This window comes from Pseudomonas sp. 32_A (genome assembly GCF_017490905.1).
Lineage (GTDB): Bacteria > Pseudomonadota > Gammaproteobacteria > Pseudomonadales > Pseudomonadaceae > Aquipseudomonas > Aquipseudomonas inefficax.
Map to the genome: position 1 here is coordinate 1 of NZ_JAFGYI010000026.1, position 84,530 is coordinate 84,530.

Sequence of the window (84,530 nt, forward strand, 5' to 3'; positions counted from 1 at the left end):
TTCCGCCCTTACGGCGGGTCCCTTTTTGTCGTGGCAAAAAGGAACCAAAAACCGTCGGCTCCCATCATCCGGCCCCTTCGCTTCGCTACGGGGTCCCCTCACTACGGACTTGCTCCCGGGAGTACGCGCTGCAGGCCCCATCCATGGGGCCTCAGCGCTTGACGGGCATCCATGCCCGTCACCTCCCTCCGCAAGCCCTTCGCTCGGCCTCCTGAAGTCGCAATCTGCGTCGGCTGGACTACCGCGCGCTTAGAAGCAAAATCAAGAGCGAGAGCGAGAGCAAGAGCAAGAGCGGCTGCCACGCTTGGCATCACTTGCTCAGCGGGTCATCCCAGAAATGCCGCTCGGCCTCTTGCTGGATATCCGCCCGACTCAACCCCAGGTCGTGCAAGGTTGCGTCACTGAGGCTGGCCAGTTCCTGACGTTGGCGGTACAGCTGCAGCCAGCGCGCCGGGCGCTGCAGGGCGGCATGCCACAGGTGGTTCAGGGAAAAGGCAGGTTGCTGGATGCTGCTGACATGACCTTTCATCGTGAAGCCCTCCGTGTTGATGGCTCCAGTCTCGCGCCAGGCATAAGATCAATCCAACGAATGTTTCTGATGCCATGCATCTCGGAGATTGATGCAATGTCCCAGTACCAGAGCCTCGATGCGGACGTACTGCGCACCTTCGTGGCCATCGCCGAGCAGGGTGGCTTCACCCGCGCCGGCGAGGTGGTCAACCGCACCCAGTCGGCGGTGAGCATGCAGATGAAACGCCTGGAGGAGGACATCCTGCAGCGCCAGCTGTTCGAGCGCGACGGCCGCCAGGTGCGCCTGACCGCCGAGGGCCAGGTGTTGCTGGGCTATGCCCGGCGCATCCTCAAGTTGCATGGCGAAGTGTTCAACACCCTGCGCATGCCGCACATGGTCGGGGTAGTACGCATCGGTACGCCGGATGACTATGCCATGCGCTTCCTGCCGACCATTCTGTCGAGCTTTGCCCAGGCTTACCCGCTGGTGCAGGTGGAGGTGCATTGCGACTCCTCCAAACAGCTGATGCTGCGCCAGGACCTGGACCTGACCATCGTCACCCGTGAGCCGGGCAACGAGATTGGCCAGCTGCTGCGCCAGGAACGCCTGGTCTGGGCCGCCGCGGAAGGCTTCTGTCCGCAGGAGCAACGCCCCATGCCGGTAGCCTTGTTCAATACCGACTGCTTCTGCCGGGCCTGGACCTGCAATGCCCTCGAGGCCCAGGGCATCGACTACCGCATCGCCTATACCAGCCCGAGCCTGGCCGCGATCTTTGCCATTGTCACCGCAGGGTTGGCGGTGACCGCACAGTTGCAGAGCCTGATTGGCGGGAATATCCGCATTCTGGGGGAGAGCGAAGGGTTGCCGCAGTTGCCCGTGGCCAATGTGATGCTTGTGCGCAGTACCCAGAACCCTTCGCCGATCACCGATTGCATGGCCGATTACATCGTCGAAGGGTTCAAGTGATTTGGGGCTGCTGCGCAGCCCATCGCGACACAAGGCCGCTCCTACAAGGGTACGCGATCCCCTGTAGGAGCGGCCTTGTGTCGCGATGGGCCGCAAAGCGGCCCCAAAATCTCAAAGCTCAAACCCGAGCATCACCGCACACACCACCAAAAACACGCAGAACATTGTCCGCAACACTTTCTCCGGCAACGCATGGGCCAACTTCACCCCCCAGCTGATACTCAGCAAGCCGCCCACCGCCAATGGCACCCCCACACCCCAGTCGACACTGTGGTGCACCCCGTAGGTCATCAGGGTTACCAAGGTACTCGGCGCCGCCAGCGCCAGTGACAGCCCCTGCGCCACCACCTGGGTGGTACCGAACACACTGGTCAGGATCGGCGTGGCCACCACGGCCCCACCCACCCCGAACAAGCCACCCATGGTCCCGGCAAAACTGCCCAGCACACCCAGCCACGGCCAGGCATAGCGCAACTCGGCGCTGGGCGGTGTCACCTTCATGAACATCCGCGCCACGTTCCACACTGCCAAGGCCACCAGAAAGCCGACAAAGCCCAGACGCATGGAATGCGCATCCAGCCCCACCGCCCAGATCGACCCCAGCCAGGCGAACACGAAGCTGCACAGCGACAACGGCAGCGCATGGCGCAACTCGATGCGGTTACGCTGGTGATAACGCCACAGCGCCAGCAGCACATTGGGAACCACCATCACCAACGCCGTGCCCTGCGCCAGTTGCTGGTCCAGGCCGAACAGAACGCCCAGGGCGGGAATCGCGATCAGCCCACCGCCAATGCCGAACAGGCCGCCCATGCTTCCCAGGGCCGCACCCAGCACGATATACAACAACCACTCGATCATCACGGCCTCACCCGCCTATGCATACAATGCGAGCATGCTAACGATTGCGGGCTGGCGGGGAAACGCACAGCAGCGCACAATGGCTATGCGTTTTTCGCAAAAGCAAGGCAGCCATGAGCCCCGATACCCTGACCGACCAGCTAAGCCTGTTCCTCGATGTGCTGGAAACCGGCAGCTTTTCTGCCGCCGCCCGCCGCCACCCGCTGACGCCGTCCGCCGTGGCCCGGCGCATCGACAACCTGGAAAGCGCCGTGGGCAGCCGCCTGTTCACCCGCAGCACCCACGCCGTGCGCGCCACACCTGCAGGCAATGCCTTTGCCGAACGGGCCAGGCGCATCATCGAGGAACTGCGCCTGGCTCGCGCCGAAGCGGTGTCGCTGAGCAATGCCCCCGAAGGCCTGATCCGTATCGACGCCCCCGCCGCATTCGGCCGCCGCCACCTGGCCCCGGCCATCGCTGATTTCCTGGTCGCCTACCCGGGCCTGGATGTGCAACTGCGCCTGATTGACAGCTTTGTCGACCTGCATGGCAGCCACCTGGGCGAGGTCGACCTGGTGCTGCGCGCCGGCCCCCTGGCCGATACCCGGCTGGTCGCCACGCCATTGGCCTACATGGTGCGCATCGCCTGTGCCAGCCCTGCCTACCTGGCCAGCCGCGGCATGCCCACCTGCCCCAGCGAGCTGCCCGGGCACGACGGCCTGGACTGGGACGGCCTGGCGCCGCCATTCGCCTGGCGTTTCAACGTGGCCGGGCAAACCCGCCTGTACCGCCCCTCGCGCATGCGCATGGCCGCCAACAATGCCGAAACCCTACTGTTCGGCGCCCTCGCCGGCTTGGGCATCGCCCACCTGCCCACTTGGCTGATCAGCGAATACTTGCTGCGCGGCGAGCTGATGCCGTTGTTTTGCGACGGTGGCTTGCCCAAAGCGGAAAGCAGCGGTATCTACGCGCTTCGCCTGGAACATGAAACGAACTCTCGCAGCCGTTTGCTGCTCGAATTTCTCAAGAGCCGCTTCAGCCCGATTCCACCCTGGGACCTGGCCTTGCGCAGTGAACTGCGCGAATAAAGCGCGCACTAACGATCAGCGTGCCAGACTTTCCCATTGATTACTTTCAAGGACCTGCATGAACGCCAACACCCAAGCCTCTTGTGACGAGCTGCTGCTGGACAACCAGGTCTGTTTCGCCCTGCACTCCACCTCGTTGCTGATGACCAAGGTCTACAAACCGCTGCTGCAGGCCCTGGGCCTGACCTACCCGCAGTATCTGGCCATGCTCGTGCTGTGGGAGCATGACGGCCTGACCGTCGGCGAGATAAGCCAGCACCTGCTCACCGACCCTGGCTCGCTGACGCCGCTGCTGAAGCGCCTGGAAAGCGAAGGCCTGCTGCAGCGCAACCGCAGCCGCGAGGACGAGCGAGTGGTACTGGTGCAGTTGACCGACAAGGGCCGCGCCTTGCAGCAGCAGGCCAAAGAAGTGCCGCAGTGCATTCTCAAGGCCAGCGGCCACAGCCTGGAACAGCTGCAGCAACTGCAGGCCGACCTGCTGGCGCTACGCGAGAACCTGCAGAAAAACCTCTGACAGCTATGCTGTGCAATGGCCGTTCGGATGAGCGGCGAAGATTTATCTTGCGCACAAACTAATTGCGCGCTAATTTAAATCCCACACCAACCCGCGCCCTCCTCCAGACGGGGAGCGCACAGCACATTAGCGAGGCTCAAGATGCAAAAGGTCACTCCGCTGTACATCGCAGAAGCTACCTCCACCGGTGGGCGCGACGGCAAATCCCGTTCCAGTGACGGCAAGCTGGTGGTCAGCCTGAGCACCCCCAAGGAACTGGGCGGCGCAGGCGGTGACGGCACCAACCCCGAGCAGATGTTCGCCGCCGGTTACTCGGCTTGCTTCATCGGTGCCCTGAAGTTCGTGGCCGGGCAGGAGAAAAAGGCCCTGCCGGCGGACGCCTCGATCACCGCGAAGGTGGGCATCGGCCAGATTCCGGGGGGGTTCGGCCTGGACATCGACTTGCACATCAACCTGCCGGGCCTGGCCCAGGCGGATGCAGAAGGGCTGGTGGAAAAGGCGCACAAGGTGTGCCCGTACTCCAACGCCACCCGCGGCAATGTGGATGTGCGCCTGCACGTGACCGTGTAAGGCTGTGGGAGCGGCCTTGCGTCGCGATGGGGCGCGAAGCGGCCCCAGAATCTCGGGTACCCTTGATATCGCCGGGGCCGCTTTGCGGCCCTTTCGCGACACAAGGCCGCTCCCACAAAAGCAAGAGCCAGCATCGAGAACCGCAAAAACGCAGGCATGAAAAAACCCGGCCAAGGCCGGGTTTTTGCGTTTCACAAGAAGGATTACTTCTTGGAACGGCCTTTGAAGCTGTTGTCGCGAGTGTCGATATCGATCCACTCGTCGATCTGGATGAAGTCGGCAACCGAGATCTCGGTACCGTTCTTCAGCTTGGCAGGCTTCATGACCTTGCCCGAGGTGTCGCCGCGTGCGGCGTTCTCGGTATAGACAACCTGACGGCTGATGGTGGTCGGCAGTTCAACCGATACCAGGCGGCCTTCAAAGAACACGGCTTCGCAGACGTCTTCCATGCCTTCTTCGATGTACGGCAGAACGGCTTCGATGTCCTCGGCGTTCAGTTCGTACATGGTGTAGTCGGTGGTGTCCATGAAGGTGTATTCGTCACCGTTGATGAACGACAGGGTCGCTTCTTTGCGATCCAGGATCACGTCGTCCAGCTTGTCGTCTGCACCGTAGACGGTTTCGGTCTTGTAGCCGGTCAGCAGGTTCTTCAGCTTGGTCTTCATGATCGCGCTGTTACGGCCCGACTTGGTGAACTCAGCTTTTTGAACCAGCCACGGGTCGTTGTCGATCCGCAGGACGGTACCGGGTTTCAGTTCTTTACCAGTTTTCATTACGAAGTATCCGAATCTGGATGGATTTATAAAAATCGAGGCCGCGTATCATAGCGAATTTCGGTAAAAGTGTACTAGCGCTGTGGCAAGGTCCGGCTGAGTGGCCTGTCGCGCCGCCCAACGCCTGGCATGCTGCTGCAGCTCCGGCCAGTGCTGGCGGGCCGCTTGCCACGCCTGGCGCATGTCGCGATCCATGTTCCAGGCTCGCCACAAGCCAAGCAGGGCGGCATCGGCATCGCCTGACAACCCGTGTCGATAATGCGCGAGAAACGCTTCGAGCTTTTCCCAATGGGCATTCTCGTCCTGCACGTAAATGTGCCACAGCATCGGCTGCCCGGCCCACTGTGCACGCACGAACGAGTCTTCGCCGCGCACGGCATTGAAATCACAGCTCCACAGCAACCGGTCGTAGTCATCCTGGCTGACAAAAGGTAGCACCTGCACGGTCAGCGCCCCTCGCTTGCACAGGCTGCCCACTTGCAGCTCCGTCTCGCCAAGCCACTGGCTGAGCCCCGCGACAACGCGCCCTTGCGGTACCAGCAGGTGACAAGGTTGCTCGCCTGAGGCCAGGGCATCAAGCCAGTTGCCCAGTTGCGGGTTTTCATAGGCGAACAGGGAAATCAGCAACGTCCCCGCTCCAGGGTTAACACCAAGCCCCTGCAAGAAGGCCTGCCGTGCGCCTTGCTGGAACGCATCACGCCGCGCCAGCAGCGAGCCCTCGCGCAGCAGGCCACCGGTTTTTTCGGTAAAGCCGGGAAAGAAGAATACCTTGCGCAAGCCATTGGGCTGCGGCGAAGGCAAGCCATGGCAACCCTCCACCCAGTCCTCGGCACTGAGGTATTCGAGGTTCAGCCACAGCGGCGGCGTGGCGCGAGCACGCATTGCCTCTACATAAGCTGCTGGCAACTGGCAGGCGAAGGCACCGATTACCACATCAGCCGGCGCCACCGGCAGCCAGGCCACCGGCCACTGGCGCACATCCACACCGTGCTGCCACTGCTGCGGGGCGTTGGCATCGGCCCCGGGGCACATGGGCGTGAACGCATTGAGGTCATCCACCCACAGCCGCACTGCCAGGCCGTGCTCGGCCACCAGCTGCCGGGCCAGGCGCCAGGTCACGCCTATATCGCCGTAGTTGTCGACGACGCTGCAGAAGATGTCCCAGGTGGCTTTCATGTGCCCTGCCCTCGCCCAGCGGAAAAACCGCGCATTCTGCGCATAAATTGTCGCTGACAAAAGCACCTGCGCGGAAAAATGCCCAGGCGCATGCGACAATGCACCCCGAACACCCTGCCAGGAGGCTGCCATGCCGCGCCACCGTGAACTGAAGATCACCCTCAAGCCGTTGCCGTTGATCGTGTGCGTTGCCTTTGGCCTGTGGCTGGGCGCCGTGGCGATCGCCGCCAGCCTGTGGCTGGCCCTGCAACTGTGGCCACAGCAGGTACAGCCGCTGGCCCAGGCGATGGCCCCCGCCGCATACCGGCCTGCCACGCCGCCAGCGCCAGCCCCTGCGGCGGATGCCCAGGCGCAAATGTTCGAACGCTACAAGGACATCCTGCACAAGCAGGAGCTGCAACAGGCCGCCGAGGCCGCCCAGGGCAACCCGCGCAACCTCAACAGCCCCAAGTGCCAGTTCTGGCTGCAGCAGAACCGCACCGCGCCCACCGACAAAAGCCAGGCCAACGTGCTGGAGTTCTGTTACTGACCATGGACAAGCCCAGCCTGCTGGCGCAGATCGTCGCCGCCCTCGAACATGACCTGAATGTGCTGACCCGCGCGGCGCAAACCGCGTACGAAGCCGCCACTGCCGAGGAGAACATCGCCGAGAACAAGTACGACACCCTGGGCCTGGAAGCCTCGTACCTGGCCACCGGCCAGGCCCGCCGCAGCGCCGAGATCCGCAAGGCGCTGGTGACCTACCAGCAACTGCTACTGCGCGATCATGACCCGGCACGCGGGGTGCAGGTGAGCAACCTGGTGACGCTGGAGGATGAACATGGCGGGCAGCGCCGACTGTTCCTCGGGCCCGAGGCGGCGGGGTTGAAGATTGGCGTGGGGGATGGGCTGGTGACGGTGATTACCCCGCGTTCGCCGCTGGGGCAGCAGTTGCTGGGCAAGAAAGTTGATGATGAGGTGAGCCTGGGGGCGCAGACTTTGATCATTGTCGATGTTGTCTGAGCAGGCCTCTTCGCTCCTGAAGCCGGTGTTGCCCCTGTAGGAGCAGCCTTGTGCTGCGAAGGTCCCTGAGCAACACAGAAAATCTCTTGCCTTACCGGCCCCTTCGCAGCACAAGGCTGCTCCTACACCGTTTGCAAGGCATCGAACCGCCGCGCCAACCCCTGCTGTTCAAACTGCTCCACGACAAAATCGATAAATGCCCGGGTCTTGCCCGGCAGCAGCTTGTGCTCGGCGAAATACAGGCTGATATGCCCATCATCCACGTACCAGTCCGGCAGCACCCGCCGCAGCCGCCCGCCGTCCAGGTACGGCACGGCAAACGGCAGGCTCACCAGGGCAATCCCCAGGCCCTGCTCGGCCACCGCGCAAGCCGCATCCGAATCGCTCATGGTCATCGCCTGGCGCAACTGCAACGGCTGCTGCACCTGCCAACGACTGGTCAGCGGCCATGAACGCACCCGCCCGGTCTGCGGCGAGCGGATCAGGATACCGTCATGCCGTTGCAATACCTGCGGGTCGTCAATCGGTGCGTGCCGGCCCAGGTACGCCGGCGCTGCCACCAGCACCCGGTGCGCCGGGGTCAGCTTGCGTGCCACCACCCCCGGAGGCAGATCGAAGCCTCCGCCAATCGCCGCATCGAAGCCCTGGCCGATCAGGTCGACCTGGCGGTTGTCGAAATGCCAGTCCGGGGTAATGGCCGGGTAGCGACGCAGAAACTCAGACAGCAACGGCAACACATACAAGCGCCCGAAGACCGTGCCCATGCTCACCCGCAACAACCCGGCCGGCTGGCCTTCGCTGCTGGCCAGGTTGGCCACGGCGTACTGGATGGTGCGGAAGCTGTCACTGACCTCGCCCAGAAACCGCTGCCCGGCCTCCGTCAAGGTCAGCTTGCGGGTACTACGCTGGAACAACCGCACCCCCAGGCGCGCTTCCAGTTGAGCAACATGCTTGCCCACGGCAGCCGGGGTAATGCTGAGGCGCCTGGCGGCCTCGGCAAAGCTGCCGACTTCGGCACTGCGAATGAAGCATTCCAACGCGTTGAACGATTCCACGGCCATCATTGGCAACCAAAGGTTCACTCTGCTGATAGTGATTGCCATCTTATCAGCAGGTAATCAAGCGCCGATACTGCGTCCATCCAAGGCATTCCAGCCTGGCTACAGCAGGAGATCAACATGTCCAAGCAACACACACTCGAAGGCAAGGTGGCCCTGGTACAAGGCGGTTCCCGCGGCATCGGCGCAGCCATCGTGCGACGCCTGGCCCGCGAAGGCGCGCAGGTGGCTTTCACCTATGTCAGTTCCGCCGGCCCGGCGCAGGCACTGGCGCAGGAAATTACCGAAAACGGCGGCAAAGCCCTGGCCCTGCGGGCCGACAGTGCCGACGCGGCGGCCGTGCAACTGGCCGTGGATGACACCGTGAAGGCCTTCGGCCGGCTGGATATCCTGGTCAACAACGCCGGCGTGCTGGCGGTAGCGCCGCTGACCGAGTTCGACCTGGCCGACTTCGACCACATGCTGGCGGTGAACGTGCGCAGCGTATTCGTCGCCAGCCAGGCCGCGGCACGCTACATGGGCCAAGGCGGGCGCATCATCAACATTGGCAGCACCAATGCCGAGCGCATGCCGTTTGCCGGTGGCGCCCCCTATGCCATGAGCAAATCGGCGCTGGTCGGCCTGACCCGCGGCATGGCCCGTGACCTTGGGCCGAACGGCATTACCGTGAACAACGTGCAGCCAGGGCCGGTGGACACCGACATGAACCCGGCCAGCGGCGAATTCGCGGACAGCCTGATCCCGCTGATGGCGATCGGGCGGTATGGCGAGGCGGATGAAATTGCCAGCTTCGTGGCTTACCTGGCGGGGCCTGAGGCGGGGTACATTACCGGGGCCAGCCTGACGGTCGATGGCGGGTTTGCCGCCTGATTGACGGGTTGCCCGTTCCGCCCTCTTCGCGGGTAAACCCGCTCCCACAGGAATACCACGGCTTTCGAGTACTGTGGTGACCCTGTGAGAGCGGGTTTACCCGCGAAGAGGCCGGCACAGGCTATCCACTTATCCACCTGCCACGAGAAGCACATGCACACCCCCACACTCAGCCGCGCCCTGATCCTGCTGATGGCCACTGCCACCGGCCTGGCCGTCGCCAGCAACTACTATGCGCAACCGCTGCTGCACAGCATCGCCCAGCAGTTCGGCCTGAGCACTGCCAGTGCCGGCAGCATCGTCATTGCCGCACAACTGAGCTACGGCGCCGGCCTGTTGCTGCTGGCGCCGCTGGGCGATCTGTTCGAGCAGCGCCGGCTGATCACCGTGATGACCGCCATTTCCACCCTGGGCCTGATCATCAGCGCCTGCGCACCGAGCCTGCCGTGGCTGATCCTTGGCACTGCGCTGACCGGGCTGTTCTCGGTGGTGGCGCAGATCCTCGTGCCCATGGCCGCGACCCTCAGCGAGCCACACCAGCGCGGGCGCGCGGTCGGCACGTTGATGAGCGGTTTGCTGCTGGGCATCCTGCTGGCACGCACCGCCGCCGGGTTCATGGCCGAACTCGGTGGCTGGCGCAGCATCTACGTACTGGCCGCAGTGCTGATGGCCATCACCGCCGTGGCGCTGTACCGCAGCCTGCCGCAACACCACAGCCATGCCGGGCTGAAATACCCGGCGCTGATCGGCTCGGTGTTCCGCCTGTTCCTCGAAGAACCGGTGCTGCGCCTGCGCTCGCTGCTCGGCCTGCTGGCATTCAGCCTGTTCGCCCTGTTCTGGACGCCACTGGCGTTCCTGCTGGCGAAAGGCCCGTACCACTATTCGGATGCAGTGATAGGCCTGTTCGGCCTGGCCGGTGCAGCGGGTGCGCTGTCGGCCAACTGGGCCGGGCGCCTGGCCGACCGTGGCAAGGGCTCGCTGGGCACCACCGTGGGGCTGGTGGTATTGCTGCTGTCGTGGGTGCCGCTGGGCTTTGCCGAGCAGTCGTTGCCGGCCTTGCTGCTGGGCGTGCTGATGCTCGACCTGGCAGTGCAACTGGTGCATGTGAGCAACCAGAATGCAGTGATTGCCCTGCGGCCCGAGGCGCGCACGCGGCTGAATGCCGGGTATATCACCTGCTACTTCATTGGCGGGGCCTTGGGGTCGCTGCTGGGCACGCAATTGTTCCAGCGCCAGGGCTGGATAGGGATCGTGGTGGCCGGGTTGGTGATTGGCGGGCTGGCGTTGCTGGCGTGGCTTGCTTCCGCCCGCAAAGCTGACGCATAACCCCTGTAGGAGCGCCAGCCTGAGAGTGACAATGCACCGCACGACCCTCTGTCGCATGGCCGTTGACTTGCCTGCCTCGGCAGCGCTCAGTAGTCGCTGGCCAATGCCCTTTCCCTGACAGGACGACGTTATGACAAGACTCACGGTGCAATCCGGCGATTTCTTGCAAGGTGAAGGCGAATATCGCAACGGATCGCTCACACTCAAGACCCCGCGCAGCCCCTCCCCCGGCGAGCGGATTTCCCTGGCGCGCATCAGCGACCTGCGGCTGGCCAGCCTGGAATCCAACCGCAGCCTGGGCAGTGCCCTGGGCTGGGGCGTGGCCGGTGCACTGGTGGCCGGGCCGGTGGGGTTGCTGGCCGGGTTGTGGCTGGGTGGCAAGGAAGAAGAAGCTACCTTCCTGGCTACTTTCAAGGACGGGCGCAAGCTCATGGCCATTACCGATGGCAAGACCTGGTCGAAGATCGATGACAACTGGCGGCAGCACAGGCGGCCGGCCAGTAAAGGCTGACTGGATATCGGACGGTCCGGATCGTTTTATGTTGAAGGCGGCTGTAAGATGCCGCCTTTTTCATGGCCTGTGCCGGCCTCTTCGCGGGTAAACCCGCTCCCACAGGAAAATCACTGCACCTGAGGATAGTGATTTTCCTGTGGGAGCGGGTTTACCCGCGAAGAGGCCGGCACAGGAGTGCGCATCCAGGAGCCCCACCGCATGCCCCCGCGTCACCCCCGCCTGCCCCTGAGCCTGCTCAGCCTGGGCCTGGCCCTGCATTGCCCCCATGTGCTTGCCGAAGACAGCGTGCTATTGGCCCCGCTGCAGGTGTCCGACACCTACGCCAACGACGGTTACCAGGCACGCCAGGCAGCCGTGGGCGGCTTCCAGCCCGCGCCCTTGCTCGACACCCCGGCCTCGATCAGCGTGTTCAGCCAGCAACTGCTGGAAGACCGCCAGGTGCGCCAGCTCAGCGAAGTGCTGCAAAGCGATGCCTCGGTGGGCGAAAGCTACGCCCCCATCGGCTACTACGAAAACTTCAATGTGCGCGGCTTCGAGCTGAATGCCGCCAGCAGCTACCGCATCAATGGCCAGACCATCGCCGGCGAGCAGAACGTGGCCCTGGAGAACAAGCAGCAGGTAGAGCTGCTCAAGGGCCTGTCCGGGCTGCAGAGCGGTGTGTCGGAGCCGGGCGGCCTGGTCAACTACGTGACCAAGCGCGCCGAAGACGTGCGCAGCGTCACGGTGTCGGCCAACGAACAAGGCGAACGCTACCTGGCCACCGACCTGGGCGGCTGGTTCGGCAGCGAGCGGCAGTTCGGCCTGCGGGCCAACCTGGCCCACGAAGACATCCGCTCCTACGTCGACCACGCCGACGGCAAGCGCGACTTCGCCTCGCTGGCCTTCGACTGGCAGATCAACCCGGATGCCACCTTGCAGCTGGATGCCGAATACCAGCACCGCGAACAGCGCTCGGTGCCGGGTTACCAGCTGCTCGGTGGCAGCGAAGTACCCCATGGCATCGACCCGGACGACCGCCTGGCCTACCAGCACTGGGCCAAGCCGGTGCAGAACGATTCGCTGAACCTGGGCGGGCGCTTCGAGTATCGTTTCAACGAAGCCTGGACAGGGGCCTTGAGTGCCTCGCGCAGCAAGGTGGTGATCGATGACTACAGCTCGTTTGCCTGGGGCTCGAGCGAAGGCGCGTTCTTCGCCAGCAACGGCGACTACGACATCTACGACTTCCGCAGCCCCGACGACACCCGCCGTACCGACGAGGCGCAGGCCATGCTCAACGGGCATTTCGATGCGCTGGGCGTGGGGCATGAGCTGACCGTGGGCACCAGTGCGCAGCGGCGCACGCTGGATCAGCGCCCCAGCTATATGGAATGGGTAGGTACAGGCAACATCTACACTGGTGCACCGGCCTTTGACTCATCCGACAAGCCCATCAGGTCTAGCGAACGTCGCCTGGACAGCCGCCAATACGGGTTGTTCGTGAGCGACCGCATCAGCTTCAACGACCAGTGGCAGACCGTAGTGGGTGCCCGTGAAGTACGCCTGGACGAGAAAACCTGGAATGAGGACGGCGTTGCCGGTCGCCATACCCGGCAGTACGAGTTGCTGCCCAACGCCGCGCTCATCTACAAGCCACAGCCGGATACCACGGTATATGCCAGTTATTCCAAAGGCCTGTCGGCCGGCGGTACCGCACCCTGGTTCGCCGAGAACAAATTCGAAATACTCGCACCGACTACCTCGCACCAGCTGGAACTGGGCCTCAAACACGACTGGCAAGGCCTGAGCTTCAGCGCCGCACTGTTCCAGATCCGCCAGGCATACCAGTACGCGCGCCCGGACGGCGCCGGCCACTTCACCTACGTGCAGCAAGGCCAGCAGAAGAACACTGGTCTGGAGCTGGGCGCGAGTGGCTGGGTGACCTCGAACCTGCAGCTGCAAGCCAGCGCCGCGGCCATTCGGGCGCGGGTGCAGAACAGCGGGACTGATGCCTATGAAGGCCACCAGGCGATCAACGTGCCCAGGTTCCGGGCAGCGCTGCAGGCGGAATACACCCTGCCGGTACCGGGGTTGGCACTGCTGGGCGGGGCGCGCTACAGCGCCAGCAAATATGCGAGCCAGGCAGGGAATGTGGAAGTTGGTGGGTACACGGTATTCGATGTGGGTAGCCGCTACCGCACGCGCATTGGGGGATATGACACGGTGCTGCGGCTGACTGTGGATAACGTGTTCGACAAGCGCTATTGGCGCGATGTGGGGGATTACCTGGGGGATAACTACCTGTTCCAGGGGGCGCCGCGAACGGCTCGGCTTTCGGCTTCGGTCAGCTTCTAGATTTTTTGGGGCTGCTTTGCAGCCCTTTCGCGACACAAGGCCGCTCCTACAGGGGACCGCGCACGCTTGTAGGAGCGGCCTTGTGTCGCGAAAGGGCCGCAAAGCGGCCCCAAAGGCCCCAAAAACAAAAAGCCCCCGGCTTCTCAGCTCGGGGGCTCTTCGTAGAATGTGGCGGTGAAGAAGGGATTTGAACCCTTGATACGATTTCTCGTATACACACTTTCCAGGCGTGCTCCTTCGACCACTCGGACACTTCACCGTTTCTCTTCAAGCCTTGCAGCCTGTCGAGGTGCGCTAATTTAGTGAAAGACCTTCCCTTTGGCAAGCATTTTTTTCAATTTTTTCATGCATTTGCATTTAGGGCCCGGCGAACGCTGACCGACCAGTCAGCCTTACTGCTTTACCTCGCCCCTGGCGCTGGGTAACGTCGTCGCCACGCCAACAAAAGGACTCTGCCATGAGCGAGCTGATTACCTACCACGCCGAAGACGGCATCGTCACCCTGACCCTGAACAACGGCAAGGTCAACGCCATCTCGCCAGACGTCATCGCCGCCTTCAACACCGCGCTCGACCGCGCCACCGAAGAACGCGCGGTGGTGATCATCACCGGGCAGCCCGGCATTCTGTCTGGCGGCTACGACCTCAAGGTGATGACCAGCGGCCCCAAAGAGGCGATCAGCCTGGTCACCGCCGGCTCCACCCTCGCCCGCCGCCTGCTGTCGCACCCGTTCCCGGTGGTGGTCGCCTGCCCAGGCAACGCCGTGGCCAAGGGCGCCTTCCTGCTGCTGTCGGGCGACTATCGCATTGGCGTCGAAGGGCCGTACAAGGTATGCCTGAACGAAGTGCAGATCGGCATGACCATGCACCATGCCGGCATCGAACTGGCCCGCGACCGCCTGCGCCGCTCGGCCTTCCACCGCTCGGTGATCAATGCCGAGGTGTTTGACCCGCAGGGCGCGGTAGACGCCGGCTTCCTCGACAAGGTGGTGGCGGCCGAGCAGTTGCAGGATGCGGCACTGGCAGCGGCGCGGGAGCTGAAGAAGCTGAACATGCTGGCGCACAAGAACACCAAGCTGAAAGTGCGCAAAGGGCTGCTGGAGGCACTGGACAAGGCGATCGAGCTGGATCAGCAGCATATGGGCTAGCCGGGCCGGCCTCTTCGCGGGTGAACCCGCTCCCACAGGGAACTCCCAACCTTGAAGGTGTGGCGATCCTGTGGGAGCGGGTTCACCCGCGAAAGGGCCATCACAGGTTCGCACCTCAGGGTTTGCCCCGACCAGTGCACATCCGTACACTCCCCGGCGACTGTCTGGTGTGAGTCGTACCATGCTTTATTCATTGCGCATGTTCCTGCTGGCGCTGCATTTCCTTGTGGTTGGCGCCCTGGGCCTGGTCATTGGCCTGTGCCGCCCCTTCAACCCCGACAACAGCCGCGTGTTCGCCCGCCTCTACAGCCTGCCGGCCACCTGGCTGATGCGAATCAGGGTCAAGGCGGAAGTCGGCCCGCTATGGGATCACCCGCCAGGCTGCGTGATCGTCGCCAACCACCAGTCCAACTACGATCTGTTCGTGTTGGGCCAGGTGGTGCCCCAGCGCACTGTCGCCATCGGCAAGAAAAGCCTGGGCTGGATCCCGCTGTTCGGCCAGCTGTTCTGGCTGGGTGGCAACGTGCTGGTCGACCGCAAGAACGCCTACCAGGCGCGCAAGGCCATGCAGAAGACCACCCGGGTACTGCAGGACGACACCTCGATCTGGATTTTCCCCGAAGGCACGCGCAATCCCGGCGAGCACCTGCTGGCCTTCAAGAAAGGTGCATTTCACATGGCCATCGAGGCCGGCGTGCCGATCGTGCCGGTATGCGTCAGCCGCTATGCCGGGCGCCTGAACCTGAACAGCTGGCGCCAGCGCACGGTGATTGTGCGCTCGCTGCCACCGATCGCAACGACGGGCATGACCCTGCAGGACCTGCCGGCGCTGATCGAACAGTGCCGGGGGCAGATGCAGCAATGCATCGACCGCATGGAAGGGGAACTGGCCAAGCGCTAGGTTGCTCTTGAGCCCACTACAGCCCAAGCTGTAACCCGTGTCCAACCGGAATAAGCGAACAACCATGGGTCGAGTCGTGGCATCGGCGGTGTACAGCGCCGGCAGAAAGGTCACCAACATCAGCATCGATGAAGGCAGCGAGTGGGCCCGCAAGCCGGGGCACTTTGTGTGGATCGGCCTGGAAGAGCCCAACGCAGAGGAACTGGCCAACCTGCAGTGCCAGTTCAACCTCCACGAACTGGCCATCGAAGACGCCCTGGAAAAACACAGCCGCCCCAAGCTGGAAACCTTCGGTGACGCCCTGTTCATCGTCACCTACTCGCCGGTGCGCCACGAAGGCAAACTGGAGTTCATCGAAACCCACATCTTCGCCGGCAACGGCTACATCATCACCTGCCGCAACGGCCACTCCAAATCCTATGCCCTGGTGCGCCAACGCTGCGAGGCGCGGCCGTTGCTGCTGGAGCATGGCGAAGATTTCGTGCTGTATGCCTTGCTCGACTTCGTCACCGAGAACTACCAGCCGGTCAGCGAGGCCATTCATGGCGAGATCGAAGAGCTCGAGCAGAGCGTGCTTGGCGGTTCGCTGCAAGAGGACGATATCCGCCGCTTGCACAGCTTGCGCCGCGATATCCTGCGCCTGCGCCGCTACGTGGCACCGATGGTGGAAGTGAGCGAGGAGCTGCAGCGCCTGAGCTTCCCGTTCATCGACAAGAACATGCGCCCGTACTTCCGTGATGTGCAGATCCACGTGACGCGGCAAATGGAAGACCTTGCCGGCATCCGCGACATCGCCAGCCAGACCATCGAGATCGGCATGCTGCTGGAGTCGTCACGGCAGAGTATCGTGCAGCGCAAGTTCGCGGCCTGGGCGGCGATCCTGGCATTCCCCACGGCAATTGCCGGGGTGTACGGGATGAACTTCCAGAACATGCCGGAGCTGGGGTGGCACTACGGGTATTTCGGGGTGCTGGGGGTGATCGGGCTGGGCTGTACCGCTTTGTATGCCAGCTTCAAGAAATCGGGCTGGCTTTGAGATTGTCGGGGCCGCTTTGCGGCCCATCGCGACACAAGGCCGCTCCTACAGGGGACCGCCTCAGTCAGGTTATTCGCGATCCCTGTAGGAGCGGCCTTGTGTCGCGATGGGCTGCAAAGCAGCCCCCAGCCATCACGCTGCAGAATCTTTGCGCACCGGCTGCTGGATAAACCGCAACATCCACTCCCCCACCAGGTCGCCCTGGTGCTCGGTGGCCAGGCTGGCCACGGCTTTGTGGTACACCTCATCACCCAGATACTCCTGGCGCGCATCGAGCAGCGCACGGGAGTAGTCGTGCACGAACTCGGGGTGCCCCTGGAAGCACAGCACCTGGTCACGAATGTGGTACGCAGCGTTCGGGCAGAAGTCGCTGGAGGCGATCACCGTGGCGCCTTCAGGCAACTCGGTCACCTGGTCCTGATGGCTGATCAGCAAGGTCAGCTCCGACACCTCCGGGTCCATCCACGGCGCATGGGCCGCCAGTGAATAGCGATGGATACCCACGCCCCAGCCCTGTTCGGCACGCTCGGCCTTGCCACCCAGAGTCAACGCCAGCAACTGGTGGCCGAAACACACACCCAGCAGCTTCTCGCCACGCTCGTACAGTTTCAGCAGGTAGGCCTTCAGGGTCTGGATCCACGGGTCGGTACCAAACGAGTCGGCTTTGCTGCCCGTCACCAGATAGGCATCGAACACTTCGCTGTCGGCGGGGTAATCGCCGTTCATCACGTTGTACACACGAAATTCAGCGGCGATCGGCTGACGCGAGAAGAGCTGCTCGAACATCCTGCCGTAGCCCTGGTACTGCGCGGTCAACTCCGGTCGCAGGACATCGGTTTCAAGGATGCAGATGCGTAACGACATAGGGATAGTCCTGAACGACATAGGTGGGAATCTGCTGTAGAGACTGACGCGAAAGGCACGTACAAGCAAGTAGGCCGCACTGACGAACGGTCACATTTCGTCGGTGACTTGCTGGCACTTGCGCCACCGTCTAGCGAGAGCATGCCAGCCGAATGGCAATTGGCCTCATAGCCAGAAGAAATCAATTATCAGCAGGGTTAGAACAAAGGGTTCTCAAACATGGATGACGTACACCCTACTGTTGGTTGTATATCCACTTTCAAGAGGCAGCAGTCAAGGCGTCACCAACGCTACTGCGATCGACCCGAAGCGCGACAGGGAAGCCAACGGGTATTCAGGAATAACAACAAGAAGGCGGTCCGCCATGTTCAGACAATCGAAAATTCGCCAAGCTGGGCTGATTCTCTTCGCCACGACTTTGCTGCTGATCCTGCCGAACCTCACACGTTTGTTCGGCTGACTGCCGCTGTGGCGTCAACAGGCAACGCACAGGTAACCTGCTGGCCTTGATGGTCGGAGATTACCCATGCGCCATTGCCTTGCACTGTTAGTGTTGCTCCTGAGCCTGCCGCTGTCGGCGGCGCAACTGCACCTTGAACTGGGTGCCACGACGCGCCAGTGGAGCAGTGCCGAACTGCTCGACCACCCGCAAGCCCGGGACATCAGCATCGACCAAGACGTTTCCTACAAGCAGCCCATGCGTTACCGGGCGGTGCCGCTGGCCGTGCTGCTGGACGGTGTGAGCGCCAACGACCACCTGCAGGCGGTGGCGCTGGACGGTTTTGCCGCCGAAATGCCAGCGGCGCCACTATTGCAGCACGGGCCGGCACAGGCCTGGCTGGCGGTGGAGGAGCCGGGCCGGCCATGGCCACCGCTGGGCCAGGGCAAGCCGAGTGCGGGGCCGTTCTACCTGGTGTGGACTGCACCGCAGGCCAGCGGCATCCGCCCGGAGCAGTGGCCGTTCCAGATTTCCACCATTCGCAAGCTGGCCTCTGTCGACGCGCGTTTCCCGGCATTGCTGCCCGACCCGAAGCTGCCGGCTGACAGCCCGGTGCGCCGGGGCTTTGCCTTGTTCCAGCAGAACTGCCTGGCGTGTCACCGGCTGAACGGCGCGGGGGATGCGCAGGTGGGGCCGGACCTGAACGTGCCGCATAACCCGACCGAGTATTTTCGGCCTGAATATCTACGCCAGCTGATTCGTGACCCGCAGAGCCTGCGGCAGTGGCCGCAGGCGAAGATGCCGGGGTTTGCGGAAAGTGTCTTGAGTGAGCCGGAGCTGGATGAGTTGCTGGCCTATTTGAGGCATATGGCTGGGCGCAGGCCTTGAGAAACTGGGGCGCTTTGCGCCCCTTTCGCGACACTAGGCCGCTCCTACAAGGGTACGCGCACGCCTGTAGGAGGGGCCTTGTGTCGCGATGGGCCGCAAAGCGGCCCCAAATTCCCAAAATCTCAGGCTATGGGCCGCTCCTGCTTGACCCCCCACCCTTCCACCTCACCGCCATAAGGTGTCACCAGCTGCTCGAAGGCCTCTTCGAAGTCGCCAATCCCGCCATGGGTGGCATACATGACCTTGCTCAGTTCCAGATGCCAGGCACCGTCGCCCAACTCCTTAACCTGGGCATTCAGCGATTCACCGCGAAACTGCCCGGCCGCGCGGCGGGCCCCTGCTTCGTCGGGGAATATGGCGTAGAACTCGATGGGGTGGATCTGGGTGAAGTCGAAACCGCCTGCCTTCATCTGGCGCAGGACGTTGCTGCTGATATCGTCGTTCTGGCTGCTCATGAAACGTCCTCCTGAATAATGCGATGGATAGACTTTCCGTGCACTACGCACCTGCCGGCAGCGGCCGGGCAGTTCGAGCTGATGCAAGACGCGAAGGGATGCGGTGCCAGCCCGCAGAAAAGGCCGGCACCTTCATGCAGCGTAGTGCCTGCCAGGGCACCACGCAAACGTGTGGTTCAGGGCGTTTCCTGGATGCTGGTGATGGTCACGCCACTCTGTTCCTTGAGCCAGCGTGCGGTGGGTGAAACAGTGCGGTCCTGGAAGTCGTTGAGGTCCAGCTCGTCCATCACCGGGAACAGGTGCGAACGGATGGCCCGCGCAGCATCCTCCTCGCTGGGGCACTGGTCGCCGCGCAGCGTCAGGGTGGTGAGCACGCCTTTCTGATCGGCAAAGATGACTTCCCACTCTTTCATCGAACGACCCCTCTCAGTCAACGAACATCGGGTGTGTGATGCCTGAATAAATGACCTTGGGGCGGTGAGAATGTTCAGTCTGTGCCGGCCTCTTCGCGGGTAAACCCGCTCCCACAGGGATATCACTGCCCTCGGACCCTGTGATATCCCTGTGGGAGCGGGCATGCCCGCGAATGGGCCGCAAAGCGGCCTCTGTTGCAGCCTTACTTCGGTGTGCCGTGCACCACACCGGCGGTGTTATCCAGCAGGCTCTTGGTCGCGGTCTGGATATACGCTTCCAGCTTCTTCAGCATTTCCGGCTGGTCCGGGCTTTCGATCAGCTCGGCCTTGAACTCGCTGCCCAGCTGGTAGCGGTACATGCGCGGGGTCATGTCCTTGGACTCGATCAGAATGCGGTCGCCCTGCACCAGGCCGACGATCTGCTCGCTGCCCGATGGCTTGATCATGCCCACGCCCTGGTCGCCCTCAGGCAGGTTGAGCAGGTCGCGGCCCCAGCACTGGTGACGAGCCTGGCCACCCAGGCGGCCCATGATGGTCGGCACGATGTCGACCTGGGTGCCCACGGTGTGGTTGACCGCACCGAACTTCTCCTGGATGCCCGGGGCAATCAGCAGCAGCGGCACGTTGAAGCGGCCCAGGTCCAGCTCGGTGACCTGCTGGTGGTTGCCAAAGCCATGGTCGCCAACGATGACGAACAGGGTCTCCTTGAAGTACGGCTCCTTGCGCGCCTTCTCGAAGAACTGCCCCAGCGCCCAGTCCGAATAGCGCATGGCGGTCAGGTGCTCGTCCAGGCGGCCCTGGCCGGTTACCGGCTCTACCGGCAGGTCCTTGGGTAGCGCGTACGGGGTATGGTTGGACAACGTCTGCAGCAGCGCGTAGATCGGCTTCTTGCCATCGTGCTTTGCCAGCTCTTCGTTGCCGCGGTCGAACATGTCCTGGTCGGAAACGCCCCAGGTCGGGTCGGAGAACACCGGGTTGACGAAGTCGTTACGGCCAATGAAGGTGGTCATGCCCTGGTTGCCGAAGAAACCGGACTGGTTGTCCCAGGCGAAGTCGCCGTTGTAGACGTACACATCGTCGTAATCGCGGGCGCTGAGCAGGGCTGGCAGCCCGGACAGCTTGTGGCCGCCTTCCGGGGTCTGCATCAGGTATTCGAAGCCTGGCAGGTTGGGGAAGCAGGCCATGGTGGCGAACATGCCCTGGTGGGTATGGGTGCCGTTGGAGAAGAAGCGGTCGAACAGCAGGCCCTCTTTGGCCAGCTTGTCGAAGTACGGGGTGATGTTGTTGGGGCTGCCCAGCGCGCCCACCGAGTGGCCGGCGAAGCTTTCCATCAGGATCACCACCACGTTCTTGATCGGCAGGGTGCGCTCGGCCGGCGGCACGAAGTCGCGGCGGATGGCAGCCTCGTCGGCATCGACCAGGGTGTCGTTGGCAGTCAGCAGCTGCTCGCGCACGCTCTGCGTGGCCACGTCCTGCTCCAGCACCGGCTTCCAGATATTGGCGCGGTCTTCGCCGAAGCGGCTCTTGGCAGCATCGATCAGGGTCAGCGTGCCGTTCAGGCCCAGCTGGTTGACGAAGTTGGAATCGGTGGTGAAGGCATCACCCCAGCGCATTGGCGGGCCCTGGCGCAGGGTGCCACGGGCGGCGACCACGGCCACCAGCAGGATCACCATGAACACTGCCAGGCGGTTGTACCACGGCGCCGCGCGGCGCTGCAGGGTGACCTCGCCGGCGCCGTTGCCCCGGGTGATGCGGTCGATGCCCTTGAACAGCAAGCTCAGCAGCCAGGTGCCGAACAGCCAGGCCAGCAGGTAGCGCACCACCGGGAAGCCGTACCAGAGCATGCTCAGCACGGTCTTCGGGTCTTCCTTGATGTACTGGAACACCAGACCGTTGAGGCGCTGGTGGAACTCGCGATAGAAGTCCAACTCCATCAGGCCGAGGAACATCACCACGCTCGAGGTGATGGTCAGCCAGAAACGGAACAGGCCACGGCGGGCCATGGCCCAGGGGCTGAGGATGGCCAGCAGCAGCGGAATGCTGATGTACACCACCACGCGCAGGTCGAAGCGCAAGCCGTTGAGGAAGCCTTCGGCGACGGTCGCGCTGGGGGTATCGCCGATCATGTCGCTGTTGTAGACCAGCAGCGCCAGGCGCACGAGGCTGAGCATCAGCATGATCACCAGGCCGCTGAGCAGGGTGTAGGCCAGGTGGGATTTCAGGGTGGGCGAGAACGACGCTCGCGCGCCCCGTTGCTTCAAGGCGTCCGGGTTAGCCATGAATGGGAAGGTCCTAGGATTGCGGGTTTGCGGAGATGGCGCAGGTGTATACCAACGCAGCATTGTGCGGGTGCGGATTCTGTTTAAACCAATGTGAAAATTTTGTCACGGGGGTGTTGCCGTTTTTGTCCCTGATGGCCTCTTCGCGGGTGAACCCGCTCCCACAAGTACTCCACTCCCCTCAGGCCCAGTGATATCCCTGTGGGAGCGGGTTTACCCGCGAAGAGGCCAGCACAGGCATTCAGATCCGCACATTCCCCCGCGGCCCGGCGATCGCCCAGATAACCAGGCCCACCACCGGCAGCAAGGCGATCAGCAGGATCCACAACACCTTGATGCCCACTTCACTGCCACTCTTGATCACATTGAGGATGGCCCAGATATCCAGCGCCAGAATGATCAGCCCGACCAGGCTGTTGAACGTCGACCCCATGCCAAAACTCCTGTCAAAGGCTGTTGCTGCACAGCATAGTCAGCTATCACGTCAATAGAAGGGAATCCTTGGCCGTTTGCGTGGGTCACTGCTTAAACTGCTGTATCCATCGATTTCGAGGTTGCCATGCCCCCCGCCCATACCCACAGCGTCGCCCTGCCCTCGCCCGTCAGCGCCTGGCGCCAACAGATGCACGAAAACCCCTGGATTGGTGCAGGCCTGGCCCTGAGCATGCTGGTGGTACTGGTACTGCTGGGGGCGAGCCTGTGGAACGCGGTGAACGGCGACCACGCCGATAATCTTCACCTGGCCGCACTGGGCGGGCTGTCCGGCTTTGGCGCCACGGCGCTGGGCGCGGTGCTGGCGGTGGTGCTGCGCGATGTCAGGGCACGCACCCAGGATGTGATGCTGGGTTTTGCCGCCGGCATGATGCTGGCGGCCAGTTCGTTTTCGCTGATTCTGCCAGGCCTGGACGCCGCCCGCGAGATCACCGGCAACGGCCCGGCTGCGGCCTTTACCGTGGTGCTGGGCATGGGCCTGGGCGTGCTGCTGATGCTGGGCCTGGATCGCTTCACCCCGCATGAACACGAGAGCACCGGCCCTTGTGGCCCAGAAGCCGAGCGCATCAGCCGGGTGTGGTTGTTCGTGCTGGCGATTACCCTGCACAACCTGCCTGAGGGCATGGCCATTGGCGTGAGCTTTGCCAATGGCGACATGAACATCGGCCTGCCGCTGACCAGCGCCATCGCCATCCAGGACATCCCCGAGGGGCTGGCCGTGGCGCTGGCCTTGCGCGCTACCGGGCTGTCGAACCTGAAGGCCGCGCTGGTGGCGATCGGGTCGGGGCTGATGGAGCCGCTGGGTGCGGTGATCGGCCTGGGGATTTCGACCGGCTTTGCCCTGGCCTACCCGGTGAGCATGGGGCTGGCGGCGGGGGCGATGATCTTTGTGGTGAGCCACGAGGTGATTCCCGAAACCCACCGCAATGGGCATCAGACAGCCGCGACCCTCGGGTTGATGGGTGGGTTTGCGGTGATGATGTTCCTGGATACTGCGCTGGGCTGAAGATTCAGATTGCCTGAGCCGGCCTCTTCGCGGGTAAACCCGCTCCCACAGGGATATCACTCCCCTCAGGCCCAGTGATATCCCTGTGGGAGCGGGTTTACCCGCGAAGAAGCAGAAGATGAAATCAGATGTACACGGCGACCTTCAGGGCCTCCAGGGCCGGCTCGACCTTGATCCCCACCTCTGCCCCCAGCTCCAGCACCCGCGCCAGGTCGTTCTGCCCCACCATCACCATCTGCAGCTCGTCATCCAGCAACTGGCTGAAGTTGAGCAGCACGTAACCACCCGCCTCTTTGTTCAGCGCCCCCATCTGCACCTGGATGCGGTTGAGTGCGGTCAGCGGCTCGGTGCGGGCCAGTTGCTTGGGCTTGAGGGTGAACGGCACGCTCTGGTCGAACGAATCGCTGATCTGCTGAAACAGCTCCTGGTAGCTGTCGGCCTGGAACACCACGGTGTCCGGCAGGCTGCCCAGCACCACCCATTCGCCCAGGGGGATGGGGAAGCTGTCGTCGTAGTTGATGTCGGGGTTGGCGGACAGGAACGCGGCGGGGTCGGCGTAGGCCTGGGCGGCCTCGTCGGCGATGCGCTCGATGTCTTCCTCACGCATGCAGCCAGCGGCAATGAGGCGGATGAATTCGAGCAACTGAGTTTTCATGAAAGGGGGCCTGCGACGGGTGAAAAGTCGCCAAGGATAGCCGCAAATGCCCCCTTGCGGTTAGCCGGCCAGCACTTGCAGGCGCGCTGCAGCGTCCACGGCGCCCATGGTTTGCGCTGCCATCAGCGCGGTGGAACCACGGGCATCCTGACGGGCCGGGTCGGCACCCTGGGCCAGCAGGTAGTCGAGGATTTCGCTGCGGTTGAACATGGCGGCCAGCATCAGCGCGGTGCGGCCATCCTGCGCGGTAGCGTCCACCGGTACGCCGTGCTCCAGCAACAGGCGGATCATGGCCAGGTCGCCCTTGAACGCAGCGCCGGCGATGGGCAGCTGGCCGTTATCGTTGGCAATCAGCGGGTCGGCGCCATGCGCCAGCAGCACCCGCACTGCATCGTGGTGGCCGTGGTAGCTGGCCAGCATCAGCAGGGTGTCCCCCTTGTGATTGCGCAAGTTGGGCGGCAGGCCGCTGGCCAGCAGGCGCCCGAGCATCTCGGCATCGCCCTGGCGGGCACGCTCGAACACCTGCTCGGCAAAGGCGGCTGTTTCGTCGTCGGTCATGGTGGCGGGCGTGGGTTGGCTGGACATTTGGAACCTCCTGGCAGAAATCGTTGCCCAAGTTTTTGTCAGGCAAGGCTGCCGGGTCAAAGGTTCAGATTCTATCGGGCCGATAGCTGGCGGCGAGTCGTGCAATATGCACTGTGCAAAATGCACGACCGTGCAGGTTGCACGACAACGCTTTCAGCAGATAAACGCAACCTACTGAATTCAAAGAGATTTTTCAGAAAAAACATCCTGGCACGGTCACTGCAAACATCAACTCATGTCTGCCACGCAACAGCCAGGAGTTGATATGGACCTCATCCAGGAAAAGTTCGTTTCGGTATTTTCGGCCTATCAGGTGGATACCCAGGCCCGCCCCGACGGCGGGGTGATGCTGACCCTGCGCGCTGCTGACGGCAAGGTCACCCGCCGGGTGTTGACCTATGCGCAACTGCACAGCGCCGAGCAGCTTTCGTGGGCGATCAGTGCGATTCGCCGGGATCTGGCCGAGCAGGCCAGCGAGTTGCCGGTGATTTCGATGCTGCAGAGCCAGCAGCGGTTTGCCTTGCCGACTTATCGCTAAGTTTTGAGTTGGTTGATCTGGCCTCTTCGCAGCGCAAGGCTGCTCCTACAGGTACCGGTAACACTGGCCCTGTAGGAGCAGCCTTGTGCTGCGAAGAGGCCGGCAAAGCCATCACAATTCATCAATGCCCAGGAACGCCCGCGCAGTCACATCGCCGGTAAACCTCGGCTGCATACCCTGCTCACTGCCATACAACCGTAACGCCAGGCAAAACGGTGTATCGCCCAGCTCGACCCAGCGCCGGGTCCCCGCCGGCATCACCAGCTGGTCACCCTTCTCGCACAGCACCGAATACACCCAATCCCCCAAACGCAGGCCAACCTGTGCCCGCCCGCTGACCACGGCAAACACCTCGTCGGCGTCATGCACATGCTCATCGCGCACATCCACCTGCGCCGGGGCCTCACCATCACGGTTGAGCACCACGAAGGCCTTGCTGCCATGCGCGGTCATCAACTGGTCCAGGTGCTCGCGACAAGCCTCCAGCACCTCATCCTGAGCCGTGCCCGGGCGCACCCGCAGGCCATGCTCGGCATGGGCGAAGCGCACGCCCTGCTCGGCCAGGGTGACGACGATATCGTCGTGGTGGGTCAGCACCTTGTTCGGCAGGTCCGGGCTGGAGGGGTGGAAAACGCAGAGAATGCTCATCAGGGACGGGTCCTGGTCGGTTGCGAACAAAGGGCAATGATAACGGCTGCAGCCAAGGCTGCGGCACTGGCCATACCAAAGGTGAAGGTGGGGCCCAGCAGGTTCCAGCTGTAGCCCGAATACAACGCCCCCAGCGCACCACCGGTGCCCGACAGCGCCGCATAAAGCGCCTGGCCCTGGCCCTGCTGACGGGCGCCGAAGCTGGCCTGGACGAAAGCGATGCTGGCGGCATGGAAGCAGCCGAAGGTGGCCGCGTGCAGCACCTGGGCGAAAACCAGCACCGCCGGCTCATCGGCCAGGTTGCCCAGCAACAGCCAGCGCAGCGCCGCCAGCACGAAGCTGGCCAGCAGCACCCGCTGTACCGAAAAACGCGCGAAGATGCGGCTCATGGCCATGAACACCAGTACTTCGGCCACCACCCCCAGTGCCCACAGCAAACCGATGGCACCCCGGGCATAGCCCAAGTGTTCCAGGTGCAAGGTGAGGAAGGTGTAGTACGGCCCGTGACTGAGCTGCATAAGGGCCACGCAGGCGTAGAACGCGACCACCCCGGGCGCCCGAAGCTGCTGCAGGAAACCACCCGCGCCGCTGCGCTCGCCCTGCTCCGCTGGCTGGGCATTGGGCACCCACAGGCTGGCGGCGACGATGCCGGCCATGATCGTGACCAGCGCCACCGGGTAGATATCCAGGCTCAGCCACTCGAACAGCCGGCCCAGGCCGACCACGGTGAGGATGAAGCCGATCGAGCCCCACAGGCGCACCTGGCTGTAGCGCGCGGTCTGCCCGTGCAGGTGGGCCAGGGTGATGACCTCGAACTGCGGCAGCACCGCATGCCAGAAGAATGCGTGCAGGGCCATGACCAGCGCCAGCCAGGCGTAGCTTTTGCCAAGGAAGATCAGGGCGAAGGTGGCCAGGGTAGATAGCGCGCCCAGGCGCACGATCAGCAGGCGCTGGCCGGTGCGGTCGCCCAGCCAGCCCCACAGGTTGGGGGCGATGCAGCGCATCAACATCGGAATGGCCACCAGCTCGCCGATGCGTGCCGCAGAGAAGCCCAGGTGGTCGAAGTACAGCGCCAGGAACGGGGCGGTGGAGCCGAGCAGGGCGAAGTAGAACAGGTAGAAGCTGGACAGGCGCCAGTACGGGATTGGTTGCATGGGGGTGGCCTTGTGGGGACCTGTGCCGGCCTCTTCGCGGGTGAACCCGCTCCCACAGGTACCTCACTGCCCTCAGGCCCAGTGATATTCCTGTGGGAGCGGGTTTACCCGCGAAGAGGCCGGTACTGGCGAATCAGAGCTGGCCCAGCACCGGGGTATTCACCTTCACATCGGCATTTTGCGCGCGGTGGCGCAGCAGATGGTCCATCAGCACGATGGCCATCATCGCCTCGGCGATCGGCGTGGCGCGGATGCCCACGCACGGGTCGTGGCGGCCTTTGGTGATGACGTCCACCGGGTTGCCGTCGACATCGATGGAGCGGCCCGGGGTGGTGATGCTGGAGGTCGGCTTCAGCGCCAGGTGGGCAACGATCGGCTGGCCCGAGGAAATACCGCCGAGGATGCCGCCGGCATTGTTGCTGAGGAAGCCTTCCGGCGTCATTTCGTCACGGTGCTCGGTGCCGCGCTGGGCCACGCTGGCGAAGCCGGCGCCGATTTCCACGCCCTTGACCGCGTTGATGCTCATCAGCGCGTGGGCCAGTTCCGCGTCCAGGCGGTCGAAGATAGGCTCGCCCAGGCCCGGCATGACGCCTTCGGCGACCACGGTGATCTTGGCACCCACCGAGTCCTGGTCACGACGCAGCTGGTCCATGTAGGCCTCCAGCTCGGGCACTTTGCTGGGGTCAGGGCTGAAGAAAGCGTTCTGCTCCACCGCCTCCCAGGCCTTGAACGGGATTTCGATCGGGCCCAGCTGGCTCATGTAGCCGCGCACGGTGATGCCCTGGGTGGCCAGGTACTTCTTGGCGATGGCACCGGCGGCCACGCGCATGGCGGTTTCACGGGCCGAGCTACGGCCACCGCCGCGGTAGTCGCGGATGCCGTACTTGTGGTGGTAGGTGTAGTCGGCGTGGGCCGGGCGGAACAGGTCCTTGATCGCCGAGTAGTCCTTGGATTTCTGGTCGGTGTTGCGAATCAGCAGGCCGATCGAGCAGCCAGTGGTGCGGCCTTCGAACACGCCGGAGAGGATTTCCACCTCGTCGGCTTCCTGGCGCTGGGTGGTGTGCCGGCTGGTGCCGGGCTTGCGCCGGTCGAGGTCGTGCTGCAGGTCGGCGAGGGAAATTTCCAGGCCCGGTGGGCATCCATCGACAATGGCGACCAACGCCGGGCCATGGCTCTCGCCAGCGGTGGTGACAGTGAACAGCTTGCCGTAGGTATTGCCGGACATGGACGCTCCGCGAGATCTGCCTGAAGTGAACGAAAGCGGCAGTATACAGATGGATTGATCGACTGTGCTGGCCTCTTCGCGGGTAAACCCGCTCCCACAGAGTCATCACAAGATGCGAAAATTGTGCTGTACCTGTGGGAGCGGGTTTACCCGCGAAGAGGCCGAACCTGCATGCACGGTCCGAGAACCTTCCCACCCACACTGGGTCAAACCTTCATCTCCCCAAGTAGTACCGCATGATGTCGCGCCTCGTCGCCCTCTTCTTCCTCCTGTGTACCAGCCTGGCCCAGGCCGCCGCCCCCACTGTGCTGCAGCGCCCGATCGACCTCGACACCGGCCAGGGCGTGCTGCACGGCAGCCTGCTGCTGCCGCAACAGGCCACCCCGCCGCCGGTGGTGCTGATCATCGCCGGCTCCGGCCCCACCGACCGTGACGGCAACAACCCGGCGTCAGGCCGGGTCGACAACCTCAAGCGCCTGGCCCTGCTGCTGGCCAGCGAGCACATCGCCAGCGTGCGTTACGACAAGCGCGGGGTGGCCGCCAGCCAGCCGGCCACGCCCGACGAGCGTGACCTCAGCGTGGATCGCTACGTGGCCGACGTGGTCGCCTGGAGCCACAAGCTCAAGGCCGACCCACGCTTCGGCCCGTTGATCCTGATCGGCCACAGCGAAGGCGCGCTGATCGCCAGCCTGGCCGCCGAGCAGGCCGGCGCCAGCGCGGTGATTACCCTGGCCGGCAGCGGTCGGCCGCTGGCCGAGGTGCTGCGCGAGCAACTGGCCCAGCGCCTGCCGCCGGCGCAACTGGCCGGCGGCAGTGCCCTGCTCGACCGCCTGCAGGCCGGACAGACCAGCCTGGAGGTACCGGCGCCGCTGCGCCAGGTGTTCCGCCCCAGCGTGCAGCCCTACCTGATTTCGCTGTTCCAGCAGAACCCGGCGGCGGCCTTTGCCCGGCTGCCCATGCCCGCGTTGATCGTGCAGGGGCGCAACGATGTGCAAGTGAGCGTGGTCGACGCCGAACGGCTGAAGGCGGCCAAGCCGGACGCCCAACTGGTGCTGATCGATGGCATGAACCACATGCTGCGCATCAGCCCCAAGGCGATGAGCCAGCAGCGCGAAAGCTACCTCAACCCTGAACTGCCGCTGGCCAGGGAGCTTGGCGAGCAGATTGTGACGTTTATTCAGCATTTGCCTTCTGCCTGAGCCTCAGGTCTTGGCCGGTACGGCCGATAATTTCGGTATCAGCGGAACATTGGGGCCGCTGGCGCGCCCCATCGCCGGCAAGCCAGCTCCCACAGGAATACCACAGGCCTGAATGCCATGCGGTCCCTGTAGGAGCTGGCTTGCCGGCGATGGGCTGCACAGCAGCCCCTGCCGCATGCTCGTATCCAAGGACAAGCCCTGATGACAACCGCCCCCGCCGCCGTAGAGCCGGCCGAAGAGCCCGAGGAAACCGCCGCCCTGCCCTGGGCCGAGCTGGCCGTCGAACATTTCCAGCTGTTGCGCCTGGCCGCCCTGCCCACCGACCGCAACACCGGCGCGCGGCCGCTGCGCTTTGTGCAGTTCGGCTATGCCGAGCGCCATGACCAGGCCCACAGCCTGTTGCGCATGGAAGTCCAGCTGCCCGGGCAGAAGGTACACAAGGAAAAGAACCGCCTGGACATACGCGTCGACCACGCCACGCGCCTGGTGCGCATTGGCGATGAACATGGCCTGCAACTGGAACCTTTGAACCGTGGCCTGGGCCGTTTCCTGCTGGCCCAGGCCGCGCAGTGGCTGCAGCGCAAGTGGTCGCACTACCGGATCGAGGGCATGGCGCTGCCGAGCAAGGATGCGCTGAACGAAGACTCACGCCTGCGTCGTGACCACTGCCTGCGCGGGGTGGGGATCGAGGTGGAATACGAGGACAGCCAGCACCTCAAGGGCCGTACCGTGGAAATGACGGTGGGCCAGCTCAAGGGCGCGTGGAACAGCGAGCGCTTGCAGCGAGTGGAGATACTGGATGCTGCCGGCCTGCTGCAGCAGGCTGACCAGCAATTGCAAGAGAAGGAAGGGCAACTGCGTGAGCGGGATGAGCGGGTAGCCAAGTACCAGCGTGAAGACAGTGGGCTGCGCTTTACCATTACCTGCCTGGTGGCGTTTGCGGTGTTCCAGGCGGGGTTGCTGATCTGGATTGCCACGCGCTGACGCCGCGTCGCCTGCTTCGCGGGCTTGCCCGCTCCCACAGGAACTGCGTCGCACCTAAGGGCAACGCCATACCTGTGGGAGCGGGTTTACCCGCGAAGAGGCCATGAAATCAGACCCGGGCCTTGAACAGTTCCTGATGCTGGCGGCACTGCTCGGCAGTCAGCATGAACACCCCGTGCCCGCCGCGCTCGAATTCCAGCCAGGCAAAGTCCACCTCAGGGTACAGCGCCTCGACATGCACCTGGCTGTTGCCCACCTCGACAACCAGCAAGCCCTTGTCGGTCAGGTGGTCCGCCGCTTCGGCCAGCATGCGCCGCACCAGGTCCAGGCCATCGTTGCCGCAGGCCAGGCCCAACTCCGGCTCGTGGTGGTACTCGGCCGGCATGTCGTCGAAGTCCTCGGCATCGACATACGGCGGGTTGGACAGGATCAGATCGAAACGCTGCCCCGGCAAACCGCCAAAACCGTCGCCTTGCACGGTATACACGCGCCCGTCCAGGCCGTGACGTTCGATGTTCTGGTTGGCCACTTCAAGCGCTTCGAACGACAGGTCGGCCAGCACTACCTCGGCCTCGGGGAAGACGTCGGCGGCAACGATGCCGATGCAGCCAGAACCGGTGCACAGGTCGAGAATGCGCGCCGGCTCGCTCGCCAGCCACGGCTCGAAGCGTTTCTCGATCAGCTCGCCAATCGGCGAACGCGGCACCAGCACGCGCTCGTCGACGATGAACGACATGCCGCAGAACCAGGCTTCGCCCAACAGGTAGGCGGCCGGCACGCGCTCTTCGATACGGCGCTTGAGCAGGTGCTGCAGGCGTACCCGCTCGTCGTCCTCGAGCATGCAGTCCAGGTAGCTGTCGGCCACCTCCCACGGCAGGTGCACCGCCCCCAGAACCAGCAGGCGGGCCTCGTCCCAGGCGTTGTCGGCACCATGGCCGAAGAACAGGTCGTGCTCGTGGAAGCGGCTGACCGCCCAGCGGATGTAGTCGCGCAGCGTGCGCAGGCGGGATGTGATCACGGGGTACTCCTAATTCAGACCGGACAAAAGTCTAACAGCCCCACCCGCACATTTGTTCCTTTGCCTTGCCCAATGGCTAGCCACAAGCCAGTAACCATGCCGCTTGCGTTGTCAACCATTCCCATTGGCGCCAAGGCAGGGGAGAATAGGTATACAAAAGCCCTATCCAAGGAGCCCTTGATGTCCGTTCCAACCACGATGTTTCGCCTCACTGGCCGCGATTACCCGCCGGCCAAGCTGAGCCACGCCAGCCTGATCATCATCGATGCGCAAAAGGAGTACCTCAGCGGGCCCCTGGCGCTGTCGGGCATGGACGAGGCCGTGGCCAACATCGCCAGGTTGCTCGACGCCGCGCGCAAGAGCGGCCGTCCGATCATCCACGTCCGCCACCTGGGCACTGTCGGTGGCCGCTTCGACCCACAAGGGCCGGCCGGCCAGTTCATTCCGGGGCTGGAGCCGCTGGAAGGCGAAATCGTCATCGAAAAGCGCATGCCCAACGCATTCAAGAACACCCAGCTGCATGAAACCCTGCAGGCGCTGGGCCACCTGGACCTGATCGTCTGCGGCTTCATGAGCCACTCCAGCGTCAGCACCACGGTACGCCGCGCCAAGGACTATGGTTACCGCTGCACCCTGGTGGAAGACGCTTCGGCTACCCGCGACCTGGCATTCAAGGATGGGGTGATCCCGGCCGCGCAGATCCACCAGTGCGAAATGGCCGTGATGGCCGACAACTTCGCTTGCGTGGCCCCCACCGCCAGCCTGATCTGATCAGCCAGGCAACCGCCCGGCAGCCGGGCGGAACCCGATGGGTGACCCCAGGTCCAATTCCGGATATCCACAGAGGAGAGCGGAATGAAGCTCAAAGGCAGTTTCGACGCCAAGCGCCTGCGCCCGCGCGAACCGCGTAACTGGGGCGCCCGCCTGGCGGCCGGCCTGTCGGCCATGCTGGCGACCCTGGGCGTGCTGCTGGCGATGGCCGGCGTCGCCGGCCTGCTGGGCAACTACCCTGCCCTGGCGGAGCTCAATGCCAACAAACCGCTGGCCGGCATCCTCACCGTGGCCGGCTTGCTGCTGCTGTGGCTGGGCGTGCGCTTCTGGCGGCGCAGCCGCATTCGCCTGCGCCGCGGGCGGGAACTGAACCTGTCGCCGCACCTGATGAAAAAACACGACTGATAATTTTTTGTCGCCTGTGCGGGCCTCTTCGCGGGTAAACCCGCTCCCACAGGGCCCCCACTGCCCTCCGGTCCGGTGATATCCCTGTGGGAGCGGGTTCACCCGCGAAAGGGCCGGCACAGGCTGCACAAGGCCCCACAGTCGCGTAAACTACGCCGCCCACGTGGAGGCATCATGCAAGACGACGATTTTTCCCTGTTCAAGGCCGAAGTGCGCGGTGTCAAACCGATCCGCCACGACCGCGCCGAAGTCGGCAAGCCCAAGGCCGACCGCCAGAAGCTGGCCGGCCTGCGCCAGGCGGCGACGGTGCGCAGTGACAAGGCGCTGGTGATCGACGGCATGTCCGACCAGTTCGTCATCGACGTTGGTGCCGAAGACGAGCTGATGTGGCGCCGCGATGGCGTGCAGGAAGGCCAGCTGCGCAAGCTGAAGCTGGGGCAGATCCCGTTCGAGGGCAGCCTCGACCTGCACGGCATGACCGTGGAAAAGGCCCGCGAAACCCTGTGGGACTTCATCGCCGAAGCCACCAAACTGGAAGTGCGCTGCGTGCGGGTGACCCACGGCAAGGCCGCGCGCCTGGACGGCAAGCGCCCGATGATCAAGAGCCACGTCAACACCTGGCTGCGCCAGCACCCGCAGGTGCTCGGTTTTGCCTCGTGCAACGCCCGCCACGGCGGCACCGGCGCGGTGTATGTGATGCTCAAGCGAACCATGCTCGAAGGCCGCGACGAGTAACGCCGCGCTTGCAGCGCCGCCCTCACCGCCGTACCCTTCGTTTTTGCGATTTTTTCCCACAGGTAGATCCATGTCCCTGGAACAGAACTACACCGAGATCCTCAGCCAGATTGGCGAGGACGTCTCCCGTGAGGGCCTGCTCGACACGCCCAAGCGGGCTGCAAAGGCGATGAAGTACCTTTGCCGCGGTTATGAGCAAACACTGGAAGAAGTCACCAACAACGCGCTGTTCAGCTCTGACAACAGCGAAATGGTGCTGGTCCGGGACATCGAGCTGTATTCGATGTGCGAACATCACATGCTGCCGTTCATCGGCAAGGCGCACGTGGCCTACCTGCCCAAGGGCAAGGTACTGGGCCTGTCGAAGGTGGCGCGCATCGTCGACATGTACGCCCGCCGCCTGCAGATCCAGGAAAACCTCAGCCGCCAGGTTGCCGAGGCCGTGCAGCAGGTAACCGGTGCCGCCGGCGTTGCCGTGGTCATCGAAGCCAAGCACATGTGCATGATGATGCGCGGTGTCGAGAAGCAGAACTCGACCATGATCACCTCGGTGATGCTGGGTGAGTTCCGCGAAAACGCCGCCACCCGCAGCGAGTTCCTCAGCCTGATCAAGTGATTGGCTGCTGACCCCGAGCCGACCCTGCCGGGTCGGCTTTTTCATTTCAGGAGTTGCCCATGATCGTCAAAGCCCTGCGGGTTGGCCTCGGCCAGCTCATCGTGTTCGGCGACTGGATCAGCCGCCCGGCCAAGCGCAAGCGCGACGCCGCCGCCCAGGCCCGCGTCGAGCAAGCGGCCCAGGGCCTGGCGCTGTACCAGTTCCACGCCTGCCCGTTCTGCGTCAAGACACGCCGCACCCTGCACCGTTTGAACGTGCCGGTGGCGCTGCGCGATGCCAAGAACAACCCGGTGCACCGCCAGGCCCTGCAGGAAGGTGGCGGCCGGGTGAAAGTGCCGTGCCTGCGCATCGAAGAAGCGGGCAAGGTGACCTGGATGTATGAGTCCAAGGCGATCATTGCCTATCTGGATGAGCGGTTCGCTTCGGCCTGACAGTTTGTAGATTTCCTGTACTGGCCCTATCGCCGGCAAGCCAGCTCCCACAGGTACCCCGCTGACCTCAGGTCCAGTGATATCCCTGTGGGAGCGGGTTCACCCGCGAAGAGGCCGGCACAGGCTAGAAACTAGCCCACCATCGGCACATGCCGTGGGTGGCTGCTGACCCGCTCCAGCCACGCCCGCACCGCCGGGTAGTCGGCAAGGTCGAACCCGCCCTGCTGCGCCACATGGGTGTAGGCGTACAACGCCACATCGGCAATCGAATACTGCTCGCCGACCAGGTACGGCGTCATCTGCAGCTGCCGCTCCATCACCCTCAACGCCTTGTAACCGCCCTTGTGCAGCTTGCGGTACTCCTCCAGGCGCTCATCCGGCAACCCCAGGTAGAACTGGATGAAACGCGCCACGGCAATGTACGGCTCATGGCTGTACTGCTCGAAGAACTGCCACTGCAACACCTGGGTGCGCAGGCGCGGCTCGGTGGGCAGGAACTCACTGCCATCGGCCAGGAAGTTGAGAATGGCATTGGACTCCCACAGGTAGCTGCCGTCTTCCAGCTCCAGCACTGGCACCTTGCCGTTGGGGTTCATCGCCAGGAACTCGGGCGTTTCGGTCTCGCCCTTGAGGATGTCCACCGGGTGCCATTCGTACGGCCGGCCCAGCAGGCTCAACATCAGCTTGATCTTGTAACAGTTGCCCGACTGGTAGTCGCCATAGACCTTGTACATCGCCCTTCCACTCCCAAGCAGTTCTGCATTTGCGCCCAATAGTTGGCGACTGTACGGCTAAAAGCAATGGCCGCTGTATGGCAAGGATCAACCTTGCTCGCTGTAGTCTGAAAAAACTGCTTACACCTTTACAAGGATTTTGTTCATGACCGATGCCACTTCCGCACGCCTGCGGCCCCTGGCAGACAGCTCCCCATCGGCGGTGGTCGCCGGCTTCATCGCCATGCTCACCGGCTATACCAGCTCGCTGGTGCTGATGTTTCAGGCCGGCCAGGCAGCCGGGCTGACCAGCGCGCAGATTTCCTCATGGATCTGGGCGTTGTCGATTGGCATGGCGGTGTGCAGCATCGGCCTGTCGCTGCGTTACCGCACACCGATCACCGTGGCCTGGTCCACCCCCGGTGCCGCCTTGCTGATCACCAGCCTGGGCGGGGTCAGCTATGGCGAGGCGATCGGCGCCTACATCACCTGTGCCGTGCTGGTGCTGATCTGTGGCCTGACCGGCAGCTTCGAGCGCCTGGTCAAACGCATCCCGGCCTCGCTGGCCTCGGCGCTGCTGGCGGGCATCCTGTTCAAGATCGGCAGCGAAATATTCGTTGCCGCCCAGCACCGCACCTTGCTGGTACTGGGCATGTTCTTCAGCTACCTGCTGGTCAAGCGCCTGTCGCCGCGTTACTGCGTACTGGCCGCGCTGCTGGTGGGCACGGCGCTGTCCGGCGCCCTGGGGCTGCTGGACTTCAGCGGCTTCCACCTGGAAGCGGCCACACCGGTGTGGACCACGCCAAGCTTCTCGTTGGCGGCGACCATCAGCATTGGCATTCCGCTGTTCGTGGTGGCGATGACCTCGCAGAACATGCCGGGTGTGGCCGTGCTGCGCGCAGACGGCTACCAGGTGCCGGCCTCGCCGCTGATTTCGGCTACCGGTTTTGCCTCGCTGCTGCTGGCGCCGTTTGGCTCGCACGGGGTCAACCTGGCAGCGATCAGCGCGGCGATCTGCACCGGGCCGCATGCCCATGAAGACCCGGCCAAGCGTTACACCGCGGCGGTGTGGTGCGGGATTTTCTATGGCATTGCCGGGGTGTTCGGCGCGACCCTGGCGGCGCTGTTCGCGGCGCTGCCGAAAGAGCTGGTGCTGTCGATTGCGGCGCTGGCGCTGTTCGGCTCGATCATGAACGGGCTGACCGTGGCCATGAGCGAAGCGCGTGAGCGAGAGGCGGCGGTGATTACCTTCATGGTTACCGCTTCGGGGCTGACCTTGTTCTCGATCGGCTCGGCGTTCTGGGGGATTGTCGCGGGGGTGCTGGCCTTGATGATCCTCAACCCGCGCAGGGCCTGAAGATATTTGTTGCCTGTGCCGGCCTCTTCGCGGGTAAACCCGCTCCCACAGGAATACCACAGGGCTGAAGGCTGTGTGTTCCCTGTGGGAGCGGGCGTGCCCGCGAAGAGGCCGGTATGACAGAAGGTGTTCTGTAGCATTGCTGGCCCCTTCGCAGTACAAGGCTGCTTCACTGGACCTGAAGGCAGTGGGGTACCTGTGGGAGCGGGTTCACCCGCGAAGAGGCCGGTACAGGCAACACAAAGCCCAGGCCCGGATCACAACCTGAAATGCCCCACCATCCCCTTCAGGTCGGTGCCCAACTGCGCCAGCTCGATACTCGACCGGGCATTGTCCTGCATCGCCAACGCCGCCTGATCGGCACTGCCACGAATCTGCGTGACGCTGCGGCTGATCTCTTCCGCCACCGAGCTCTGCTGCTCGGCCGCCGCGGCAATCTGCTGGTTCATCTGCTGGATCAATGACACCGCCGCGGCAATGCTGCCCAGCGCGCTTTCGGTCTGCAGCGCATCAGCCACCGCCAACCGCACCAGCTCGGTACTGCCGCGAATCTGGGCCACCGACTGCTGGGCATTGCCGCGCAGGCTGGCGACCAAGGTCTCGATCTGCTCGGTAGACTGCCGGGTACGCCGCGCCAGCGCACGCACCTCATCAGCGACCACGGCAAAGCCACGCCCCTGCTCACCCGCCCTGGCGGCTTCGATAGCCGCATTCAGCGCCAGCAGGTTGGTCTGCTCGGCCACGCTCTTGATCACTTCCAGCACATCGCCAATGGTGTGGATCTCGGCACTGAGGCTGTCGATACCGGCGCTGGCCGTCTCCGCCGCCGCCGCCAGCTGCTCGATGCGCTGCATGCTCTGGCGCACCACCTGCTGGCCGGAATCAACCTTCTCGTCCGCCGCCTGGGCCGCCTGCGCCGCCTCTTCGGCATTACGCGCCACATCGTGCACAGTGGCGGTCATCTGCTGCATGGCGGTGGCCACCTGCTCGGTCTCTTCCTTCTGGCTGCCTACCTCGCGGTTGGTCTGCTCGGTCACCGCCGACAGCGCCTGCGCATTGCCAGCCAGTTGCTCGATGCCTTGCTGCAAGCCGCTGACAATGCCCGACAGGCCCGCCGCCATCTGCTGCATGGCCTGCATCAACTGCCCTACTTCGTCACGGCGTGGCGCCTGGGCGTCAAAGCTCAGCTCGCCGGCAGCAATGCGCTGGGCGCGGGCAATCACATGCTTGAGCGGCCCGACCACAGCGCGGGTGATCAGCCAGGCGGCCAGCACTCCCACCAGCAGCGCCAATGCCGTGGCCAGGCCGATGGCCACGGCATTGCGTTGCAGTTCGCTCTGCAGGGCCTGTTCCTGCCCCAGGTAGGCCTGGTCGACCCGACTGGTGGCTTGCTCGGCACTGGCCTGCAACTGCGCCTTCAAGCCCTGCTCGCGGGCCAGCTGGTCAGTGTATTCGTTGAGTTTTTCCGAGAAGCTGCCAATGTGCCCCGCCACTTCGCCCAGCACGCTCTGGTAGCCGGCATCGCTGACCGCCCCCTGTAACTGGCTGACCAGGCTGGCGGCCTCGACAGTCTGGGCGATGCGCTCCTGGCTGACGCCCTCTTCGCCCTTGCGGCTTTTTTCCAGGCGTACCCGCGCTTCGTCCATGGCCTGCAGCATCAGCCGCGACACCTGCGCCACCTGCGCGGCCTGCTCGAGGAATGCACCGCCTTGCTGGCCCTGGGACTGTTTGAGGGTGTACACGCCATCATCGGCCAGGCCGGCCTGCAGTACGTCGAGGTTGTTGGCCACGCTGGACACCGACCAGCTGGCCATGTCCAGCGCCAGCTCCTTGGCCTGCACCGCCTCGACAAAGGCTTCGAACGCCTGGCCATAAGCCGCCAGGTCGGTTTCTGCCGCCGCCAGCGCCGGCAGGCCACGGGCGCGCTCGGCCAGGCCCTGCAGGCCACTGCGCAAGGCCTCGGCTTGCTGCAGGTCGGAGCGCAGGGCAAAGGCCTGCTCGTGCTGGCGCAAGCGCAGCAGGTCGGTATTGAACTGGGCCAACTGGCGCAAACTGTCGAAGCGCTGGCCAACGCTGTGTAGCGCGGCAATGCCAATGGCCGCCACCGCCAGGGTCAGCACCAGCACCAGGGCAAAGCCCAGGCCAAGTTTGCGGGCCATGCCCAGGTTGGCCAGCACACCGTGCTTGCTCGCGCCCATGCCGATTCCCCTTCTGCGTGCGAGGTTATCCCGAAGGCCAAGGGTGGCAACGTTGCCAGCCGATGAACAAGGGCCTGGCGTCAGAATGGTGTCAAATAGCTATGAGCGTGTCGCTATCAGCTTGGCAGAGGTCGCCCTGCGTGCTGAAGGAAGGCCTGGGCGCGGGAGTCCTGCCCGTAGGCGACATTGATGCGCAGCCAGGCGCTGGCAGCGCCCTGGTAATCGAAGGCGCTGCCGGGGGTGAGCAGCACATCGTGTTCCAGGGCCAGGCGCTCCAGGCTGGCGAAATCCCGGCCTGGCACGCAGGCCCAGACGAACATGCCGCCGTAGGGCTCGCAGAACACCTGCCAGCCCGCCTGTTCCAGCTGGCCGAGCAGCCTGGCCATGTGCTGCCCCAGGCGCACACGCAGGCGCTGCACGCTCTTGCGGTAGCTGCCGTTGGCCAGCATCTGCCCCACCACCTGCTCGGCAAAGCGCGAGGTGCCGATGCCGCTGACCATCTTCAACTCGGCCAGGCGCGCCAGCAATGCCGGGTCGGCGACCAGGTAGCCGACCCGCAGCGAGCTGCTGAGGGTTTTGGAGAAACTGGCCATGTAGATTACCCGCTGTTCACTGTCGAGGGTGGCCAGGCGGGTGGCCGGGCCTTCCTGGAAGTCGGCGTAGATATCGTCCTCGATGATGCGCAGATCGTGCTCGCGGGCCAACTCCAGCAGGCGGTAGGCCACCTTGGGCGTCAAGCTGGTCCCGGTGGGGTTGTGGTAGAGGCTGTTGATGAACAGGCAGCGCGGCTTGTGCGCCGCCAGCAGGGCTTCGAGGGTGGCCAGGTCGGGGCCTTCGGCGGTGCGCGGCACCGGCAGCATGTGCACCTGGTGCTGGCGAAGCAGGTTGTACAGATTGTAGTAGCCGGGGTGTTCCACCAGCACCGTGTCGCCTGGGCGCAACAGGGTGCGCACCAGCAGGTCAAGGCCGTGGCTGGCGCCGTGGGTGGTGAGGATACGTTCGGGCCCGGCGGCGATGCCCAGCTGCGCCAGGCGCTTGTGCAGCTGCTGGCGCAGGCTGGCCAGGCCCAGGGGTGGGCAGTAGTCGAACAGGTCCTGTGGGTTGCCGCGGCTGACCTGGCGCACTGCCTGGGCCAGTTCGGTGGCGGCGCGCCAGCTGCTGGGCAACCAGCCGCAGCCCAGCTTGAGCAATTCGTCATGGCCCTCGCAGAACTGCCGCCAGCTGCCGTCCCCGGCCTCGCCCCAGGGTTGGGCGTCTTCCACGGCCAGGCCGGGTTTGCGCTCGGCGACGAAAAAGCCGGTGCCGTGGCGGGCCTCCAGCCAGCCGCTGGCGACCAGGCGGTCGTAGGCTTCGATCACACACGACGCACTTACGCCCTGGCTGCGTGCCAAGGCCCGGATCGACGGCAGGCGTGCGCCGGGGCGCAGGCGTTGCTGGTCGATCCAGGTTTGCAGGTGGTCGGTGAGTTGCTGTACCAGCGGGGTGGTGCTGGTGCGGTCGAGTGGGAAGTGCATGAGGCAAGTGTTCGCTGGTTTTGAGCGAACAGTTAAGCATAAAAGGGTTGGCGGTGTGTCTGGTGAGGGGAATGGGCAGGCATCAGAGTTGGCAGGCCCGGCCCTTTCGCGGGTGAACCCGCTCCCACAGGGATCGCACCCAACCCGAGAGCGGTGTCGTACCTGTGGGAGCGGGTTCACCCGCGAAAGGGCCAGTACAGACACTACAGAACCAGGACCCCTACCATGCCCACCGCCCCGGCCCGCCTGGCCTTCGCCCTCTGCCTGATCACCCTGGCCGTCAACCTGCAGGCCCCGCTGTACATCACCTACGCCGACCTCTCCGGCCAAGGCGCTGCCGCCACCGCAGTGGCCTTCTCCGGCTATGTGCTCGGCGTGCTACCCGTGCTGCTGGCCCTGGGCGGGCTGGCCGACAGGGTCGGGCGCAGGCCATTGGTGCTTGCCGCACTGGCCCTGTCGATGGTCGCCACCGTACTGATGCTGCTGGCCCCCAGCCTGCAAACCCTGGGCCTGGCGCGGCTGTTCCTTGGGTTGGGTACCGGCCTGGCTTCGGCCACGGCCACCGCCTACATGGGAGAACTGATGGGCGGCTTGGACAACACCCGCGCCGCCAACTGGGTCACCGCCAGCACCTCGCTGGGCTTTGGCCTGGGCGCGGCGCTGACCAGCCTGTTCCTGTTGCGCGGCCCCAGCCTGACCCCGGGCAGCTTCCACCTGCAACTGCTGCTGGCGGCGCTGGCCATGTTGCTGGCATGGCGCCTGCCCGACCCACGCCCGGCACAACGCAACCCCATGCTGCGCCTGCCCTGCTACCCGCGTGGCAGCGTGGCCTATGGCCTGGCCATTCTGCTGGCGTGGGCCTGCGTGGGGCTGGTGATTGCCCTGCTGCCGGGCATCCTGCGCCAGCATGGGCTTAGCGCCTGGTCGGGGTTTTCGACCTTTTGCGTGATCAGCTGCGGGTTGTTGTTCCAGCCCATGGCACGACGCCTCAGCAGCCGTACGGCCACCTTGCTGGGGCTGGTGATATTGCCCTGCAGCTATGCCGTGCTGGCCTGGGGCGCGGACAGCGGCCAGCTGGGCGCGGTATTGCTGGGTGCGGTGGCGGCCAGTAGTGCGTGCTACGGGTTTATCTACCTGGGCGGGCTGGCAGCGGTGAACCAGTTGGCCGGCAGCGAGAAGACACGGGCCAGTGCCGGGTTCTTTCTACTGGCGTACCTGGGGTTCAGCCTGCCGGTGATCTTTACCGGCTTGCTGAGTGACCGGCTGGGGTCGCGGTTGGCGTTGCTGGTGTTTGGTGGGGTGCTGGTGGTGGGGTGTTTGCTGGTTGGGCTGGCATTGTGGTGGTCTGCCAGGGCCTCTTCGCGGGCCTGCCCGCTCCCACAGGGTTCGCGCTAGCCTTTGTGGTGGCCTGCAAGGGCCTCTTCGCGGGTAAACCCGCTCCCACAGAGATATCACCGGCCCCGAGAGCAGTGGGGTACCTGTGGGAGCGGGTTTACCCGCGAAGAAGGCCACACCGATATCAGATCAGATCGCCGTAGCCCCACCATCCACTGTCAGGCAATGCCCTGTGGTAAACGCCGCGCCGTCGCTGCACAAGTACAGCACGGCGCTGGCAATTTCCTCGACCTTGCCAATACGCCCCACCGGATGCATGGCAGCGGCAAACTCGGCCTTGCGTGGGTCGGCCTCATAGGCGCGGCGGAACATGTCGGTGTCGATCACCGCCGGGCACACCGCATTCACCCGGATGCCCTTCTTGGCGTACTCGATGGCCGCCGACTTGGTCAGGCCGATCACCGCGTGCTTGGAGGCGCTGTAGATGCTCATCTTCGGCGCCGCACCCAAGCCCGCCACCGAGGCGGTATTGACGATGGCCCCACCGCCCTGGGCCAACAGCAACGGCAGCTGGTACTTCATGCACAGCCATACACCCTTCACGTTGACGCCCATGATGGCATCGAACTCCGCCTCGCTGCCTTCGGCCAGGCGGCCCTGCTCGATCTCGATACCTGCGTTGTTGTAGGCATAGTCCAGCCGGCCATAGGCGGCGATCAGGCGCTCGTGCAGTTGGCGCACTTCGGCATCACGGGTAACGTCGCAGGCAATGAACAGCGCCTCCCCGCCCGCCGCGTGGATCAGTGCCACAGTGGCCTCGCCACCGGCCGGGTCGAGGTCGGCCACCACCACCTTCAAGCCCTCCCGGGCGAAAGCCAGGGCGGTCGCCCGGCCGATGCCGGCAGCGCCGCCGGTGACCAGGGCTACCTGGCCGGAAAAGGTCATGCTCATCGCGTGCTCCAAAGGGTGCTTGGTGGGGTTCAGAGCATAGTCAGCCACCACCCGGCCGGGCAGCATCATAACCCCACCGGTTGGGCTACCATGCTTGTCAGTGATGTTAAGGACCTGCCTACATCAACAGGGTAGATTTGACGTCTCCCCCTTCCACTGCCCACAAGGACCCGCCATGACCAACACCAACCGCCGCTTCCTGCTCGCCAAACGCCCGGTCGGCGCCGTGCGCCGTGACGACTTCAGCTTCGAGACCGTGCCCGCCGAACAACCCGGCGAAGGCCAGGTGCTGGTGCGCAACCTGTACCTGTCGCTGGACCCGGCCATGCGCGGCTGGATGAACGAAGGCAAGTCCTACATTCCGCCCGTGGCCTTGGGCCAGGTGATGCGCGCGCTGGGTGTTGGCGAGGTTGTCGCCTCCAACCACCCCGCCTACAAGCCGGGCGACCATGTAAGCGGTGCACTTGGCGTGCAGGACTATTTCACTGGCGAACCCCAGGGCCTGCACAAGATCGACCCCAACCTGGCGCCCCTGCCCCGCTACCTGTCGGCGCTGGGCATGACTGGCATGACCGCCTATTTCGCCCTGCTGGACGTCGGCCAGCCCAAGGCCGGTGACACCGTGGTCATTTCTGGCGCAGCCGGCGCGGTGGGCAGCATTGTCGGGCAGATTGCCAAGATCAAAGGCTGCCGCGTGGTCGGCATTGCCGGCGGCGCCGAGAAGTGCCAGTACCTGAAGGACGAACTGGGCTTTGACGGGGTGATCGACTACAAGGCCGAAGACGTGCTGGCCGGCCTGAAGCGCGAATGCCCCAAAGGCGTGGATGTGTACTTCGACAACGTCGGCGGCGACATCCTCGATGCCGTGCTGACCCGCATCAACTTCAAGGCACGCATCGTGATTTGCGGCGCGATCAGCCAGTACAACAACAAGGAAGCAGTGAAAGGCCCGGCCAACTACCTGTCGCTGCTGGTGAACCGCGCGCGCATGGAAGGCTTTGTGGTGATGGATTACACCAAGGACTACGGCAAGGCCGCACTGGAGATTGCCGGGTGGCTGGCCAGCGGGCAGGTGAAGAGCAAGGAAGATGTGGTGGAAGGGCTGGAGACCTTCCCCGAGACACTGCTGAAGCTGTTCAGCGGGGAGAACTTTGGCAAGTTGGTGCTGAAGGTTTGAGATTGAGGTAGCCAATACTGGCCTCATCGCCGGCAAGCCAGCTCCCACAGGTACAGCGCCACCCTTGAGCCCGACGCTATACCTGTGGGAGCTGGCTTGCCGGCGATTGGGCCGCACAGCGGCCCCGGCGATAACTGCAGCACCGCGTTCGCAGCGCGTCAGACTTTCCTGAACCTTGCCCCCACCGCTTCAGCTTGAAGCAGCAAGCGAACTATCCTACGCAGCGGTCGGAAGCAGCTGAATTGTCGGGGAAATCCCTCAGGGATAACTTCACCGGGTCGCCATGTTGGTGACCGGGTGTGAGAACCTGTTATGCACTGCTGCTCCACTGTTCAATGGCAGCCATTCGCGGGCAGGCTTCGGCTTGGCCGGCGTCAGTGCACCGGTTTCTCACCCCGCGCAATGGCTGCCACCCTTGTCCGTGAGAAAGATCCGGGTGGTTTCTCCTCGTCACGCACTGGATTTTCACTATGAAAAAGTACACCCCCTCCCCAATCCTAACCGCAGGCCTGGAAACCTTCCTCGAAGCCGGCAACCCCACACAAGTCTTCGCAACGTCGCTCTGGTAGCATCCGCCCCCGCACCAACATCTTCGCTGCCTCAATCGGCAATCACAGCTAAATCAAGAGCATGGGCCTGGCAAGCAGCACGGCTCTAACGGGGGATCAATGGATTTATGGACTGCCTTCCAGGCACTCATCCTGGGAGTGGTTGAAGGGCTCACGGAGTTTCTACCAATCTCCAGTACCGGGCACCAGATCATCGTTGCCGATTTGATCGATTTCGGCGGTGAACGCGCGATTGCATTCAACATCATCATCCAACTGGCAGCGATCCTGGCAGTAGTGTGGGAGTTTCGCGGCAAGATCCTGGAAGTGGTGTTCGGCCTGAGCAGCCAGCCTACGGCACGGCGCTTCACTGGCAACCTGCTGTTGGCATTCATGCCGGCGGTGGTGCTGGGCGTGCTGTTCGCCGACCTGATTCACCACTACCTGTTCAACCCGATCACCGTGGCAACGGCCCTGGTGGTTGGCGGGGTGATCATGCTCTGGGCCGAACGCCGTACCCACCGTGTGGCGGTCGACCATGTCGATGACATGCGCTGGACCCATGCCTTGAAGATCGGCTTCGTCCAGTGCCTGGCGATGATCCCGGGCACTTCGCGCTCCGGCTCGACCATTATCGGCGGCCTGCTGTTCGGCCTGTCGCGCAAGGCGGCGACCGAATTCTCGTTCTTTCTGGCGATGCCGACGATGGTCGGTGCGGCGGTGTATTCGGGCTACAAGTACCGCGACCTGTTCCAGCCCGGCGACCTGCCGGTGTTTGCCATCGGCTTCGTGACCTCGTTCATCTTCGCCATGATCGCCGTGCGTGCGCTGCTCAAGTTCATCGCCAACCACAGCTACGCGACGTTCGCCTGGTATCGCATCGTCTTCGGTTTATTGATTCTGGCTACCTGGCAGTTCGGCTGGATCGACTGGTCGACAGCTCAAGGCTGATATCACGCCACAAAAATGAAAAAGGGCTGCATTCGCAGCCCTTTTTCATTGGTCAGGTTCAGCCGCGTATTTCAGCGACTACCGCAGCCAGCGCTTGCGCCGGGTTGGCGGCCTGGCTGATCGGGCGGCCGATCACCAGGTAGTCCGAACCGGCATCCAGTGCCTGGCGCGGGGTGAGGATACGGCGCTGGTCATCCTGCGCACTGCCCGCCGGGCGAATGCCCGGGGTCACCAGTTGCAGCGAAGGGTGCGCAGCCTTCAGCGCCGGGGCCTCCAGCGCCGAGCACACCAAACCGTCCATGCCAGCCTTCTCGGCCAGCGCGGCCAGGCGCAGCACCTGCTCTTGCGGGTCGACATCCAGACCGATGCCGGCCAGGTCTTCACGCTCCATGCTGGTCAGCACGGTCACGCCAATCAGCAACGGCTGTGGGCCGCTACGCTTGGCCAGCTCTTCGCGGCAGGCCGCCATCATGCGCAGGCCACCGGAGCAATGCACGTTCACCATCCACACACCCATCTCGGCCGCAGCCTTCACCGCCATGGCGGTGGTGTTGGGGATGTCGTGGAACTTGAGGTCCAGGAACACTTCGAAGCCCTTGTCGCACAGGGTTTCGACAATGCCCGAAGCGCTGCTGGTGAACAGCTCCTTGCCAACCTTCACCCGGCACAGCGCAGGGTCAAGCTGGTCAGCCAGCTTCAGGGCGGCCTCACGGGTAGGGAAATCCAGGGCGACGATCAGGGGCGTCTGGCAGGCGGACATGGGCAGGGTCTCTTGGCAAGTCGAAAACGGCGCGCATTGTAAACGAAGTGACGCAGGCTTTGGGGCCCGCGGGTCACGGAATTGGCCCGGCAGCGGCTGGCTCCTATAATTGAACCAACGGAACGGGCAATTGCTCAACATTTGTACAAGCGCTGCCCATCACCAGCAAAGGAGAACGACAATGCCCTGGTATGCCTGGCTGATACTCATCATAGCCCTCGGCTCGATCGTCGGCGGGCTGATGCTGCTGCGCGATACGGCAAAAAAACTGCCACTGACCGAAGAACAGCTGCGCAAGGTGCATGAGCGCAATGCCGAAGCGGATGCCAAGGATGCGCAGGACCGCTAGCGCGCCAGCGTCGCAAAGCCGCGTTCATAGAGTTGCACATAACTCATTGACTCAGCGGGGCCCCTGTGGGAGCGGCTTTAGCCGCGAATACCGGCGCAGCCGGTGCCATGCACCGCGTTGGGTTCTTCGCGGCTAAAGCCGCTCCCACATTGTCAGCACCAACTTCCAGACATGCTCCTACAGGCTATGAGGCAACCTGATGGGGCAAGACAGTTGCTCCCGCAGGGTACGCGGACCGCTTTCGAATTCAGTTTTCTCAATTGAATCTTGATAAAAGTCAGGGCCAGGACACAAACCCCAGCCCTTCCCCCCTTACTCCACCATCACCTTGTCCCGGTTACGCTCCAGCAACGCATTACCAATCCCCTTGATCTCCAGCAGCTCATCCACCGAAGCAAATGGCCCATTGGCCTCCCGGTAGGCCACTATCGCCTCGGCCTTGGCCTTGCCTATTCCGTTCAGCTCCTTCTGCAAGGTAAGCGCATCAGCCGTGTTCAAATCCAGCCGCTGCGGCTGCTGGCCCTGCTGCTGGCTTACCACCGGCACCGGCTCGGCCACCGCCGTGGTGCTGGCCGGGGCAGCGCTAAGGGAAAAGGACAGGCTGGCGAACAGCGGCAACAGCAAGTACGACAGAACGTTGTTACGCATGGTGAACACTCCTGGGTTGGTCATTTTCCAGCAGCCGTTTTCCTTCGGCCGCGCAATCAACCCTAGCGGCAAACCCCACACCGAAACAGCCACCATCATCGGCGAATGGTAACCAAATCGATCAATCACCCAGCCAACTTCGCCAACCCAAAAAACAACGGCCTTCCCCCGCCGCCACCCAGGCCCGCGAACATTTGCGCCATGCACCATGGCCTGTAGCCGAATACCCGTTGGTCCGATGCCGCATTCACAGCCAAACCCGCCCACATTCCTACAACCCCCGGTGAACAAGGCCTGAGCACGAACTACCGCACTCTCCAACCAGGCAAACACCTATCCAACTGGCATCACAGGAAGCAACTGCTAGATTTTGAGCAATGGACTGCCGTTTGCTTGAAGGACCCAAGCCGCATGCCTCCACCCTCCCGCCGCTTGCCCTCGCATCCAGCCCGTCCACCAGGCCAGCCTTTCGCGCGTCTACCAGCCCCTTCGGCCCACCCGTACTGCCTCGTCCAGCAAGAGGATCACCGCCGTGCCCCTCAAGACCCTCACCGTATTCGGCACCCGTCCCGAAGCCATCAAGATGGCCCCCCTTGCCCTGCACCTAGCCCAGGACGCCCGCTTCGAGTCCCGCGTGTGCGTCACCGGCCAGCACCGGCAAATGCTCGACCAGGTGCTGGAACTGTTCGGCATCACCCCCGATTACGACTTGGACATCATGAAACCCGGCCAGGACCTGACCGGCGTGACCACGGGCATCTTGCAGGGTATCCAGCCGGTACTGGCCGAATTCAAGCCCGATGTGGTGCTGGTGCATGGCGACACCGCGACCACGTTTGCCACCAGCCTGGCAGCCTATTACCAGCAAATCCCCATCGCCCACGTAGAAGCCGGCCTGCGCACCAACAACCTGTATTCACCCTGGCCAGAGGAAGGCAACCGGCGCCTGACCGGCACCCTGGCCGCCCTGCACTTCGCCCCCACCGCCACCTCGCGTGACAACCTGCTAAGGGAAGGCACCGACCCGGCGAGCATTTTCACCACAGGCAATACCGTGATCGACGCCCTGCTGGAAGTGGTGCACAAACTGCAGAGCCCGGCGTTGAGGGCGCAGTTCGAGCGCCAGTTCGATTACCTGGCTGCCAACCGCCGCATGGTGCTGGTAACAGGCCACCGCCGCGAGAACTTTGGCGGTGGCTTCGAACGCATCTGCCAGGCGCTGGTACAGACGGCGCGCCAGTTCCCCGATGTGGATGTGCTGTACCCCGTGCACCTCAACCCCAACGTGCGCGAGCCGGTCAACCGGCTGCTGGCGGATGTGGGGAATATCCACCTGATCGAACCGCTGGATTACCTGCCGTTCGTGTACCTGATGAGCCGTGCGTACGTAATTTTGACCGACTCGGGGGGCATTCAGGAGGAAGCGCCGGCACTGGGCAAACCGGTGCTGGTGATGCGCGATACCACGGAGCGGCCAGAGGCGGTGGCAGCGGGGACGGTGAAACTGGTGGGTACGGAGGTTGGTTCCATTACGGGGGAACTGGCCAGGTTGCTGACGGATGAGGGGGCTTATCGGGAGATGAGTGTGGCGCATAACCCGTATGGCGATGGGAAGGCGTGTGGGCGGATCGTGCAGGCGCTTGCAGATTTTGCCGTTGCACAGAGTGCGCAAAAGGCGCCCAGGGCTTGAGCCAGAGGGGCCGCCGATGCGGCCCCATACCATACGATTAAGTTAGCGACCGTCAATAAATTGTAGGAAAAATGTGAAAAATCTGTAAGATTGGATCCATTGAGATGTGGCTTTTTGATATTACAAGGACGAAGCGTGGTCGGCGACACCCAGATCTGGCAAGACGAATATCCTCATACCCTGCGGTATCGCGACACCACCCTGCACCTTCAGGGCCCCATTGCCCCTCACACCCGACAAGCCCTGGAACAGTTGATCGAGCAAAGCGCCAGCGCCAAGCGGGTCAGCGCCCCGCTCGCTTGCGTGCAGAGCCAGTTGTTCACCAAGCGCGAAAAACTCGACTCGCTGAAAAAGAAACTGCGCATGCAACGCGGAAGGCCCAAGCGCAACGGCTTGTACGACTGGTCTCTCGAGGAACTGATCAATACGCGCGAAGCAGGCCGCCGCGGTGCACGGGTGCCAAGGCTGGTTGGCTACGGTTACAGCCGCTCCAGGTTCGGCCTGATGCAGGACTTCATTCTTATCACCGAATTGCTCAGTGGCCACGAGGACGGGTTGGCAAGAGTCCGCAGGGCGCCCGAAGCGGTGCACCAGGTAATCGAGGCCGCCTTCGAACTGTTGCATGCCCTGCACTGCCGAGGGGTCACCCACATGGACCTGTGGGCCGCCAACGTGATGCTCCCGCAACAAGGCAAAGCACAGGCCATCGACCTGGAGAACAGCTTCTCCGAGCCGAGCAATTTCTTCAGCGAAACCCTGGGCTTTCAGTTCGGCTTTTTCTACTACCGGGAAATTTACCGCTACATAACCGAAGCGGCCTACGATGCTGTGGTTGAATGCGCACTGGCCGAGTACTTCCCTGATGTGCAACGTGCTGCCTTCAACCGGGTGTACGCGCTTGCCAAGCATGAGGAAATCGGGCGCCTGAAGCGCCGCGAGATCTTCACCCGTGGCGTACTCGAAAGTTGTTGGTAGAGCGCCATCGCTACCCAGTTCGCCTGAGTCGGTCTGGCCGGATGCAGAAGACTGGGTGACCTGCGCCGTGCGTACCGTATCCCTGCGATGCCCCTTCCTTTAGAATGGGAAATACCTGCCAGAGCCACTGAATTGCCATCAATTCAGACAAGAGCAAGCAGGTAGCCTGCACAAAAGCTTCATACAAACGGATCAAAGCTAGGGATTTCACATGAGTTCTGAGAGTCACGAGGTTACTGACACTCCGTTGGTGACAGTGATAATCGCGTCGTACAACCACGCGCGTTACATCGAAGCAAGCATCACCAGCGTCATCAACCAGACCTACAAGAACATCGAGCTTCTGGTGATCGATGACGGCTCCAAGGACGACAGCCCTGCAGTGCTCAAGCGCCTTCAGGAGCAGTACGGCTTCGACCTGCGCTTCCAGGCCAACCAAGGCCTGGCACGCACCCTCAACGACGCGATCGCTCGCGCCAAGGGCGACCTGATCGTGCCTTTCGGCTCCGACGACATCATGCTGCCGCACCGTATCGCCACCCAGGTGGAGTACATGAACGGCAAACCTGAAGTGGGCATCTGCTCGGCCAACATCGAAACCATCGACCAGGATGGCAAGGTGATGGGCGCCCGCGAGCAGCGCAACCGTAACCTGCCCTTCCGCCGCCTGGACTTCGACGACCTGTTCCTCGACCGCAAGCCTGGCCCCATGGCAGCCACATTGATGCTGCGCCGCGAGGCGCTGGAAAAAGTGGGCGGCTTCAATGCCGATATCCGCCTGGAAGACGTGTATATCGAGCTGTCGATCGCACGTGCCGGTTACTTCATCGACGTGCTGGGCGAGGTGCTGGCGCAGTACCGTGACCACCCGACCAACACCTTCAAGAACGGCCGCTTCATGGTGGATAACGTGTTGCGTACCTTTGCCGTGTTCAGCGACCACCCGCAGTACGAGCAGGTGTGCATGAAGTTCCGTAACTCCATGGTGCTGAAGTACGCCAACCGCGACAAGGCACTGAGCCGGGAAATCCTTTCGGAAATCCCGCTCAGGTACTGGAACAAGAAGACCCTGCGCGGTATGTGGCGGATGGCCTGGGCTTAAGCCGCGCGGCTACGCTTCCAGTGGACCAGTGACTGCCCATAGACCAGGGCCATCGGGATCCAGATCAGGAACCAATGCTCCTTCGGGCGTGACATGAAGGCACTGCCTTCAGTCAAGCCCGAGGCGAAGCCGAAGATCAGCCAGGTTGCCGCAAGGGTAACACCGGGGTGTTTACGGTAAGCCCAGCAGAAGTACATGGCCACGCCGTAAATCGCCATCCACAAGGCCAAGCCTACGATCCCTCCGGCGTATAGCACGCCTAACTCTATGTTATGCGGATCGGCAAGTGTTCTTCCAAGCCCCGGGATAATCACCGTCATGGGTGAGTCGAAACCATGCCCTAACCATGGATGCTCACTGATCTGGCGCAGTGATTCCAACCAGATAGCCGGACGGAAAGATACACCACGCTGAGTGACGGCTTCGGGATACGCCAGTGCAACGCCAATCAACGCAAGCACAATCATCCCAACGGCCATGAGCCCACGCCTGCGGTCGCCAACGACCAGGAGCCAACCCAAAGCAGCCGCCAGGCCAATCAATGGCGTGCGTGAGCCGGTTGCGAGAACCGCCAGCCCCAAGATCGCCAGGCAAACCAGCGGCAATGGGCTGAGCGCGCTACGTGCCTGGAACCAGGACGCCAACCAGAACGCGGCGAATGCGCCAAACAAATGGGCGGTGAGTAAAGGGTTGTACAGCGCGCCATAACCTACCAAACGTCTACCCGTAAAAGAAGGGTTCAGGTAGAGGAAGTAAGCCAGTGAAACGCCTGCCGCAAGCGCTGCGAAGATAGCTGCCAGACGCGTGCATTGCTCCAGCTGCCCTGGAGAACGCAGGCTGATGATACCGGCAGCGAACAGCAACATTGCTATGTACAGTGGCCGCTTGAGCAAGCTGCCAACGGAGTTTTCCGTGTCGGACCAGGCGATGCTCAACAGGGTGTAGGCACTGAAGGCCAGGAACGCCAGGAACAGTGGGTTACAAACGAGAGGTTTGAACCATTTACGCTGTGCGATCAACATCCCAAGCGTGGGCAGGGCAAGAAAAATGTAGAAAAGCTTGTGGTAGGTAGTACGGTCCCAGGCCCAGAACATCCCTGTAAGGATGAAAAACCAGCCCAATGGCAACAGGTAGGTATTGACCAGACTTCCAAAGCGTTGAGCCGGGGACTCTAGTGATACATCAATCGACATCTAGCGTCCTCAGGCAAACGGCGTTCTTCATCACATATCCTATGCGAATTTAATTATAAAAATGCTGCAGCTGATGGAAATCGCCCTTTTCTGAAACAATTTCTTTTCCCGGCTCAGCTGCGAATTTCTGCCACGACCGGTGTCACCAATTGCAGCAGTGCCGTGCACAGCAAAAGCCACGGCTGCGGGGCGCTGCGCTTGGCAAGCGGTTCATGGCAGCTCGCCATCATACGCAGGCCACCAGAGCAATGCACGTTCACCGCCCCTTCCCCGCAGGTACCGTCAGTCGAACAGGTCGGCCTGCGCCAGCGCCTTGCCGAGCTGGTCCTTGGCAGACAGCGTGGGCTGGAAGTCTATCGGCCAGTCGATGGCAATTTGCTGATCATCCCAGGCAATGCAACGTTCGCTCTGGGCCGAGTAGAAGTCGGTGGTCTTGTAGACAAACTCGGCAGTCTCACTCAACGTCACGAAGCCGTGGGCGAAACCCGGTGGAATCCACAACTGGTTATGGTTTTGCGACGACAACACCGCACCGACCCATTTGCCAAAAGTGGGTGAGCTACGGCGGATATCCACCGCCACATCGAACACTTCACCCTGTACCACACGCACCAGCTTGCCTTGGGCGTGGGGCGGCAGCTGGTAATGCAGCCCGCGCAGCACGCCCTTCACCGAGCGGGAATGGTTGTCCTGAACGAAGCCTGGCTGCAGGCCAGTCACTTCATTGAACACGCGCGCATTGAAACTCTCGTAGAAAAAGCCACGCTCATCACCGAAAACCTTTGGGGTAAACAGGAAGACTTCAGGGATGGCCAACGAAATAGCGTGCATCAAAATACCTTCACTTCAAGCAGGTTCTTCAGGTACTGGCCGTAACCGTTTTTCAGCAACGGCTGGGCAAGGCGCTCAAGCTGTTCAGCGTTGATCCAGCCCGCGCGATAGCAAATCTCTTCAGGGCAAGCGACCTTGAGGCCCTGGCGCCGCTCCATGGTGGCAATGTATTGGCTGGCATCCAGCAAGCTGTCGTGGGTACCGGTATCCAGCCACGCATAACCACGCCCCATGATCTCGACCTGCAGTTGCTGCTGCTGGAGATACAAGTTGTTGAGGTCGGTGATTTCCAGCTCGCCCCGTGCCGAAGGCTTCAGTTGCCTGGCCAGGTCGACGACCTGGTTGTCGTAGAAATAAAGGCCGGTGACCGCATAGTTGGACTTGGGGACCTTCGGCTTTTCCTCAATCGACAACACGCGCCCGCTGCCGTCGAACTCCGCCACCCCGTAACGCTCCGGGTCCTGGACGTGATATGCAAAGACCGAAGCCCCGGTCTGCCGCTGGTCAGCGCTCAGAAGCAGCGCCTGGAAGTCGTGACCATAGAAAATGTTGTCACCCAGCACCAAGGCGGACGCGGCGTTGCCGAGGAAATCTGCGCCGATGGTGAACGCCTGGGCCAACCCGTCGGGGCTAGCCTGCACGGCATACGAAAGGTTGATGCCCCAACGGCTACCATCACCCAACAACTGTTCGAAGCGCGGCGTGTCCTGTGGCGTCGAGATGATCAGGATGTCACGAATACCGGCCAGCAGCAGCGTACTGAGCGGGTAGTAGATCATCGGTTTGTCGTACACCGGCAACAGTTGCTTCGATACCGACAATGTGGCGGGGTGCAGGCGAGTGCCAGAGCCGCCCGCCAGAATGAGTCCTTTGCGTGCCATAAAAATTCCTAGCGCTGGATTTCGTCCAGCATGCGTTGCACACCTTGTTGCCAAAGCGGCATCTTGAGATTGAAGGCCTCTTCGAGTTTAGCCAATGCCAGACGAGAATTTCGCGGGCGTGGCGCCGGCACCGGGTAAGCTTCGGTACTTATTGCGCCTACCTGCTCAGCTGTAACCTTCAAGGCAATGCCACTGCGGCTGGCATGCGCCAATACGAACTGGGCATAACCGTGCCAGCTGGTTTGGCCGGCTGCGGCAAGATGGTAAATGCCTGCCAAATGGCGCGCGTCCTGCACACTGAATATTCGGTGCAGGATATGGGCGGTAACATCGGCGATCAGGTCTGCACCGGTGGGGGCGCCAAACTGGTCTGCCACCACGTTGAGCGCATCGCGCTCTGCCGCCAGACGCAGCATGGTCTTGGCAAAATTGTGGCCGCGCGCAGCATATACCCAGCTAGTACGCAGCACTACGGCAGAGGCACCGCTGGCCTGAATGGCCAGCTCACCATCGAGCTTGGTACGGCCATAGACAGACAACGGACCGGTGGGGGCATCCTCTTGCCATTGGGCCTGGCCACTGCCATCGAACACGTAGTCCGTGGAGTAGTGAATCAGCCATGCACCCAGCTTGGCGGCCTCACGCGCCAGAACGCCCGGCGCTTCGGCATTGATCCGCGCAGCCAGCTCTGGCTCGCTCTCGGCTTTGTCCACTGCCGTGTAGGCCGCAGCGTTGACGATCACATCCGGGGCTAGCGAGCGCACTGTAGCCGCCAGGCCTTCGAGATCACTCAGATCACCACACAAGCTACCGTCGCCCTGGCGGTCAAGCGCAATCACCTCCCCCAATGGCGCGAGGGCACGCTGCAACTCCCAACCTACCTGTCCGTTCTTCCCCAACAGCAAGATTTTCAAACTTTTTCAGCCCCATACTGCTGTGCGACCCAGTCACGATAACTGCCGTCCATTACGCCTTTGACCCAGTCCTGGTTAGCCAGGTACCAGCTAACCGTCTTGCGAATACCGGTTTCGAATGTTTCGGCAGGCTTCCAGCCAAGCTCGCGCTCGAGCTTGCGGGCATCGATAGCATAACGGCGGTCGTGGCCTGGGCGGTCGGTGACGAAGCTGATCTGGCTGGCATAAGGCTGCCCGTCAGCCCGCGGGCGAAGTTCATCGAGCAGTGCACATACACGGTGGACGATGTCGAGGTTGGGCATTTCGTTCCAGCCGCCGACGTTGTAAACCTCACCCACCTGCCCTGCTTCCAGCACACGGCGGATGGCGCTGCAGTGGTCTTTGACGTACAGCCAGTCACGTATCTGCTGCCCATCGCCATACACCGGCAGCGGCTTGCCAGCCAAGGCATTGACGATCATCAGCGGGATCAGCTTCTCGGGGAAATGCAGCGGCCCGTAGTTATTGGAGCAGTTGGTGGTGAGCACCGGCAGGCCATAGGTATGGTGATAGGAACGCACCAAGTGGTCACTGGCCGCCTTGCTGGCCGAGTACGGGCTGTTTGGCTGGTATTGGTGGGTTTCGGTGAACGCAGGTTCACCGGCTTTCAGCGAGCCATAAACCTCGTCGGTGGAAACATGCAGGAAGCGGAACACCGCCCGCTCTGCCTCATCCAAGCCCTGCCAGTAGCCCCGCACTGCTTCCAGCAACTGGAAGGTACCCACCACATTGGTTTCCACGAATGCCTGGGGCCCGTGAATGGAGCGGTCGACGTGCGACTCGGCTGCGAAATTGAGCACGGCGCGCGGGCGGTGCTCGGCCAACAGCCGTTGCACCAACGGCCCATCGCCGATATCCCCATGCACGAAGACATGTTGCGGATTACCTTCCAGGCTAGCCAGGCTCCGCAGGTTGCCGGCGTAGGTCAGTTTGTCCAGGTTGACGATGGTTTCGCCTGACTGGCTAAACCAGTCCAGCACGAAATTCGCACCGATGAAGCCGGCGCCGCCGGTTACCAGGATTGTCATAGGGTTGAACGCTTCTCGAGTAAGTGTCGGGTAAAGGTAACTGGGCGCAATTCTAGACGGGAAAGCTGCAGGAGTGTTGCGGTAAGACGCCGTTCACGCTTTTGGCTGTTGTTCTGTCATTGACGGCGGGGCAAAATACGACCCCTTCTCAGGAAAAGCCATCTGGGCTCACAGGGATTGTCCATGCCGTCTATTTTTCCTTCGGTCGCTGTTGCGGCCTTGTTTGCTTCCGCGCCTGTCTGGGCACAGTCCACGCAGCTTGCTGACCGGGTTATGACGCCGAGTGCGTTCCTGGGGGTTGATCTGCAAGGGGACTTCATGACCGAGGTGCCGGAGTGTGCAGCAGGGGACCTACGCCCTAGCGAGCCTTGCCGGGTTGCGACCGAGAAAGCTGGGCGATTTGAGGTGCGGGGGTTGCCGTATCTGCCTATTTCGCCGGGGTACAAGTTGTTTGCAACGGTGGATGGCGGGGCTGTTAGTCAGTTGGTTTTGACCGGGAATGCTAATAATTTGTATCTGGTTAAAGAGATGCTGACTGATAAGCTCGGGCAGCCGGCGACTAGCGGGACTCATTGGGTGAAGTTGAAGTCCGGGGCTTCTTATGAGGCTGAGGTTTATAAGTGGAATTCTGAAGGGGTAGCTGTTGATTTTGGCCGAGATCTTAGTGATCTTGGGCGGTATTCGGTTACTTTTTCGACTTCGATGGTTGGTACGGAGGTTGGTAATTTTGATACCAAACCTGCGGCTTATGGCCCAGGTTTGTAAGCTGATAAGCAAGCCTGAAGGGGGCTAGCACACAGGGCTTTTAATGCTGTCACTGATAGCAATAAGAAGGCCTGCCCGCTGCTTATCTTTGATACACCGCTCCCCCTTCCTATGCAGCGAGCTGGCTTCCCGAAACGCACACAACGTGCAAGCCTCTTTGCTCAAAGCCGCGCCACATTCAGGTCGCTTGGACTAGCTCCTATCATCCAACCCGCTCATGGCATTATACGGCCATGCTCAAGGCGAAAGCGCCATGAGGTAGATATCTGACCGAAAGTCGCGTGTAGTTATAACTTTGGGATTTCGAAGGGCCATCAACATCGGCCTACCTCGCACCGAAAATACCCAAGGTGAGGAGAACTGACCCGAGTCGACGAGGCGATTGATTTCTCCGGTTGCAAGTTCATGCCGAATAAGCCCGCCTGAAACGGGCGAGGTGACCACTATCCTGCCATCCAAACCAACAGCCGCTCCGCCTGCATAAGTATGTAGCGCAGTCTCCGCAATATACTGGTTAGAAATAACTTCTCCTTTTGCCAAATCCATAGTCACGAGCCTACTCATCCCACGAGAACCATCACCATTCATTTCCGTATAGGAAACGGCGATGACATTCTCTGCAATCCACCTGGCCTCATACGGAATAGTATCGAGGTCGGCGTTTTTGCCAAGATCTATTGGATACTCTAGTGTAGTCTGAAATTCGTCCTTCGTAACTACAACCTTCAACCCGCGATGCTTCTTAGAAGAGCTCGAGTAGATCGCATACGCCATAGCACACCGACCATCCTCAGCCAAAGAAAGAGGCGTGGAGTACGGGAACGTACCAGCCCCAAATCCAGCAATAACGACCGGATCGCTCCAAGAATCACCTCCATCGTTAGTGCATCTAGCAACTACACGCCTCCACTCACCGCTGGAATACTGCCCTATCCGCTCTTGGAGCGTATACATGAGTAAGATTTTTCCGTCGGGAAGCGCCGCCAATGACGTGTAAGTCGCTCGGCCAGGGTCAACTACATTGGCCACACTCCAAGACCATGCATCATTTGGATTTATACTCCGGGCACAGAGCATAGGAGATGCGTGATTACTGAAGCACGCTAAGACATGGCCTGCGTATTTGCCACTTGGGATCCGAATAAGTGAAGGTGAGCCATGATCGCTGGAATCATCAAATTTGTGCAGCTGCGCTGTCCTCCTGATTAACAGAAGATCAGTGATCTCCGCCACTTTGACTTCGCCTGAGGATGTGACGTAACCGACACAAAACCCTCCATCCAACTCGGCAACTGCCGGACGGTTATACCAAAGGCTATAAGCATTTGTAAGTATTAGAGGCGTCGGAGTAGACAGCCTGCGCATAAATGGAACCGCGGAGAATGCGGCAATTACACCAGCTGACATCAAAAAATCTCTACGATTCATCAGGGTTCACGCAAGCCAAAACCGCCATTATGCCCAAAATCACGATCTGCTGCCGAGGTCTTTTAGAGACGCGCAATGCTAATCTAAAATACAACATGTCCAAGTCCTGCTGATCGTGTCAGTAGTCATCACTGGGGCTGGAGCAGCTCTTAATATTCTATCTCGCACCGCGTTTTTCACGGTAGTTGTCGTGTCGACAATCCTGCAATGTCAATGTTTTTGCGTGCTGCTGCTTCCAGTCAAGGTAAAGCAGTACAGTACCTATCGCCAGCTGTTTCGTGTGGACTAGGCTCTTCGCCCTGGGCTAGCCTACCGTGCTGGCGCAGCCGGAGATTGCCGTCGCAGGTTGATCAAAGCCCCCTGGAGCATGGAACCAAAACGCCGCTTTGTTGGTCGGTACTAGGAGAATCAGCTGCTTTGTGTTGGTAGTGTGCACTGACTTTCTCTTATTTTTCGAGCAACGCATAGAGCCTCGCTCGCACTTGGGTTATGATTTGCTCACACGTTGGGCGCATTGAACAGGACGGTCATGGTCATCAGAATTTCCAATATAGTATTTTCTCTAACCTTCCCAGGAACTATCCTGTATTACGTCGCAATATCACAGCATATCTTCCCACCGATAAATTCTGGGTTTTTCGGGATAATGTGCACCTTAGCCCTACTCACCATGCTACCCCTATATATCATTAACGCATTCAGCGCAGGAAAAATTCAGCCGATAGACTTTGCATTTTTCCTATTCCTTGGTGCATTCGCACTAATAGTGGTTTGGCATGGAGCACAAACCCCAGACAAGTCCTTGATGACCTGGCACTTAGTCTCTATCGCACAAAGCATTGCTGTTTTTCTCTTATGCAAGAAAACATTTTCCGACACAGAAAATAACTCATGGATTGTAATACTATCTTGGATCGCCGCATCAGCATGCATACTTATCTTCAGCAATGATGGAAGACTTGCTCTAAGAGAGATGTCAGACGACGTAGGCATCATACCTAGTTATCAGACATTTGCTCTATGCTATATGGTTACCACGACCTTCATAATAACCAAGGTGAAATTACGACCCCTGCGCTACATAGTGCACATAATCGCATTAACCTGCCTATACATCAACTCAGCCAGAAGCGAATTTGCAGGCTATCTTTTTTTCGCAGCCCTGCTTGAATTCCTAAGCTACAAAAACAAATCAACTCCAATTATATTGGCATTCATCATATTTAGTTTTGCCATAGTAGCCATTACTACTGAAGCCGTTAAACTACCAGAAAGCAGAATCACCGCACTAGCCGACCTCCAAAACGACAACTCAAGCAATGAGCGCGATAGAATGTCAAAGGAAGGCATTGAAAAAATATTTGAAAGCCCTATATCTGGGGCGTACGGACAATACGAAGAGGGTGGATACATACACAACATCATGTCCGTATGGCAGGAAACTGGAATATTTGGAGCACTATTCTTTATTTTACTTATAACCATCCCGGCATTAAGAGGAATAAGTAAAGTACTTTCACGAAAGCCTGACCATCTATCAATCGTCGGACTATCATTGATATTAACCACGATACTCCTGCTAGTTGCCGGAAAATATTTTACCTACCTACTTGTCCCTACCGCTCTCGCGCTTTGCTCGGTAACGAAGCCAAAACCTACACAACATGGGTAAGGGCACATAAATTCTCATTACCGGTAGACTGGACGGCCTTAAGGAAAGCTTGGAGCAGGAGACACTTAGGTAAGTTCAAAAAAGCTACGCTACGCTGATCACACTGGCTTTCAGTCCGTGCATGGAGAGCTTTTCTATACAGGGCCTAGTCAACTATTTAACTGCCAACTAGGCTCTGTACGAAAAAGATGTCGCAAATACCGGATGGAACAAACCTGTGAGACCATAGCGGCGTAGCTTTTGGCGAGCTTGTCGAAGCGCATTACGATCCAGCAATTCTCTTTCAGCCAGCCAAACATGTGCTCGATGATGTTGCGCTATCGGTATTTGGGGCGATCAAACTGCTTAGGTAAGCCTGGCTTGGGTTCGCGCTTCATTGAGCGCATCAGGATGACGGGCTGCATTCGATATTGATCGCAGTCGCGGCGTAGCGCTTCGGCATCGTAGCCCATGTCGGCAAGCCCGCACTTACAGCGTTTGTGCCGGCGGCCACGTTGGCTCGGAGGCATGCTGACCTCGTCCAGTAAAGGTTGAGCGTAGCTGACATCACTGGCTTGACCGCCAGAAACAAGGAAGCGCAACTGTGTCCAATTGGCGTCACAAGCATGTGGACTTTAGTTGTCAGGCCACCGCTACTGCGCCCTAGAGCGTGATCGGTAGCCTCGCCAGCCCCTTTTTCCGAGCGCCAGATGAGGCTCGGGTTGCGCGTACTGCGGTTGAGCCGATCATCCAACTTTGCAGATCGATCAAACCTTGCTCATTCAACCTAAGTTGTAACCGTTTGAACATCTAATCGAAGGCCCCTGATTCCACAAGCCCCTAAACCATTGATACGCCGTTGACCAGGGGCCAAAGCGCTCCGACATAGGTCGCCACGCAGCGACCAAGCAGAGCCCCAGAGCACGCTGTCGAGCACCAGGTGGTCGCTCCGTCTCGGCCGCCCTCGGCCATGGGTTTCGGTGGAGATATCGGAGACCACGCCCTAGGCCTCGTCCGAAAGCTCGTAACGCTTTGCCATCACAGAATTCCTTTCCGTCGATGGCGGGGCCCCTACAAAATCTTAGCGCTCAAGGGGGCGACGATTGGGTTTCTTCGGATTTCGTAAAGAGGTTAGGCCCAATACCCTAGACGTCTCTCAAGCGCTGCTGATACACCCAATCAACAATCTCTCCTTCGGGCGTGTATCCACTTACTAGCTCCCTGAGCAATTGGCGAACAACCGCAAAATCCTCGGTTTCGACTGCCTTTAGCAATAGTGCCAGGCGATCCTTGAGCACGTCCCAGACCAAAAAATCTTCGCTTGCTGTCAGTATCATTGGGTGCCGAGTGGGCGACACGTTGTCGCCAATCAACAGTTCCTCATATAGTTTTTCCCCTGGTCGCAGGCCGGTGAATTCAATAGCAATATCACCATGAGGATTCTTTTCGGACCTGACACTCAGGCCGGATAAATGGATCATTTTTTCCGCTAGCGCAGCGATTCTTACGGGCTCCCCCATGTCCAACACGAACACATCTCCCCCAAGCCCCATGGAGCCAGCCTGGATGACCAGCTGGGCGGCTTCAGGAATAGTCATGAAGTAACGGGTTATTTTGGGGTGAGTGACCGTCAGCGGTCCGCCGGCCTGGATCTGCTTATGGAAAAGAGGAATTACAGAACCCGACGACCCGAGCACATTGCCAAAGCGTACCATCGTAAAGCGCGTTTTATTGACTCTGGCAACATTCCCGGAATCTCCAAACAATACTGGCGCGACCTCCTTGCTCAAGGCTTGCAAAACGAGCTCAGCCAAGCGTTTGGTGCTGCCCATAACATTGGTTGGCCGTACTGCTTTGTCAGTCGAAATCAGCACAAAGTTCGCCACATTGGACTGAAGCGCAGCCTGCGCCGTATTCAACGTGCCGATGACATTGTTCAGGACACCTTCGGCAATGTTGTGCTCAACCAAAGGAACGTGTTTGTAAGCAGCAGCGTGATAAACCGTATTGACGCCCCACATCGTCATGGTATCGACCAAGTGTCTCTGATTGCGAATTGAGCCTAGGAAAGGTACCAGCCGCACAGGAAGTGACTCACGTCGGATACGCTGCTCCAACTCACCATGAATACTGTAAAGGTTGAATTCGCTGTGCTCAAACAGCAGCAACGCTTTGGGCTCGAGCATGAGGATCTGACGGCACAACTCAGAGCCGATTGAGCCACCAGCCCCTGTAACCATGACCACTTGACCTGTAACACAGTGGGCAAGTAAATCCTCTTGAGCCGGAACGGCATCACGGCCCAACAAGTCAGCTATATCGACCTCCTGGATATCATCAACTTTAACTCGGCCACTTGCCAAATCCATGAATCCAGGAACACTGCGTACATGTAAGGGGAAATTTTCAAGCAACCCCAATATTTCGCGACGACGTGCACGACTCGCAGACGGGATGGCCAAAAGAATTTCCTCGGCTCCTGTCGCATCGATCATTTTCTGAATATCATTGCCACGAAACACCTGAAGACCAGAAATGATTCGATCCGCGACACTCTCGTCATCGTCGATGAAAGCAACTGGGCGCATCATACGACCAATTCGCAGGGCAGCGACCAACTGATTCCCCGCAGCCCCAGCACCATAGATCGCAACTTTCGGCAAACCATTGTCACGGTTGGTGAAAGGCACATGCTGTCTGGCGGCGAACCAATCTCCCAGGAAATATTGTCGCATGATCAGGCGGAGCCCACCTATCAACACCAGACTGAGCCACCAGTAATTGAACACAATGGAGCGGGGAACAACTGCTGTGTGATTACTGTGCCAATAAACGACCAAAGCTAGAATCAAGGACGATAGCGATACCGCCTTGCCAATGGCAATCAACGCGTCATTGCCAAAATAGCGCATCACCGCACGGTACATACCGAAACGGATGAAAATAGGTATGGCGATGACCGGCGCAGCCAAGAACAACCAGTAGTGCAAGCGCAGCGGGTGATAGATTTCATCTATTCCAAGACGAACTAAAAACGCCAGCCACAGGGCGAACCAAACCAACAGCACGTCAGTTACGACCTGAAGGGCGCGTTTGTAGCGCCGGGGCAACAACAACATCCCCGTACGCAGCTTATCCGTCATCCGCTTACTCTCCTGATTCCGAACCAAACCAGATCCCTTCCTATCACATTTTTCCATACGAGCTTCTTGCCTTTGACGGGTGATCCGACCAAAACCAAGAAATCACAATAAGGGCGTCGCCTGTTCGGCATATAGCCTTTAGGCGGACGCCCAGAATTTCATCGACGAGCAGCGTCTTGCATGACCTTGATCAAGACATCGCAACTCTTCTCGATTTCGGTCGCCTTCAAGGTTGGATGGACTAGGAACATCAGGCTGGTTTCGCCCAACTGACGGGCTACAGGCAAGCGCTGCTCCGGTCGCCAGCCCGTGTCATCGAAAGCTTTTTCCAGATATACCTCAGAGCAAGATCCCGAAAAGCACGGCACACCCAACGCATTGATCTCGTTCAGAATGCGATCGCGGCTCCAACCCTCGGCTAGCTGATCGGGCTCCACAAACACATAGCATTTATAGGCTGCATGCACGCAGTCGGACGGAATTTCAGGAACTCGCAACCCAGGCAGGCCCTTGGCGCAATCCCAAATGCGACGAGCATTTTCCACTCGCGACTGATGCCACTGAGGCATACGCTTCAACTGAATCCTGCCGATGCCGCCTTGTACTTCAAGCATCCGCCAATTGGTACCGAAACTCTCATGCAGCCACCGGAACCCAGGGGCATGCTCACGCTCATAAACGGCTTCCCAGCTCTTGCCATGGTCCTTGAACGACCACATTTTCGACCATAGCTCGCGATCGTTCGTGGTGACCATGCCGCCTTCACCGCCGGTGGTCATGATTTTGTCCTGGCAAAACGACCAAGCGCCGATATCGCCAATGGACCCGACGGGGCGGCCTTTGTACCGCGCTCCGTGTGCCTGCGCGCAATCTTCTATCACGCGGATACCATGTTCAGCCGCAAGAGCCATGATCGGGTCCATGTCACATGGCCAACCCGCCAGGTGAACGCAGATGATGGCCTTGGTGCGGGAGGACAGCACCGCGCTGATAGTCGACACATCGATATTCTGGGAGTCGGCGTTTACGTCGGCAAAGACCGGAACAGCACCAGCATTGATAATGCTGGAGACCGAGGCGAGGAAAGTACGGGAGGTCACGATAACCTCGTCACCGGTGCCGATTCCCAGGGCCAGCAGAGCCAGGTCCAGCGCCACTGTTCCGTTGGCAACAGCGACTGCAAAATCAGTTTCAGTCCAGTCAGCGAATTCACGTTCGAACTGACGGCATTCCTGTCCTGTCCAGTAATTGACCTTGTTGGACAAAATGACATCACGCGCGCAGTTTGCTTCTTCTTCGGAGAACGACGGCCATGGGGAAAAGGGGGTGTTCAGCATTGAATTGATCCTGATTCATTAAGCTGGCAAGAATGCAAACGGCTGTACCACACAGTCTACAGCCGCATCATTGATTTCGTGGAATTATTCCAAGGCCCGGGCAGGTACTCCGACCACCGTCATCCCCTCAGCGACATCGGATACGACTGCAGCTCCAGCGCCCACCACCACGTTTGCACCGATGCTGATCAGTTGCTTTACGCAGGCGCCGATGCCCACCCATGAGCACTGACCTATCGTCACACCACCTGCAAGCCGGGCGCCCGGGCTGATATGGACAGAATCAGCCAGCAAGCAGTCGTGATCAACACTGCAACCCGTGTTCAAAATACCTCCTAGCCCCACGGAGGCGCCGGCATTCAGGACCGCACCGGCAAACACCACGCTTCCAGCCCCAACATTGGCATACCGGCTGACGTAAGCGAGTGGGTGGATAAGGGTAGCCAGCGTAGCCCCCTGTTGGATCAAAGCTGCGAGCTTCGCCTGGCGAATAGCGTTATTGCCGATGGCAACCACGACCCCGTCAAACTCATGAGCGTTCTCGAAAAAATCTTGGCCCGTGCCGACTACATCCCATACACCATTGGAGGTGAGAGAAGGCCAAGCGTCATCAAAGAACAAGACCTCTGTCCAGCCGCAAACCCCCGCAGTATCCGCAACTACCTTTCCGTGCCCACTGGCACCAAGGATGGCAAGTCTTTTCATCACTTGTTGCCCGTGAATTTCGACATGGTGACCTCGCCGCTGGCGCTAATGCCGTCTCTTTTTACAACTTTCTTGATGGTCAAAGCGATAATTTTGACATCCAGCCAAAGCGAGCGATTTTCGACATACCAAACGTCCAACTCAAACTTTTCTGGCCAGCCCAGCGCGTTTCGCCCATTGATTTGAGCCCAGCCGGTTACCCCTGGTCGCACTTTATGACGCAAATATTGCCGCTCGTTGTAGAGTGGCAGATATTCCATCAACAATGGCCTGGGCCCAACAAGACTCATCTCACCTTTGAGCACGTTCCACAGCTCGGGCAGCTCATCGAGACTGCTAGAGCGAAGAAAGCTACCGAATGGCGTCATGCGCTGTGAATCCGGCAATGGCACACCATTGCTGTCGCAGGCATCGCGCATGGTGCGGAATTTGATCATCTCGAATGGTTTGCCACATAGTCCCGGACGGACCTGGCGGAACAATACCGGCCCCCCGAGCCTACGCTTGATCAGCACTGCTACAACCAGGATGACCGGAGACAACACGATCAACCCAATCAATGCCCCGGCGAAGTCAATGACTCTTTTCATCTGCTGGACTCACAAGCCTCGTTGAGGCAACCGGCCAAACTACCTGCAAGCTTGTCGAACCCATGCTCGACTTCAACATAGCGCCGGCCAGCACGCCCCATTGCAGCCCTATCTTCACTTGGCAACCGGGTCAACCTAGCTACCGCATCGGCCAAAGCCTCCGGGTTACCTGGTTGAACGGTGTATCCAGCCCCGGAATCTTCAATCGGGTTGTTACCCGCATCACAACAAAACAGTACCGGACGCTGCCCAGCCATGAAATCGAACAGCTTGTTCGAACTGATACCGTACTTGAACACCGGGGCATTGATCAGATTGAACACAAATGCATCCGCTTGCGCCGCAAGTGCCGGAATTTCCCTTTTTGGAACGGGATCTTCGAAGCTGACACGCTTGAGACCAAACTTTTCAGCCATGGTGATCAACTCGCCTTTGCACGGGCCGTTACCGATAATCCGAAGGCGGACATTGGACATTTCAGGTCTTTGCTCGATGATTTGCTGCGCACGTAGCACATTGTCCAACCCATTGGCTGGACCATGCGCACCAAAATACATCAGCGTAAACTCATCTCCCGACACTTTATCCGCTGGGCATGGGAAGTCCTGAAGATCGACACCGTTCGGGATCCAGGCAATTTTTTTCGGATCGATGCCCATGGGTACTATGTACTCGTGTGCCTTGGGAAGCAGTACGACAATGCGTTTAGCGCGCTTGTACAGCCACTTCTCCAGCACTCGAAGCGAGCGGGCAATAAAGCTGTTACGCTCCAGCCGGCCCATGTCGATCAGCGTTTCCGGCCAGAGATCCCGCACTTCGAAAACGAAGGGAACCTTATGGCGCCACGCAAGCACAGCACCGGCAGCAGCTGCAAACGGGTGGACGCTCGAACCGATAATGACATCCGGTTTTTTCAAAGGCGAAAGCTTGCCGGGTTTGATTACCTGCCAAGTGTATTCCAGCATGTTACGCATACGCGCCGTGCCGTTGCCTTTGTATTCCGAGGTTCTAAGCCAAAGGAATGGAACACCGCTATATTGGTCAAGCCTGGTAATTTCAGAATCAGCCAGTCGCTGCTTGCCAGACTGGTGCTCCACGCTGGCAGCAACAATCGACGCCTCCCAACCATGTGCCGGCAGGTTTTTCGCCAACTGATAATGCCGGGTACCGCCGGCGCCACCTGGCTCCTGAGCGTAGTGGTTGAGAATCCAGACGTTCTTCATTCAGCAAGGTCCTTGATAAGGCGTTGGATGATCAGTTCTGCTGCATTACCCTCACCGTAAGGTTCTACCGCCTCGCCTTTGCTACCCAGCGCCTGGCGAACGGCTGATGCCACTTCTTGTGCAGAAGTTGGCGATACAAGCCGATTCCAGCCTGATTCAACCAATTCGACCCATTCGGTTTCATCGCGCAAAGTGACACATGGGACGCTGTAGAAGAATGCCTCTTTCTGGACACCGCCAGAATCTGTGGCAATTAGTGCGGCATACTTCTCAAGCTGAACCATGTCCAGATATCCGACTGGGTCGATGAGGTGCAAGCCCGCTGGCATTTCATCCAGTTGGCCACGCTCCTGCAAAACAGCCTTGGTCCTTGGGTGCACTGGCCAAACGATCGGCAGGTCGGTAGATAAGTCGCGGAATGCTTCAACGATCGCGGCAAGACGTGCAGGATCGTCAGTATTTTCGGCCCGGTGGACGGTTGCCAACACGTAGCTGGCTTCCTCTAGACCAAGCTTGGCCAGGATCCGACCGCTTGCGTCGACACGTTTACCATGAAACTTCGCAACGTCGTACATCACGTCACCCACCGGGATAATGCTGGCCGCATCGACACCCTCCGACTTCAAGTGCTCTGCTGCTGTGACAGTCGGGGTAAACATCCAGCGGGATACCCGGTCAGTCAGGATCCGGTTCACTTCCTCTGGCATAACCATATTGAAGGAACGTAGGCCTGCCTCGACATGAGCGACAGGGATATGCAACTTGACGGCAGCTAACGCACCCGCGAGTGTAGAGTTGGTATCACCGTAGACAAGCACAACATCGGGGCGCTCTTGAAGCAGGACTTTTTCGATCTCAATGAGCATCCTGCCGGTCATGTCACCGTGACCGCCGCCATGAATGTCAAGCTGATACGCTGGTGTACTCATGCCCAGTTCTTTGAAGAAAACATCAGACATGTTTGAATCAAAGTGTTGACCGGTGTGAACGACAACCTCGTCCACCCCGGGAAGCATGGAGATAACATGGCTTACCACACTTGCCTTGATGAACTGGGGGCGTGCGCCGATAACGGTAAGAACTTTCATAAAAATCAGCCTTTTAGCAAATCAGTATAGAATTGGCTTAGCTTTTTAGCCTCTACGCCCCAGTTGTATTTCTCAAGTACGGCCCGCTGGCCATGGCGCCCCATTCTTTCCGCCTCAACTGGGTTAGCCACAAGATAGTCGATGCAGTTTGAAATTTTCTGAGGATCCAAAGGATCTACACAGATTCCGCATTTACTAGAGTCAATGATATCTCTCCAAAGAGGAAAGTCAGATGCGATGACAGGCAGACCTACAGCCATGTACTCAAACATTTTCACTGGCAAAGAGTCCAAGTAATTCGGCGTCGGATGCAATGTCACGAGACCGGCCATCGAACTATCAAGCAGGTGTTTTACACCTTGGCGATCCAACCAACCGAGAAAATCGACCTTGCCCCAGCCTCGCTCATTCTTCACTGAAGACTCGAAGTTACCATCTGCAAAAACACCACCGATCACAAGCCGTATATCGGCTGAAGCCAGATCCACACCTTGAACTATTTCCCGGATACCGCGAATTTCTTCTAAGCCACCAATATAAACGACCTGAGGTAGCTTATCCAACCATTCAACCTGTCTAACCACCAACTCATCAACGATTGGATAATTATTAATATCAATAGAACGAGCGCCAAGGGAGCGGAACTTGTCGCGTATGTATGGCGTAGCTGCCAATACCGCATCCAACCTCCGACACGCCCACGCCTCATAAAATGCAAAAATCTTCGAAATGAAGACCCGCACATATTTATTCAAGTATGACTTCCCAAGTATTTGCTTGGGAACATCTTCGTGGGCGTCAAAAACCACAGTCTTCCCGCATGCCTTCAGCTTTAACCCGACAGGAATGAGTTCCGGATCATGAAGGTGATAGAGATCAGCGCCAAGGGCTACAGCTCGTCGGTAAAGGGCCTTGGTAGTTTTAAAGATTCTGTTAATCCGCCCACTCAGTTTTCCCACATCAACAAACGAGACACCTTCCTTAACTTCATCGCCTTTACCGTCAGCAACGACAAAATAAACCTCGTGCCCTTCCTTCGCGAGCGTTCGGCATTGCTTCTGGAAAATCCGTACATCGTACCTGGAATGAACTGATGACAGATGAACTATCTTGGCCACGTTACCTCCCCCACTCATGAATACACATTAATGCGACGCCCCAGCATCCGCTGGACGATCCCCTGTGCCTTTTTCATGAGGTTTTTACGTGAATCCCAATTATCAAAGTCTGTATAGTTATTAACTTTCGCCGACATCAGCTCTTCAAACTCTGCGGCGGTGATCCGCATTTTTTTGCAAAAATACTCGATATCAATCTGTAACTCAGCAGGATCATAAAGTGGCTCTGCCAACTTTTCGACGGCCTCCTCTCGACTCATTTGCCCCGAAAGCACCATGCTAGAGTAATGTAACCTGCGCTTATCATAACCAAACTTCGTTGGAAGATAGTAATTTTGAAATAGCTTGGTAAAAATTGACTCGCCATGCTTGTGAGCATATGAACGATAGCCAATGGCCTCCTGCAAATAGCGCTCCGCCTTCCGCTTGTCGTAATCCATGTAATTCAGTGGACGCACGGTGCGCATCCCTTTGAAAAATGGATACCAAATATAATACTCAACAAAACTGATAGTCTTGTAGTCCTGAAGCTTACGCTCACCATATTTCTTATGAATGGCCTTCAGATTAATTGCATCCATAGCACTTCCGTGCCAACTATCAGGAAATACCGATTCGGTTGCGAGATTACCACCACTGAGAATGTACTTGATGTCGTTTTTTACAGCAAAGTGATACATATTTGAAAAATACGCATGATCTTGCGGCACATCTTGATTGGCAACTGCTGCGCGCATATATGCCAACTGCAAGTCGCGCATCTCCTCCCAATTCATTACATGCGTATGCAAATCATAACCACAGTGCTTAATTACTTTCTCGATATTGCTAACCGCCAACTCACTATTCCAACCGGCGTCAACATGCACAACCAATGGCCGCAAGCCGAAATCTTTCACCTTGACAGCTAAATATGAGCTATCTACCCCACCACTGAGACCAATAATACAATCATATTCTTTTCCGGCACCCTCTTTTTTTATCTTTTCAATAATAGGCTGCAGGCGCCTTTCCCCATCATCTCCTGAAAAAAGCTGTTGCGACTGGAGATTGTCGAACTTATGGCAGTGATTGCATACTCCCGCGTCATCAAACACGATTTCAGCGTCAGACGTGTCCATGACACAGCGCGAACAGACCTTTACCACTCACCACCTCCTAAAACGTTTTCATCGGCCTGTATGACGGGGACTCCCTGCAACAGACGTAGCATGTATGACATCCAAAATAGCGTAGTGCCTGTGCAAAGCCACTAAACACCAAAATAAACTGCCTTCAAAACCTGAACATTCTTACCCAGCGCTCAACACGTTAATATCTGGATAACTGATCAATACGGCGCGGTGTTTGCCGTGAAACACAAATAGACTACCTGCGGCAACAGCCGAAACTCCGGTACGATCAAACAGATCAATCAAGTCCGCAGTGGAACCAGCACCGCCACAAGCGATGACTGGAACGTGTACTTGGGATACAACGCTTTCCACCAGCGATATATCGAAGCCTTTCTGCGTACCGTCGCGATCAACCGAGTTCAGGAAAATTTCTCCAACCCCAGCAGCCTCAAGTTCCTGGGCCCATTCGACCGGTTGGCGCTTGGTATCTTTGGTACCATTTTCCGAATAAACCGAATAGCCGCTCCAAAAACCTTTACGGCAATCCATGGACCCTACGACACTTTGCGACCCAAACTTGTCGGCAATTTGTCGAATAAGAGTAAGATCGTCCAGCGCAGCCGTATTGATAGCGATTTTTTCGATACCAAGAGAAAACACTTTCTCGGCATGCTCCAAGGACTTTATCCCACCACCATAACAGATGGGCATAAAGCACTCACCAGCCACTTCGGCGATCAGCTCGTAGTTAGGCTCACGACTTAGTCTCGATGCTTCGATGTCGAGCAGCACCAACTCATCGACTTCTTTTTCATTAAAGATTCGAATAGCGTTAATAGGGTCGCCTACATACTTGGGCTCTTTGAACTTCACAGTCTTGACCAGACCACGGTCTTTGAGCAACAAGCAGGGAATGACTCGCCTCCTGACCATTAGATCAACTCCACAAAGTTCTTGAATAGCTGCATGCCAAACTTATGGCTTTTTTCTGGATGAAACTGGAATCCGAAAATATTATCTTTGACTACCGCAGCAGTAAACTGCTGGTCATAGTTGGCGGTTAACAGGGTATTTTCTGCATGTCGGGGCAGCATGTAATAACTATGAACAAAATAGAAGCGACTTTCCTTATCGATTCCCGTCAAGATTGGATGTTGCAACTGAGGGTTGACTTCATTCCAGCCCATGTGCGGAACTTTGCGCCCATCTCGCTTCTCGAAGCGAACGATGTCCATGTCGATCCAGCCAAGACCAGGTTCGTTGCCCTCTTCCGAGCCATTGCCCAGCATCTGGCTGCCCAGGCAAACACCCATTACTGGCTTGTGCTTGTTCAAAACCTGCTCGTTCAACACCTCTATCAGGCCACTGCTTCGCAGTGTCTGCATGCCTGCATCGAAAGCGCCCACCCCTGGCAGAATGAGCTTGTCCGCCTGCTCGATATCCTCACGACTGTTCGATGCCTTGGCTTTGGCGCCCACCCGCTTCAGCATGTTCAACACCGAAGCAATGTTTCCTACGCCATAATCAACTACAACGATCACTTGGCATCTCCCTTGGTGCAGTAGAAGGACATCCAGAAATAAATGAAATACATGATTGCATAGCCAATGGAGTAGAGCCACAGCACCGAATCGACGGTGTCCGGAAGGGTGAAGCAGGCAACGGTCAAGCCGAGCAGCGTCAACTGCCACACCAGGTCCAGATTCTGCCGCTGCGCGATATAGATTGTGTAGCTGAGGGGGCTGACGACGAAGCGCATGTAGAACAGCGGTATCATCAATACGGCATAGCGCCCCGATTCGGCCCACTCGTCGCCAAATATGAAGCCGAACGCCCATTCGCCCACGAACCAGAATGCCACGAACGGGGGAAGCGCCAGTACGGCCAGCAGCTTGAAGGTCTTGATGAAAATGCTGCGACAGCTTCCTTTATCCCTATAGTCCCGGGCAGCCTGCTCCTTGAATACATCTAGCACCGAGGCAGCCAGCAAGGAGATGGGGGCGCCCATGATTTTCAAGGTCAAGGCAAACCAGCCTGCGCTTTCCCCGCCGAACTTTGCCGCCAACAGCACCACTGGGATCTGGCTGGCAATCGTATTGATCAAATCAGCAGGCAACGAAAACTTCGGGAAGTTTATGTACTTCACTGCGCTTTGCTTCACCATGCTCCATGACGCTGTGGCACTGGCACTGATCAGCGGTTTGCCAACCCAGATCGCCGCAAGAGCCGTAGCTACCATGACACCGAACAACTGCCCGTAAACAAGCCCCGCTACTCCGCCGACCAGATAAGCAGCCGAAACCTGAGCGATAGCAATGCAAGCAGCAAGACTGACTCGCGCCCCACCCAAACGATTAAACGATTGTTGATAGGTAAGGAGCGACAATACCAACTTGTTTGCGCCTAACCCCAATGAAACGGCTGTGAGCCCCAACCAATAGTCACTCACTACCGATGGAAGGGAGTCCAGCAGAGGCGCAACCAGGACGAGGCCACTAGCAACCAATACCGAGATAGAGACAGTGAGTAGCACTACAAGCTTGATTACGGCATGAAATTCATCTTTCTCCTTGGTGGAAAAGATTGCCAACTCATATCGCCCAGTCACCACTACCGCAAAAATGGTAGCGAACGAAAGCCAAGCACTGAATGCGCCCATCTCAGCAGGGGAATAAAGACGAACCAGCAGCAGAGTAACGCCTATGGTGATCAATTGAGCACCTAGGGTACCCACCAGCACTCGCGCCACACGGCTGATGAAAATAGCGCTCATCGCTTCACACCCTAAAATATCTAGAACGGGAGGATGACAAGCACACAGGATCGCAGAGCCTGCAAATCCCTGCGCTCACCAGACCTGCATTGGCAAACGCCAGTATCATCAGGTTTAAATACCGCCCGGCATCGACAGATTTGTTCGGCGCGTCCATATGCTCATGAAGAAAAAACACGCAATTGAGGCCCACCCACAAGATAAAGGTGCTGTAGGCGAACACCACAACCAACTTCGGTAAGGCTGATCCGTCGATCCGAGCAAATATAGGCATCCGTCAGCTCGTCAAAGCAGCGCAGATTGCATCAATGGAAGCCTTGTCCAAGTAAGGATGCATCGGCAAACTCATCACACGGGTGGCAACCTTGTCACCGACCGGCAACAACACTTGCTCGTCCGCTACAGCAGGTTGCTTGTTGAGCGGAATCGGGTAATGTACCGCAGTCGGTACGCCAGCAGCTTGCAGTCGCTTCTGAACTGCATCCCGATCGTCCACCTGCACGGTATATTGCGCATAGGCACTGATGTTACCAGCCGCTATGTAAGGCGTAGAGTCGACCCCAGCCTCCTTGAGCGCAACGTCATACCAACCCGCCACTTGCTGACGCAGACCAATCTCTTCTTCGAAAATCTCAAGTTTGGGCAGGAGAATGGCTGCTTGCAGGGTGTCCAGCCGGCTGTTTACCCCCACACGAATGTGGTGATAACGACGATCCTGGCCATGCCGTGCTATCTGACGAATCACGGTCGCTAGGGCCTCATCATTAGTAAAGATTGCGCCGCCATCCCCATAGCAGCCCAAAGGCTTGCTCGGGAAGAAGCTGGTACAGGCCACAGTTGTAAGGTTGCACGAGCGCTTGCCTTTGTAGGAGGCACCAAAACTCTGCGCTGCGTCCTCGATCACAGGAATGCCATGTTTGGCCGCAATTGCGTTGATCGCATCGTAATCGGCACATTGACCATACAGCGAAACCGGGATGATCGCCTTGGTGCGCGGAGTAATTGCCGCTTCGAGCAACTGGGGATCAAGATTGTAGGTGCGGGGGTCAATATCCACGTAGACCGGCTTCGCACCCAACAATGCGACAGTTTCGGCAGTGGCAATGTAGGTGAAGCCTGGGGTAATCACCTCGTCCCCTGGGCCGATACCCAGTGCCATCTGCACAATTTGCAGAGCATCAGTGCCATTGGCGCAAGTGATGCAATACTTGGCACCGACGAAAGCAGCCAGGCGTTCCTCCAACTCAGCCACTTCAGGGCCGAGGATGTACTGGCCATGGCTCAAAACACGCTGGATGCCGGCATCGATCTTGTCTTTGATGCGTGCCTGCTGGCTTTTCAGGTCAATGAATTCAATCATGCTCAAACATCCATCTTGTTCAGTTGTTTGCCGTTCAGGACGTAGCGCGCCCCGGTGTGCGAGCAGGTGGCTTCGCCTTGCTCGTTCAATTGCAGCTGCTCGCCAAACTCGCTCATCCACCCGATCTGCCGAGCAGGCACACCGACCATGAGCGCATAGGCAGGTACATCCTTGTTGATGACCGCGCCAGCGCCTACAAAAGCGTACTCGCCAATGGTTACGCCGCAGACGATCGTGCAGTTGGCCCCGAGCGTCGCGCCTTTCTTGACCAGAGTGTCACGATACTGGTCCTTTCGCTCGATCAGGGACCGTGGATTGTAGACGTTGGTGAAGACCATGCTAGGGCCACAGAAAACACCCTCTTCCAGCGTCACATTGTCGTAGACCGATACGTTGTTCTGTACCTTGCAGTGGTCACCGATAACGACCTTGTTGCCCACGAACACGTTCTGACCAAGCGAAACGCCAGCGCCGATCCGAGCGCCCCCACACACATGGACAAAGTGCCAGACTCGGGATTTCTCTCCGATCTGTGCTCCTTCGTCGACGATGGCACTTGGATGCTGATAGTAATTCATGGCTTCAGACTCACGTTGGACTGAGGTTGATCAAAAGCTCGCTGCAATTGCTGCGCCGCATAGTGGCCATAACGGCTAGCCCCCACTTCGTTGAGGTGGTGGCTGTCACGGTAGATCAGCAACCCTTGCTCGTAGGGCGCAGCAGCAAAGAAGCTACTGCTGGAAAAATCTAGAAACCGCACTCCTGGGGTGCGATCGGCAATTGCCTTGACTCGCTGGTTGGCCGCCTGCCATTCGCGATTGAACGTGAGTGGTGCCGACAACCCCAATTCGGTGAAGCGCCTTACTCTCTGGACATCCGTCTCGAACATCGGCACCTGGGCAAGCACGACAACATTTTTGTTGGCCCCGGCCGTTGCGCTCAGAAAGTCAGTCAGCGCCTTGGTGAATGCCTGGCTTTGCATCTGGTACTGCCACATACCAGCAACGACTACTCGGTCTACCTCCGGCAGCGCCTTCGCGACCGCAGCAATCTGGTCACGGCAAGGTTTCTGCGCCCAGGTGGGCAGGCGTTCGACATCAAAGCCGGGAATAGGTACACAGCTGCTAGCCGTGAGCACCCGGTATGAAACGCCCTGCTCATTGCCCACCTGATCGAAAAAGTGATTCAGTTGAGCAGCATGGCTATCGCCTATGACCAGGGCAGCGACATCAGCGTCTGCCTTGCCTCGCATGCAGCTACCTACCTGGGTACCGTGGCAAATCGTTTCTGGCGCCGCGTAGCGGGTCAACTCTACCGGTAGAGGGTCAACTAGCGATGCATTGATACGCACCGCACCCCACGCTACCAGCAAAACCACCATTGCAGCCATCGCCCACTTAGGAGTTTGGCGCACCAAGCCCGTTGCCTTCCTGGCTGGTGTTTCTATGAAACGGAAGGACAGCCAAGCCAATGCCACAGAAGCAATCGCAAAAAACAGCAACCAGGCGATCGTCAAGTCATACTGCCCGGTGTAATACCGAATAAACGCCAACACTGGCCAATGCCAGAGGTAAAGCGAGTAGGAAATACCACCAACCCAGACCATTGGCGCGGTAGCGAGCAATCTGCTCACAGGGCCGCGGCGAGCAGCAATGATCATCCCTGCCCCAACGCAAGGCACGATCGCCCAGAAGCCCGGAAACTGCTGCTTTTCAATTGCCAGTAGAGCCCACGCCAACAGAAGCGCACCGACTATGCCCAACGCACTGGCGAGTGTTTGAGGCAACTCTCGCTGCCGCATCAGTAACGCAACAACTGCGCCGACCATAAACTCTGGCGCGCGTGCCAGCAGCGAAAAATACATTTCGTCTCTCTGCCCGCCGAGGGTGCGGTAACCAACCCAGGCAAACGCCACAGTGGCCAGCAGCAGAAAAGCCGGGAGCCGCCAACGCGCGGGAATACAGATAACCATGATCGGGAAGAACAGGTAGAACTGCATTTCGATAGCAAGCGACCAGGTATGCAGAAGCGGTAACTCATCGGCCCGCGGCGCGAAATAACTGCCAAAGTGGGCAAAGTAATGGTTACTGGTAAACCATGCGGAAGATTTCAGGCTATCGAAAAAGAAGGCGAAATCGTCCGGCACGAAAAGTACAGCTGACAGCGCCGCGACTACACCCAGCATCGAGAAATATGCAGGAACAATGCGTTTGACCCGGCTTGCATAAAAGGCAGCAAGATCAACCTTGCCGCTGCGCTCGGTCAGCAATGCTGTGATGATGAAACCTGAAATAACAAAAAAAACATCGACGCCTACGTAACCGGCTTTCAACCAGCTGCCATTGGCGTGATAGAGCAACACCGCCAGTACCGCGACCGCGCGCAAGCCTTGAACATCCAGGCGGATGCTACGCTCAACGCGTTTTGCACCTGCATCGTTCGGCTTATTGAAATTATCGTTCGACACGCTGACTGGCGACCCTGCTAAAAATAAAAAGGGGTGGCGGCAAGCCACCCGTATTGCTATCTGCTTTTAACGCGAAAGCGCCAGAACGAACGGGTGCCCCTCGTTGTCCGCCGCCGCAACAACCGGGGCGCTACGAATGGTGTTCACGGTTTCAACACAGTGACGGGCATCCTCGATACCGTAACCACGGCCAGCAAGAATCTCTTCATAGCTGGTAGTGTGCAGATCGGTGAAGCCTTCGGAGAACTCCATTTCCTCACCATTGACGGTAATCGAACGGTAGGTTGGCTTCTTGCCCTTGACCGACTCTGGCAGGTCATTGGCATCGACCGACAGGAACCAGCGTACGCGTGCTTTCTCGTACTCTAGGTAACCGGCGGCCTTGTGCTCGGAGGTGAAGTGCACAACATTGCGCTGCAGCTTGCCGAAGATGAAGTGCAGCATGTCGTAGAAGTGCACGCCGATGTTGGTGGCTACACCAAACGACTTGCGTGGGTCACCCTTCCAGCTTTGCAGGTACCACTTGCCGCGCGAGGTGATGTAGGTCAGGTCGACTTCATACTTGTGCGGGTTGTTCTCGCGGGCAACCTTGTCCTTCAGGGCAAGGATTGCCTGGTGATGGCGCAGTTGCAGGATGTTGTACAGGCGCTTGCCGGTTTCCTGCTCGACCAGGGCCAGCTCGTCCAGTTGCTGTGGGGTCGGGACCAGCGGCTTTTCGCAAATTACATCACAGCCCAGGCGCAGGCCTGCGGCGATGTGCGGGTGGTGCAGGTAGTTGGGCGAGCAGATCGCAACGTAGTCCAGGGCAGTAGCCGGGTTGCGCTTCAAACCATGCGCGTGGTCGAGGAAGAACTCGAACTCGGTGAAGAACTCACTCTGCGGCGAGATGCTGTCGATGATACCTACCGAGTCATTGATATCGTACGCGGAGACCAGGCGGTTGCCGGTGTCCTTGATGGCGCGCATGTGGCGAGGGGCGATGTAGCCTGCAGCACCGATGAGAGCAAAGTTTTTCATGAGGCTTCCTTTGAAGACGAATGAATCCGCCTGCCCTTGAGGGCCAGGCGGATCAATTTGCTGGCGACGCCAATCAGGCCTTGATGATGTGGGCGGTCGGCGTGCGGTACTTGCCGCGGCTGTCGACAATCAGCTTGGCCTTGGCTTCGATCAGGGCATAGTCGAACTTGTCGTGATCGGTGGCCAGCACCACGGCGTCGAAGCTTGCCAGGTTCTCGGCGGTCAGCGGCTCGCTGCTCAGCTCGAAGTGGTGCTCGCGCATCTTCGGGAACACCGGTACGTGCGGGTCGCTGTAGGCAACCACGCCGCCCTTGGCTTCGATCAGCTCCATGATTTCGACGGATGGCGACTCGCGCATGTCGTCGACGTTCTTCTTGTAGGCGATCCCCAGAACCAGCACACGGCTGCCCTTGAGTGCCTTGCCGGCTTCGTTCAGGCCATCCATCAGCTTGCCCAGCACGTACTCAGGCATCGCCTGGTTGACTTCACCGGAAAGCTCGATGAAACGGGTGTGCAGGCCGTATTCGCGCGCCTTCCAGGTCAGGTAGAAGGGGTCGATCGGAATGCAGTGGCCGCCCAGGCCCGGGCCCGGGTAGTAAGGGGTGAAGCCGAAAGGCTTGGTCGCCGCAGCATCGACCACTTCAAAAATGTCGATACCCATGCGGTCAGCGACGATTTTCATTTCGTTGACCAGGCCGATGTTCACCGCACGGTGGATGTTCTCCAGCAACTTGGTCATTTCAGCAGCTTTGGTGGAGCTTACCGGTACGACCTGGTCGATGGCCTGCTCGTACAGGGCAATACCCACTTCCAGGCAATTTGGGGTGTGGCCACCAATGACCTTGGGAATGGTGCGAGTTTCGAAGTTCGGGTTGCCCGGGTCTTCACGCTCTGGCGAGTAGACCAGGTAGATGTTCTCACCAACTACCAGGCCGCCTTCCTGCACACGTGGCAGCAGTTCTTCTTCGGTGGTACCTGGATAGGTGGTGCTTTCCAGCGAAACCACCTGGCCTGCGCGCAGGTAAGGCTTGATGGCATCGGTGGTGTTGATCACGAAGCTCATGTCGGGCTCGCGATACTTGTTCAGCGGGGTGGGCACGCACAGGATCAGTGCATCGCACTCGCTGGCACGCTTGAAGTCGACGGTAGCCTCAAAGCCGGTTTCACGCGCCTTACTGATATTGGCAGCCGGGATGTGCTCGATGTAGCTCTGGCCGGCATTGAGTTTATCGACTTTCGATTGATCGATATCAATACCCAGCACATTAAAACCAATGGCGTTATAACGCAGCATCAGCGGCAACCCGACATAACCGAGGCCCACGATACCAATCAAGGCCTGCCGGCTTTTGAACTTCTCTACCACCGCATTCATATCTGTCATGCTTCCCAACTCACCTTGAATATACCTGCCCGTTTCCACGGCTGAACAACGGGTTATTGAACCTTCTTCGATTCATTCGTCAGTCGAGTGAATCCATTCGGCGACAGCGTGCATTACACATACTGTCGAGCAAAAAACGCCCACTTACGTTCGCCCGGGGAGCGGCCCGGTGGCTGCCATCAATGAGATGCGCCACAATCATATGCGGTTAGGCTTCGGCAATCCATCGGAGTTTTCCTGAGGCCTGCAACCGTCAAAATGCCATTAAAACAACATCATTCAATTGGGGCTCAAGCTTGCGCATCACTCAGCCTGGCATGGCCCTGCCCGGCCAATTCATCAGGTATGATGCGCTGTGCCGAACCCTCGATTTCCAGAACTCGCTGCTGCCTCGCACGGTCCTTGAAAGCACCTCGCAGCAGAGCAGCGACTGTTCCGAGCAACAGGCCGCCGATAAATGCAATCAGCACGATGAGTACCTTACGCGGCTTCAAAGGCTTGTTGGAGAGCACCGCACGCTGATCAATATTCACCAGGTGCAGCCCCTCCAGCTGGGTATCGATGGCTTGCAAGCGCGCACGTTCCACGCGAAGCGCTTCAACCCCTTCCAAAAACGCCGCTTCGCTCGCCCGGGCCTTGATTGCCTGGACTTTGCGGTTGGTCGAAAGCAGAATGAGCTCTTTGCGGATCTGGCCGATTCTTGGCTCGACAAAGTCATCTGAAGTGCGCTTGCGCAATGCAGCGCGCTCAGCTTCGAGCACTTCGGTGCCCATGAAGTACAGCGGCACCGGCCTACCGTTTACTTCGGTACGAATGATATTGCCATTTGCCGCGCTTTCGTCAGCCATCAACGAAGGTGTCGAAGGTTTTTTCAAACCGAGGCTTCGCGCAACACTGATAGCCTCATCAAGCTCGGCCAAGCGCGCCTCGCGCTGCAATTTCAACTGAACGCGCAAAGCCTTGAGTTCATCATTGAGCTGCGCACGCTTGATAGCATCTGCCTCTTCAAGGCGGGCGATATGGCTTTCATTCCCGGCCTGATATTCCGACACTGCAGAGTTCAGCTTCTTGTCCACCTCTGCCAAGCGGTTGGCCAAAATAATCTGCATATCCTTGGACAACTGGCTACGCTCTCGCTCAATGGCAAAATCGACGAAATCGTTGAGAATGTCCGCTCCATTTACGCCTTTTTCATAGCGCATCTTCAATCCGATAAAGTCACTCAACGAATCGTTCTTTTTCGGGTCTGCCAAGACTACGCTGAGCGCATCGCGGTTGAAGTCTTCAAATGCCTGCTCGACACTTTGCCCTTCATCCTGAAAAGCATCGATCAGGTCTGGTCGGGAACGAAAGAAGTCCAAACGAGCGGTATAAGAATCCAGCGTTGCACCAACTCTCTTGAGCGCTTCCGCTGGCGGCAATGAATAGATTTTTGACCGATTCAAGGCGTCCAACTGGTTCAGGGCGACCGGCCTTAAACTCGTGGACGCCTCATATACAGGCGTGATGTTGTAGGCGACTGCAGCGCCGACAAGCGCGCAGACGCCCCCAACGGCAGCAATTAGCAAGCGCCTACGCCAGATTGTGCGTAGAACGTTGAAAAGATCGATTTCGCCTGAGGCGACCATGGAGGGAGGACGCACAACGCTATTCACAATACTTCCCTGTCTATAAGGGGGTTAACCAAGACAGGCAGGGCAGATCAGCGTGTCGTGCTCGCTCTTCCAGCTTTCCATGTCATCGGCGACGAAAGGCTATTGTTACACCTTCCGCAAGCGACAACAACGCTTAGCGATACTCTGCGGTCAGGGAAGTTCCCCTCCGTTCGTCGCTTTGCGCCTGTACCATATGTCGCGCCCCAGCGCTACCAGCACACCAAGCCCTACCCCTACCAAAGCCGATAGCAACACGATGACAGCTTTTCGCGGCTTGATAGGCTTGTCAGGCTGGGAAACGGCACCATCCTGCTGGTACATCGCAACAAGAGAAGGATCGACCTTCAACGTGCGCAAGAAACTGAGCTTTTCCTCTTTTTCACGCAAATTCCGGATGAACGGGTCATCCGATGAGCGCGCTTCCAGGTTGGCGATTTCTGCCTCCAGCGCCTTGGTACCGCGCATGTAGGTGAGAGCCCCGCTCATACCGGCAGAAACTTCCTTGGACAGCGTCTCGGAAATGATCGGTGGCTTTTCCAGGCCAATCGACCGCGCTACGCGCAACGCCTCCTTGAGCTGGGCAATCTGGTCCACGCGCTGATTGCTGGCAGTGGCGCGCGCGGCCTTGATTTGCTGATCAAGGTTATCAGCCATGATCGATATGTCACTGCGGGTACCGCTCAACAACTCGTTCTTTGCTCGTTCCGCAGCCAACTCGGCGTAATTCGACACCCAGGTCGCCGCAAGGCGCGGGTCTTCAAGGTTCGCCGTCAGCACATAACGATCAGGCATGTCTTTGCTAGCCACGGCCACTTTCAGCATACCGTTGAACTGAGCATACAGAGCATCGCGAGAACCGCCCCGCTCTTCTTCGGTCAGCATGGGCAGGAAGGCGCTGCGAAAGAATTTGTCTCGTACTGCTTCAGACTGAAGGGACTTGAGGTAGATGCTGTACACATCCTTGGCACTCAGTGGCGCCAGGCCCGTTCCCTCACCACGACCGTAGTTCAGCTGGGCAATCTCGCTCTGGGAAGGAGGCTGTATATACAGCTTCGCCTCATACACCGGCGAAACCAGCATCACATAAGCCAACCCCAAAGCAATCACCGGTACTGCAACCAGCCCTACCCAGATTTTTTGGCGCCAAACACCCTGTACAAGCTCAATCAGGTCAATCTCGTCGCTACCACTCGGGCGCTCGCGTTCATTGCGCATTTAGTCTTTTTTTCCTTGGGTCTGTCTGATTGCATCATCTCGGGGCACGCTTCCGACCTAAGCGACTCAACACCCCTCGATTCAAGCGTAGCGGCTATTTGCCACTCTTTCCGCCACGCTTCTAACATTACTTCCAAGCAGTAGTAGAAAGACCCGCCTCGCAAAAGTTCCGCACTTTCTGACAGACATCAACCTTCCCGCCAGAAGGTCATTTCGCAACTGTGACGCATACCTCATGGCCCGGCTGTGCAAGCCTTTCGCGCAGGGCAGCCGCAAGCGCCTGCTTCGCCCTTTGCTCACCATGCACCAACACTATCCGCCGAGCATTACAGCCGTGCGCGAACGCCACCAACTGCGCCTGATCCGCATGCCCGGAGTAACCACCCAAGGTCATCACCTTCGCCCGGATCTCATGCATCTGCCCATCCAAATCAATCTGCACAAACCCTTCCGCCCCTTCACTCGCCTGTATCACCGCGCCCGGCGTGCCCTTTGCCTGATACCCGACAAACATCACCTCATGTCGCGGATCACCCAGCATGGCCTTGAGGTAATTGACGATGCGCCCACCCGAGCACATGCCATTGCCGGCAATCACGATCGCCGGGCGGCCAGTGCTCTTGAGGTAATTGACTACCTGCTGGTGGCGGGCGTGGGTGTCCACGCTTATAAGCTGGCTGAAACCGAGCGGGTCGCGCCCTTCGGCTAGGCGCAACCGGGCTTCGGCATTCCAGTAGTCGTGCAGATCCCGGTATACACCGGTAATGCGCTGGGCCAAGGGTGAGTCGAGGATGATGGGCAACTGCGCCCAGTCGAGGGGGTCGCCGTCGGGGGCCGGGCCGGCTTTGCTCAGCAAGGCCTTGCGATGAAGAATGCTTTCGAGTTCGTACAGCAATTCCTGGGTGCGGCCGAGGCTGAAGGCCGGAATCAGCAGCGTGCCCTGGTCAGCCAGGGCGCGGTCGATGGCCGCTTCCAGCCGCTGCTCACGGTCGCCCGCAGGCGGGTGCAGGCGGTCGCCGTAGGTGCTTTCCAGTACCAGCACATCGGCCCGTTCCGGGGGTTGCAGGGGGCGCAGCAAGGGGTTGCCACAAGCACCCAGGTCACCGGAGAACACGTAGCGTGTGTTGGTTTGTTCATGCTGCATGTCGCATTCGACATAGGCCGAACCGAGCAGATGACCGGCGCGCTGCAGACGGATGCGGCAAGTGACGCCAGGGCGCTCGACCAAGGTATGCCACTGCTCGAAAGGCAGGGGCACGATCAGGTCGCGGATGTAATCGAGGTACCTCGCCACGTGGGCGGGTTCGCTGCTGATGCTTAGTTTGTAAGCGTCTTCCAGCACCAATGGCAGCAGCTGGGCTGACGGCTCGCTGCACAAGATGGGGCCACGGTAGCCAGCAGCCAGCAGCGCCGGGATGCGGCCAACATGGTCTAGATGCACATGGGTGATGACCAAGGCCTGGATGCCCTGGACGTTGAAGCCGAGCGGCGCCGATGCTGCGCCTGGCGCGGCATCGCTGCACTGCTCCAGGCCGCAGTCGATCAGCAGGCTGGTGGACGGATCGAGGTGCAGTTGATGGCAGGAGCCAGTGACGCCGCGGGTGCCACCGTGATGGGAAAGGACGGGATATTCCATGCTGCGCACACTCGCCTGGGCCGAAAATGAAGTGCGCTATTACTCCATGACGGCCGGTGCTGGCATAGGTGAGACTTTCCTAAACCGATGTAGGAAATGCCCTTAGTTACCGCTCAATGCTGCCTGTCGGGCAGAAGCCTTGATCTTGCGCTTGCTGCGCTGCACGCCGTAGGCACCGAGCAGCGGGCCGACTGCGAGGCCAATGACCAGGGCGGCCAGGACCACCACAGCGACCGGCATTGCCGGTGCAGCCCAACCGAACAGGACCAACGAGACGGTTTGCTGGTTCTCCAGCACGAAGAACAGCACCACAGCCGCCAACAGCAGCACGAACACCGCCGCCAGGGCGCGCTTGAGGTTACGCATCAGATTGCTCCTTGTGGAATCAGGTGTGTGCCTCATCATGCTCTTCTTCATTGACCCGGTCGCGCAGTTCTTTGCCGGGTTTGAAGTGCGGCACGAACTTGCCTTCGAGGCTGACCGACTGGCCGGTCTTCGGGTTACGGCCCACGCGCGGGGCGCGATAGTGCAGCGAGAAGCTGCCAAAACCACGAATCTCGATGCGATCGCCGGTGGCAAGGCATTGTGACATCTGTTCAAGCATGGTCTTGATGGCCAACTCCACGTCCTTGGACGAGAGCAGCCCCTGATGGGTGACAATACGTTCGATCAGCTCCGACTTCGTCATATTTTTCCCTTCGTTATCAAGCAGCTAGATCATTGCTTAACCAGTTTGTAGCACGCTGGGAGGGATTTGAACAGGGTGGTTCTTGACTTAATAAAAAAATTCAAGATTGATGTTTTACAGGAATGGTCTAGCTGGCGGGGGTTGGCAGGGCTGGCCCCATCGCTGGCAAGCCAGCTCCCAGGCATCGCACCAGCCTTTAGAAATTGAGCAAGACAGTTGCTCCCACCTCGACCACGCCGGCCTCAAGCCATGTGCAAATATCTGTAGGAGCGGCCTTGTGTCGCGATGGGGCGCGAAGCGACCCCAGGTTTTCAGCTTCGCAGCAAAGATTGCCGGGGCCGCTGCGCGGCCCATCGCGACACAAGGCCGCTCCTACAAGGGCCAGTGCTGGCTTGTAGAGATACACAAGACAGTTGCTCCCATAGGGGGCGTGCAGGCTTTTGCAAATCTGGCCTGGGTCGCTGCCCCTGCAGAGATGCTGCCTGCTTCCAAGCCAGGTACCGACCTGTTGGGGAGCAGGCTTTTCGCGACACAAGACCGTTTACAAGAGGACTGTGCAAATACTGGCGGCCGGCACAGCCCCTGTGGGAGCGGG

The 84,530-nt window shown here is 59.9% G+C and carries 82 protein-coding genes, 1 tRNA gene and 2 pseudogenes; 33 read left to right on the top strand and 52 right to left on the bottom strand.

What is annotated here, in order from left to right:
• Positions 1 to 310 precede the first annotated feature (310 nt).
• A complete protein-coding gene (locus tag J5M58_RS16575; protein WP_003260420.1) occupies positions 311 to 529 on the bottom strand; it encodes a DUF1127 domain-containing protein in 219 nt (72 codons plus the stop codon).
• Positions 530 to 625: 96 nt separating this feature from the next.
• Here J5M58_RS16575 and J5M58_RS16580 point away from each other — a divergent pair, with 96 nt between their 5' ends.
• Positions 626 to 1,477: a LysR substrate-binding domain-containing protein gene (locus J5M58_RS16580; protein ID WP_061552405.1), complete on the top strand. Its 852-nt coding sequence runs from the start codon at positions 626 to 628 to the stop codon at positions 1,475 to 1,477.
• 111 nt (positions 1,478 to 1,588) lie between these two features.
• On the opposite strand, the gene J5M58_RS16585 is transcribed toward J5M58_RS16580, so the two are convergent.
• Positions 1,589 to 2,338: a sulfite exporter TauE/SafE family protein gene (locus J5M58_RS16585; protein WP_207878760.1), complete on the bottom strand. Its 750-nt coding sequence runs from the start codon at positions 2,336 to 2,338 to the stop codon at positions 1,589 to 1,591.
• A gap of 113 nt (positions 2,339 to 2,451) precedes the next feature.
• Between J5M58_RS16585 and J5M58_RS16590 the strand changes: the two genes are divergently transcribed.
• The 3 genes from J5M58_RS16590 to J5M58_RS16600 all read left to right on the top strand — a co-directional run bounded on the left by J5M58_RS16590 (position 2,452) and on the right by J5M58_RS16600 (position 4,489).
• Positions 2,452 to 3,405 (top strand): LysR family transcriptional regulator, encoded by a 954-nt coding sequence (locus J5M58_RS16590; RefSeq protein ID WP_112251847.1) that lies wholly within the window; start codon positions 2,452 to 2,454, stop codon positions 3,403 to 3,405.
• Positions 3,406 to 3,463: 58 nt separating this feature from the next.
• Positions 3,464 to 3,919: a MarR family winged helix-turn-helix transcriptional regulator gene (locus tag J5M58_RS16595; protein WP_112251846.1), complete on the top strand. Its 456-nt coding sequence runs from the start codon at positions 3,464 to 3,466 to the stop codon at positions 3,917 to 3,919.
• 141 nt (positions 3,920 to 4,060) lie between these two features.
• Positions 4,061 to 4,489 carry an organic hydroperoxide resistance protein gene (locus tag J5M58_RS16600; RefSeq protein ID WP_013971531.1) on the top strand — a complete coding sequence of 143 codons (429 nt, stop codon included), beginning with the start codon at positions 4,061 to 4,063 and terminating at the stop codon, positions 4,487 to 4,489.
• Positions 4,490 to 4,692: 203 nt separating this feature from the next.
• On the opposite strand, the gene efp is transcribed toward J5M58_RS16600, so the two are convergent.
• Both efp and earP read right to left on the bottom strand, forming a co-directional pair.
• The gene (efp, locus tag J5M58_RS16605; protein ID WP_013971530.1) at positions 4,693 to 5,262 is read right to left on the bottom strand and encodes an elongation factor P; all 570 of its coding nucleotides are present in this window, start codon (positions 5,260 to 5,262) and stop codon (positions 4,693 to 4,695) included.
• 48 nt (positions 5,263 to 5,310) lie between these two features.
• Entirely contained in the window at positions 5,311 to 6,438 is a 1,128-nt protein-coding gene (gene earP, locus J5M58_RS16610) for an elongation factor P maturation arginine rhamnosyltransferase EarP (protein ID WP_207878762.1), read from the bottom strand.
• A gap of 130 nt (positions 6,439 to 6,568) precedes the next feature.
• Between earP and J5M58_RS16615 the strand changes: the two genes are divergently transcribed.
• Both J5M58_RS16615 and J5M58_RS16620 read left to right on the top strand, forming a co-directional pair.
• Complete coding sequence (locus J5M58_RS16615; RefSeq protein ID WP_112251844.1) at positions 6,569 to 6,967, top strand: hypothetical protein; 399 nt, start codon at positions 6,569 to 6,571, stop codon at positions 6,965 to 6,967.
• Positions 6,968 to 6,969: 2 nt separating this feature from the next.
• A complete protein-coding gene (locus J5M58_RS16620) occupies positions 6,970 to 7,440 on the top strand; it encodes a GreA/GreB family elongation factor (protein ID WP_112251843.1) in 471 nt (156 codons plus the stop codon).
• Between the two features lie 122 nt (positions 7,441 to 7,562).
• Here J5M58_RS16620 and J5M58_RS16625 read toward each other — a convergent pair whose 3' ends face one another.
• A complete protein-coding gene (locus tag J5M58_RS16625) occupies positions 7,563 to 8,501 on the bottom strand; it encodes a LysR family transcriptional regulator (protein WP_133970708.1) in 939 nt (312 codons plus the stop codon).
• A gap of 117 nt (positions 8,502 to 8,618) precedes the next feature.
• Here J5M58_RS16625 and J5M58_RS16630 point away from each other — a divergent pair, with 117 nt between their 5' ends.
• The 4 genes from J5M58_RS16630 to J5M58_RS16645 all read left to right on the top strand — a co-directional run bounded on the left by J5M58_RS16630 (position 8,619) and on the right by J5M58_RS16645 (position 13,539).
• Positions 8,619 to 9,368, top strand: a complete 750-nt coding sequence (locus tag J5M58_RS16630; RefSeq protein ID WP_112251842.1) for a 3-oxoacyl-ACP reductase family protein — start codon at positions 8,619 to 8,621, stop codon at positions 9,366 to 9,368.
• A gap of 153 nt (positions 9,369 to 9,521) precedes the next feature.
• Positions 9,522 to 10,694, top strand: coding sequence for an MFS transporter (locus tag J5M58_RS16635; RefSeq protein ID WP_112251841.1), 1,173 nt, complete (start codon positions 9,522 to 9,524; stop codon positions 10,692 to 10,694).
• A 130-nt stretch (positions 10,695 to 10,824) separates the two neighbouring features.
• Positions 10,825 to 11,205 carry a hypothetical protein gene (locus tag J5M58_RS16640; RefSeq protein ID WP_112251840.1) on the top strand — a complete coding sequence of 127 codons (381 nt, stop codon included), beginning with the start codon at positions 10,825 to 10,827 and terminating at the stop codon, positions 11,203 to 11,205.
• Positions 11,206 to 11,406: 201 nt separating this feature from the next.
• Positions 11,407 to 13,539 (top strand): TonB-dependent siderophore receptor, encoded by a 2,133-nt coding sequence (locus tag J5M58_RS16645; protein ID WP_207878764.1) that lies wholly within the window; start codon positions 11,407 to 11,409, stop codon positions 13,537 to 13,539.
• Positions 13,540 to 13,708: 169 nt separating this feature from the next.
• On the opposite strand, the gene J5M58_RS16650 is transcribed toward J5M58_RS16645, so the two are convergent.
• Positions 13,709 to 13,798, bottom strand: a tRNA-Ser gene (locus J5M58_RS16650).
• Between the two features lie 198 nt (positions 13,799 to 13,996).
• Between J5M58_RS16650 and J5M58_RS16655 the strand changes: the two genes are divergently transcribed.
• From J5M58_RS16655 to J5M58_RS16665, 3 genes are all read left to right on the top strand, one after another.
• On the top strand, positions 13,997 to 14,686 hold the full coding sequence (locus J5M58_RS16655; protein WP_207878765.1) for a crotonase/enoyl-CoA hydratase family protein: 690 nt from the start codon (positions 13,997 to 13,999) through the stop codon (positions 14,684 to 14,686).
• 181 nt (positions 14,687 to 14,867) lie between these two features.
• Complete coding sequence (locus tag J5M58_RS16660) at positions 14,868 to 15,587, top strand: 1-acyl-sn-glycerol-3-phosphate acyltransferase (RefSeq protein WP_207878767.1); 720 nt, start codon at positions 14,868 to 14,870, stop codon at positions 15,585 to 15,587.
• Between the two features lie 64 nt (positions 15,588 to 15,651).
• Positions 15,652 to 16,623 carry a magnesium and cobalt transport protein CorA gene (locus tag J5M58_RS16665; protein ID WP_015269363.1) on the top strand — a complete coding sequence of 324 codons (972 nt, stop codon included), beginning with the start codon at positions 15,652 to 15,654 and terminating at the stop codon, positions 16,621 to 16,623.
• 132 nt (positions 16,624 to 16,755) lie between these two features.
• Here J5M58_RS16665 and J5M58_RS16670 read toward each other — a convergent pair whose 3' ends face one another.
• Complete coding sequence (locus J5M58_RS16670) at positions 16,756 to 17,487, bottom strand: amidotransferase (RefSeq protein WP_112251836.1); 732 nt, start codon at positions 17,485 to 17,487, stop codon at positions 16,756 to 16,758.
• Positions 17,488 to 18,013: 526 nt separating this feature from the next.
• On the opposite strand from J5M58_RS16670, the gene J5M58_RS16675 reads away from it, so the two are divergent.
• Positions 18,014 to 18,814 (top strand): cytochrome c, encoded by an 801-nt coding sequence (locus J5M58_RS16675; RefSeq protein WP_207878769.1) that lies wholly within the window; start codon positions 18,014 to 18,016, stop codon positions 18,812 to 18,814.
• Positions 18,815 to 18,936: 122 nt separating this feature from the next.
• On the opposite strand, the gene J5M58_RS16680 is transcribed toward J5M58_RS16675, so the two are convergent.
• The 4 genes from J5M58_RS16680 to J5M58_RS16695 all read right to left on the bottom strand — a co-directional run bounded on the left by J5M58_RS16680 (position 18,937) and on the right by J5M58_RS16695 (position 22,394).
• Positions 18,937 to 19,269, bottom strand: a complete 333-nt coding sequence (locus J5M58_RS16680) for a ribonuclease E inhibitor RraB (protein WP_003260395.1) — start codon at positions 19,267 to 19,269, stop codon at positions 18,937 to 18,939.
• Between the two features lie 176 nt (positions 19,270 to 19,445).
• Positions 19,446 to 19,682, bottom strand: a complete 237-nt coding sequence (locus tag J5M58_RS16685) for a hypothetical protein (RefSeq protein ID WP_112251834.1) — start codon at positions 19,680 to 19,682, stop codon at positions 19,446 to 19,448.
• Between the two features lie 203 nt (positions 19,683 to 19,885).
• Positions 19,886 to 21,961, bottom strand: a complete 2,076-nt coding sequence (locus J5M58_RS16690) for an LTA synthase family protein (RefSeq protein WP_112251833.1) — start codon at positions 21,959 to 21,961, stop codon at positions 19,886 to 19,888.
• 241 nt (positions 21,962 to 22,202) lie between these two features.
• Complete coding sequence (locus J5M58_RS16695; RefSeq protein ID WP_012271091.1) at positions 22,203 to 22,394, bottom strand: PLDc N-terminal domain-containing protein; 192 nt, start codon at positions 22,392 to 22,394, stop codon at positions 22,203 to 22,205.
• A gap of 126 nt (positions 22,395 to 22,520) precedes the next feature.
• Between J5M58_RS16695 and J5M58_RS16700 the strand changes: the two genes are divergently transcribed.
• Positions 22,521 to 23,459: a ZIP family metal transporter gene (locus J5M58_RS16700; protein WP_112251832.1), complete on the top strand. Its 939-nt coding sequence runs from the start codon at positions 22,521 to 22,523 to the stop codon at positions 23,457 to 23,459.
• A 124-nt stretch (positions 23,460 to 23,583) separates the two neighbouring features.
• Here the strand turns inward: J5M58_RS16700 and J5M58_RS16705 are convergent, their stop codons facing one another.
• Together J5M58_RS16705 and J5M58_RS16710 are read right to left on the bottom strand one after the other, a co-directional pair.
• Positions 23,584 to 24,114 carry a hypothetical protein gene (locus J5M58_RS16705; protein WP_207878771.1) on the bottom strand — a complete coding sequence of 177 codons (531 nt, stop codon included), beginning with the start codon at positions 24,112 to 24,114 and terminating at the stop codon, positions 23,584 to 23,586.
• A gap of 60 nt (positions 24,115 to 24,174) precedes the next feature.
• Positions 24,175 to 24,699, bottom strand: a complete 525-nt coding sequence (locus J5M58_RS16710; RefSeq protein WP_207878772.1) for an ankyrin repeat domain-containing protein — start codon at positions 24,697 to 24,699, stop codon at positions 24,175 to 24,177.
• A 265-nt stretch (positions 24,700 to 24,964) separates the two neighbouring features.
• Between J5M58_RS16710 and J5M58_RS16715 the strand changes: the two genes are divergently transcribed.
• Complete coding sequence (locus J5M58_RS16715; RefSeq protein ID WP_112251830.1) at positions 24,965 to 25,237, top strand: DUF3509 domain-containing protein; 273 nt, start codon at positions 24,965 to 24,967, stop codon at positions 25,235 to 25,237.
• A 111-nt stretch (positions 25,238 to 25,348) separates the two neighbouring features.
• On the opposite strand, the gene J5M58_RS16720 is transcribed toward J5M58_RS16715, so the two are convergent.
• The 3 genes from J5M58_RS16720 to aroC all read right to left on the bottom strand — a co-directional run bounded on the left by J5M58_RS16720 (position 25,349) and on the right by aroC (position 28,264).
• The gene (locus tag J5M58_RS16720) at positions 25,349 to 25,885 is read right to left on the bottom strand and encodes an oxidase (protein WP_112251829.1); all 537 of its coding nucleotides are present in this window, start codon (positions 25,883 to 25,885) and stop codon (positions 25,349 to 25,351) included.
• Entirely contained in the window at positions 25,885 to 27,039 is a 1,155-nt protein-coding gene (locus J5M58_RS16725) for an MFS transporter (RefSeq protein ID WP_207878774.1), read from the bottom strand. Before J5M58_RS16725 ends, J5M58_RS16720 begins: the two co-directional genes overlap by 1 nt.
• 133 nt (positions 27,040 to 27,172) lie before the next feature.
• Positions 27,173 to 28,264, bottom strand: a complete 1,092-nt coding sequence (gene aroC / locus J5M58_RS16730) for a chorismate synthase (protein ID WP_112251827.1) — start codon at positions 28,262 to 28,264, stop codon at positions 27,173 to 27,175.
• A 236-nt stretch (positions 28,265 to 28,500) separates the two neighbouring features.
• On the opposite strand from aroC, the gene J5M58_RS16735 reads away from it, so the two are divergent.
• Positions 28,501 to 29,463 (top strand): alpha/beta hydrolase, encoded by a 963-nt coding sequence (locus J5M58_RS16735; protein ID WP_112251826.1) that lies wholly within the window; start codon positions 28,501 to 28,503, stop codon positions 29,461 to 29,463.
• 201 nt (positions 29,464 to 29,664) lie between these two features.
• Positions 29,665 to 30,447 carry a hypothetical protein gene (locus J5M58_RS16740; protein ID WP_207878776.1) on the top strand — a complete coding sequence of 261 codons (783 nt, stop codon included), beginning with the start codon at positions 29,665 to 29,667 and terminating at the stop codon, positions 30,445 to 30,447.
• Between the two features lie 109 nt (positions 30,448 to 30,556).
• Here the strand turns inward: J5M58_RS16740 and prmB are convergent, their stop codons facing one another.
• Complete coding sequence (gene prmB, locus J5M58_RS16745) at positions 30,557 to 31,465, bottom strand: 50S ribosomal protein L3 N(5)-glutamine methyltransferase (RefSeq protein ID WP_112251824.1); 909 nt, start codon at positions 31,463 to 31,465, stop codon at positions 30,557 to 30,559.
• Positions 31,466 to 31,645: 180 nt separating this feature from the next.
• Between prmB and J5M58_RS16750 the strand changes: the two genes are divergently transcribed.
• From J5M58_RS16750 to J5M58_RS16770, 5 genes are all read left to right on the top strand, one after another.
• Positions 31,646 to 32,236 carry a cysteine hydrolase family protein gene (locus J5M58_RS16750; RefSeq protein WP_025338152.1) on the top strand — a complete coding sequence of 197 codons (591 nt, stop codon included), beginning with the start codon at positions 31,646 to 31,648 and terminating at the stop codon, positions 32,234 to 32,236.
• Positions 32,237 to 32,320: 84 nt separating this feature from the next.
• A complete protein-coding gene (locus J5M58_RS16755) occupies positions 32,321 to 32,641 on the top strand; it encodes a hypothetical protein (RefSeq protein ID WP_024086500.1) in 321 nt (106 codons plus the stop codon).
• A 174-nt stretch (positions 32,642 to 32,815) separates the two neighbouring features.
• Positions 32,816 to 33,376: a Smr/MutS family protein gene (locus tag J5M58_RS16760; RefSeq protein ID WP_103462871.1), complete on the top strand. Its 561-nt coding sequence runs from the start codon at positions 32,816 to 32,818 to the stop codon at positions 33,374 to 33,376.
• A gap of 70 nt (positions 33,377 to 33,446) precedes the next feature.
• On the top strand, positions 33,447 to 33,992 hold the full coding sequence (folE, locus tag J5M58_RS16765) for a GTP cyclohydrolase I FolE (protein ID WP_013971502.1): 546 nt from the start codon (positions 33,447 to 33,449) through the stop codon (positions 33,990 to 33,992).
• A 59-nt stretch (positions 33,993 to 34,051) separates the two neighbouring features.
• Positions 34,052 to 34,423, top strand: a complete 372-nt coding sequence (locus J5M58_RS16770; RefSeq protein WP_112251822.1) for a glutaredoxin — start codon at positions 34,052 to 34,054, stop codon at positions 34,421 to 34,423.
• Positions 34,424 to 34,554: 131 nt separating this feature from the next.
• Here the strand turns inward: J5M58_RS16770 and J5M58_RS16775 are convergent, their stop codons facing one another.
• Positions 34,555 to 35,157: a glutathione S-transferase family protein gene (locus tag J5M58_RS16775; RefSeq protein WP_103462872.1), complete on the bottom strand. Its 603-nt coding sequence runs from the start codon at positions 35,155 to 35,157 to the stop codon at positions 34,555 to 34,557.
• Between the two features lie 145 nt (positions 35,158 to 35,302).
• Here J5M58_RS16775 and J5M58_RS16780 point away from each other — a divergent pair, with 145 nt between their 5' ends.
• A complete protein-coding gene (locus J5M58_RS16780; protein ID WP_103462873.1) occupies positions 35,303 to 36,493 on the top strand; it encodes a benzoate/H(+) symporter BenE family transporter in 1,191 nt (396 codons plus the stop codon).
• Between the two features lie 257 nt (positions 36,494 to 36,750).
• On the opposite strand, the gene J5M58_RS16785 is transcribed toward J5M58_RS16780, so the two are convergent.
• Together J5M58_RS16785 and J5M58_RS16790 are read right to left on the bottom strand one after the other, a co-directional pair.
• A complete protein-coding gene (locus J5M58_RS16785; protein WP_207878778.1) occupies positions 36,751 to 38,691 on the bottom strand; it encodes a methyl-accepting chemotaxis protein in 1,941 nt (646 codons plus the stop codon).
• Between the two features lie 116 nt (positions 38,692 to 38,807).
• Positions 38,808 to 40,205 (bottom strand): PLP-dependent aminotransferase family protein, encoded by a 1,398-nt coding sequence (locus tag J5M58_RS16790; protein WP_207878780.1) that lies wholly within the window; start codon positions 40,203 to 40,205, stop codon positions 38,808 to 38,810.
• A gap of 225 nt (positions 40,206 to 40,430) precedes the next feature.
• On the opposite strand from J5M58_RS16790, the gene J5M58_RS16795 reads away from it, so the two are divergent.
• Positions 40,431 to 41,600: an MFS transporter gene (locus J5M58_RS16795; protein ID WP_112251818.1), complete on the top strand. Its 1,170-nt coding sequence runs from the start codon at positions 40,431 to 40,433 to the stop codon at positions 41,598 to 41,600.
• Positions 41,601 to 41,729: 129 nt separating this feature from the next.
• Here J5M58_RS16795 and J5M58_RS16800 read toward each other — a convergent pair whose 3' ends face one another.
• Complete coding sequence (locus J5M58_RS16800; protein WP_112251873.1) at positions 41,730 to 42,491, bottom strand: SDR family oxidoreductase; 762 nt, start codon at positions 42,489 to 42,491, stop codon at positions 41,730 to 41,732.
• Between the two features lie 175 nt (positions 42,492 to 42,666).
• Between J5M58_RS16800 and J5M58_RS16805 the strand changes: the two genes are divergently transcribed.
• Both J5M58_RS16805 and J5M58_RS16810 read left to right on the top strand, forming a co-directional pair.
• The gene (locus J5M58_RS16805) at positions 42,667 to 43,668 is read left to right on the top strand and encodes an NADP-dependent oxidoreductase (RefSeq protein ID WP_112251817.1); all 1,002 of its coding nucleotides are present in this window, start codon (positions 42,667 to 42,669) and stop codon (positions 43,666 to 43,668) included.
• A 668-nt stretch (positions 43,669 to 44,336) separates the two neighbouring features.
• Entirely contained in the window at positions 44,337 to 45,167 is an 831-nt protein-coding gene (locus J5M58_RS16810) for an undecaprenyl-diphosphate phosphatase (RefSeq protein ID WP_103462879.1), read from the top strand.
• Between the two features lie 58 nt (positions 45,168 to 45,225).
• Here J5M58_RS16810 and pyrF read toward each other — a convergent pair whose 3' ends face one another.
• Positions 45,226 to 45,927, bottom strand: a complete 702-nt coding sequence (gene pyrF / locus J5M58_RS16815; protein ID WP_021783074.1) for an orotidine-5'-phosphate decarboxylase — start codon at positions 45,925 to 45,927, stop codon at positions 45,226 to 45,228.
• Positions 45,928 to 46,108: 181 nt separating this feature from the next.
• On the opposite strand from pyrF, the gene J5M58_RS16820 reads away from it, so the two are divergent.
• Positions 46,109 to 46,276 carry a DUF2897 family protein gene (locus J5M58_RS16820; protein ID WP_010952850.1) on the top strand — a complete coding sequence of 56 codons (168 nt, stop codon included), beginning with the start codon at positions 46,109 to 46,111 and terminating at the stop codon, positions 46,274 to 46,276.
• A gap of 312 nt (positions 46,277 to 46,588) precedes the next feature.
• Here the strand turns inward: J5M58_RS16820 and J5M58_RS16825 are convergent, their stop codons facing one another.
• The gene (locus J5M58_RS16825) at positions 46,589 to 46,924 is read right to left on the bottom strand and encodes a ComEA family DNA-binding protein (RefSeq protein ID WP_196176916.1); all 336 of its coding nucleotides are present in this window, start codon (positions 46,922 to 46,924) and stop codon (positions 46,589 to 46,591) included.
• A 532-nt stretch (positions 46,925 to 47,456) separates the two neighbouring features.
• On the opposite strand from J5M58_RS16825, the gene wecB (J5M58_RS16830) reads away from it, so the two are divergent.
• From wecB (J5M58_RS16830) to J5M58_RS16840, 3 genes are all read left to right on the top strand, one after another.
• Positions 47,457 to 48,614, top strand: coding sequence for a non-hydrolyzing UDP-N-acetylglucosamine 2-epimerase (gene wecB / locus J5M58_RS16830; protein ID WP_207878782.1), 1,158 nt, complete (start codon positions 47,457 to 47,459; stop codon positions 48,612 to 48,614).
• A 135-nt stretch (positions 48,615 to 48,749) separates the two neighbouring features.
• A complete protein-coding gene (locus J5M58_RS16835; RefSeq protein WP_207878784.1) occupies positions 48,750 to 49,589 on the top strand; it encodes a lipopolysaccharide kinase InaA family protein in 840 nt (279 codons plus the stop codon).
• Between the two features lie 211 nt (positions 49,590 to 49,800).
• On the top strand, positions 49,801 to 50,691 hold the full coding sequence (locus J5M58_RS16840; protein ID WP_112251813.1) for a glycosyltransferase: 891 nt from the start codon (positions 49,801 to 49,803) through the stop codon (positions 50,689 to 50,691).
• Here the strand turns inward: J5M58_RS16840 and J5M58_RS16845 are convergent.
• The 6 genes and pseudogenes from J5M58_RS16845 to rfbB form a co-directional block, all read right to left on the bottom strand.
• Positions 50,688 to 51,884, bottom strand: a complete 1,197-nt coding sequence (locus tag J5M58_RS16845; protein ID WP_133970682.1) for an O-antigen ligase — start codon at positions 51,882 to 51,884, stop codon at positions 50,688 to 50,690. The two genes, J5M58_RS16840 and J5M58_RS16845, sit on opposite strands and share 4 nt — an antisense overlap.
• A 170-nt stretch (positions 51,885 to 52,054) precedes the next feature.
• A pseudogene (locus tag J5M58_RS16850) lies at positions 52,055 to 52,144 on the bottom strand (orotidine-5'-phosphate decarboxylase); the annotation flags it as partial.
• 22 nt (positions 52,145 to 52,166) lie between these two features.
• Complete coding sequence (rfbC, locus tag J5M58_RS16855) at positions 52,167 to 52,715, bottom strand: dTDP-4-dehydrorhamnose 3,5-epimerase (RefSeq protein ID WP_112251811.1); 549 nt, start codon at positions 52,713 to 52,715, stop codon at positions 52,167 to 52,169.
• Complete coding sequence (rfbA, locus tag J5M58_RS16860) at positions 52,715 to 53,596, bottom strand: glucose-1-phosphate thymidylyltransferase RfbA (protein ID WP_112251810.1); 882 nt, start codon at positions 53,594 to 53,596, stop codon at positions 52,715 to 52,717. The genes rfbC and rfbA overlap by 1 nt, the downstream gene beginning before the upstream one ends.
• Positions 53,597 to 53,604: 8 nt before the next feature.
• Positions 53,605 to 54,510, bottom strand: coding sequence for a dTDP-4-dehydrorhamnose reductase (rfbD, locus tag J5M58_RS16865; protein ID WP_112251809.1), 906 nt, complete (start codon positions 54,508 to 54,510; stop codon positions 53,605 to 53,607).
• Positions 54,507 to 55,577: a dTDP-glucose 4,6-dehydratase gene (rfbB, locus tag J5M58_RS16870; RefSeq protein WP_207878786.1), complete on the bottom strand. Its 1,071-nt coding sequence runs from the start codon at positions 55,575 to 55,577 to the stop codon at positions 54,507 to 54,509. Before rfbB ends, rfbD begins: the two co-directional genes overlap by 4 nt.
• A gap of 183 nt (positions 55,578 to 55,760) precedes the next feature.
• Here rfbB and J5M58_RS16875 point away from each other — a divergent pair, with 183 nt between their 5' ends.
• A complete protein-coding gene (locus tag J5M58_RS16875) occupies positions 55,761 to 56,342 on the top strand; it encodes a hypothetical protein (protein ID WP_207878788.1) in 582 nt (193 codons plus the stop codon).
• Between the two features lie 237 nt (positions 56,343 to 56,579).
• Here the strand turns inward: J5M58_RS16875 and J5M58_RS16880 are convergent, their stop codons facing one another.
• Complete coding sequence (locus J5M58_RS16880) at positions 56,580 to 57,296, bottom strand: hypothetical protein (RefSeq protein ID WP_207878790.1); 717 nt, start codon at positions 57,294 to 57,296, stop codon at positions 56,580 to 56,582.
• Between the two features lie 1,003 nt (positions 57,297 to 58,299).
• Here J5M58_RS16880 and J5M58_RS16885 point away from each other — a divergent pair.
• Complete coding sequence (locus J5M58_RS16885) at positions 58,300 to 59,442, top strand: O-antigen ligase (protein WP_207878792.1); 1,143 nt, start codon at positions 58,300 to 58,302, stop codon at positions 59,440 to 59,442.
• A 149-nt stretch (positions 59,443 to 59,591) separates the two neighbouring features.
• On the opposite strand, the pseudogene J5M58_RS16890 reads toward J5M58_RS16885, so the two are convergent.
• The 22 genes and pseudogenes from J5M58_RS16890 to ihfB all read right to left on the bottom strand — a co-directional run bounded on the left by J5M58_RS16890 (position 59,592) and on the right by ihfB (position 83,935).
• Positions 59,592 to 60,421 (bottom strand): annotated as a pseudogene (locus tag J5M58_RS16890) (IS5 family transposase).
• A gap of 145 nt (positions 60,422 to 60,566) precedes the next feature.
• Positions 60,567 to 62,564, bottom strand: coding sequence for a nucleoside-diphosphate sugar epimerase/dehydratase (locus tag J5M58_RS16895; RefSeq protein ID WP_207878794.1), 1,998 nt, complete (start codon positions 62,562 to 62,564; stop codon positions 60,567 to 60,569).
• A 158-nt stretch (positions 62,565 to 62,722) separates the two neighbouring features.
• Entirely contained in the window at positions 62,723 to 63,901 is a 1,179-nt protein-coding gene (locus tag J5M58_RS16900; protein ID WP_207878796.1) for a DegT/DnrJ/EryC1/StrS aminotransferase family protein, read from the bottom strand.
• Positions 63,902 to 63,985: 84 nt separating this feature from the next.
• The gene (locus tag J5M58_RS16905; RefSeq protein ID WP_196188390.1) at positions 63,986 to 64,606 is read right to left on the bottom strand and encodes an acetyltransferase; all 621 of its coding nucleotides are present in this window, start codon (positions 64,604 to 64,606) and stop codon (positions 63,986 to 63,988) included.
• Positions 64,606 to 65,196 carry a sugar transferase gene (locus J5M58_RS16910; protein ID WP_207878798.1) on the bottom strand — a complete coding sequence of 197 codons (591 nt, stop codon included), beginning with the start codon at positions 65,194 to 65,196 and terminating at the stop codon, positions 64,606 to 64,608. Before J5M58_RS16910 ends, J5M58_RS16905 begins: the two co-directional genes overlap by 1 nt.
• Positions 65,193 to 66,419: a glycosyltransferase family 4 protein gene (locus tag J5M58_RS16915; RefSeq protein WP_207878800.1), complete on the bottom strand. Its 1,227-nt coding sequence runs from the start codon at positions 66,417 to 66,419 to the stop codon at positions 65,193 to 65,195. Before J5M58_RS16915 ends, J5M58_RS16910 begins: the two co-directional genes overlap by 4 nt.
• Positions 66,416 to 67,507: a non-hydrolyzing UDP-N-acetylglucosamine 2-epimerase gene (gene wecB, locus J5M58_RS16920; protein ID WP_243432380.1), complete on the bottom strand. Its 1,092-nt coding sequence runs from the start codon at positions 67,505 to 67,507 to the stop codon at positions 66,416 to 66,418. The genes J5M58_RS16915 and wecB (J5M58_RS16920) overlap by 4 nt, the downstream gene beginning before the upstream one ends.
• A gap of 5 nt (positions 67,508 to 67,512) precedes the next feature.
• Positions 67,513 to 68,625, bottom strand: a complete 1,113-nt coding sequence (locus tag J5M58_RS16925) for a glycosyltransferase family 4 protein (protein ID WP_207878802.1) — start codon at positions 68,623 to 68,625, stop codon at positions 67,513 to 67,515.
• A gap of 14 nt (positions 68,626 to 68,639) precedes the next feature.
• Positions 68,640 to 69,773 carry an N-acetyl sugar amidotransferase gene (locus J5M58_RS16930; protein ID WP_207878804.1) on the bottom strand — a complete coding sequence of 378 codons (1,134 nt, stop codon included), beginning with the start codon at positions 69,771 to 69,773 and terminating at the stop codon, positions 68,640 to 68,642.
• 144 nt (positions 69,774 to 69,917) lie between these two features.
• Entirely contained in the window at positions 69,918 to 70,673 is a 756-nt protein-coding gene (locus J5M58_RS16935; RefSeq protein WP_207878806.1) for an AglZ/HisF2 family acetamidino modification protein, read from the bottom strand.
• Positions 70,673 to 71,281, bottom strand: a complete 609-nt coding sequence (hisH, locus tag J5M58_RS16940) for an imidazole glycerol phosphate synthase subunit HisH (RefSeq protein WP_207878808.1) — start codon at positions 71,279 to 71,281, stop codon at positions 70,673 to 70,675. Before hisH ends, J5M58_RS16935 begins: the two co-directional genes overlap by 1 nt.
• Positions 71,278 to 72,513, bottom strand: a complete 1,236-nt coding sequence (locus tag J5M58_RS16945; protein WP_207878810.1) for an oligosaccharide flippase family protein — start codon at positions 72,511 to 72,513, stop codon at positions 71,278 to 71,280. The genes hisH and J5M58_RS16945 overlap by 4 nt, the downstream gene beginning before the upstream one ends.
• Positions 72,514 to 72,790: 277 nt before the next feature.
• Positions 72,791 to 73,873 (bottom strand): DegT/DnrJ/EryC1/StrS aminotransferase family protein, encoded by a 1,083-nt coding sequence (locus J5M58_RS16950; protein ID WP_207878812.1) that lies wholly within the window; start codon positions 73,871 to 73,873, stop codon positions 72,791 to 72,793.
• Positions 73,874 to 73,875: 2 nt separating this feature from the next.
• The gene (gene wbpD, locus J5M58_RS16955; protein WP_133970665.1) at positions 73,876 to 74,451 is read right to left on the bottom strand and encodes a UDP-2-acetamido-3-amino-2,3-dideoxy-D-glucuronate N-acetyltransferase; all 576 of its coding nucleotides are present in this window, start codon (positions 74,449 to 74,451) and stop codon (positions 73,876 to 73,878) included.
• Positions 74,448 to 76,340, bottom strand: coding sequence for an acyltransferase family protein (locus tag J5M58_RS16960; RefSeq protein ID WP_368857201.1), 1,893 nt, complete (start codon positions 76,338 to 76,340; stop codon positions 74,448 to 74,450). Before J5M58_RS16960 ends, wbpD begins: the two co-directional genes overlap by 4 nt.
• A gap of 66 nt (positions 76,341 to 76,406) precedes the next feature.
• Entirely contained in the window at positions 76,407 to 77,357 is a 951-nt protein-coding gene (wbpB, locus tag J5M58_RS16965; RefSeq protein ID WP_003260857.1) for a UDP-N-acetyl-2-amino-2-deoxy-D-glucuronate oxidase, read from the bottom strand.
• 73 nt (positions 77,358 to 77,430) lie between these two features.
• Positions 77,431 to 78,741, bottom strand: a complete 1,311-nt coding sequence (wbpA, locus tag J5M58_RS16970) for a UDP-N-acetyl-D-glucosamine 6-dehydrogenase (protein WP_207878814.1) — start codon at positions 78,739 to 78,741, stop codon at positions 77,431 to 77,433.
• Positions 78,742 to 79,031: 290 nt separating this feature from the next.
• Complete coding sequence (locus J5M58_RS16975; protein WP_368857202.1) at positions 79,032 to 80,396, bottom strand: Wzz/FepE/Etk N-terminal domain-containing protein; 1,365 nt, start codon at positions 80,394 to 80,396, stop codon at positions 79,032 to 79,034.
• A 150-nt stretch (positions 80,397 to 80,546) separates the two neighbouring features.
• The gene (locus tag J5M58_RS16980) at positions 80,547 to 81,611 is read right to left on the bottom strand and encodes an LPS O-antigen chain length determinant protein WzzB (RefSeq protein WP_133970663.1); all 1,065 of its coding nucleotides are present in this window, start codon (positions 81,609 to 81,611) and stop codon (positions 80,547 to 80,549) included.
• A 208-nt stretch (positions 81,612 to 81,819) separates the two neighbouring features.
• Positions 81,820 to 83,247: an MBL fold metallo-hydrolase RNA specificity domain-containing protein gene (locus J5M58_RS16985; RefSeq protein ID WP_207878816.1), complete on the bottom strand. Its 1,428-nt coding sequence runs from the start codon at positions 83,245 to 83,247 to the stop codon at positions 81,820 to 81,822.
• A gap of 102 nt (positions 83,248 to 83,349) precedes the next feature.
• Positions 83,350 to 83,613 carry a lipopolysaccharide assembly protein LapA domain-containing protein gene (locus J5M58_RS16990; protein WP_133978595.1) on the bottom strand — a complete coding sequence of 88 codons (264 nt, stop codon included), beginning with the start codon at positions 83,611 to 83,613 and terminating at the stop codon, positions 83,350 to 83,352.
• A gap of 19 nt (positions 83,614 to 83,632) precedes the next feature.
• Positions 83,633 to 83,935, bottom strand: a complete 303-nt coding sequence (gene ihfB, locus J5M58_RS16995; RefSeq protein ID WP_087501542.1) for an integration host factor subunit beta — start codon at positions 83,933 to 83,935, stop codon at positions 83,633 to 83,635.
• Between the last annotated feature and the right edge of the window lie 595 nt (positions 83,936 to 84,530).

Coding starts and splice junctions, on each gene's coding strand:
- J5M58_RS16575 (WP_003260420.1), bottom strand. CDS start 529: ATGAAAGGTCATGTCAGCAGCATCCAGCAACCTGCCTTTTCCCTGAAC.
- J5M58_RS16580 (WP_061552405.1), top strand. CDS start 626: ATGTCCCAGTACCAGAGCCTCGATGCGGACGTACTGCGCACCTTCGTG.
- J5M58_RS16585 (WP_207878760.1), bottom strand. CDS start 2,338: ATGATCGAGTGGTTGTTGTATATCGTGCTGGGTGCGGCCCTGGGAAGC.
- J5M58_RS16590 (WP_112251847.1), top strand. CDS start 2,452: ATGAGCCCCGATACCCTGACCGACCAGCTAAGCCTGTTCCTCGATGTG.
- J5M58_RS16595 (WP_112251846.1), top strand. CDS start 3,464: ATGAACGCCAACACCCAAGCCTCTTGTGACGAGCTGCTGCTGGACAAC.
- J5M58_RS16600 (WP_013971531.1), top strand. CDS start 4,061: ATGCAAAAGGTCACTCCGCTGTACATCGCAGAAGCTACCTCCACCGGT.
- efp (WP_013971530.1), bottom strand. CDS start 5,262: ATGAAAACTGGTAAAGAACTGAAACCCGGTACCGTCCTGCGGATCGAC.
- earP (WP_207878762.1), bottom strand. CDS start 6,438: ATGAAAGCCACCTGGGACATCTTCTGCAGCGTCGTCGACAACTACGGC.
- J5M58_RS16615 (WP_112251844.1), top strand. CDS start 6,569: ATGCCGCGCCACCGTGAACTGAAGATCACCCTCAAGCCGTTGCCGTTG.
- J5M58_RS16620 (WP_112251843.1), top strand. CDS start 6,970: ATGGACAAGCCCAGCCTGCTGGCGCAGATCGTCGCCGCCCTCGAACAT.
- J5M58_RS16625 (WP_133970708.1), bottom strand. CDS start 8,501: ATGGCCGTGGAATCGTTCAACGCGTTGGAATGCTTCATTCGCAGTGCC.
- J5M58_RS16630 (WP_112251842.1), top strand. CDS start 8,619: ATGTCCAAGCAACACACACTCGAAGGCAAGGTGGCCCTGGTACAAGGC.
- J5M58_RS16635 (WP_112251841.1), top strand. CDS start 9,522: ATGCACACCCCCACACTCAGCCGCGCCCTGATCCTGCTGATGGCCACT.
- J5M58_RS16640 (WP_112251840.1), top strand. CDS start 10,825: ATGACAAGACTCACGGTGCAATCCGGCGATTTCTTGCAAGGTGAAGGC.
- J5M58_RS16645 (WP_207878764.1), top strand. CDS start 11,407: ATGCCCCCGCGTCACCCCCGCCTGCCCCTGAGCCTGCTCAGCCTGGGC.
- J5M58_RS16655 (WP_207878765.1), top strand. CDS start 13,997: ATGAGCGAGCTGATTACCTACCACGCCGAAGACGGCATCGTCACCCTG.
- J5M58_RS16660 (WP_207878767.1), top strand. CDS start 14,868: ATGCTTTATTCATTGCGCATGTTCCTGCTGGCGCTGCATTTCCTTGTG.
- J5M58_RS16665 (WP_015269363.1), top strand. CDS start 15,652: ATGGGTCGAGTCGTGGCATCGGCGGTGTACAGCGCCGGCAGAAAGGTC.
- J5M58_RS16670 (WP_112251836.1), bottom strand. CDS start 17,487: ATGTCGTTACGCATCTGCATCCTTGAAACCGATGTCCTGCGACCGGAG.
- J5M58_RS16675 (WP_207878769.1), top strand. CDS start 18,014: ATGCGCCATTGCCTTGCACTGTTAGTGTTGCTCCTGAGCCTGCCGCTG.
- J5M58_RS16680 (WP_003260395.1), bottom strand. CDS start 19,269: ATGAGCAGCCAGAACGACGATATCAGCAGCAACGTCCTGCGCCAGATG.
- J5M58_RS16685 (WP_112251834.1), bottom strand. CDS start 19,682: ATGAAAGAGTGGGAAGTCATCTTTGCCGATCAGAAAGGCGTGCTCACC.
- J5M58_RS16690 (WP_112251833.1), bottom strand. CDS start 21,961: ATGGCTAACCCGGACGCCTTGAAGCAACGGGGCGCGCGAGCGTCGTTC.
- J5M58_RS16695 (WP_012271091.1), bottom strand. CDS start 22,394: ATGGGGTCGACGTTCAACAGCCTGGTCGGGCTGATCATTCTGGCGCTG.
- J5M58_RS16700 (WP_112251832.1), top strand. CDS start 22,521: ATGCCCCCCGCCCATACCCACAGCGTCGCCCTGCCCTCGCCCGTCAGC.
- J5M58_RS16705 (WP_207878771.1), bottom strand. CDS start 24,114: ATGAAAACTCAGTTGCTCGAATTCATCCGCCTCATTGCCGCTGGCTGC.
- J5M58_RS16710 (WP_207878772.1), bottom strand. CDS start 24,699: ATGTCCAGCCAACCCACGCCCGCCACCATGACCGACGACGAAACAGCC.
- J5M58_RS16715 (WP_112251830.1), top strand. CDS start 24,965: ATGGACCTCATCCAGGAAAAGTTCGTTTCGGTATTTTCGGCCTATCAG.
- J5M58_RS16720 (WP_112251829.1), bottom strand. CDS start 25,885: ATGAGCATTCTCTGCGTTTTCCACCCCTCCAGCCCGGACCTGCCGAAC.
- J5M58_RS16725 (WP_207878774.1), bottom strand. CDS start 27,039: ATGCAACCAATCCCGTACTGGCGCCTGTCCAGCTTCTACCTGTTCTAC.
- aroC (WP_112251827.1), bottom strand. CDS start 28,264: ATGTCCGGCAATACCTACGGCAAGCTGTTCACTGTCACCACCGCTGGC.
- J5M58_RS16735 (WP_112251826.1), top strand. CDS start 28,501: ATGATGTCGCGCCTCGTCGCCCTCTTCTTCCTCCTGTGTACCAGCCTG.
- J5M58_RS16740 (WP_207878776.1), top strand. CDS start 29,665: ATGACAACCGCCCCCGCCGCCGTAGAGCCGGCCGAAGAGCCCGAGGAA.
- J5M58_RS16750 (WP_025338152.1), top strand. CDS start 31,646: ATGTCCGTTCCAACCACGATGTTTCGCCTCACTGGCCGCGATTACCCG.
- J5M58_RS16755 (WP_024086500.1), top strand. CDS start 32,321: ATGAAGCTCAAAGGCAGTTTCGACGCCAAGCGCCTGCGCCCGCGCGAA.
- J5M58_RS16760 (WP_103462871.1), top strand. CDS start 32,816: ATGCAAGACGACGATTTTTCCCTGTTCAAGGCCGAAGTGCGCGGTGTC.
- folE (WP_013971502.1), top strand. CDS start 33,447: ATGTCCCTGGAACAGAACTACACCGAGATCCTCAGCCAGATTGGCGAG.
- J5M58_RS16770 (WP_112251822.1), top strand. CDS start 34,052: ATGATCGTCAAAGCCCTGCGGGTTGGCCTCGGCCAGCTCATCGTGTTC.
- J5M58_RS16775 (WP_103462872.1), bottom strand. CDS start 35,157: ATGTACAAGGTCTATGGCGACTACCAGTCGGGCAACTGTTACAAGATC.
- J5M58_RS16780 (WP_103462873.1), top strand. CDS start 35,303: ATGACCGATGCCACTTCCGCACGCCTGCGGCCCCTGGCAGACAGCTCC.
- J5M58_RS16785 (WP_207878778.1), bottom strand. CDS start 38,691: ATGGGCGCGAGCAAGCACGGTGTGCTGGCCAACCTGGGCATGGCCCGC.
- J5M58_RS16790 (WP_207878780.1), bottom strand. CDS start 40,205: ATGCACTTCCCACTCGACCGCACCAGCACCACCCCGCTGGTACAGCAA.
- J5M58_RS16795 (WP_112251818.1), top strand. CDS start 40,431: ATGCCCACCGCCCCGGCCCGCCTGGCCTTCGCCCTCTGCCTGATCACC.
- J5M58_RS16800 (WP_112251873.1), bottom strand. CDS start 42,491: ATGAGCATGACCTTTTCCGGCCAGGTAGCCCTGGTCACCGGCGGCGCT.
- J5M58_RS16805 (WP_112251817.1), top strand. CDS start 42,667: ATGACCAACACCAACCGCCGCTTCCTGCTCGCCAAACGCCCGGTCGGC.
- J5M58_RS16810 (WP_103462879.1), top strand. CDS start 44,337: ATGGATTTATGGACTGCCTTCCAGGCACTCATCCTGGGAGTGGTTGAA.
- pyrF (WP_021783074.1), bottom strand. CDS start 45,927: ATGTCCGCCTGCCAGACGCCCCTGATCGTCGCCCTGGATTTCCCTACC.
- J5M58_RS16820 (WP_010952850.1), top strand. CDS start 46,109: ATGCCCTGGTATGCCTGGCTGATACTCATCATAGCCCTCGGCTCGATC.
- J5M58_RS16825 (WP_196176916.1), bottom strand. CDS start 46,924: ATGCGTAACAACGTTCTGTCGTACTTGCTGTTGCCGCTGTTCGCCAGC.
- J5M58_RS16840 (WP_112251813.1), top strand. CDS start 49,801: ATGAGTTCTGAGAGTCACGAGGTTACTGACACTCCGTTGGTGACAGTG.
- J5M58_RS16845 (WP_133970682.1), bottom strand. CDS start 51,884: ATGTCGATTGATGTATCACTAGAGTCCCCGGCTCAACGCTTTGGAAGT.
- rfbC (WP_112251811.1), bottom strand. CDS start 52,715: ATGCACGCTATTTCGTTGGCCATCCCTGAAGTCTTCCTGTTTACCCCA.
- rfbA (WP_112251810.1), bottom strand. CDS start 53,596: ATGGCACGCAAAGGACTCATTCTGGCGGGCGGCTCTGGCACTCGCCTG.
- rfbB (WP_207878786.1), bottom strand. CDS start 55,577: ATGACAATCCTGGTAACCGGCGGCGCCGGCTTCATCGGTGCGAATTTC.
- J5M58_RS16875 (WP_207878788.1), top strand. CDS start 55,761: ATGCCGTCTATTTTTCCTTCGGTCGCTGTTGCGGCCTTGTTTGCTTCC.
- J5M58_RS16880 (WP_207878790.1), bottom strand. CDS start 57,296: ATGTATACGCTCCAAGAGCGGATAGGGCAGTATTCCAGCGGTGAGTGG.
- J5M58_RS16885 (WP_207878792.1), top strand. CDS start 58,300: ATGGTCATCAGAATTTCCAATATAGTATTTTCTCTAACCTTCCCAGGA.
- J5M58_RS16895 (WP_207878794.1), bottom strand. CDS start 62,564: ATGACGGATAAGCTGCGTACGGGGATGTTGTTGTTGCCCCGGCGCTAC.
- J5M58_RS16900 (WP_207878796.1), bottom strand. CDS start 63,901: ATGCTGAACACCCCCTTTTCCCCATGGCCGTCGTTCTCCGAAGAAGAA.
- J5M58_RS16905 (WP_196188390.1), bottom strand. CDS start 64,606: ATGAAAAGACTTGCCATCCTTGGTGCCAGTGGGCACGGAAAGGTAGTT.
- J5M58_RS16910 (WP_207878798.1), bottom strand. CDS start 65,196: ATGAAAAGAGTCATTGACTTCGCCGGGGCATTGATTGGGTTGATCGTG.
- J5M58_RS16915 (WP_207878800.1), bottom strand. CDS start 66,419: ATGAAGAACGTCTGGATTCTCAACCACTACGCTCAGGAGCCAGGTGGC.
- wecB (WP_243432380.1), bottom strand. CDS start 67,507: ATGAAAGTTCTTACCGTTATCGGCGCACGCCCCCAGTTCATCAAGGCA.
- J5M58_RS16935 (WP_207878806.1), bottom strand. CDS start 70,673: ATGGTCAGGAGGCGAGTCATTCCCTGCTTGTTGCTCAAAGACCGTGGT.
- J5M58_RS16945 (WP_207878810.1), bottom strand. CDS start 72,513: ATGAGCGCTATTTTCATCAGCCGTGTGGCGCGAGTGCTGGTGGGTACC.
- J5M58_RS16950 (WP_207878812.1), bottom strand. CDS start 73,873: ATGATTGAATTCATTGACCTGAAAAGCCAGCAGGCACGCATCAAAGAC.
- wbpD (WP_133970665.1), bottom strand. CDS start 74,451: ATGAATTACTATCAGCATCCAAGTGCCATCGTCGACGAAGGAGCACAG.
- wbpB (WP_003260857.1), bottom strand. CDS start 77,357: ATGAAAAACTTTGCTCTCATCGGTGCTGCAGGCTACATCGCCCCTCGC.
- wbpA (WP_207878814.1), bottom strand. CDS start 78,741: ATGACAGATATGAATGCGGTGGTAGAGAAGTTCAAAAGCCGGCAGGCC.
- J5M58_RS16980 (WP_133970663.1), bottom strand. CDS start 81,611: ATGCGCAATGAACGCGAGCGCCCGAGTGGTAGCGACGAGATTGACCTG.
- J5M58_RS16985 (WP_207878816.1), bottom strand. CDS start 83,247: ATGGAATATCCCGTCCTTTCCCATCACGGTGGCACCCGCGGCGTCACT.
- J5M58_RS16990 (WP_133978595.1), bottom strand. CDS start 83,613: ATGCGTAACCTCAAGCGCGCCCTGGCGGCGGTGTTCGTGCTGCTGTTG.
- ihfB (WP_087501542.1), bottom strand. CDS start 83,935: ATGACGAAGTCGGAGCTGATCGAACGTATTGTCACCCATCAGGGGCTG.